The sequence below is a fragment of the Acinetobacter sp. BSP-28 genome, from assembly GCF_044130285.1.
Taxonomy (GTDB): Bacteria; Pseudomonadota; Gammaproteobacteria; order Pseudomonadales; family Moraxellaceae; genus Acinetobacter.
On record NZ_JBIQOB010000014.1, the window covers coordinates 1 to 97,341 of the forward strand.

The 97,341-nt window shown below is 42.5% G+C and carries 85 protein-coding genes; 46 read left to right on the forward strand and 39 right to left on the reverse strand.

Going from position 1 to position 97,341, the window contains the following annotated elements; genetic code table 11:
- The first annotated feature begins 312 nt into the window (after positions 1-312).
- The 6 genes from ACE01R_RS11235 to ACE01R_RS11260 all read left to right on the forward strand — a co-directional run bounded on the left by ACE01R_RS11235 (position 313) and on the right by ACE01R_RS11260 (position 4,991).
- Positions 313-1,272, forward strand: coding sequence for a VacJ family lipoprotein (locus tag ACE01R_RS11235; protein WP_395551275.1), 960 nt, complete (start codon positions 313-315; stop codon positions 1,270-1,272).
- Between the two features lie 112 nt (positions 1,273-1,384).
- Complete coding sequence (gene gigA, locus ACE01R_RS11240; RefSeq protein ID WP_395551276.1) at positions 1,385-2,353, forward strand: RsbU family protein phosphatase GigA; 969 nt, start codon at positions 1,385-1,387, stop codon at positions 2,351-2,353.
- Between the two features lie 113 nt (positions 2,354-2,466).
- Positions 2,467-2,985 carry an anti-anti-sigma factor GigB gene (gigB, locus tag ACE01R_RS11245; RefSeq protein WP_395551277.1) on the forward strand — a complete coding sequence of 173 codons (519 nt, stop codon included), beginning with the start codon at positions 2,467-2,469 and terminating at the stop codon, positions 2,983-2,985.
- Positions 2,986-3,009: 24 nt separating this feature from the next.
- The gene (locus ACE01R_RS11250) at positions 3,010-3,834 is read left to right on the forward strand and encodes a carbon-nitrogen hydrolase family protein (RefSeq protein ID WP_395551278.1); all 825 of its coding nucleotides are present in this window, start codon (positions 3,010-3,012) and stop codon (positions 3,832-3,834) included.
- 117 nt (positions 3,835-3,951) lie between these two features.
- The gene (locus ACE01R_RS11255) at positions 3,952-4,377 is read left to right on the forward strand and encodes an organic hydroperoxide resistance protein (RefSeq protein ID WP_395551279.1); all 426 of its coding nucleotides are present in this window, start codon (positions 3,952-3,954) and stop codon (positions 4,375-4,377) included.
- 221 nt (positions 4,378-4,598) lie between these two features.
- Positions 4,599-4,991 (forward strand): DUF4951 domain-containing protein, encoded by a 393-nt coding sequence (locus ACE01R_RS11260; protein WP_395551280.1) that lies wholly within the window; start codon positions 4,599-4,601, stop codon positions 4,989-4,991.
- A gap of 43 nt (positions 4,992-5,034) precedes the next feature.
- On the opposite strand, the gene gspE is transcribed toward ACE01R_RS11260, so the two are convergent.
- Positions 5,035-6,522, reverse strand: a complete 1,488-nt coding sequence (gene gspE / locus ACE01R_RS11265; RefSeq protein WP_395551281.1) for a type II secretion system ATPase GspE — start codon at positions 6,520-6,522, stop codon at positions 5,035-5,037.
- Between the two features lie 93 nt (positions 6,523-6,615).
- On the opposite strand from gspE, the gene ACE01R_RS11270 reads away from it, so the two are divergent.
- Complete coding sequence (locus tag ACE01R_RS11270) at positions 6,616-7,446, forward strand: hypothetical protein (protein ID WP_395551282.1); 831 nt, start codon at positions 6,616-6,618, stop codon at positions 7,444-7,446.
- A 9-nt stretch (positions 7,447-7,455) separates the two neighbouring features.
- On the forward strand, positions 7,456-8,382 hold the full coding sequence (locus ACE01R_RS11275; protein ID WP_395551283.1) for a mechanosensitive ion channel family protein: 927 nt from the start codon (positions 7,456-7,458) through the stop codon (positions 8,380-8,382).
- A gap of 102 nt (positions 8,383-8,484) precedes the next feature.
- Here ACE01R_RS11275 and ACE01R_RS11280 read toward each other — a convergent pair whose 3' ends face one another.
- Positions 8,485-11,190 carry a DUF2339 domain-containing protein gene (locus tag ACE01R_RS11280; protein WP_395551284.1) on the reverse strand — a complete coding sequence of 902 codons (2,706 nt, stop codon included), beginning with the start codon at positions 11,188-11,190 and terminating at the stop codon, positions 8,485-8,487.
- Positions 11,191-11,353: 163 nt separating this feature from the next.
- Between ACE01R_RS11280 and polA the strand changes: the two genes are divergently transcribed.
- A complete protein-coding gene (gene polA, locus ACE01R_RS11285; protein WP_395551285.1) occupies positions 11,354-14,119 on the forward strand; it encodes a DNA polymerase I in 2,766 nt (921 codons plus the stop codon).
- 214 nt (positions 14,120-14,333) lie between these two features.
- Here the strand turns inward: polA and ACE01R_RS11290 are convergent, their stop codons facing one another.
- The 6 genes from ACE01R_RS11290 to ppx form a co-directional block, all read right to left on the reverse strand.
- Positions 14,334-14,780: a DUF2314 domain-containing protein gene (locus tag ACE01R_RS11290; RefSeq protein ID WP_395551286.1), complete on the reverse strand. Its 447-nt coding sequence runs from the start codon at positions 14,778-14,780 to the stop codon at positions 14,334-14,336.
- A 79-nt stretch (positions 14,781-14,859) separates the two neighbouring features.
- Positions 14,860-15,429: a YggT family protein gene (locus tag ACE01R_RS11295; protein WP_174558563.1), complete on the reverse strand. Its 570-nt coding sequence runs from the start codon at positions 15,427-15,429 to the stop codon at positions 14,860-14,862.
- Between the two features lie 27 nt (positions 15,430-15,456).
- Entirely contained in the window at positions 15,457-16,287 is an 831-nt protein-coding gene (gene proC / locus ACE01R_RS11300; RefSeq protein WP_395551287.1) for a pyrroline-5-carboxylate reductase, read from the reverse strand.
- 29 nt (positions 16,288-16,316) lie between these two features.
- Positions 16,317-17,666 carry a tRNA lysidine(34) synthetase TilS gene (gene tilS, locus ACE01R_RS11305; protein WP_395551288.1) on the reverse strand — a complete coding sequence of 450 codons (1,350 nt, stop codon included), beginning with the start codon at positions 17,664-17,666 and terminating at the stop codon, positions 16,317-16,319.
- Positions 17,603-18,427, reverse strand: coding sequence for an acetyl-CoA carboxylase carboxyltransferase subunit alpha (locus ACE01R_RS11310; protein ID WP_395551289.1), 825 nt, complete (start codon positions 18,425-18,427; stop codon positions 17,603-17,605). Before ACE01R_RS11310 ends, tilS begins: the two co-directional genes overlap by 64 nt.
- Before the next feature lie 50 nt (positions 18,428-18,477).
- Positions 18,478-19,998 (reverse strand): exopolyphosphatase, encoded by a 1,521-nt coding sequence (ppx, locus tag ACE01R_RS11315; RefSeq protein ID WP_395551290.1) that lies wholly within the window; start codon positions 19,996-19,998, stop codon positions 18,478-18,480.
- 259 nt (positions 19,999-20,257) lie between these two features.
- On the opposite strand from ppx, the gene trxA reads away from it, so the two are divergent.
- The 3 genes from trxA (at position 20,258) to ACE01R_RS11330 (ending at position 22,847) form a co-directional block, all read left to right on the forward strand.
- Positions 20,258-20,584 (forward strand): thioredoxin, encoded by a 327-nt coding sequence (gene trxA, locus ACE01R_RS11320; RefSeq protein WP_086175779.1) that lies wholly within the window; start codon positions 20,258-20,260, stop codon positions 20,582-20,584.
- A gap of 325 nt (positions 20,585-20,909) precedes the next feature.
- A complete protein-coding gene (rho, locus tag ACE01R_RS11325; RefSeq protein ID WP_005007569.1) occupies positions 20,910-22,178 on the forward strand; it encodes a transcription termination factor Rho in 1,269 nt (422 codons plus the stop codon).
- Between the two features lie 420 nt (positions 22,179-22,598).
- A complete protein-coding gene (locus ACE01R_RS11330) occupies positions 22,599-22,847 on the forward strand; it encodes a hypothetical protein (RefSeq protein WP_395551291.1) in 249 nt (82 codons plus the stop codon).
- A gap of 239 nt (positions 22,848-23,086) precedes the next feature.
- On the opposite strand, the gene ACE01R_RS11335 is transcribed toward ACE01R_RS11330, so the two are convergent.
- From ACE01R_RS11335 to pheS, 3 genes are all read right to left on the reverse strand, one after another.
- Complete coding sequence (locus ACE01R_RS11335) at positions 23,087-23,383, reverse strand: integration host factor subunit alpha (RefSeq protein ID WP_004649746.1); 297 nt, start codon at positions 23,381-23,383, stop codon at positions 23,087-23,089.
- A complete protein-coding gene (pheT, locus tag ACE01R_RS11340; RefSeq protein WP_395551293.1) occupies positions 23,380-25,761 on the reverse strand; it encodes a phenylalanine--tRNA ligase subunit beta in 2,382 nt (793 codons plus the stop codon). The genes ACE01R_RS11335 and pheT overlap by 4 nt, the downstream gene beginning before the upstream one ends.
- Positions 25,762-25,945: 184 nt before the next feature.
- On the reverse strand, positions 25,946-26,926 hold the full coding sequence (gene pheS / locus ACE01R_RS11345; protein WP_395551294.1) for a phenylalanine--tRNA ligase subunit alpha: 981 nt from the start codon (positions 26,924-26,926) through the stop codon (positions 25,946-25,948).
- 156 nt (positions 26,927-27,082) lie between these two features.
- On the opposite strand from pheS, the gene ACE01R_RS11350 reads away from it, so the two are divergent.
- The gene (locus ACE01R_RS11350) at positions 27,083-28,126 is read left to right on the forward strand and encodes a hypothetical protein (protein WP_395551296.1); all 1,044 of its coding nucleotides are present in this window, start codon (positions 27,083-27,085) and stop codon (positions 28,124-28,126) included.
- Between the two features lie 79 nt (positions 28,127-28,205).
- On the opposite strand, the gene ACE01R_RS11355 is transcribed toward ACE01R_RS11350, so the two are convergent.
- Together ACE01R_RS11355 and orn are read right to left on the reverse strand one after the other, a co-directional pair.
- Positions 28,206-28,994 (reverse strand): ThiF family adenylyltransferase, encoded by a 789-nt coding sequence (locus ACE01R_RS11355; RefSeq protein ID WP_395551299.1) that lies wholly within the window; start codon positions 28,992-28,994, stop codon positions 28,206-28,208.
- A 147-nt stretch (positions 28,995-29,141) separates the two neighbouring features.
- Positions 29,142-29,696: an oligoribonuclease gene (gene orn, locus ACE01R_RS11360; RefSeq protein WP_086197470.1), complete on the reverse strand. Its 555-nt coding sequence runs from the start codon at positions 29,694-29,696 to the stop codon at positions 29,142-29,144.
- A gap of 125 nt (positions 29,697-29,821) precedes the next feature.
- Here orn and rsgA point away from each other — a divergent pair, with 125 nt between their 5' ends.
- The 4 genes from rsgA to secB all read left to right on the forward strand — a co-directional run bounded on the left by rsgA (position 29,822) and on the right by secB (position 32,149).
- The gene (gene rsgA, locus ACE01R_RS11365) at positions 29,822-30,880 is read left to right on the forward strand and encodes a small ribosomal subunit biogenesis GTPase RsgA (RefSeq protein ID WP_395551302.1); all 1,059 of its coding nucleotides are present in this window, start codon (positions 29,822-29,824) and stop codon (positions 30,878-30,880) included.
- Positions 30,881-30,973: 93 nt separating this feature from the next.
- Positions 30,974-31,381, forward strand: a complete 408-nt coding sequence (locus tag ACE01R_RS11370; protein WP_395551303.1) for a rhodanese-like domain-containing protein — start codon at positions 30,974-30,976, stop codon at positions 31,379-31,381.
- 18 nt (positions 31,382-31,399) lie between these two features.
- Complete coding sequence (gene grxC / locus ACE01R_RS11375; protein WP_395551304.1) at positions 31,400-31,654, forward strand: glutaredoxin 3; 255 nt, start codon at positions 31,400-31,402, stop codon at positions 31,652-31,654.
- 39 nt (positions 31,655-31,693) lie between these two features.
- Positions 31,694-32,149, forward strand: coding sequence for a protein-export chaperone SecB (gene secB / locus ACE01R_RS11380; RefSeq protein ID WP_395551305.1), 456 nt, complete (start codon positions 31,694-31,696; stop codon positions 32,147-32,149).
- Between the two features lie 204 nt (positions 32,150-32,353).
- Here secB and ACE01R_RS11385 read toward each other — a convergent pair whose 3' ends face one another.
- The 8 genes from ACE01R_RS11385 to ACE01R_RS11420 form a co-directional block, all read right to left on the reverse strand.
- Positions 32,354-33,160, reverse strand: coding sequence for an enoyl-ACP reductase (locus ACE01R_RS11385; protein WP_395551307.1), 807 nt, complete (start codon positions 33,158-33,160; stop codon positions 32,354-32,356).
- Positions 33,161-33,334: 174 nt separating this feature from the next.
- The gene (locus ACE01R_RS11390) at positions 33,335-34,069 is read right to left on the reverse strand and encodes a Bax inhibitor-1/YccA family protein (RefSeq protein ID WP_395551308.1); all 735 of its coding nucleotides are present in this window, start codon (positions 34,067-34,069) and stop codon (positions 33,335-33,337) included.
- Positions 34,070-34,244: 175 nt separating this feature from the next.
- Complete coding sequence (locus ACE01R_RS11395; protein WP_395551309.1) at positions 34,245-35,066, reverse strand: TatD family hydrolase; 822 nt, start codon at positions 35,064-35,066, stop codon at positions 34,245-34,247.
- The gene (locus ACE01R_RS11400) at positions 35,066-36,058 is read right to left on the reverse strand and encodes a DUF3298 domain-containing protein (RefSeq protein WP_395551310.1); all 993 of its coding nucleotides are present in this window, start codon (positions 36,056-36,058) and stop codon (positions 35,066-35,068) included. The genes ACE01R_RS11395 and ACE01R_RS11400 overlap by 1 nt, the downstream gene beginning before the upstream one ends.
- Before the next feature lie 67 nt (positions 36,059-36,125).
- Positions 36,126-36,950 carry a hypothetical protein gene (locus ACE01R_RS11405; RefSeq protein ID WP_395551311.1) on the reverse strand — a complete coding sequence of 275 codons (825 nt, stop codon included), beginning with the start codon at positions 36,948-36,950 and terminating at the stop codon, positions 36,126-36,128.
- Positions 36,951-37,312: 362 nt separating this feature from the next.
- Entirely contained in the window at positions 37,313-38,905 is a 1,593-nt protein-coding gene (locus tag ACE01R_RS11410; RefSeq protein ID WP_395551312.1) for a peptide chain release factor 3, read from the reverse strand.
- A gap of 125 nt (positions 38,906-39,030) precedes the next feature.
- The gene (locus tag ACE01R_RS11415; protein WP_395551313.1) at positions 39,031-41,100 is read right to left on the reverse strand and encodes an EAL domain-containing protein; all 2,070 of its coding nucleotides are present in this window, start codon (positions 41,098-41,100) and stop codon (positions 39,031-39,033) included.
- A 357-nt stretch (positions 41,101-41,457) separates the two neighbouring features.
- On the reverse strand, positions 41,458-43,656 hold the full coding sequence (locus ACE01R_RS11420; protein ID WP_395551314.1) for a carboxy terminal-processing peptidase: 2,199 nt from the start codon (positions 43,654-43,656) through the stop codon (positions 41,458-41,460).
- A gap of 197 nt (positions 43,657-43,853) precedes the next feature.
- Between ACE01R_RS11420 and nagZ the strand changes: the two genes are divergently transcribed.
- Positions 43,854-44,876 (forward strand): beta-N-acetylhexosaminidase, encoded by a 1,023-nt coding sequence (gene nagZ / locus ACE01R_RS11425; protein ID WP_395551315.1) that lies wholly within the window; start codon positions 43,854-43,856, stop codon positions 44,874-44,876.
- 136 nt (positions 44,877-45,012) lie between these two features.
- The gene (locus tag ACE01R_RS11430; protein ID WP_395551316.1) at positions 45,013-45,873 is read left to right on the forward strand and encodes a class I SAM-dependent methyltransferase; all 861 of its coding nucleotides are present in this window, start codon (positions 45,013-45,015) and stop codon (positions 45,871-45,873) included.
- 29 nt (positions 45,874-45,902) lie between these two features.
- Here the strand turns inward: ACE01R_RS11430 and ACE01R_RS11435 are convergent, their stop codons facing one another.
- Positions 45,903-47,234, reverse strand: coding sequence for an alpha/beta fold hydrolase (locus ACE01R_RS11435; protein ID WP_395551317.1), 1,332 nt, complete (start codon positions 47,232-47,234; stop codon positions 45,903-45,905).
- Positions 47,235-47,537: 303 nt separating this feature from the next.
- Here ACE01R_RS11435 and ACE01R_RS11440 point away from each other — a divergent pair, with 303 nt between their 5' ends.
- From ACE01R_RS11440 to pta, 4 genes are all read left to right on the forward strand, one after another.
- A complete protein-coding gene (locus tag ACE01R_RS11440) occupies positions 47,538-48,803 on the forward strand; it encodes a glutamate-5-semialdehyde dehydrogenase (RefSeq protein ID WP_395551318.1) in 1,266 nt (421 codons plus the stop codon).
- A 127-nt stretch (positions 48,804-48,930) separates the two neighbouring features.
- Positions 48,931-49,332, forward strand: a complete 402-nt coding sequence (locus ACE01R_RS11445; protein ID WP_395551319.1) for a hypothetical protein — start codon at positions 48,931-48,933, stop codon at positions 49,330-49,332.
- Between the two features lie 313 nt (positions 49,333-49,645).
- Positions 49,646-50,869, forward strand: coding sequence for an acetate/propionate family kinase (locus ACE01R_RS11450; protein ID WP_395551320.1), 1,224 nt, complete (start codon positions 49,646-49,648; stop codon positions 50,867-50,869).
- A 53-nt stretch (positions 50,870-50,922) separates the two neighbouring features.
- A complete protein-coding gene (gene pta, locus ACE01R_RS11455) occupies positions 50,923-53,064 on the forward strand; it encodes a phosphate acetyltransferase (protein ID WP_395551321.1) in 2,142 nt (713 codons plus the stop codon).
- A gap of 783 nt (positions 53,065-53,847) precedes the next feature.
- Here the strand turns inward: pta and ACE01R_RS11460 are convergent.
- Complete coding sequence (locus ACE01R_RS11460) at positions 53,848-54,459, reverse strand: class I SAM-dependent methyltransferase (RefSeq protein WP_395551322.1); 612 nt, start codon at positions 54,457-54,459, stop codon at positions 53,848-53,850.
- A 514-nt stretch (positions 54,460-54,973) separates the two neighbouring features.
- On the opposite strand from ACE01R_RS11460, the gene ACE01R_RS11465 reads away from it, so the two are divergent.
- On the forward strand, positions 54,974-56,500 hold the full coding sequence (locus tag ACE01R_RS11465; protein ID WP_395551323.1) for a fumarate hydratase: 1,527 nt from the start codon (positions 54,974-54,976) through the stop codon (positions 56,498-56,500).
- A 113-nt stretch (positions 56,501-56,613) separates the two neighbouring features.
- On the opposite strand, the gene ACE01R_RS11470 is transcribed toward ACE01R_RS11465, so the two are convergent.
- From ACE01R_RS11470 to tig, 4 genes are all read right to left on the reverse strand, one after another.
- Complete coding sequence (locus tag ACE01R_RS11470; RefSeq protein WP_395551324.1) at positions 56,614-57,327, reverse strand: DUF2846 domain-containing protein; 714 nt, start codon at positions 57,325-57,327, stop codon at positions 56,614-56,616.
- 185 nt (positions 57,328-57,512) lie between these two features.
- A complete protein-coding gene (clpX, locus tag ACE01R_RS11475) occupies positions 57,513-58,823 on the reverse strand; it encodes an ATP-dependent protease ATP-binding subunit ClpX (RefSeq protein WP_395551325.1) in 1,311 nt (436 codons plus the stop codon).
- 27 nt (positions 58,824-58,850) lie between these two features.
- On the reverse strand, positions 58,851-59,456 hold the full coding sequence (gene clpP / locus ACE01R_RS11480) for an ATP-dependent Clp endopeptidase proteolytic subunit ClpP (protein ID WP_086198326.1): 606 nt from the start codon (positions 59,454-59,456) through the stop codon (positions 58,851-58,853).
- Positions 59,457-59,647: 191 nt separating this feature from the next.
- On the reverse strand, positions 59,648-60,979 hold the full coding sequence (tig, locus tag ACE01R_RS11485; protein WP_395551326.1) for a trigger factor: 1,332 nt from the start codon (positions 60,977-60,979) through the stop codon (positions 59,648-59,650).
- A gap of 281 nt (positions 60,980-61,260) precedes the next feature.
- Between tig and ACE01R_RS11490 the strand changes: the two genes are divergently transcribed.
- From ACE01R_RS11490 to ACE01R_RS11535, 10 genes are all read left to right on the forward strand, one after another.
- The gene (locus tag ACE01R_RS11490; RefSeq protein ID WP_395551327.1) at positions 61,261-63,447 is read left to right on the forward strand and encodes a TonB-dependent receptor domain-containing protein; all 2,187 of its coding nucleotides are present in this window, start codon (positions 61,261-61,263) and stop codon (positions 63,445-63,447) included.
- A gap of 214 nt (positions 63,448-63,661) precedes the next feature.
- Positions 63,662-65,935: a TonB-dependent receptor gene (locus ACE01R_RS11495; protein ID WP_395551328.1), complete on the forward strand. Its 2,274-nt coding sequence runs from the start codon at positions 63,662-63,664 to the stop codon at positions 65,933-65,935.
- Positions 65,936-66,044: 109 nt separating this feature from the next.
- The gene (locus ACE01R_RS11500; protein ID WP_395551329.1) at positions 66,045-66,728 is read left to right on the forward strand and encodes a Fe2+-dependent dioxygenase; all 684 of its coding nucleotides are present in this window, start codon (positions 66,045-66,047) and stop codon (positions 66,726-66,728) included.
- Positions 66,729-67,095: 367 nt separating this feature from the next.
- Positions 67,096-69,348: a catecholate siderophore receptor Fiu gene (locus ACE01R_RS11505; protein ID WP_395551330.1), complete on the forward strand. Its 2,253-nt coding sequence runs from the start codon at positions 67,096-67,098 to the stop codon at positions 69,346-69,348.
- A 156-nt stretch (positions 69,349-69,504) separates the two neighbouring features.
- Entirely contained in the window at positions 69,505-70,188 is a 684-nt protein-coding gene (locus ACE01R_RS11510) for a Fe2+-dependent dioxygenase (RefSeq protein ID WP_395551331.1), read from the forward strand.
- Positions 70,185-71,291 (forward strand): alpha-hydroxy acid oxidase, encoded by a 1,107-nt coding sequence (locus ACE01R_RS11515; RefSeq protein ID WP_395551332.1) that lies wholly within the window; start codon positions 70,185-70,187, stop codon positions 71,289-71,291. The genes ACE01R_RS11510 and ACE01R_RS11515 overlap by 4 nt, the downstream gene beginning before the upstream one ends.
- 266 nt (positions 71,292-71,557) lie before the next feature.
- Positions 71,558-73,255 carry a 2-isopropylmalate synthase gene (gene leuA, locus ACE01R_RS11520; RefSeq protein ID WP_395551333.1) on the forward strand — a complete coding sequence of 566 codons (1,698 nt, stop codon included), beginning with the start codon at positions 71,558-71,560 and terminating at the stop codon, positions 73,253-73,255.
- 88 nt (positions 73,256-73,343) lie between these two features.
- The gene (locus ACE01R_RS11525) at positions 73,344-74,504 is read left to right on the forward strand and encodes a homoserine O-acetyltransferase (RefSeq protein ID WP_395551334.1); all 1,161 of its coding nucleotides are present in this window, start codon (positions 73,344-73,346) and stop codon (positions 74,502-74,504) included.
- A complete protein-coding gene (gene metW / locus ACE01R_RS11530) occupies positions 74,504-75,097 on the forward strand; it encodes a methionine biosynthesis protein MetW (RefSeq protein ID WP_291355302.1) in 594 nt (197 codons plus the stop codon). Before ACE01R_RS11525 ends, metW begins: the two co-directional genes overlap by 1 nt.
- Entirely contained in the window at positions 75,094-75,681 is a 588-nt protein-coding gene (locus ACE01R_RS11535) for a tetratricopeptide repeat protein (protein WP_395551335.1), read from the forward strand. The genes metW and ACE01R_RS11535 overlap by 4 nt, the downstream gene beginning before the upstream one ends.
- A 38-nt stretch (positions 75,682-75,719) precedes the next feature.
- Here the strand turns inward: ACE01R_RS11535 and ACE01R_RS11540 are convergent, their stop codons facing one another.
- Positions 75,720-76,163 (reverse strand): GNAT family N-acetyltransferase, encoded by a 444-nt coding sequence (locus tag ACE01R_RS11540; protein ID WP_395551336.1) that lies wholly within the window; start codon positions 76,161-76,163, stop codon positions 75,720-75,722.
- Between the two features lie 118 nt (positions 76,164-76,281).
- On the opposite strand from ACE01R_RS11540, the gene rdgB reads away from it, so the two are divergent.
- Positions 76,282-76,908: an RdgB/HAM1 family non-canonical purine NTP pyrophosphatase gene (rdgB, locus tag ACE01R_RS11545; protein WP_395551337.1), complete on the forward strand. Its 627-nt coding sequence runs from the start codon at positions 76,282-76,284 to the stop codon at positions 76,906-76,908.
- Between the two features lie 56 nt (positions 76,909-76,964).
- Here the strand turns inward: rdgB and ACE01R_RS11550 are convergent, their stop codons facing one another.
- Positions 76,965-77,846 (reverse strand): permease, encoded by an 882-nt coding sequence (locus ACE01R_RS11550; protein WP_395551338.1) that lies wholly within the window; start codon positions 77,844-77,846, stop codon positions 76,965-76,967.
- 191 nt (positions 77,847-78,037) lie between these two features.
- Here ACE01R_RS11550 and tatA point away from each other — a divergent pair, with 191 nt between their 5' ends.
- From tatA to ACE01R_RS11570, 4 genes are all read left to right on the forward strand, one after another.
- Positions 78,038-78,259, forward strand: a complete 222-nt coding sequence (tatA, locus tag ACE01R_RS11555; protein ID WP_395551339.1) for a twin-arginine translocase TatA/TatE family subunit — start codon at positions 78,038-78,040, stop codon at positions 78,257-78,259.
- A 17-nt stretch (positions 78,260-78,276) separates the two neighbouring features.
- A complete protein-coding gene (gene tatB, locus ACE01R_RS11560) occupies positions 78,277-78,735 on the forward strand; it encodes a Sec-independent protein translocase protein TatB (protein ID WP_395551340.1) in 459 nt (152 codons plus the stop codon).
- Complete coding sequence (gene tatC, locus ACE01R_RS11565; protein WP_395551341.1) at positions 78,732-79,511, forward strand: twin-arginine translocase subunit TatC; 780 nt, start codon at positions 78,732-78,734, stop codon at positions 79,509-79,511. The genes tatB and tatC overlap by 4 nt, the downstream gene beginning before the upstream one ends.
- A gap of 170 nt (positions 79,512-79,681) precedes the next feature.
- On the forward strand, positions 79,682-81,913 hold the full coding sequence (locus ACE01R_RS11570) for a PhoX family protein (RefSeq protein ID WP_395551342.1): 2,232 nt from the start codon (positions 79,682-79,684) through the stop codon (positions 81,911-81,913).
- A gap of 44 nt (positions 81,914-81,957) precedes the next feature.
- Here the strand turns inward: ACE01R_RS11570 and ACE01R_RS11575 are convergent, their stop codons facing one another.
- On the reverse strand, positions 81,958-82,740 hold the full coding sequence (locus ACE01R_RS11575; protein ID WP_395551343.1) for an NRDE family protein: 783 nt from the start codon (positions 82,738-82,740) through the stop codon (positions 81,958-81,960).
- A gap of 93 nt (positions 82,741-82,833) precedes the next feature.
- Between ACE01R_RS11575 and lgt the strand changes: the two genes are divergently transcribed.
- The 3 genes from lgt to ACE01R_RS11590 all read left to right on the forward strand — a co-directional run bounded on the left by lgt (position 82,834) and on the right by ACE01R_RS11590 (position 84,589).
- Entirely contained in the window at positions 82,834-83,646 is an 813-nt protein-coding gene (lgt, locus tag ACE01R_RS11580; protein ID WP_395551344.1) for a prolipoprotein diacylglyceryl transferase, read from the forward strand.
- A 191-nt stretch (positions 83,647-83,837) separates the two neighbouring features.
- On the forward strand, positions 83,838-84,224 hold the full coding sequence (locus tag ACE01R_RS11585) for a hypothetical protein (protein WP_395551345.1): 387 nt from the start codon (positions 83,838-83,840) through the stop codon (positions 84,222-84,224).
- Entirely contained in the window at positions 84,224-84,589 is a 366-nt protein-coding gene (locus ACE01R_RS11590) for a hypothetical protein (RefSeq protein ID WP_395551346.1), read from the forward strand. Before ACE01R_RS11585 ends, ACE01R_RS11590 begins: the two co-directional genes overlap by 1 nt.
- A 91-nt stretch (positions 84,590-84,680) precedes the next feature.
- Here the strand turns inward: ACE01R_RS11590 and rplT are convergent, their stop codons facing one another.
- Both rplT and rpmI read right to left on the reverse strand, forming a co-directional pair.
- Positions 84,681-85,040: a 50S ribosomal protein L20 gene (rplT, locus tag ACE01R_RS11595; RefSeq protein WP_004647525.1), complete on the reverse strand. Its 360-nt coding sequence runs from the start codon at positions 85,038-85,040 to the stop codon at positions 84,681-84,683.
- A gap of 12 nt (positions 85,041-85,052) precedes the next feature.
- Complete coding sequence (rpmI, locus tag ACE01R_RS11600) at positions 85,053-85,247, reverse strand: 50S ribosomal protein L35 (RefSeq protein ID WP_002054552.1); 195 nt, start codon at positions 85,245-85,247, stop codon at positions 85,053-85,055.
- A gap of 236 nt (positions 85,248-85,483) precedes the next feature.
- On the opposite strand from rpmI, the gene ACE01R_RS11605 reads away from it, so the two are divergent.
- Together ACE01R_RS11605 and ACE01R_RS11610 are read left to right on the forward strand one after the other, a co-directional pair.
- Positions 85,484-86,743, forward strand: coding sequence for an MFS transporter (locus ACE01R_RS11605; protein ID WP_395551347.1), 1,260 nt, complete (start codon positions 85,484-85,486; stop codon positions 86,741-86,743).
- A gap of 102 nt (positions 86,744-86,845) precedes the next feature.
- On the forward strand, positions 86,846-87,586 hold the full coding sequence (locus ACE01R_RS11610; RefSeq protein ID WP_395551348.1) for a TonB family protein: 741 nt from the start codon (positions 86,846-86,848) through the stop codon (positions 87,584-87,586).
- A gap of 34 nt (positions 87,587-87,620) precedes the next feature.
- Here the strand turns inward: ACE01R_RS11610 and ACE01R_RS11615 are convergent, their stop codons facing one another.
- From ACE01R_RS11615 to ACE01R_RS11625, 3 genes are all read right to left on the reverse strand, one after another.
- Complete coding sequence (locus ACE01R_RS11615; RefSeq protein ID WP_395551349.1) at positions 87,621-88,046, reverse strand: YqaA family protein; 426 nt, start codon at positions 88,044-88,046, stop codon at positions 87,621-87,623.
- Positions 88,047-88,061: 15 nt separating this feature from the next.
- On the reverse strand, positions 88,062-88,346 hold the full coding sequence (locus tag ACE01R_RS11620) for a hypothetical protein (protein WP_395551350.1): 285 nt from the start codon (positions 88,344-88,346) through the stop codon (positions 88,062-88,064).
- An 85-nt stretch (positions 88,347-88,431) separates the two neighbouring features.
- On the reverse strand, positions 88,432-89,055 hold the full coding sequence (locus ACE01R_RS11625) for a glutathione S-transferase N-terminal domain-containing protein (RefSeq protein WP_395551351.1): 624 nt from the start codon (positions 89,053-89,055) through the stop codon (positions 88,432-88,434).
- 315 nt (positions 89,056-89,370) lie between these two features.
- On the opposite strand from ACE01R_RS11625, the gene ACE01R_RS11630 reads away from it, so the two are divergent.
- Positions 89,371-89,838 carry an Hsp20 family protein gene (locus ACE01R_RS11630; protein WP_086195389.1) on the forward strand — a complete coding sequence of 156 codons (468 nt, stop codon included), beginning with the start codon at positions 89,371-89,373 and terminating at the stop codon, positions 89,836-89,838.
- A gap of 126 nt (positions 89,839-89,964) precedes the next feature.
- Here ACE01R_RS11630 and infC read toward each other — a convergent pair whose 3' ends face one another.
- The 4 genes from infC to ACE01R_RS11650 form a co-directional block, all read right to left on the reverse strand.
- Positions 89,965-90,516, reverse strand: coding sequence for a translation initiation factor IF-3 (gene infC / locus ACE01R_RS11635; RefSeq protein WP_395551356.1), 552 nt, complete (start codon positions 90,514-90,516; stop codon positions 89,965-89,967).
- A gap of 5 nt (positions 90,517-90,521) precedes the next feature.
- Complete coding sequence (gene thrS, locus ACE01R_RS11640) at positions 90,522-92,444, reverse strand: threonine--tRNA ligase (RefSeq protein ID WP_395551352.1); 1,923 nt, start codon at positions 92,442-92,444, stop codon at positions 90,522-90,524.
- Positions 92,445-92,679: 235 nt separating this feature from the next.
- Positions 92,680-93,840 (reverse strand): alanine racemase, encoded by a 1,161-nt coding sequence (locus ACE01R_RS11645; RefSeq protein WP_395551353.1) that lies wholly within the window; start codon positions 93,838-93,840, stop codon positions 92,680-92,682.
- A 16-nt stretch (positions 93,841-93,856) separates the two neighbouring features.
- Positions 93,857-95,137 carry a D-arabinono-1,4-lactone oxidase gene (locus ACE01R_RS11650; protein ID WP_395551354.1) on the reverse strand — a complete coding sequence of 427 codons (1,281 nt, stop codon included), beginning with the start codon at positions 95,135-95,137 and terminating at the stop codon, positions 93,857-93,859.
- Positions 95,138-95,375: 238 nt separating this feature from the next.
- On the opposite strand from ACE01R_RS11650, the gene ACE01R_RS11655 reads away from it, so the two are divergent.
- Positions 95,376-97,016, forward strand: a complete 1,641-nt coding sequence (locus tag ACE01R_RS11655; RefSeq protein ID WP_395551355.1) for an acyl-CoA synthetase — start codon at positions 95,376-95,378, stop codon at positions 97,014-97,016.
- Positions 97,017-97,341: the final 325 nt, after the last annotated feature.

Below are 97,341 nucleotides of genomic sequence, written 5' to 3' on the forward strand. Positions count from 1 at the left end.
AATCAGTAATTCAAATTATTTTAAACTTTCTTTCTAAAACCCAATCTCAACACTTCGCGCTAAGTTGCTGTTTTATCAGAAGTTTTAATCTTCATCACCGCCGATGGATGTGCATTCTATAGCATTCCCAACCCAACGCAACCCCCTTTTTTAACTTTTAACACCATCAGGACGTTTTTTAGACGTTTTATCATTTTTTCCTACATATTTTGATCAAATTTGTTTTAATACGCCTATTCAAAGACCTGTTAATATACTTTATTACGTATTTTTAGCTTTAAGTACCGGCTTAATAGAGCTCTAGGATTTTTTATGCGTCACTTTCATTATATTTGGGCTAGCTTTTTATCTTTAGGGTTAATTGCTCCTGTATTTGCACAGGATTTAGTTGCTCCTTCTGAACCACAGACTACCTCAGAGCTAGAATCTGCTACAGCACAAACCCAGTCTGCTCAACACTCACCTTCCCGACTTGAAGCATTGAAAGAATTAAAAAACATTAAAGCCAAAGATTTGAAAGTGGATGCAAGCGCAACTCAACCTGAAAACCAGAAAGATCCATTACAACCTTTAAATAGACAGATCTTTGCTTTTAATGATGCATTAGATCGTAACGTTGCCCGCCCTCTCGCTATTCAATATAAGGAAAAAGTCCCGACAGAAGTACGCGGCTCTTATCGCCAGTTTCGTAAAAATTTAGGGGAGCCGTGGAATGCGGTAAACCAGTTGATTCAAGGTCGCCCGCTTCGTGCTGCAGAATCTTTAGGTCGCTTTACCATTAACACCCTGACCACCTTAGGCTTTGCTGATCCTGCTCGTCGTATCGGTTTATCTGTCGAAGAAGAAAATTTTGGCACAACACTGGGTTATTACAGCATTCCTTCTGGTCCTTATCTGGTATTGCCTGTATTTGGCCCAAGTACCTTCCGTGATACTTTGGGTCTGGTGGTAGATGGTCAGGCACGCCCACAAAAGTATATTTTAGAAGATCATGATGGACTGTACTGGAGTGAGCAAGTGTTACGCGGTATTGATGCACGTTCGCAACTTTTAGACATTGAAGATGTATTACAAGGTGATAAATACGCTGCGATACGCGATATTTATTTACAGCGTAAAAGCTTCTCCATTGCTGAAAAGAAAGGGCTCGAACCTGAAAGCATGTTCATTGAAGATGATCAGGACAGCTCTGAAGATCAAGATCAGCAAGACAATCCTGATCAATTCAATAATGAAACCTCAGAAGATGACGTAGACAGCATGACCAAATAAGTCGTATCTATTTAATAGCAATATGATCAGTACAGCATCTTCCTTTGCTGATCATTAGATTGTTATAGTACAACTCTAGATGTTATCAATTTAAGGGTCATACAATTTCTTTATGTATTTCATTCAACCGACTCGCAATATTCCTTATTTAGATCAGGTACTCAGTGCACTTCCCGGTGTGCAAATGATTCACATAAATGATATTGACTTGTATGACCCAACTATCTTGGCGATTGCTGATGTGCAGGACTATCTCACTCATCAGTGGTCACTTCCTACGATTGTTCTGGCTTTTGAAAATGAAGGGACGGCCTTGGCTCAGGCATGGGAATTAGGTGCTTTGGCCGGCTGGATCTGGAATCAGTTACCACGCGATCCTCAAGCTTTCTTACTGAAGATTGATGCTAAATACAAACGTAATCAGGATAGTCGTGACCTTCCTTCAGCGGCAGAATTACAGAAACGCTTACTTCCAAACCCCATAGAATTAATGAACTATAAAGTTGAAACCCTGTTTCAACCGTCTGCCTATCTGTCTGGCGACTGGTACGACTACTGGAAAATCAGCGATAAAGAAATCATGTTTTATCTGGCCGATGTGTCCGGACATGGGGTTACCAGCAGTTTATTGACTTCCTGGATGGCCGCTTTTCATGGTCGTTCCAAAACCCCACGCGAGTTGATTAAAAAGCTTAATGGTATGTTGGTTCAGGAAAATATTGAAAAGCACATTACCATGATTGCCGGCGTTCTAAATCTGGAAACCCATCAATTACGCTGGTCCAGTGCCGGACATTATCCACCAGCTATCATATTTGAACCCAACCAGCCGCCTAAAATTTTAAACACCAGCAGCTTTCCTTTGGGCCTGACTGAAGACCTGGAAGTGGAAGAGTTTGAATGTGTGCTGAATCGCCATGCACGGTTCATTATTTGTTCAGATGGTGCACTCGAACCTTTTGATGGCGGACTGAACGAACAGTTTGAAAAATTAGTCTTTCATTTGCAAAATCAATCCTTTCAGGCCCCTGAGCATGTGGCAGACGACATCGCCATCTTAAGTTTACGCCGAATGAATTAATCATATAATCAATATGTTAACTTTCAACTAAGCGATATACGACTCCAGGCTACTTGAGTCTACAGTGGCCCTATGTGATAATTTTAGGATCCTTCTCTGCAAATGGCATTTATATGTCAACAGGTCATGTTGAATATGCAAGCTTGAATGGAACGCATATTTTTAAGCTTATTGGCGAAGTGCGTGCCCAATCTTGTATCAGTCTAGACAAACTTCTTAGTAAAATTGAACAGCAATCAAATGTCGTTGGGGCAATCGTAGATTTAACCCAAACTACGTTTATTGACAGCACTGTTTTAGGTGTACTTGCCAAGCTGGGTTTAAAGCTGAAGCAAACTCATCAAATTCAGGCCGTCATGTTATCTACCAATCCCGATATTACCACCTTGGCCAATAGCATGGGCTTAGGACAGGTTTTTGTGATTTTAAATTACTGCGGTGATCCAAAAGTATGTACCCGCGAATTAATTGAAGAGCACATTACTCATAATGCCATGTTAACCACGGTCTTAGATGCACATAAAACATTGATGAAGTTAAATGAAAGTAACCAAAACATGTTTGAACCTTTGGTGAAACAATTACAAAAAGAACAAGAGACCTTGGAACAAGTGTCGCAGCAAAACGTATAAAAATGATGATTTAGAGCTCACACCATGACTTTACTCTCTGTTGTACAAATGAACTCCCAAGATGATATTGAAGCCAATTTCATCGTGATTGAAGCATTGATACAACAAAGTAAAGCGGATGGTGCAGAGCTGATTGTTTTCCCGGAAAACTTCGTCTGTTTTGCAGGTGGAAAACAACGCGAGACTGCAGCGCAATTCGAAGTGATTCAACAGCGCTTGGAAAAACTGGCCCATCAATATCAGATCTGGATTGTAGCGGGCACTCTCCCATGCCCGTTCCGTCCAGATGGCTCCACTATTACCGATGGTCGTGTACGTACCGTGAGTTTATGTATTAGCCCTGAAGGGACTGAAGCACGGTATGACAAAATTCACCTGTTTGATGTGCAAGTCGGTGATGCCGTCGGTGGATATCAGGAATCTCGGTTCTTTGAGCCAGGTACTGATGTCGTAGTTGCCAAAACGCCATTTGGCAATATTGGGCTGATGGTGTGCTATGACTTACGTTTTCCAGAACTGGCCTTAACTTTACGTCAGCGAGGGGCAAACATACTTACCGCACCTGCGGCATTTACCCATACCACTGGTCAGATGCACTGGCAATTACTGCTACAAGCACGGGCGATGGACAGCCAATGTTATGTTTTAGGTGCAGCTCAACAAGGCTGGCATGGTGAAAAACGTCAAACTTGGGGACACGCCGGCGCAACCAATAGTCGCGGTCAAATTTTGGATATCGTTCATACTGAAGGCGCGAGTTTGATTACTGTACCTTTTGACCTTACCGAACAGGAAGCTGTTCGTGCTTCTATGCCTTTAATTCAGCATCGTAAAATTATCAATTTCTAATTCTATTCAGCTTTAAACTCGAATTTTTTGCTTTACAAAAATTACAAAATCACTGCTTATTCTTTCATCAAAATCCCACACGATAACAGCTTAATTCAATTCACAGGGATCATAACAATGGCTTTAGAAAAAGCAGTCTATACAGCAAAAGCAAAAGCAACCGGTGGACGTGATGGCCGAGCAACCTCATCTGATGGAATTCTGGATGTTCAGTTAACCGTGCCTAAAGAAATGGGCGGACCGGGTGGCGGCACCAATCCCGAACAACTTTTTGCCGCCGGTTATTCCGCATGTTTTCTCGGTGCCATGAAATTTGTTGCCAACCGGGATAAACTCAATATCAGCAAAGATGCCTATATTGAAGGTGAAGTCGGGATTGGTCCTATTCCAACAGGGTTCGGGATTGAAGTGACATTGAATATTCATTTAGAAGGGATGGATCAGACGGAAGCACAGAAACTGGTAGATGCCGCGCATATTGTTTGCCCCTATTCTAATGCCACACGCAATAATATTAATGTGACTCTGAATGTACTGACCTAAGTCCAATCTAAATCTATCCTGAAAGGAATAACATCATTTTAGGATAGATTCTTTACTATTTTTTAAATCGCTGAATACCTACTTCCCAAAACTAGTCTTCTGATGAAATAAAAAAATCGCCATAAAATCAGGCAATCCATTTAATTTGGCTCTTAAAAAGAATATAAAAAATGAAACCCACAATATATAATGATTCTTATTTACAACATTTCATTTCATTCATGTTGAAATCCCTCTTCCTTAGCTCTCTCCTGTTTGTGACATCAAGTGCATCTTTTGCCGCATTAAGCATCTCTGAAAAGATTCGTCCTACAGTTAAATCTCAAATCAATCCAGACATTCAGCGACTGGAAATTCCGCCTACACCCCACAACATGAAACTACCTGAATTTGGTCAAGGGATTATTGGCTGGGGAACAGGTCCAAATGGCGCTGAAACACGCCTGTATAACATCACCAAAACAGATGTCGAAAAGCTCAAAACACAAGATGTGACTTTGGAGATGATTCAGGCCTGGGAAAAATTTTATGAAAATGAAACGTATCGCAATGCCGGAAATCCGACTGCGCCATTTCGTGCCCAACTCATGAAAAAAATTGCCGGACTTTGGTAAGTTCAGCAATTTATTCAAGGATAAAAGCGAAAAGTATTTCGCCTTAATCCGCTGCTTCATTGGTCACACGCAGGACTTCTTCCAAAGTGGTTTTGCCTGCCAATACTTTACGCAAACCATCATCGCGGATTGAACCCGACTGTTTACGTGCATAGCTTTCCAGTTCATATTCAGCAGCATTACCATGAATCAGACGGCGCATGGGTTCATCCACAGGGACAATTTCATAAATTGCAGTACGCCCCATGAAACCGGTATGCGAGCAGTGATCACAACCTTTCGGTTGCGGTAATTTTAATGCAGTATCGGTTTGTAAATGCTTGAAAATCTCGGTTTCAAAAGCATCTGCCTCATGCCATGTGGCACAACGTGGACATAAGGTTCGAACCAAACGTTGGGCAATCACGCCAATCAACGAACTGGCTAGCAAGAACGGCTCAATCCCCATATCTTTCAAACGCGTGACTGCACCTATCGCTGTATTGGTATGCAGGGTTGAAAGCACCAAGTGACCTGTAAGGGATGCTTGCACGGCAATTTCAGCAGTTTCCAGATCACGAATCTCACCGACCATCACTACATCTGGATCTTGTCGCAGCATGGCTTTTAAAGCACGGGCAAAAGTCATATCCACTTTGCTGTTGACCTGGGTTTGCCCAATCCCTTCCAGCTGGTATTCAATCGGATCTTCTGCCGTTAAAATATTTTTTGAGCCATCATTCAGGTCAGATAGCGCTGCATATAAGGTGGTGGTTTTACCCGAACCCGTAGGCCCGGTCACTAGAATAATGCCATGTGGACGATGTACCAGATAGGTTAATCGCTCATAGTCTGGCTGCATCAAACCCAAATGCGTCATATTCAAACGTCCGGCCTGCTTGTCCAGCAAACGCATTACCACCCGTTCACCATGCGATGAAGGCAGCGTCGAAACCCGCACATCCACCTCACGTCCGGCAAGGCGTAAAGAGATACGACCATCTTGCGGAATACGCTTTTCAGCAATATCCAGTTTGGCCATGACTTTAATCCGCGACACCAACAACGGCGCCAATTCACGGCGTGGCTGCACAATTTCACGTAGCTGCCCATCGACACGCAAGCGTACCGAGAGTTTTTTTTCAAAGGATTCAATATGAATATCGGATGCACCGACACGAATCGCTTCCGACAATAAGGCATTGATCAGTCGGACAATCGGTGCATCATCTTCCTGATCCATTAAATCTTCAGCTTCTGGTACCGAGTCCGCCAGACTAAGTAAATCGGGATGATCTTCCAGACCGGCTACTACTTGTTGCGACTCGCCAGTATCGCCAGCAAAGCTGGAACTGAGTAATTGATGAAATTCCTGTTCGCTACACAACTGGTGCTGTGCAGGATGCCCAAAATAGCGACGAGCTTCCTGTATCGCCAGCAAAGGCGTATTTTCACGACGCACAATAAATGCCTGATCACCCTCGTATCTAAGCAACACGCCATGACGCTTGGCAAAACTATATGGTATTTGTAATTGTTTAAGTACTTGCATCAAAGTTTATAATGATGAATAAATTGATTTGAGTGTACTCTAAGCATAGGACAGCGTGAAGTCTGTTTTTAATGATTAAGCTATAAAGGAAATATGCCGTTGTCTAAAAACGATGAATTAATAGATGCAGAGCAGCCCAATTTAATCAAATGGTGGGGCGAACAGACCTTTGAATTAAATCAGCCCAAAGCTTGGCAATTTGGTTCACTGTTATTTAGGCTGACCCGTGGTCTACAGGAATGGCGCATGGAATATCATCGCCCTCAAGTTCAGTATGACTATGAACAGAAGTGGCATGAGATTGAAGACCCCAATTTTGCTTTTCCGCAACCACTAAAAGTTGAACGTTACATGTTCAAGTCCACTCACAATAAATTACAACTGATGCCACGTCTCGCTGACCGTTCCGTGGTGATTAAACCGGTCGATCCGATTTATATACCCGCAGGACAGCGCGGTACGCTGTATATCAGCACCCCTTTATGGATTGCAGGTTTTGTCGAAGGCCAAAAAGATCCGCTGTTTGATATTCCGGTGATTCTGCCGAAAGACACCTGGTTTGGCCCCAATCATCGTCATGGCGAGATTTGCTATGCCACTTCGGTCGATGGTCGTACTGAATTGCATCAGCTCAAACCTCGCGCTTTTCGTGCGGTAACCCCGATAGAATTTCATAATACCAGCCATCAGCAGCTACGCTTTGATCGGATGAATGTGCCTGTTTCTGCACTTCCCTTGTTTTATAGTGAAAGTACCGGACGCTTATGGACTTCACAGATTAAAGTCTTGCATGAGGGTTCGGATAAACCGCCACGAATTCGGATTGAAAACCGTACTCCTCCGCATGCGGGTGAAGTGATGTATGTCCATCCGCCACGGGAACCGGCAAGTGCTTTGTTTAACATGTTTGATTCATTTTTCTAAGGCGGCAATATGGCAGATTCGAATATCCCAAAAGAAATTACCAGCAGCCTCAAAGGTATTTTTACCAATATCAATACCGAACGTCTGACTGAAATTATTGTTGCCATCGTGCTGTGTTTTATCGGTTTTTTAATTGCGCGTTTTGTTTCCAACACCTTTATCCGTACAGTTGGCTCACGGTTTAATGCCCATCAAAGTCTGGTTTGGCGCCGCGGGATTTTTTATTTTATCTTCCTGATCTTTGTGATGGCCAGCCTTAAAGAAGCCGGTTTTAAACTGAGTGTATTTTTGGGTGCGGCCGGTATTTTAACGGTTGCGCTGGGTTTTGCTTCGCAAACCTCTGCTTCCAACCTGATCAGCGGTTTATTCCTGATTGGGGAAGGTTCTTTTGAAATTGGCGATACCGTGCAAATGACCCTAATTCGTGGTCATACCATTGAAGGTGAAGTGATTTCGATTGATCTGCTTTCAGTGAAACTGCTGACTCAGGACAATGTCTATGTACGCGTGCCGAATGAACAGCTGATTCGTGCCCCCGTCTATAACCTGTCCAAATTCCCGATTCGGCGGATTCCAATCACTTTAGCCATTAACTTTCATGAGGACATCATTAAAGTTCGGGAAGTACTGCTGGATGTAGCCAATAAATATCCACTGGTTCTGGCTGACCCTAAACCGGCGGTTACGGTTACAGCCTTCCGTGAGTCTTCCATTGAACTGTTATTCGCCATCTGGTGTAACCGTGAAAACTTTTTAAAAGTGCGTGATGAAATGCAGGAACGTATTCGTAACGGCTTTTTGAATAATCAAATTGAAATCCCTGTGCCGAAAATGGGCTTTGTTGATCGCCCTACAGCTGTTCAGCCTTTGAATGATGAAGATATTGATCAGTATGCCAATACCAAAGAAGTAAAGCGTGAGGCGGGGTTGAAATAGTTCTTTTTATAATTTAATCCTCCCTGACCCTCCTTTATAAAAGGAGGGAGAATCAACTCAAATACTTATTTAGATTCAAGTCCACCTTTATCAAAGGGGGATTTAGGGGGATTTTTCATTCAGATGATGTTCAGGAATCGGTGCAATATAAGCAATCAGCAACATCACAAAACCTGAACCCAGGAATGAAATCACACGGGTTAAGGTCCCGATGTGGGACAAATCAAACAGCACCAGTTTCAAAGTCACAATCACCAGAATACTGCCCCCCAGAATCCAGACTGGACGTAACTGTTTTCGACTAGCCAGACTCATGGTCATAAAAGCCAAACCCACCCATAACAAAGTCAGGCTCAGTTGAACGGTCGCATTTCCCCACAAAGCCAGTTCATTAAACGGCGTGCCCAAATAAACATGCAACGCGCGCAGCACAATATAACTGCTAAGCCAGAGCAAGCTCAGCACCATCAGCACGGCAACAATGCCTTTATCTAAACCTGATTTCAGCTGCAAGGACAACATCCAGATAAAACCCGCCAGCATGGCAATACTGACCAGATCAAAAGGATTGATGATCGGTAGAATATAGCCCTGAAAAGCTTGCTGGGTAAACAATTGCGAACAGACAATCCAGGTTGCCATCAGCACCAAACTGCTGCGGGCTTGCCAGAACATTTTCCAGTCTGGATTATCTAGCTGCCAATAACACCAAGCACAGAACAGCAAAGGCAGAATCACCACACTGATATAAGGCGTGCTTGGAAGCAGGGTTAAGCTGGTCATCGCCAGACTGGTCAGGGTGCCAAAACTGACCCACTCTTTTTCAGTTCGCACACCCAACATCGGGCGCAGCCACAATGCAGTCAACATCAATCCGGAAAGTGCAAAACCCAGATGGTCAAACATCGTTGGCCAAATAATCATGCCCTGCTGACTTTGATCAATCACAATAATCAGGGCAAAAACAAAGACAGGAATGAGGCCGAGCCATTTAGGAAATAGCCAAGTCCAAGTGGCTTTGCAACGCAACATGATTTCATTGATCAGCAGATAGAAGCCACTGACAATCAACAGACTCATCACCTGCTGTTGAGGGCCGTCAATTTCATCCAGCAACAATACAATCAACATGGTCGTGGCTGACAGCATCTGCAAACAGTGAAAGGCAATGGTAGAACTGCTTAATTGATTTCTAAAAGATTCTCGACTATTCGCAACCACAACCACGGCAAAATAGCTCAGGCATAAGCCCCAATACATTTCACGGGGAAATTCATTTAGCTCCACCAGGTAATACAGACTGGATAAGCCGGCAACAATCATCAGCCCCATGGCCAGATAGCGACTGATCTCTGACTGGCGATGCAAGGCATAAATAAAAATGATCAGTCCTTCCACCGCCCAGCCGATCACGCTCCATTGTTTATGCAACAGAATTGGGGGAATTAGGGCCAGAAAAATCAGCATTAAACTGAAATAACTTTGTGAAATCAGCTGCACCGCCTGATGGCGTTTTGACAGTTGATACAAGCCTGCATAAACCGCAGCAAAGGCCAGACTGGCTCCGGCCTGCCAGCGCGTTTCTTCAAAATGCATCAAATAAATAAAAATATAACCGACCAGAGGCGCACCAAAAATCAGGGCAATATCCAAAGCCGGTTTCAGTTTGAACTGAGCCAGATCTTCTTTGGCCAGCAGCTGACTAAAACGAAAACTTAACCAGACAAAAATTGCCGTATGCACCGCCACCAAGAACGTTAAGGTATTTTTTTCAAATTCTTTGCCCTGATAAAAGGCATAACCACCGCCCACAATAACTGTCATTAAAAAGGCAATTTGATTCAGCATCTTCCAGGGACGTAAGGTACTGAGGATCGCAACAGCAAGATTGATCACCACATAATAAGCAGTCAGTTCAATTGCTGTCGCGTTGCGGACCGGCAAGGTAAAAGGTGCAATATAGGCAATGATCATCGCCATCAACGCCAGTTCAATGGATTGCTGTTTTAAGCTGAGAATCAGAGTTACGCCCATGATGAAGGCAAAACACAGTCCAGCGATGGCGAGCGTCGGAATCACGGCATTGTAATAGGCAAAAAACAGCGTCAGGAATAATGCGGCTAAGCCTAAGCCTTCCAAGGCCAGTGCAAAACTGCGGTTTTTACTCTGCATCCAATAACCAAGCCCGGTCACTGCCCCACTGACCGCTGCAACAATCGCCAGTTTCATCGCCAGACTGAGTTGCCAATGTTCGGTGGCAAAGCGCAGTAACAAGATGATACCGATGACCAGCACCAAAATTGCAACTTTTAACACCGGATTCCCTTGAAAAATCCACTGCTTTAACTGTTCAATCAAGCCGATGGGTTGTGTTGCTGGAGCTGATTCAAATACCTGAATGTGTGGTTTTTCAATCCTCTCCTCTGTGACCGTTTGCCCCTGATGCAACCGCATTTGCAACAGGTTCAATAAGCCCTCTAAACGGCGCAACCATCTTAAAAAGAAAAAAATCCACGCTGTAATACCCAGCCCGACGGCAAACTCCCAATCAAGAATGCCGCCGACAATGGCTATAATTGAACAGAGATATAAAGGAACTTTAGAGCTTTCCTGAACTGAAAGATTTGTTTCTGTAGCAATTTGTACTGCCGGTGTCTGGATAGCATCGACATACTGCATCAGGCTCATGACAAAGGCCAAGCCACATAAATAGGTGAAGATGCGTACATCCAAAAACCAAGACCCCACCCCGACAATAATCAATGCCATCAGCCAAATCATCCGGATTTCGCTCTGTCCTTTCCCCATTTTTTCTTTATCTCAATCCTGATTGATTTGATCATACAACAGCTGTGACTTTGATTTTTAAGCATTCATCAGATATTCGGTAACACGCATCTTGCATCAGGTGTCTATGTTCATGTGCAAAATCACGTACAATAAGGCCGATATTTGAATTAGGAATCCTTCAATGCCACCATTTGTTTTGGTCGATGGCTCATATTTTTTATTTCGTGCATACCATGCACTGCCACCACTAACCACTTCGACTGGTTTACAGACCAACGCAATTCGTGGTGCCATTTCTGCAATTCAAAAGTTGATGCGTCGGATTCAGCCGACACATATGGCGGTGATTTTTGATACCCCTGAACCGACTTTCCGTCATCAGCTTTCACCGATTTATAAAGGTGACCGCCCAAGCATGCCGGATGAACTGTCGCAGCAGATTCCCTATCTTCATAACCTGATTCGCGCTTTGGGCATTCCTTTACATACGCTTCCGGGTGCTGAAGCGGATGACGTGATCGGGACTTTGGCTAAACGTGCAGAAGCCAAAGGTTATCAAGTGCTGATTTCGACCGGCGACAAAGACATGGCGCAATTGGTCACCGACAAAGTGACTCTGGAAGACAGCTTTAAAGACAAACCAATGGATGTGAATGCCGTTTTTGAAAAATTCGGGGTTTGGCCAAATCAGATTATCGATTATTTAACCTTGATGGGTGATGCATCGGATGGTATTCGCGGTGTACCCGGCGTCGGTGCGAAAACTGCTGCCAAGCTTTTAACTGAATATGGTTCCATTGGCGGCATTCTGGAAAATGTCGATAAAATTAAAGGCAAAGTCGGTCAAAGTATTAAAGACAATGTCGAAGGTATTACCCTGGATCATCAGTTGGCCAGTATTGTATGTGATTTGGAGATGGGTCTTTGTTATGAAGACCTGAAACTTAGTGATCCGAATGTGGAAGAACTGCGCCGTCTGTATACCGAACTTGAGTTCCGTAACCAGTTACAGTCCCTCGACCATCCGAACAATCCAAATAATTCCGTCTATAAACAGGCTGCCAAGAGTATTGAGACTGATATCAATACGACTGCTGTCATTAATACTGAAGATGAGGCAGAACTGACCAGTGTGGATGATCAATTGGGCAAAGCCAATTATCACACCATTTTAACTCAAGCGGACTGGGACCAACTGTTCCAACGTTTAAGCACTGAAAAACGCTTTGCCTTTGACACAGAAACTACCAGTCTGGATTATCGTATTGCAGAAATGGTCGGCTTTTCACTGGCCTTTGATGCCAACGATGCCTACTACATTCCACTGACCCATGATTACGAAGGTGCGCCGGAACAGCTGAATCGTGAAACCATCCTCGCGCAAATCAAACCGATTTTAGAAGATGCATCGGTTGAGAAAATTGGTCATCATTTAAAATATGATGCTCATATTTTGCAAAATCACGGCATTGAACTGCAAGGCTGGTATTTCGATACCATGCTGGCGTCATACGTTTTGAATTCTGTGGCGACCCGTCACGGTATGGATGATGTTGCTCGTGTGTATTTGAGTCATTTGACTACCACCTTTGAACAGATTGCCGGTAAAGGAGCCAAACAGAAAACCTTTAACCAGATCGAGATTGAAACCGCTGCGCATTATGCTGCTGAAGATGCGCATGTGACCTATCGTCTCTACGAAGTATTGTCGAAAAAATTACAGGCTATCCCTGAACTGAGCAATATTTTACACAAAATTGAAATGCCAGTGGCTCGTGTGCTGACCATCATGGAAGAAAACGGCATCGAGCTGGATCTGAAATTCCTGGATCAATTAAGTGTAGATTTTTCCAATACCATTCAAGACCTTGAAAACCAGATTATCGAATTGGCCGGACAGCCGTTTAATGTCAGCTCACCAAAACAGGTTGGTGAAATCCTGTTTGACAAACTCGGACTTAAAGGCGGTAAAAAAACGGCGACCGGTCAGTACAGCACCAGTGAAAGTATTCTGGAAAAAATTGACCATCCGATTACCGATCTGATTTTGCAATACCGCGGTCTTTCCAAACTGAAAAGCACCTATACTGATGGCTTGCAGAAACAGGCCAACAATGACAGTGGTCGCGTGCATACCAGTTATCATCAGGCACTCACAGCTACAGGCCGTTTGTCATCCACTGATCCAAACCTACAAAATATTCCTGTGCGTGAAGAAATTGGCCGTCAAATTCGTAAAGCCTTTATTGCACCTGAAGGTCGTGTCTTGCTGGCAGCCGATTACTCACAAATCGAACTGCGTTTAATGGCGCATTTCTCTCAGGATGAAGCCTTGGTCCATGCCTTTAAGCATGGTCAGGATGTGCATCGCCGTACTGCAGCCGAAGTACTGGGCATTGCACTGGAAGATGTCACCAATGACCAGCGTCGTCAGGCTAAAGCTGTGAACTTCGGTTTACTTTATGGCATGTCCGAATTTGGTCTGATTCGTCAATTGGGCTTTACCCGTGAAGAATCGCAAAACTATATCAAGCAATATTTCCATCGCTATCCGGGCATTTATGAATATATGCAACGTACGCGTCAGGTGGCTTTGGAACAAGGTTTTGTCGAAACCATTTCAGGTCGCCGTTTATATACGCCTGATATTGATGCGCGTAATATGATGGTACGTAAAGGTGCTGAACGTGCTGCCATCAATGCCCCGCTACAAGGCAGCGCTGCTGACATCATTAAAATGGCGATGATTGAAGTCGATAAAATATTACCGAAAGATCAGGCCAAAATGCTGCTACAGGTCCACGATGAATTGGTGTTTGAAGTCGATGCCGATATTGCTGATGAACTGGCACCGAAACTGGCTGAAGTGATGCAATCAGTAGTAAAACTTTCAGTACCGCTGATTGTCGAAGTCGGTAAAGGCAATAACTGGGATGAGGCACATTAATCCAGAAATTTCCCCTCTTTTATAAAGAGGGGTTAGGGGAGATTCATTTTTCATCTTTATAGATGATGAGCCTCCTCAAAATGTATTTTCAATCCAAAAGAGAGAAGTTCTTTAATCAACTTGAAGAACTTTTCCATTTAAACTACATAAACGATATATCGTAAAAAATCCTTTTTATTCAATCCAATATATTTTATTTCATCATAGAAAAAGATTATAAATCAATAAATCGGGTTACTCCTACACGCTGATCAAACTCTACCTGCTGTTCTGCAGAAAGCTTGGAACGCTGATAGCGTAATGAATATCCTCCTATCATTTCCCCATTCTGCTTTAAAATATACCAATCCAAAAGATCAAACTCACTGAATTTCAGCCACTGTCCAATCTGAATCCATGTAAATTCTTCTGGCAATTCAAAAGGACGTGCAAAGCAAAAGTGATCTTCAAAAAATGGCGTCATCAGCCAGATATTCGCACCCTCTTCGGAATCAAGGCTAACTGGAATATAAAATTTGACGCATGCAAAATCACCTTCAGATACTTTTTCTAAATTTCCTTTAAAAATATCCAATGATTCTCTTGCGATTTTTATCGTTGCCAAATATGCATCAGCTTCATGATCAATAAGCATAAATTGAGGTTCAAGTTCGCTATTCATTCACCAATATCCTGATTTAAAATTATTTTATTTCACAATAAAAAAGGACTCCATAGAGTCCTTTTTTACTACTTGAATGTTATAGTCCAGTCAGAAGTGCAATTGCCACTTCATTCATAATAATTTCAGCAATATACAAAGCCAAGAATGCCACAATTGGAGACAGATCAATCATGCCCATATTCGGTAAAATACGGCGAAACGGTGCCAGTAAAGGTTCTGCCAGCTCTTGAATTACTTCAATATACGGTGAGCGGGACTGAGTAAACATCACCACCCAGCTTAAAATAATCGTTGCAAAAATCAGATAACGGCAGAAACGAATCAGGTCCTGAATCATGGTGACAAAAGTTAAAATCACCAAATGTACCGGACTGTTCGGCATGGCACCTGAAAGATACATCACCCCAAAAATTTTGAGTAAATATAAAATCACCACCAAGGCCAAGGCTGCCAAATTGACACGACCTTTTGCTACTGTGGGAAAAATACGGCCAAAAACATCAACAATTTTCGTCGCTTTCACAGTAGACATGACTACGGGATTATAAGCGTTCACCGCTGCAAGCTGCATGAGAAAACGGAAGAATACGAGCAAAATCGCTACGTTAATGATAATGCCAAAAATCAGCGCAGAGTTTGCACCCATACTGGAACTTTCCTAAATAAAAACGAGTTATTTGCTACTTTCACTTAGCTCTTGAGCAAGTTCTTGACTGCGCTTTTGAGCTGCAGCCAAAGCGGCCTGAATATTTTGAGAAATTTGTGCACGATCGAATACTTCGAGTGCAGCCTGCGTGGTACCGTTTGGAGAGGTCACATTTTTACGCAATTCCGCCGGTGTATTTGAACTGGTAATCGCCATTTGTGCAGCACCCAATGCTGTTTGCAGCGTCAATGCAGTCGCCACTTTTTCATCCAGGCCCAAGTTTTTCCCCGCACGAATCATGCTTTCCATCATATAGAAGAAATAAGCCGGACCAGAACCCGATACTGCAGTCACCGCATCAATTTGTGCTTCTGAATTGACCCAAAGGGTTAAACCGGTTGCAGCCAAAACCTGACTGGCCAATTCACGATCCTGTGCATTCACTGCTTCAGTAGCATACAAGCCATGTGCCCCTGTTTGTACCAAGGCTGGTGTATTCGGCATAACACGAACAATTCGATTGGTTTCTAACAGATTGGCAATGGTCGCAATTTCCGCCCCAGCCACAATCGACATCACCAGTTTGCCTTCAAACAAACCTTTGAGAGGTTTTAATACGCCAGCCAATATTTGTGGTTTGACTGCAAAAAGTACGATATCGGCGTCACGAATGGCAGCAATATTATCATCAGTCACATGCACATCTTTTTCTGCTAATAAAAGACGGACTTTCTCGACCGGATCAGAAACTGTAATACGTGTTGGCGGCAAGCCACGCGAAATCAGCCCGCCAATCAAGGCTTGGGCCATATTACCACCACCAATAAAACTAATATTACAATTTAAAGCTGCACTCATGGATTTATACTCGACTTAGAATTTTTTAACTAAGAGATCAACTTGGGTTGCCAACCACCGACTTCACAGTATTCAGATTGAGCTAACCAGAACCCTTTTGGTGTAAAAACACCAAGCATAACATTATCTATGCTTAATATTTGAATTCTATAACGCTGCCAGGGAAAAATTTGTGCTTCCTGAATGGCTTTTTTTAACGGCCACGCCCCTACTCGTCCATACAAGTGAATTTTTTCCCCACCTTGGCGCATCACCAGATTCAGTTCTTTACCCAGTAAAGCTGCTGACAGGCCCATTTTTGCAGTTTCAGCCAGATAATCTCCTGAAAGCATTTCAACCTTTTGCCCTAACGCTACACAGATGGTTTGTTCGAAACTATTCGATTGACTTTTTTCAGCCAGATATTCTGCTGCACTTAAGCGGAAAAGTTTTTGCTGATAACGCACATAATAATATTGATTCCAGTGCAATGCGGCCTGTGCATCGGATTTGGAGCCAATCACCTCATGCAACAAGCGTTCCACCATCTCAAAACTCGGGCGGTAAGTATCCTGCCCTTTCATCCAGGCGGATAACAATTGTCTTTGACGCGCGTTTGATAATTGGAATAACTTTTTTAAATCAATTTCTGTTACTGACCCGCAAAGTGCTAAATCTTGCTGTAATACTTCCAGCAAAATGTCTTCCGCATCCTGCATGAGATAACTGGTACGGCTTAAAGCTTGCTGCATTTGAGGATAGCGATTTTGCAGCACTGGCCACAATTCATGACGGCACCAGGCCCGATCATAATGGGTATCTAAATTGGTGGGATCCTCAATATTTTGCACACCCAGCTGAATTGCCCATTGGCAAATCTGCTCACGGGAGATATCGAGCAGTGGTCGCCAAATGGTGAATTGCTCTCGCACATCGACCTGCTTCATGGCAGCCAAACCATGTACGCCAGCACCTGAAAGCAAGCGTAGCATTAAGGTTTCTGCCTGATCTTGCTGATGATGCGCCAAAACTAAAATTTCATTGGGTTTTAGATGTTTTGCATAGGCCTGATATCGTGCATTACGCGCCTGGTGTTCTAAATTGCCTTGTTGTACATCGACCGCTTCAACAATACAAGGCACATGCAGAACTGCACATTGTTCAGACACAAATTGTCCCCAATCGGCACTGATGCTTTGCAATTGGTGATCAATATAGATGACACGGATTTTTTCAGGAGATAAATAAGACATCAGATGCAACAACAACATGGAATCCATGCCGCCGCTACATCCAATTAAAAAAGTGCTCTCAGCAGGAAAGCACTGGATTTGATTTAAGACGCTAGACCGGAATTGTCGCTGCCAAACTTCATTAAACGCTGGTAACGTGCTTCGCATCTCTCATTCGCATCCATCGATTGCAATTCTTCTAAAGCCTGTTGTAACACATCTTTAAGGTCTTGCATCACTTTTTCAGGCTGCAAATGCGCGCCTTCACCTTCATCAACCACGTATTCAACAATACCGAGTTGTTGTAATTTCTCTGCAGTTAATGCCAAGGCGTCGCTGGCTTGTTCAGCTTTCTCGGCTGTTTTCCATAAAATGGAGGCACAACCTTCAGGAGAAATCACTGAATAGATACTGTGAGATAGCATCACTACACGGTCTGCTACACCAATACCCAGTGCACCGCCTGAACCGCCTTCACCTAATACAGTTGCAATTACTGGAACTTTCAGGCTTGAAAGCTGTGCCAAACTGGTAGCAATGGCTTCTGCCTGACCACGCTCTTCTGCACCTACACCTGGATATGCACCCATGGTGTCAATAAAAGTAAAGACTGGCAGATTAAAACGTTCAGCCATGTCCAGTAAACGCTGTGATTTACGGTAGCCTTCAGGATTACTCATACCGAAGTTGTGTTGCAATTTTTCTCGAGTACTACGGCCACGATGTTGTCCAACAATCATGACTGGCTGACCATTAAAACGTGCCAAGCCACCGATCATCGCACCATCATCACCAAATAACCGATCTCCATGTAAAGCATCGAATTCAGTGAAAATTTCACCAACATAATCCAAAAATTGCGGACGTTCTGGATGACGCGCAATTTGAACCGTTGTCCATGCTTTAGATTGAGCAGCTTTATTTTTCATAGGTCGACCATTATCCCTAAATTAACAATACCCTGTTAACCAATCACTTGTTAATAGATAAATTGTTCCGACTGAATATTCAATTCAATATCCCAATGCTTAAACTGCACCTGTTCATCATGCAAGTCTGCTACAAGCAAAGGCCATTGTTTGGCATCGCCAGAAACGCTGAGCTGCCATTGTTGCTCATTGATGACACTTAATTCAATGGCAGGAAGCATCTCATCGCTACGACTATGATTTAGCAAAACAGCTAAACGCAGCAATAGACATAAGTACACAAGTTTGCTACCACCGACTTTCGAAACATCTACGCGCGCATCGCTACGAAGTTTACGGCGATGATGAGCGACCAAATGTGACAAATGGTTTTGATCAATTTGCGAGAAACCAGGAATATCGGAATGCTGCAATAAATAGGCACCATGGCGATGGTAACCACTGTGACTAATCGCCAGGCCAATTTCATGTAAACATGCAGCACGACGCAGTAAGTCACTGTCATCATTGGTTAAATTTAGCGATTGTGCAACACCATTAAACAATTGCTGTGCCGTATTGACTACACGTTCGGCCTGTTTGGCATCGGCATTATAGCGTCCCACCAAGGCATGTACAGAACGGTCGCGAACGTCTTCATGCTGGAAACGACCGAGTAAATCATACATCACGCCTTCACGTAAAGCACCATCTGAATAGACCAGCTTATCGAGACCCAGCACGTCAAATACCGCATATAAAATGGCAATCCCTGCTGGCAAAACTGCTCGGCGGTCTTCTTTCAGGCCGTCAAATTCCATTTCGGTCACGTGCTTGTATTTGAGCAGCTTGTCTTTTAGTTTTTCTAAGCCCTCACGGGTGAGTTCTTCTTTATCATTGCTCCAGCCCATATTGACTGTGATTTGGCGGCAGGCTTTAATCGTTCCGCTTGAACCAACTACGGTATCCCAACCTGCTGCCTTATAGGTATTGGCAATACCTGATATTTCTTTACGTGCAGCGGTCACCGCTTTATCAAAACTTTTCTGGTTAATTTCGCCATCCATAAAATAGGCTTTGGTAAATGCCACACAGCCCATTTGTACAGATTCAGTATGGATCGGCTCAAACGCTTCGCCAATAATCAACTCAGTCGAACCACCGCCGATATCAATCACTAAACGACGGCCACTGTTGGCCATAGTATGTGAAACACCCAGATAAATCAGACGGGCTTCTTCACGACCGGCAATAATTTCGATCGGTTTAGGTAAAATTTCAGCAGCTTTCTGAATGAATTCATGACCATTTTTGGCTTGACGTAAAGCATTGGTCGCCACAATACGCAAGCGGTTTGGCTGCACTGAACTTAAGCGCCCGACAAAACGTGCCAAACAGGCCAAGCCTCGTTGCTGAGCCGCTTCGGTCAAATTTTTATTTTCATCCAAGCCAGCTGCCAGTTGTACTTTTTCTGACATCGAAGCTACTTTTTTTACTTCGCCATGATCTACACGAGCAATAGCCAGGTGAAAGCTGTTCGACCCCATATCGATGGCAGCAAGTAACTCTTCATCAATCAAAAAATCAGACATTATTCAAACGAACCTATAAGAATTATGCTTAGAGTAATTCACATGCATGCAATTTAAAAGCCATTTATCAGCTCAAATGAAGCAGTTTTTAATTTTTAACAGATTAAACAATTGTAGGACACGATGATCGATATCGTGAGCATCAATTAGACAAACTCAATATAATGATTGAAAATTTACATATCCCCCTACATAGTTAAAGTAGGCTATGTAATACTTATAGTTATAGAACTAACTTAAAATTTATTTGGAGCATTCCATGTCTGGCAATATCGTAAACACAACTGATGCGAACTTCGAAGCTGACGTTTTACAATCTGACGTTCCTGTACTTGTCGATTTCTGGGCAGGCTGGTGTGCACCTTGTAAAGCCATTGCACCTGTACTTGAAGTATTGTCTACAGAATTTGAAGGCAAAGTAAAAGTTGTTAAAGTTGACGTAACTGCTTGTGAAGCGACTGCCGTAAACTACAATATTCGTAACATTCCTGCACTATTGATGTTTAAAAATGGTGAAGTTGTAGCTCAACAAGTCGGTGCTGCGCCTAAATCTAAATTGACTGCTTTTATTGAAGAAAATATCTAATTTAAAGCCGTGTAATTTAATCCAATACGCTATCATCAGATAGCGTATTTTTTTCGTCTATAAATTGACAAAAACTTGATTAGCTCTTATATTGCTTGTTCAAGGAATAAAGGATTTCTAATCCGTCATTTTCTTACAAGACACAACACATAAGATCGCCGCTCGGCAACAGAAATTGTTTTTACACTTTTCTCTTCGAAACAATGAATCAGACCTCTGAATTGTTATTGTGCAAATACAATTGCGTTACTTTTATTGCGTGTAAGCGGCTGAATGTTGCTCCCTTTTCTCATCATCCCAGAATTTTGATTCTATCTGACCCCCTATGAATTTAACTGAACTCAAGAAAAAACCGATTGGCGAACTCATCAAGATTGCCGAGTTTATGGGCCTAGAAGGAATGGCTCGTAACCGCAAGCAAGACATCATTTTTGCCATCTTAAAACGCCATGCAATGAATGGCGAAGAGATTTTTGGTGATGGTGTTCTGGAAATTCTGTCTGATGGTTTTGGTTTCCTACGCTCAGCAGCGGGCTCTTATCTTGCAGGCCCGGATGACATTTATGTCAGCCCATCACAAATTCGTCGTTTCAACTTACGCACTGGTGATACCATTACCGGCACAATTCGCCCACCTAAAGAAGGCGAACGCTATTTTGCGCTTTTAAAAGTTAATCAAATTAACTACGACACACCTGAAAACTCACGCAACAAAATCTTGTTCGAAAACTTGACCCCATTGTTCCCGACTGAACAATTAGTCATGGAACTAGGTAACGGTACGACTGAAGACTTGACTGCACGTGTAGTCGACCTGGTGGCACCGATTGGTAAAGGTCAACGTTCGATTATTGTTGCTCCGCCTAAAGCGGGTAAAACCATGTTGTTACAAAACATTGCGCAGTCAATTGTACGTAACAATCCTGAATGTTTCCTTATTGTGCTTCTGATTGATGAACGTCCAGAAGAAGTAACCGAAATGGAACGTACCGTTCGTGGCGAAGTCATTGCTTCTACATTTGATGAATCTCCAGCTCGTCACGTACAAGTGGCTGAAATGGTCATTGAAAAAGCCAAACGTTTGGTAGAACACAAAAAAGACGTGGTAATTCTGCTGGACTCGATTACCCGTCTAGCACGTGCTTACAACACTGTGATTCCTTCATCAGGTAAGGTTTTGACCGGTGGTGTGGATGCACATGCGCTTGAACGTCCAAAACGTTTCTTCGGTGCTGCACGTAATATTGAAGAAGGTGGTTCACTGACCATTATCTCTACTGCCCTGATTGAAACCGGCAGCAAGATGGATGAAGTGATTTACGAAGAATTCAAAGGTACCGGTAACCAGGAAATTACCCTTGATCGCCGCATTGCAGAAAAACGCGTATTCCCTGCAATGAACATCAAGAAATCGGGTACGCGTCGTGAAGAACGTTTGATGAGTGAAGATAACCTACGTAAAGTCTGGATTCTACGCAAGCTACTTCATACACAAGATGAATTAGCTGCAATGGAATTCTTGCTTGATCGCATGAAAGAAACCAAAACCAATGATGATTTCTTCGATCAAATGAAGCGTAAAGCGACCAACTAAACAGGTCTTTATTCTTTTTTTCTATAAAAGGCTATCTCTAACGATAGCCTTTTTATTTGGTTGACTTTATTTACATAAAGCTACAATCAGCCATTTTCTATGTAAACTTTATATACAAGCTAATATGTCTGAAAAATATCGCTTTTAAAAAACCATAATTTTTAGCGAGTTATTTAGTACTTATCCAATATAAATGTTCCGATTGATTGTTATTTTCTGTTAAAAAAATGCTCAATTTTTAACTTTTTTTGCATTTTTTAACAGCGTCCTAGTAGTAATTCAAAATGCGCAGTGATAGCATATTCGCAGACCAGTTAGACTGCCTCTGCATTGTTACTGCCTAAAAATATTAGGAAGAATAAAAGCACTCAACAGGCTAACATAGGTTTTTTTTAATCTCATATTTTAGAGAGTGATGCCATGTTATTCAAAAAAATCGCTATTGCTGCTGCAGTTGCTACTACTTTAGCTTTCGTTGGTTGTGCTAAAAAAACTGAAGAAGCTCCTGCTGCTGATGCTGCTGCATCTGAAGCTACTGTAGCTGCTTCTGAAGCTACTGCTGCTGCTTCTGCTGCTACTGTTGAAGCTTCTGCTGCTACTGAAGCTGCTGCTTCTGCTGTTGACGCTGCTGCTCCAGCTTCTGAAGCTGCTGCTTCTGCTGCTAAATAATCTTTACGATTATTCAGTAAAAAAGAGAGCCAAATGGCTCTCTTTTTTATGGCACAAATAAAATCAATAAAACAAAAACCATCTCATCCTTTTACTCAGCACAAGATTGATTTCCAACCCACATCTTTTATTCAAACCAGTGTTTCTAATTTAAGTGCAAGTCGCTTAATTGCTTAAACCCTTAAGCACTATTCGCACATCATTGTTATATATACAAAATTGAAGATAAAAAAAGCAGATCAATCGATCTGCTCATTTCCAACGCGCTGGCGGAATTTCTGCCCTGCGCGGAAGGTGACTACACGGCGTGCAGAAATTGGAATTTCTTCACCCGTTTTCGGGTTTCGACCTGGACGTTGGCGTTTATCACGCAACTCAAAGTTACCGAAACCTGAAAGTTTTACTTGCTCGCCTGAGATTAGCGCTTGGCTAATCTCATCAAAGAACAACTCGACCATTTGTTTAGCTTCACGACGGTTTAAACTCGTGAGCTCACTTAAATGATCAGCCATTTCTGCTTTTGTTAGTGCTGTCATGAAGCCCTCAATGTCGCTTGGTAAGTGTTTTCCAACACTTGAAGGATATTATCCATACCTGATTTAATTTCAGCATCTTCCAATGTACGGCTTGGATGCTGCCAGAGAAGTGCAAATGCTAATGAGCGTTTCCCTTCTTCTACCCCTTGTCCAGTGTACACATCGAATAACCATGTCGAGTCTAGCAGCTCTCCACCTGTTTTTTCGATAAGTCCCTGAATTTCGCTAACATTAATCTTATCACTAATTAAAAGCGCAATATCACGTCTTACCGATGGAAAACGTGATAATTCTGTAAAATTAGATACATAAGTTTGCAAAACAGCCTTTTGATCCAGTTCAGCAACCCAAGTCATACCCAAATCCAGCTCATCTTCCAAAGATGGATGTAAACGGCCCAGATAACCGACAGACTGACCATCAACTAGAATTTCAGCAGATTGACCAGGATGCAACCAGCTACGCTCTGAACGAACATATTCAACTTTAACCCGTCCAGCTGCCAGAATTTCCTCAACTTCACCTTTTAAGTCAAAGAAATCCATCGGCTGGGCCTTGCCATGCCAAGATTCAGCTGTTTTAGCACCCACTGCAATTAAAGCCAAAGTCGGAATTTGTTTAAGATCATGGATGCTTTGTGCAGCCTGATAATCAAAACGTAAACCAAGTTCAAAGAAACGTACACGGTTTTGCTGACGGTTAATATTGTATTGCACACATGGAATCAGGCTCGACAACAAAGTTGAACGCATTGCCGCCAGTTCACTTGAGATTGGGTTTGCCAACATCAATGGATTTACCGCAGGATTCAATTGCTTTTCAAGTTTGGCATCGGCAAAGCTAAAGCTGATCGCTTCCTGATAACCTAAAGTCACCAATGTTTGACGAAGTTGTGGCAATTCAAACTGATCTTGATGTTTGGCAAGTTTCACATCAATCACTGGCAAGCTGATCTGAATGTTATCATAGCCGTGAATACGTGCCACTTCTTCAATCAGGTCTTGGTAAATCGCCATGTCGTAGCGATGTGATGGAGGAACCACAGTCCACTCACCTTGTGATTTTACAGTCACCACACAACCTAAGCGTTGCAGTGCATCGGTAATAAAGTCACTTTCAACCTTATAACCCAATAACTGATCCACTTGAGTCTGATTCAACTCAATCGCTTCACGTTTTGGTAAAAGCTCAGTTTTTTCTGCCACGGTAATTGGACCAAATTCACCACCCGCCAGTTCAGCAATTAGTTGTGATGCGCGGTGCATGGCAATAAGCGGTAATTCAAAATCTACGCCACGTTCATAGCGCTGAGATGCATCGGTATGTAAACCAAAGCTACGCGCACGGCCGGCAATGTGTAGCGGTGCAAAGAATGCTGATTCCAGGAAGATTTCCGTGGTTTCATCAGTGACAGATGAAGATAAACCACCCATGATGCCCGCAATCGCCAATGCTTTCGCATCATCCGCAATCACCATCACATCATCAGATAATTCAACTTCTTGTTCATTAAGCAACACCAGTTTTTCAGCAGCAGTGGCTTGACGTACATGTACTGAACCTTGAACTTTTCCACCATCGAATGCGTGTAATGGTTGACCGAGTTCAATCAAAACGTAGTTGGTAATATCGACCAGAATGCTGTGCTGACGGATACCTGAACGGGCAAGTGCACGTTCCATCCATACTGGTGTCGCGGCTTTGGTATTGACATTTTTAATGACACGCCCCAAGTAACGTGGACAACCTTCAGTTTCCACAACCACTCGCTTCTCATCAGCAATAGTCGCAGCCACTTCCTTAATTTCCGGTGCAGTCACAGCAAGCTGGTTAATGACACCAATTTCACGTGCGATACCACGAATACTGAAACAGTCACCACGGTTAGGCGTGATACTGATATCAATGACATTGTCATCAAGGTCTAGATATTCACGGATATTCATGCCCACCGGTGCATCCGCAGGTAGTTCTAGAAGGCCATCAATTTTATCTTCAAGATCAATTTCAGAAGCACCACACAGCATACCTTGGGATTCGATACCACGAAGCTTACCTTTCTTGATTTTGAAATCACCCGGTAATACTGCACCAATGGTGGCTACAGGTGCTTTCATGCCTACACGTACATTCGGTGCACCGCAGACAATCTGTAAAGGCTCACCTGAACCAATGTTCACAGTAGTCACACGTAAACGGTCTGCATCTGGATGTTGCTCTACAGTGAGCACTTCACCGACAACTACACCTGTAAATGGTTGTGCAGCTGGCGCCAATTCATCCACTTCCAAACCAAGCATAGTGAGTTGGTCAGACAAGGTATCGCTGTCAACCGCCGGGTTTACCCAAGTGCGTAACCAATTTTCGCTAATTTTCATAAATTCATTTTCCTGAATCTCCCCTAACCCATCTTTTTCAAAGAGGGGAACTCTCACACGTTATTTTTCTTCGCGTAAGTCCCCCTTTTTCAAAGGGGGATTTAGGGGGATTTTTTTAAATCTAAAAATTCAATTTCTGTTTTAACACTCACCTCAACTGAGGGAGAAGTCATCAATAATCTGTTTAAGCAAATTGGCGTAAGAAACGCACATCATTCTGGTAGAACATACGCAAGTCATTAATGCCATAACGCAGCATAGCGAAACGTTCTACACCTAAACCAAATGCAAAGCCTTTATATTTTTCAGGATCAATGCCGGCAGCTTGCAGCACATTCGGATGCACCATACCGCAGCCCAAAACCTCTAACCAACGACCGCGTTCATCCATGATATCCACTTCCGCACTTGGTTCAGTAAACGGGAAGTAAGATGGACGGAAACGAACGGTTAAATCCTTTTCAAAGAATTCGTTCAGCAAGTTCACCAGCAAACCTTTCAGTTCAGCGAAGCTGGTGTTTTCAGCCACGTATAGACCTTCAATTTGATGGAACATTGGCGAATGGGTTTGATCCGAGTCGCAGCGGTATACGCGACCCGGGCAGACAATACGAATTGGCGGCTGATTCTTTTCCATAGTACGCACTTGCACACCTGAAGTGTGGGTACGCAGCAAGTGGTTGACATCAAAATAGAAAGTGTCATGCATTGCACGTGCAGGGTGATGACCCGGAATATTCAACGCTTCAAAGTTGTGATAATCATCTTCAACTTCAGGGCCTGTCGCAACAGTGAAACCGGCTTTGGTAAAGAATTGGCAAATACGTTCTTGCACTTGAGTCACAGGGTGGATACTGCCCACACTTTGACCGCGACCCGGCAAGGTAATGTCGATCGTTTCGCTAGCAAGTTTTTGTTCTAGTGCAGCTTTTTGTAATTCCGCCTGGCGTGTCGTTAATCCACCAGTGATAGCTTCACGGACCGCATGAATTTTTGCCCCAAAAACTTTACGTTCTTCAGGGTCCATTTTACCCAGTGCCTTGGATTGTTCCGCGAGCTGGCTTTTTTTCCCTGTAAATTGCACTCGTACTTGATCGAGTGTAGCAAGGTCCTCTGCTGCTGCAATCGCAGCGAGCGCTTCAGTGGTCAGGGCTTCCAGTGACATAGTAACTCTCAAAGCAACAATTTAAAAATATAATAAAACCCCATATTCTAACAGTTTTTGAGCGCGTTGATGAAGTTCCCTGTAGAGGAAAAATTAGATTGGCATCCAGATTTATAAAAAGTATAAGATAAAGCTAATATTTATGAGATAAAAACAATGGCGCTCGATCAAATTTGGAAACAACAGCTTACTTTGGTGACCTATGGCAATGAATATCTCAGCCAGAATTTGAGCTTTAATCATTGGGTACAACATGCCATTTTTAACCAGCACAATTTGCGTTTCCGAGATCTGCTGTCACAACATTTACTCGCACAACATTTTCAGATCTGGCTTGAAGGTCTAAAAAAACAAGGAACGCTGCGTATTAGCCTGCATAGTTCCAGCCTGTTAAGTGATGAGCAAAATCCAAATGCCAATGTTGAACTACTCGCTATTCCGCATTTTATTGTCAGTCATGAACAAAATAAGAAAACAGCATGGATTTTTGGCAAGGAATTAGCTGAATGGTATACCGCCGACAATGACTATGAAGCACCCAAGCCACAGCAGGAACAGTGCCGTCAGGAAACCTTCTGGCGTTTCGAGCTCAATTCAAAACTGGCCAAACGTATTGATACCGATCTGCAAAAACCGAATTGGGATGATATTCAACTTTATACCAATAATGAATTATTTGACAGCAAGTTTGCACAGGGCTTTATTGAACCAGCCCAGCGGGATTTTCCATATTATGGAATGATGCAGGCTGCTACAGAAAATGCTGATGGCTCGCCTTTGTTCGAGAGTAAATATCTGCCTTTACTGCCAAGCGATTATCAGGCGGATTATGCCCATACAACCCTACATCGCCTAGAAGCCTTATCAAATTATATTCAGCAGAAACAGCAACATCCCTATCATGCTGACGGTAGTGAACTAACACCTGAAGAACAGCTTAATCTACGTCATTTCTCGCAAAAGCTTGATGATTTAACTGCAAAATTTATTGTCAAAGTAGCCAATCATTATCAATCCGCACAACTGACCAAAGTTGAAGTGTCCAATCCTCTGGATAGTGCACAGAGCATTCCACATGCCACTCCCCATGTAAAAAGCCATCCTGCACATGCCTCGCACAAGGTCGGTACATCAGGAGTGATCAAACTGATTCTGCTGACTATTGTCATTTGTGTATTGGCTTATTATTTTGGCCTTTAATTTTTGATGAGGTTGCTAAAATTCGAATGAACTCGATGATATAGAACCGGGTTCATTCTTTTTATTCGCTTTTAAATTTTTATACTGATTGAGCAGTTTCAGTTTTAGGTTTTTTCAGTGCCAGCTTTTTTAACACCTCTGCCACTGCTACCATGGCAAAACTTGAAGTGACCACCACGGCTGAACCATAACCACCACAGCGCAGACCGGCACTGGCACAAACCTCTGCGCCAGAAAATGGATTATCAATGGAATAAACGCAGGTAATGCCAAATTTTTCTTTCGGTTTCTTGCAAATACCCTTCGCACGCAGCTGACTGCGCAGTTTCGCCAGCATCGGGTCCTGTTCAGTTTTGGACAAATCCGCGACACGAATTTTTAGGGGGTCCAGTTTACCACCGGCCCCACCCGAGACAATGAGCGGAATTTTATTAAAACGGCAATGCAGCATTAAAGCCAGCTTGGCTTTGACATCATCAATACAGTCCAGAACCACATCAGGCTTATTTGCTAACAGTTCTTTGACATTGTCTGGGGTTAGATAATCATCTACCAGATTGATCTTGATCCGTGGATTAATTGAATAACAGCGCTCGGCCATCACCTCGATTTTTTCTCGACCCAAGGTCGAACTCATGGCCGGCAATTGACGGTTAATATTCGATGCAGCGACCACATCCATATCAATCAGGGTCAGCTCAGCAATGCCGGTACGTGCCAAGGCTTCAACCGCCCAGGAACCCACGCCACCAATCCCGATGACCATCACATGGCTGTGTTCGTACTGACGAAAAGCTTCATCTCCATAAATTTTTTCTACCCCGGCAAAGCGGCGCTCATATTCATCATCTTCAGGAAGATCAGTCATTCGTCATCTAACAGCTAAAAAACACCGACGCATTTTATCAAATTCCGGCTCAATTCGATAATCTATCTCTTTCGCATCATTCAATAACTGTAGCAGACATAAAAAAAGAGGCTTTCGCCCCTTTTCTATTCATCTATCAATACTGCTTTATTTATTCATGATAAAGAAATATTCACGATAATATTTCAGTTCAGCAATCGAATCACGGATGTCATCCATCGCCAAGTGAGATGCATTCTTTTTCAAGCCGCTCATAATTTCTGGACGCCAGCGTTTTGCCAGCTCTTTCACTGAAGACACATCCAGATTACGGTAATGAAAATACTGTTCCATTTCCGGCATTAAACGGTGCAAGAAACGGCGGTCCTGGCAAATCGAGTTACCGCACATTGGTGATGATTTTGGATTGACCCATTTTTTCAGGAATTCCAGAGTTTGCTGTTCGGCATCTTGTGCGGTCAATTTACTGCGGCGTACCCGTTCGATCAGACCGGATTGTCCATGCTGACGCGTATTCCATTCATCCATCGCATTTAACACGCGATCTGACTGATGCACAGCCAGCACCGGCCCTTCCGCCAGAATATTCAGGTTATCGTCAGTCACAATCGTTGCAACTTCAATAATTTGATCGTTATCCGTATCCAAACCTGTCATTTCAAGGTCAATCCAAATCAGGCGGGTATCAGGGGTGCTGCTCATAAATGTGCAATCTTATTGGGCTTAAAAACGGCTATAGTAGCAAATTTATTGCAACTTGGCTGTAACTCCTACCCCGCTTCATGCTATTTTTGCCATTCTTAGTCCATGCTTTTTTTAGGATATGAATGGCTTTAATTCGTAAACGTCGTTTAACTGAACAGCAGCAACGTCGCATTCAGAAACAACATCAAACACGTCAAGAAGAACTCGACACTTCAAATGATTTAGAAGGCCTGGTGGTTCAGCACTATGGTCGTCAACTTGAAGTGCAAGCCCTCTCAGCGCCCGAAAAGCATCCAACTAAACCTGATGTGAAAGTAGGTGAACCAGACCCTTTTTGGAAGCCGATTGAAGTCGGCAGTGTATGGCGTTGTCATACCCGGACCAATCTGGAAGCGCTGGTCACAGGTGACCGGGTCAAGTGGCAGGCCGATCCGAATACCGGTCTGGGCATTATTACCGCCATTCACCCTCGCCAGTCCTTGCTGACCCGTCCTGACCGCTATCATAAAGTCAAACCGGTCGCAGCCAATGTCAGCCTGATTGTGATTGTGTTTGCCTCTTTCCCGGAAGTTGCACCCAGCTTGATTGACCGCTATCTGGTGGCCTGTGCCGATGCTGAAATTCCTGCTCTCTTAGTGTTGAATAAAGCTGATTTACTTCAGGAAAATGATCCGATTTTAGACTTGGTCAAAGAATATCAGGCCTTGGGTTATGAAGTGATGCAAACTCAATCGGATGGTGATTTAACTGAACTAGCGAAACGTTTAGCCGGTGAAACGGTTGCCTTTGTCGGTCAGTCTGGAGTTGGAAAAAGCTCGCTGATTAATGCCATGGTTCCAGATGCAGCGCAAAAAACCAATGTGATTTCGGAAAACTCGGCACTGGGTCAGCACACCACCACCTCTACCCGTTTAATCGCCTTTGGTGAAGGGGCAGCACTGATTGACTCTCCGGGAATTCGGGAATTCGGTTTGTGGCATCTGGACCTGGCCAAGGTACAACATGGTTTTCCTGAAATTGAAAATTTGTTGGGACACTGCCAGTTCCGCAACTGTACCCATAAGCATGAAAAGCAATGTGCTCTACGTCAGGCCGCGCAATCGGGTGAAATCCTGCAACGCCGCTTAGACAGTTATTTGCGTTTAATCGATGAAATTACTGAAGCGCAGCAAAAAAATTAATTTTTCTTAACCCTTAGCCCTTGAAGCAGTGATTTTGATCGCCATATTTATAGGCTATACTCTACGCAATTTTGAATTGTAATTAGGTGACTTGTGGAACGTTGGTTCGAATTTATGGGGAATCACCCCTTCTTGTTTGGAACACTCGGGGCGTTGGTTGTTTTGTTCTTTATTTTGGAAGGACAACGCAATGGCCGTAAAATTTCACCACAATCTTTAGGTATTTTAGTCAAAGCTAAAAATGCCATGCTGATTGATTTACGTGATGCAAAAGATTTCCGTGAAGGTCATATCAGCGGTAGCCGTAATATTCCCTATAGCCAGATTACAAGCCATATTGAAGAGTTAAAATCTGCCGATCGACCACTGGTGTTCATTTGTAACCTGGGTCAAATCGCAGGCACCGCTTTACAGCAAGTGGGTCATGCCGACAGCTACCGTCTGGATGGTGGGATCAACAACTGGAAAGTTCAAGGCTTACCCCTGATTAAAAGCAAATAATACGCTTGGAGATTTTGAATGGCTGAAGTAATTATTTATTCCACTACTGTATGCCCTTACTGCGTTCGCGCGAAACAACTTCTTGAGCGTAAAGGCGTTGTATATAAAGAAATTAACTTATCTAACGAAGCGCCTGAAGTACGTGTTGAATTGATGCAGCGCACCAATCATCGTACTGTTCCACAAATTTTTATTAACGACCAATTCATCGGTGGTTTTGATCAACTTTATGCTTTAGAGCGTGAAGGAAAACTAAACGAACTATTGGCTTAACAAAATATTAAGTCACCTCTTCATATTAAGGATTAAAGAATGAGTGAACAACAAGCTCAACCACAATTAGCACTAGAACGTATTTATACTAAAGATATTTCTTTTGAAGTACCTGGGGCGCAAGTATTTACTAAAGAATGGCAGCCTGAATTAAATATCAACCTGTCTTCTTCTGCAGAAAAAATTGATGCAACACATTATGAAGTTGCATTACAAGTCGTGGTTCAAGCGAACAACGCAGGTGACACTGCATTTATCGTAGACGTGACTCAAGCGGGTATTTTCTTGGTCGATAGCGTTGAAGAAGAACGTCTTCCATATATTCTTGGTGCTTATTGCCCGAATATCCTGTTCCCGTTCTTGCGTGAAGCCGTAAATGATATGGTAACAAAAGGAAGCTTCCCGCAATTGCTTCTTACTCCAATTAACTTCGATGCTGAGTTCGAAGCAAATATGCAACGTGCGCAAGCAGCCGCTGCTGAAGGTCAAGCTTAATCGCTTAACTTTCAATATAAAAAAGACCGCATTTGCGGTCTTTTTTATGGCTTCACTTTCTATTATCCCCTCTCCCTATGGGAGAGGGTTAGGGTGAGGGCTAAATGAATAATACCTCCCCCCTTGGCTAGAAAAAGTGAGATTGAGGTATAAAAACCCTCATCCCGACCTTCTCCCAAAGGGAGAAGGAGAAAAGCAAAAATATTATTCAGCATCCATCATCAAATCAGCGCTCATACCCACAGTATTAAAGCCGGCATCAACATACATAATTTCACCAGTAATACCATTTGCCCAAGGTGAGCACAGGAACAATGCCGCATTACCGACATCTTCAATGGTCACATTACGTTTAAGTGGTGCAACTTTTTCATTCAGGTCTAACATTTTACGGAAAGACTTGATGCCTGAAGCAGCCAATGTACGAATTGGACCTGCAGAAATAGCATTCACGCGGATGCCTTCAGCGCCAAGACTTGATGCCAAATAGCGTACACCCGCTTCCAATGATGCTTTCGCCATACCCATCACGTTGTAATTCGGCATTACACGTTCAGAACCTTGATAAGTCAAAGTCAGCAAGCAGCCTTGGCGAGCCTGCAATAATGGTTTTGCAGCACGTGCCATGGCAATAAAGCTGTATGCACTGATGTCATGGGCAATGTTAAAACCTTCACGGTCGGTAACATCGGTAAAGTCACCATCTAGAGTATGTGCTGGCGCAAAACCGATTGAATGAACCAAGCCATCCAGACCATCCCAATGTTTTGCCAATTCTGCAAAAGCCGAGTCAATTTCAGCATCTACAGCCACGTCACAAGGGAAAACCAGCGTTGAACCGAATTGCTCAGCAAACTCGTCAACACGTTTTTTTAATTTTTCATTCGGATAAGTAAATGCCAGTTCAGCACCTTCACGATGTAAGGCCTGAGCAATACCAAATGCGATGGATAATTTACTTGCAATACCCGCGATGAGAAAACGCTTACCCGCCAATAGTCCTTGTGCCATGTGAATCTCACTCAAAATAATTTACAAGCATAATGCCAAGTCTGAAGCGTTTGCGAAATTGCATAATGCGCCTTTTTTTAACATGTTGTGTAAAAAGCAAAAAAAATGCTCCCTCATGGGGAAGCATTTCTGGATTGATCTTGCTATGTAGCTAACTACCATTGTTAAAAAGGATTAATCATCCCCTTGTAACAATCCCAATAAGCGCAGAAAGGAATAATACATCCAGACCAAGGTCGCCAATAAGGCAATACCACACAACCATTCCATGGCTTTTGGCGCATACTGTGCAGCAGAAGATTCAATCAGGTCAAAATCGAGAATCAGGTTTAAAGAAGCAATCACTGCGACAAAGGCAGCAAAGCCAATCCCAAGCCAGTTACTTTCAAAGATGTAAGGAATACTTGAGCCAAAAGCCAAACTCATGACAATTTGCACCACAAATACAAGGGCAATGGCAATAGAAGCCGACATCACCACGGCCTTAAATTTTTCTGTGGCACGAATAATCTGGAAACGGTATAGCCCAAACATCACCAATGTAGTAATGAAGGTTGCAAGCAATGCCTGTAAAGGTACACCTGGAAATTTCAGTTGAAATATTACCGAAATGCCGCCTAAAAATGCCCCTTCAAACAGCGCATAAGGAATGGCCAATGTGGGTGCAGTATTCGGCTTGAATGTGGCGATAAGTGCCAGAATAAATCCACCGATCGCTCCCACCATTGCGGCAGCATAGGCAATGGATATATTCAGAGTCAGGAAGCTATATAAAAATAGCGACACACCGACCACCGCAGCAATCACGGTCAATAACACCGACTTTTGAATGGCGCCTTGCACCGTCATGGTCTGGTTAAAATCACTCTGGGTTTCGACCCGGGTTAAAATAGGATTATTACTTTGCATAATTCCCTCATTATTTTCATTTAGATTTTTAAAGTAGTATAGACAGCATTTAAGAACAGAAAATGAATCTTTGCAACATTGCATAAAATATCGGTCAGAGAACAAAACCGATTCATGGCAAAACATGCCATTAAAAACCCATACTGATGGATAAAACCTGCTTTTACAATATTTTTTAAGATGCCAACTTTAAGGCATCCAGGGAGTTTTGCCAGAGTTGTACTGCAAGCATGGCCTGATCTAGATTCAGCGATTGTGCCAATCCATCCAGAACATAAGGTAAATTGACTGGCGTATTGCGTGTTCGATGTTCAGTAGAACTTTGACAGCATAAGGGTGTCATATCCGGACAATCGGTTTCCAAAACCAGATGTTCAACACCAATGGACTGAACCACGCGATGCAGTTTTTTGGCATTGGGATTGGTAATTTGTCCAGTGACACCAATTTTAAACCCCAGTTGAATAAAGGCCTTGGCTTCTTCTATTCCGCCACTAAACGCATGAGCGATGCCACCTAAGCTAAATTGTTGCTGTTTTAATATAGCCAGTGTTTCTGCATGTGATTTGCGGATATGCAATAACACCGGCTTATCAAACTGTTGCGCCAATTCAAGTTGCGCGGCAAAAAAATCTTTTTGTTTCTGAAAAATTTCTGGCTGTTTGTGCTGTGTTAAAAAGGTATCTAGACCAATTTCTCCAACCGCAACACAATCTTCTGTTTTTAATAACGATTCTAAATCTGCAAGATGGGATGTTTGATGCTGCTCAATATAAACAGGATGTAAACCTGGAGCTAAATAGCTTTTCGGAGCATCCTTTAATTGATTGAGAAAACGCTGACTGTGGAGCAAATCCTGAAACCGTGACTGAACAAAACCTATCAAAATTAAACGTTCTACCCCAACTGCTTTGGCAGCATGTGCCAGTTGTTCCCGATCCGCATCGAAATCGGGAACATCAAAATGGGTATGAGTATCAAACAGTGAATAAGACATCAAGATTTGGCTTTATTGTCACTGGCTGCACTGGCAGCTGCTTCATGTTTCACTTCAACCTGAGGCAAATAGGCTTTTTTCAGTACGGTTTGCAATTGATCATAAGGAATGGTTAAACGTGGCAATCCCACCACATAAGGCCCAATTTCATATTCGCCATATTGCAAAATAAGACCTTGGGTCGACAAATAGAAATTATCCGATAAAGTAAATTTCCATGCTTGTTCGTATTCTTCAACGCTATTTGCCAACTTGGAATCAATAACCCAACGTTTAAACTCTTCATGGGCTTTCTGTTCCAATACCGCTTTCTGCTTTGGCGCCAGAATATCATCCAATTTGACGAGTTTTTTCTTTTTCAGATCAAAATTATAATAATACTGTGAAGATGAACCATGTGCCCCGCCCAGATAACTGCTGGAATTTAACACCACGGTTGCCAAAGGTTCACCTGCATTGAGAATCTTCGGCTTGATCATCAGGCTGATCTGATGATTGGCACTTAAAGCTTTCAGTTCTTTATCCAGCGATAAAAAGTTCTGCAGATAAGGCGCCACCTGTTTTTCCAGTTTCTGTTTCGGTGTTTCAATAGTTTCCGATGCAGCAGCTTCAGATATCTGAGCTGGATTTGAATCTTTCGAATTATCGCTAGCTGTAGCCACCTGCTGTTCTGACTTCAATGATTTTGGTGAAATATCTAAAATTTGATCCAGCTGCTTTAAAACTTGTTGATCAATAAATTCATCAATAAACGCCTGGTTACTGGAAAGACGCTCGACATTTATTTTAGGACAACTATTTCCATCACATTCAGGCAAATTTAAAGTCAGCTTTTCCGTGTCGCCTGCCAATGTTAAAGCTTCGGCTTGAGCAGCTTGCGATTGGGCTACTTTGTCCTCTTTTTTAGGCTCAGCTTGTTTAGGTTGGCATGCCGTTAATGCAATTGCTGCAACAATAAGACTGAGGGGAAATATCGTTTTATTTTTTAGCATCATCTGACCTATAAACTTAAATCTGGTAAATGGACGTTCACTCAATGTCTGAATTGATTACGGATGACTAAAACATATGCTGATAAGCGTCAGCTTTCAATATCTGCTTGGTTTGTTCTTTGGTTAAATAAATATCCAGCTGGGCACCATCCTTCACAATTTCATGGGTACGATAATGCAAACCGACCCCCTCCTGATCAAAGAACCAGTCTGCCTGCCCCCAATATAATTTTTTTGGCGCTTTCTGTTTGACTTCAGCCTTTTGCTGCTTTAACCATTCTTGATAAGCCTGTTGCACAATATCATTCATGCTGGTCTGCTGCTTGGGTTCCAGAATATCCAGCAAAGTCACAGCTTTCTGTTTTTTACGGTCAGCCACAAAAAAGTAATATCGCTCTTTCACTTTTATTTCTTCTTGTGTAGTGTCGACCCCTAATTGCATGAGTACATATTGATTCCGCTGATAGGCAATGCGAGTATACATTGCCAATTCATAGGGCTTATTTTTGGAAAATTCGGCTTGCCAGGCATCAGACTTTTTCACATAGACATTAATGGCCTGTTGCAGACTCATGTCCTGTTTGAGGCCAATTTGATCTTGAATGACCTTGGCTTGGCTCTTGGCAATCCAGTCATTTAACCAGGCATCTTCGGTATGTACCGTTTGGATATTCAGGTCAATACAGTTCTTGGTTTCACAAAAAGGCAAGGCAATTTTTGCCTCTTGCTCCTGAATATTTAAATACGGCAAGACATCTGCCTTCTCGGTTTTAAATACCGAAGCTGGCGACTGCTCCTGATCTGGTTGTTTGGATTCTTGTTTTGAAGCATCACAGGCACTGAGCATCAGACCAATAACGATTACGGATGCAGCCCCTAGTTTCCCGTTCATGCTGACCACTCTTTTTCTCAAGTAATTCATTTATCTTAATGATTCTACACAGGGTCTGTTGACACTTCATCTATGTTTGCGACTAAGAGTATTTTTTTAGAGGATACGAGGCGTGAAATACAAAATTTAGTCATTCTAAATGCGTAGTTCACAACGAAGTAGCATCAAAAAATACTCTAGTCCCGAAGGGTTGTGGCTAAAATTATCTCAGACTTCGTCATGAAATTTAAAAATGGAACCACCATTCTTTGCATTTCATTCCTTGTTTGCTCAATTTTAGCCTACAACGTAAGCTATTTATGAAATGCCAACAGACCCTAAAAAAACAGCTTCATAAAGAAGCTGTTTTATTTTTGGCTATTTTAGTGTTCGCGTGTGGCGCGGAACTGGATATCCGGATACCGCTCTTGCATCAATTGCAGATTCACACGACTTGGTGCCAGATAAGTCAAATGACCACCACCATCTAAGGATAATTGATCATGTGCCTTTTTCTTGAATTCGTTGAATTTTCTTTCATCATCACATGAAACCCAACGTACGGTATTAATGTTCACTGGCTCGTAAACACAATCGACCTTGTATTCTTCTTTCAGACGATAAGCCACTACATCAAACTGGAGCACACCGACCGCGCCCACAATCAGATCATTATTAATTTGCGGCATGAACACCTGCGTTGCACCTTCTTCGGAAAGCTCTTTTAAACCCTTTTGTAGCTGTTTGGATTTCAAAGGATCTTTTAAACGAACACGGCGGAACATTTCTGGCGCAAAGTGTGGAATACCGGTGAAATGCAAGTTTTCACCTGAAGTAAATGTATCGCCAATCTGGATGGTACCATGGTTGTGTAAACCGATGATGTCTCCAGGCCAGGCTTCTTCTAACTGTTCACGTTCACCCGCCAGAAAGGTCAAGGCATCACTAATCCGTACATCTTTACCCAGACGAACGTGATTCATTTTCAAGCCTTTTTCATACTTGCCTGAACAGATACGCATGAAGGCAATACGGTCACGGTGTTTTGGATCCATATTGGCCTGAATTTTGAAAACAAAACCGCTAAAACCTTCTTCGGTTGCTTCCACCGCACGTTCATGTGTTGGATGCGCTTTCGGTTGTGGTGCCCATTGAATAAAAGCATTCAAAACATGATCAACTGCAAAGTTACCCAATGCTGTACCGAACAGTACCGGTGTTTGACGACCTGCCAGGAATTCTTCAGGATCTAATGGATCATTGGCCATTTGCACCAGTTCCAAAGATTCTTCGAAAGCAGCAAAAGCCAATTCACCGACTTTTTCACGCAAGTCAGCATGGTCATAGCCATCACGGATTTCAATATCGGTAATGGTCGAACCAAAACCGGACTTGTAGACGTAAAATTTTTCTTCGAGGATGTTATACACGCCGGCAAAATCACGACCAGTACCCATCGGCCAGGTAATCGGGACACAGCGGATTTTCAGAACGCTTTCGATTTCATCGAGGAGTTCTAATGGTTCACGGATTTCACGGTCCATTTTGTTGACGAAAGAGATAATCGGAGTGTCGCGCATACGACACACTTCCATCAATTTAATGGTCCGTTCTTCGACCCCTTTTGCACCATCAATCACCATTAACGCAGAGTCAACCGCAGTTAAGGTACGGTAGGTATCTTCCGAGAAGTCTTCATGTCCCGGGGTATCCAACAGGTTGATGACATGATTTTTATAAGGGAACTGCATAACCGAAGTGGTGATGGAAATACCACGTTCTTTTTCCATTTCCATCCAGTCAGACGTTGCAGCACGATCTGACTTGCGGCTTTTGACCATCCCTGCCACCTGAATTGCCTTACCCCATAACAACAGTTTTTCTGTCATGGTGGTTTTACCAGCATCGGGGTGGGAAATAATCGCGAACGTCCGTCGCTGTGCGACCTGCGCCGCTAATTCGTCTTTAAAACTCATGAAAGATACCTACTGCAGAATGGCAGTGCAAAAAGACCAAAACTGATCAATATAAAAAATTGGCCATATTGTAGCAGATCATAAAACTTTTGAAATGAACTAAACCTGTTCAGCCCGCATCATGCTTAAGTAAATAATGCCTTGTCCATCTTTTCCAGACGGTTCACATCCATCGGCATTGCCAACAGAAAGCCCTGCAATTGCTGACAACCTAAACGGGTCAGTATGTCTGCCTGCAAGGGTGTTTCCACCCCTTCTGCAGTGACAACCAGACCCAGTTTTATGGCCAACTGGATAATACTTTCTAAAATCATTTCATCTTTTGAACCGACCGTCAGATTACGGATAAATTCCCGATCTATTTTCAATTCATCCACGGGCAGGTTCTTCAAATACAAAAAGCTGGAATGTCCGGTTCCAAAGTCATCAATGGCCAGTTTAATGCCCATCTGACGTAGCCGCTCAAAACTCCGAATTGTAGAATCAACATGATGCATGGCCGTTGACTCTGTAATTTCGATGGCTAAATGATTCGGATTAATCTGATATTGCTTAAATAAACTTTCCAGCGTTGAAAACAGGTGCTTATGTTCAAATTGCACAGCGGATAAATTCACCGCGAGAGGGAAATAATCAGAACCTTTTTGCTCCCAGATTTGAATCTGTTTACAGGCCTGTTCAAGTGCCCAATAGCCCATCTGAATAATCAGACCGGTTTTTTCAGCGCCACGAATAAACATGTTCGGAGTCAACATCCCCAAGCTTGGATGATTCCAGCGGATCAGGGCTTCTACCCCACAAATTGCATAATCTCGGGTAGTAAATTTAGGCTGGTAAAACAGAACAAATTGTTGCTCTTCAACTGCTTTATAGAGATCATTAATCAGTTTAGTCTGACTTTTAGTTTCCTGTTGATCCGCGCTATAACTGAACACGGAATAGGTATTTCTACCCTGATATTTCGACATCAGCATGGCTGCATCGGCATTAATCAGCAGATCTTGCAAATTATTGCCATGGTCTGGATACAGGGCGATACCAATACTGCTAGAAATATTGATCTCTTTACCAGCAATCAGAAAACTGTCCTGAATTAGCACCAATAGTTGTTCTGCTTTTTCAATTGCATGTTCGGGGGTGGCCTGTTCCAGCACCATCAAAAACTCATCCCCCCCTATACGGAGCAGTTTTTCATTTTGTTTCAGTTGATGCTGAATACGGTTGGCCAGTTGCACCAGCAACTGATCGCCCACATGATGCCCAAATACATCATTTACTGCCTTAAACCGGTCTAAACCTATATAAATAAAAGCAATTTTATCATCGCCATAACGATTATCAGTAAATAACAAATGTGAATATTCGGCCAGGAATAAACGATTGGGCAACTTGGTTAAATTGTCCTGCACAGCCTGATTGGCCAACTCACGATTGGCTTTAGAAAGCTGCTTATTTCGAACCTCTAGTCTTTGCTCCAGTACAGCGACACAAAATGCAGCGAGAAGAATTAAACTGGTGACTAAAATAACACTTAATAAAATTAACCCCTGTCCGGTTTGATACTGTGTGACCGACTGATCTGCAGCAATGGCATAAAAAACGATTGCCCCCATACCGACATAGTGCATCGAGACAAAGGTCAGCGCCATCATCAGCACTAGGGAAATCTTGAACAGCAACTTTTTCTGTGCTGCATTTTTATATTTAAAGGTGAGCCAAAACGTTAAACCTGAACCACATATTGCAATTAAAACGGAAAAAATCGTCAGCAGAGGATTATAATAAATTTTGTGCTGATTGACGTCCAGCCCCATCAGGCCGGTATAGTGCATTCCGGCAATCCCCATCCCCATCAATACCGCACCTAAAACAAGCCGGCCAAAGGGTAAGGTTTCTCGCGTAGTCAACCAAATGGCAAAGGTCGATGCAATAAATGCAATAAGATACGAAACAAAAGTAAGACCATAATCAAATGAGTAATCTGCCGGTAAATGACAAGCGAGCATACCGGCAAAGTGCATACACCAAATTGCAGCCCCGAGCATCAGGCCACTAATGATCAGCAGCATTTTTTCATATTTCTGCCCCAAGCCACGGAATAATAATTGTTCGAGTGAGATTGTAAAATAACAGGCCAAAATAGCCACAACTATTGAAGCAATTACCAGGCTAAGATCATAATGTATATGAACCATATTAAGTTCCGTAAATGTTATCTTTCTTGTTTTAATTCACCTGATTAATACTCTTTATATAAGCAAAAAAATTTTTATCTTTAAAGAGTGGTTATAAAAACAGTCAATTAAAACAAGAATCTAATACTATTCTATTTTGGTCAAGCGATAATTACTCTATTCTTTTTTATTTCCAATTTATTCATTTTGCAAAAGAAACATAGTTCAACATTTTTATCATTATCTCCACTCTGTTCATATTTTTTAAAGTATTTTAAAAATCCATTCCCCTATTTGCTCATGCATCCATAAAAAAACCAGTCAGATCAACTAACTGGTTTTTGAACATTTCAAATGAAAAATACCGAATTATAAATCCTAAGGGCTAGCAACCTTAGTGGATTGTAATTTTGCATAATCCAATAAAATATTAGCAGATTCGATAACAAATGTTTCTTCTTCAGCCAGAGCAGGTCGTTGTGCAGCTTTCATTTTCGCACGCGACTCAATTAAAGCATCCATTGAGGCCTGATAGCTTTCCCAATTGGCATAAGGCTTTTGCCCCGTCAAGCTACGGCGTTGATTTTCCGCCTCTAAAGTTTTCTGTTCAAGTGCATTCAATTCGGTTTTACGCTGATCAATATCCAGCACTACACGCTTTTGCTCATCGGTTTTTTTCGCAATGGCTTTACGTTGCTCCAGATATTTAAATTGCGGATCAACACTTACACGCTGTTGTGACATTTGCGCCAGATTTTGTACATAAGGCTGTACCGAACCTTCACGCTTAAAGGGTGCCGTTGGAATGGTATCCCATTTCAAGGCATTCTTCGCCTTACGCTCGCCAAACTCTTCATTGTAGATATCGACCAGCTTGATGTCAGGTACAACTCCCTTGTTCTGGGTACTTCCGCCGGTCACTCTGTAGAATTTACGCTGGGTCAAGGTTGCCTGACCATAGGCCAAGGTATCCAGTTGAACCTGGGCTGTACCTTTACCTGTGGTGGTACTTCCGATCACGATACCGCGTTCATAGTCCTGAATAGCAGCAGAGTAAATCTCACTTGCCGATGCCGATGCCAGGTTGACCATGACTGCCAGTGGACCGGCATAGGTTTGTGCACCGCCGTCATCATCTTCAAATACGCTGACATTGCCATTACCATCACGAATTTGCACCACCGGACCTGATTTGATCACTTGTCCCAGCATACGCGCAACTTCTTCCAGCGATCCACCCGGGTTATTACGCAAATCGATAATAATCCCTTCTACATTCTTGGCTGCCAGGCTTTTTAAAGCATTGTTGGTATCTTCAGAAACCGAACGATAATCTGTACCGGCACGGCGTGCGCGATAATTCAAATAAAACGACGGAATTTCAATCACACCAAATGTATGATTTTTACCATCACGTTTGATCTCTACTGTACGTGAACGCACACCCGCATCTTCTTCCTGAATGACATCACGGACCAAGCTGACTGTGCGTGCCTGACTCATTGATGCACCCGCACCCAATAAACGCAGGCTCACCTTGGTTCCGCGCTTGCCACGAATCAGGCCGACTACTTCATTGCTGGCCCAACCAATGACATCGACCATTTTATCGCCGTCTTGTGCTACGCCAATAATGCGGTCTCCCGGTTTAATCTGACCAGATTTACTGGCCGGACCACCTTCAACAATGGTTTCAATCTTGGTGTAATCTTCATTGCCACGTTCAGGACGAATCGAAACCCCGATCCCTTCTAATTGCAAGGTCGTCTGACGGTTCAATTCCATCGCATCAACTGGCGGGAAATAGTTGCTATGCGGATCATAGGTCAGCATCATCGCATTCAAAGTCTTGTCGAGGACATCATCACTTTTTACACGGCTGGCACGTTCAAGCTGTCGGGTATAACGCTTGGTCAGGGTTTGAACCGGGGTTAAATCTTCAGGGCTTGCCAGATCCTGACCATTGGCCAGAGTCGGATCATCTTTTAAGGCTTTTTGCTTCGCAGCCTCTTCTTCCTTACTAATGGTCAGGTTAATCAGCTGCGACACCAGCATTTTTTTCCAATGTTGCTGCTGCTCTGCTGCTGTCTTGAAATAAGGTGCTTTTTCACGATCAGTTTCAATATAGACATTGCCTTGCTTCAAGTTTTGCGGCTTTTTCAACTCTGCCAGCATGAACTCATAAAACTGTTTCAAACGGTCACGATATTGGGCATGAATGAGGTAAGGACCAGATAAGTCGCCTGCTTTTAATGCAGCACCGAAATTTGCACCATAATTTTTCTTATATTGTTCAACTTCAGGAGCTAAAAATAATGAATGGTCTGCATCCAGGCTATCGAGATAAAAATCAAGAATACGATTGGAAGTCGCCGCATCTAAACGCTGATTTAAATAATGTTGACGGTCAACCAAAGTCGCCAACTGGCGTGACACAAGGGCCTGTTCCTGCGTTGGCTGAATGGTTTGAGAAACAGCAACTGTCGTATTAGCTGCAATTGCCTCGTTCATTACATGCGAAAAGAAAAACCCTCCAGTCGCAATTGCAACTGCACAAGCTAATGTTTGAAGTTTCATAAATAATTCGTACTTCCTTGGTCTTTGACCAATATCACAACGTCATTTTTCAACATGAATCGAGTATATTCAAAATCTTAAACAACTTAATATGTATGTCGTGTAGTTTTATCATATTCTGTACTGTCAAAATGTAGCAAATCATTGCAGAATTCGGGTATTGTTTTTCTTTATAAAATTCCAACACGGACACCGATATGATTGGCGCATTGATGCTAGACATCGCTGGCACAGAACTTACTCAAGAAGATATTGAACTATTACGAGCACCGCAAGTAGGCGGCATGATTTTATTTTCACGAAATATAGAATCACCGCAACAAGTTCGAGCCTTAACCGATCATATGCGTCGTGTCAGACCTGATATTTTAATTGCTGTGGATCAGGAAGGTGGTCGCGTACAGCGTTTGAAACAGGGCTTTACCTTACTTCCAGCCATGGGCCGTTTAGGTGAACTTTATCTCACTGAACCTGAAAAAGCTGTTGATCTGGCTAAGCAATGCGGCTGGCTAATGGCCACCGAAGTACTTGCTGTAGGTATTGATTTCAGTTTTGCACCGGTACTGGATTTGAATGATGTCAGTGATGTGATTGGCGATCGCGGATTTGCCAAAAATATTGATGATATTGTTCCTCTTGCCAGTGCTTTCATAAAGGGTATGAAACGTGCGGGCATGGCCAATACCGGTAAACACTTCCCGGGTCACGGTTCTGTTAAAGCAGACTCACATGTAGCCGCACCGGTAGATTCGCGTTCTTATGAAGAAATTTATCAAAAGGATATGCAAACTTTTATCCAGCTCATGCCGCAACTGGATGCCTTGATGCCTGCGCATGTGATTTATGACCAGGTCGATCCGAATCCTGCCGGTTTTTCGCCTTACTGGATTCAAAAGATTTTGCGTCAGCAACTCAACTTTGACGGCGTACTGTTCTCCGATGATTTAACCATGCAGGCCGCTTGTGTTGCCGGTGGCGCGGATGCGCGTATTCAGGCTGCACTCAAAGCCGGATGTGATATGGGCTTGGTCTGCAATGACCGCTCTGCAGCTTGTGTTGCTTTAACAGGTATTGAAAATTTACCTTTACCGAATCAGGAACGCTTGCAACGCATGCGAGGGAAAATTCCGGAAATTAGCATCGGAGAAACTCTGGACTTAGGCGCTGAATGGCAAAAAGTTCGCGATACTATCGAAAACTTTAAAAAATCATTGAATTAATACGATAAAAGGAACACGACAAGGTGTTCCTTTTTCTTTATGATAAACAAAAATAAGCTGGGTTTAGCATGTAAGAAACTCAACAGATAAACAGCAACACATTAAAAACTAAAAAAACATACAGGGTCAGGATGACATGACACAACAACTTTCAGAACATCGACATATTTCATTTACCGCCCATTACACCGGGTACATCTGGTACACCATGGGAATTTCTCATCCCGTTTTTGCGACATCTAAAGGAAAAATGCTCGCCAAACTGGTTCATCCTTTAGAAAGTTGGGCGGAAAAATTTGTTGGCGGCAGTATGCGTACCACCTTGAAACAACGTCACCGCATGATTGATCAGCATCTAATCCAACTGATTGAACAACACCCGGATTTACAGGTACTTGAAATTGCCAGCGGGCTTTCTCCGCGTGGCTGGAATTTCCGACAGGAGTTTCCAAATATTGATTATCGTGAACTCGACTTACCCGATATGGCAAAAGTCAAAACCCAAGCGCTAAAACAAATTGATGCCAATAGTCCGGAAGTTTTATCCGTGGATTTATTCACTGCTGATTTCGAACAGGCCTTTCACGTCTTTGATCCAAACCGCCCCCTGGTGGTGATTAGTGAAGGCTTGATCAACTACTTTAACAAAGACATGTTATTACAATTGCTTCAAGCCATTAGTCATTACGGTGAAAATTTCAAAGAACTGCATTACCTCACCGATATTTATCCAGAACCGGTCAAAAATAAACTGGCCAATTTTATTTGGGCCAGCAGTAAATTACTGAAATGGATGTCCAAGAGCGCATTTAGTTTCCATTTTATTAATCCTCAGCAGGCGCAAGATTTTGTCCAGCAAGCCGGTTTTGAACAGGTCAGTATTGTGCAACCGCAACACTATTTTCAAAATCCAACTGTACCCTTCACTTCTAACGAAGAACACTTGGGTGATCTGGTCTGGATGATTCATGCAAGCAAAAAAAACAGCGTTATATAACGCTGTTTTTATTTAGATATTGCCATCAATTAACTGACCGACTCTAAAACTGTCATCACTGCTTTTTGTCGCTGTACATAACGCAATAAACGTTCAGCCACATCAAAACTGCCATGCTTAAATAAAGCACGAACTCGTGTTGAATTAACTTCAAAAATCAAACATTCAATTTGAAATTGACCTTCTTCATCTTCCAGATGCAAGGCCAAATCACGTGGGTATTGTGCAGCTTTTTCTGCCATGCCTTGAGTAAACTCAAGTAAAACGCCAAAAAAGTTTAAATCAACAATATGGGTAGGTAACTGCAAATCTGAATGGCGATGCGTTAATACAGTCATCGGTTTTTGTACAGCAATACGTTCTTCACCACGGCGTTCCAAAGTCAGCAACTGGGCACGTGTCATCGGGATAATCCCTTCTACAGTCTGAATAGATTGCCCCTGCAAGAAGGTTGCAAACAGGCTCATGGTTTCTTTACGGCGCTGTAATTGCGGTACATGGTCGGCATTGGCAATCATTGCAAATTCCATATCTGGACATTGCAAAGCAAAATTGGCATTTTCATGCGGCAAGGTAAAACTGTCATATTGCCCACATGCAACCAGTACTTTACATTGCGGAATAGGGACATCGGTTAAACGCAATAAGCGGCTACAGTTGATTTCATAGCGGTCTTGCTCTGTTGCGGTAAATTCAGCCATCTGTTTAAAGAATAAACGTTTTGCTGTCGGTGACATTCGGGTTTGATCGATTTTGGCATGATTGACCAAATACAAAATCACTGCCTGACCAAATTCATCCATACGCTGTTCATTCATTAAATGCAAGGATTCTTCCAGTAACATACGCCAGCTTTTACGCGTTTTTTGCATCACGCCCATCAGAATCATGCGATCGACCAGTTCCGGACGTTGCACAGCAAAACTTGAAGCCACAACAGAACCGAGCGACATGCCCATCACTGAAACTTTAGATAAGTTTTCAATATCGACCCACTCACCCAACATTCGAGCCAAATCGGGCAATTCGAGTGTTCCTGCAGAAATGCCGGTATCGCGATTGGTAATTTGCTGATTGGCCCCCATGGAAGGCAGGTCAATTAAAATGATCGGGCCTGCACTGAGCAATTGCTCCACACAATATTTATAAGAATTAAAATTTTGAAAAGCGCCCCCAATAATAACAATTGGAGTGTTGTGGATGGTTTCTGGCTGAGCAATAGCCATATATTCAATTTTCCAGCCATCAATCCAGGTGGTACGTGCCGGTTCTTTAAAACTGTTCCTATGGTAAAGATCAAAAAAACCAGAATTTGAGTTTGATTCTTCTACTTCCGAGTCCATTTGGATCATGGAATTCATATCCCTTCCTCCATTCTTGCCTTATTGTTATTTTGCAAGAAAATAAATATAGAATTTCTGCGTCATGCTGCGTCCATTCTTCGCTGTAATTATCAGACTTCACTGTCTTTATCATTTCATAATATACAGAGGAGGTTAGCTCAAGCAACTGATTCCATGACCACTTATCTAAATTTACCTAGAAAAGGATTTCAAAATATTAACAGACCGAAAGTTTCAGGGACTTTTTTCTAAGCAGATGCTTCATTGTCGGGTTCCAGACTGTTACTATCGAAGATGTAATTTCTAAGTGATCAAACCGCTATGCAAGATTCGATTGAACAATATATGCAAACGGTAGGACAACAGGCACGCCAAGCTTCTCGCGTGTTAGCAAGCGCTTCTACCCAAACCAAAAACAATGCCTTATCTGCAATTTACACTGCATTACAAGACAGTGAAGCTGCAATTCTGGCTGCCAACCAAATCGATATGACCAATGGTCGTAACAATCATTTGGACAGTGCATTACTTGATCGCTTAGAACTTACCCCCAGCCGCTTTAAAGGCATGCTACATGGCCTAAAAGATGTAATGAGTCTGATTGACCCGATTGGCGAAATCACTGACCTGGCTTACCGTCCTTCAGGCATCCAGCTCGGGAAAATGCGGGTGCCTTTAGGTGTAGTCGGCATGATTTATGAATCGCGTCCAAACGTAACGCTGGAAGCTGCTTCACTTGCCTTGAAATCAGGCAATGCCATTATTTTGCGTGGTGGTTCGGAAGCGTTGCAATCCAATAAAGCCATTGCCGAAGCTATTCAACATGGTTTAAAAGCTTCAGGCTTACCTGAAACCTCGGTACAGGTGATTAATACTGCTGATCGTGCTGCAGTCGGCCATCTGATTACAATGTCTGAATATGTGGATGTGATTGTTCCACGTGGAGGCAAAGGACTGATTGAACGGATCAGCAATGAAGCACGTATTCCTGTGATTAAGCATCTGGATGGTAATTGCCATGTCTTTGTTGAAGCACAGGCCGATTTGCAAAAAGCCCTGCCAATTGCACTCAATGCCAAGACCCATCGTTACGGCGTATGTAATGCCATGGAAACCTTGCTGGTGGATGAGAAAATTGCAGAGGATTTCTTGCCAAGCATTGCTGAACTGTATGCAGAAAAACAGGTCGAACTGCGTGGCTGCCGTGAAACCCAGCGCATTCTCGGTTCAAGCGTAAAACCGGCCAGCGAAGAAGATTGGTACACTGAATATTTAGGTCCAATTCTGGCAGTTAAAGTGGTCAGTGGAATTGATGAAGCGATTGATCATATTAACAAATATGGCTCACACCATACCGATGCCATCATTACCGAAAACTTTAGCCTTGCGCGTCAGTTCCTGGCACGTGTCGACTCAAGTTCAGTAATGATCAATGCCTCTACCCGTTTTGCCGACGGTTTTGAATATGGTCTGGGTGCTGAAATCGGGATTTCCACCGACAAGATTCATGCGCGTGGTCCCGTCGGTCTGGAAGGCCTGACTTCGCAAAAATGGATAGTGTTTGGTGACGGTCAAATTCGCCAATAATTCCTCTATTTAAAGCATCCTTAAGTGTTCAGTTTCAACCATGAAGCTGAACACAGTCACTACACTATCCCGGTCTTAAATTTCGTAACATGATAAAAACAATGAGAAAGATAAAAGGGAAAATCGCATGTTTTATTATTTGATCATTTGCACCTTTTTACTGGCATTACTGGTGTCTTTTGCAGTAATGAAAATTTTTTCCAGTTCTATTAATGCCATTCTGGCCCGCATCATTAATGATCCGATTCATGAAGCATGGGCGAAATACACCAAATTCGCCGGTATGGTGGTCGGAACTTCTTCCGGCATTCGTATTTATGATATGGAAAAATACATCACGCCCCTGAGTTACACGGAAAATAACAAGAAAATTGTGATTGAACTCACTCAAGAACGCTGGGTACTGGAAATTTACCGGACAATTATTGAAACCTTGCAAGGTCTGGCCTGGATGATGCTGGTGTTTTTTATGGTGGCATTGATAGCTTACGTCATCGTACGCTGGTCAGAAATAAAGTATCAAAACTAAGCATAAAAACAACACTTATACTCTGCTTAACATTCATCACTTGTGTTAGGTTAAGAAATAAACCCCTAATAGACATCTGACGATTCAGTAGTATTTTATTAATAAATGAAATCTATCAGCTGATAAATTTTAATTATTATTGTTTTTCTGGTCGATAGTGCTTAAGTCTAATCTCCTAAAGTCTAGCTTGTGACAATAAAAAACCTAATGTACAACTATTAAACAGATCGAAAGATACATACTAAAATGAATATCGACGATCAAGGGTAATACAACAATTCAAGTACGAGAATTTTCAGTTAAGGAATACGTCATGCCTAAATCAGTATTAGTCATTAATTGCGGATCATCTTCAATTAAGTTTGCATTATTGCTTGAAGACCAAGCATTCCGCATCCAAGGTTTGGCTGAAAACTTAGGTACACCTGAAGCGCGTATTAAAGGTGTAACAGTAGGCAATGAACCTGTCGATATTCGTATCCCGAATGCTGATCATAAAGAAGCACTTGAAGTCGGTTTGGCGCGTCTAGCCAACTATAAGCCTGATGCCATCGGTCACCGTATTGTACACGGCGGCACGCTTACTAAAGCCGAATTACTGACTGACGACATTATTGAAAGAATTCGTGCAGCGACGCCACTTGCACCGCTACACAACCCTGCGCATTTAGTCGGTATTGAAGCTACTAAACGTCTTTTCCCGGACTTACCTCAGGTTGCCGTATTTGATACAGCATTCCATCAAACCATGCCGGAACACGCTTTCCGTTATGCATTGCCAAAATTTCTATATACTGAGCACAATGTGCGTCGTTACGGCTTCCACGGTACCAGCCATGCCTACGTGTCTGAACGTGGTTCTGAATTGGCTGGCAGCTTTAAACAAGGCGGCTGGTTGACGGCTCACTTAGGCAACGGTAGCTCGACTTGTGCCATCTGGAATGGTCAAAGTGTTGATACTTCAATGGGCTTAACCCCGCTTGAAGGCATTGTAATGGGCACCCGTAGTGGTGATGTCGATCCAAGTTTGCACAGCTTCCTGGCTGCTAACCTTGGCTGGGATGTTTATAAAATTGACAGAATGCTGAACAAAGAAAGTGGTTTGCTCGGTTTATCAGACAACCTTTCAAATGACATGCGTACCTTGATTGAAGCCTCAGGACAAGGCAATGAAGATGCCACGATTGCTATTGAAGTATTCTGCTACCGTCTTGCTAAATCTCTGGCTGCTTTAAGCTGTGGCTTGCCACGTCTGGATGGTTTGTTCTTTACTGGTGGTATTGGTGAAAACTCGGCGTATATCCGTGAAAAAACCATGGCTTACTTACCTCATTTCGGTTTCAACTTAAGCAAAGAACAAAATGATAATTTGAAACGCGGTACAGAAGGTCGTATTGATGCTGGCACAGGCCCTCAAATCTGGGTCATTCCAACCGATGAAGAAGGTCGTATTGCTAAAGAAACTGCGCACGTTGTACAAGGCGAGGTGAGTCAAGCAACGGTAAAAAAGTCTGAAGCGGATGTAACGGTGGCTTAAGTCACCGTACATTTTACACTGCCATCATTCATCCTTTTATTTAGAATCGAACTATGAAAACAATTTTACTCGTGCCAACTGGAGAAGGTGTAGGCTTAACTTCGGCTGGCCTAGGCTTAATCTATGCTTTGGAATGCCAAGGCATAAAAGCTGGTTTTCTGAAACCTTTTTCACAAGAATTACAGCCTGAAGCAGACCGTACTACCGCGCTTTATCGCCACCTGTTCAAGCATGAAACCGTTGAGCCTATTTCTTATGCGGCACTGACTGAACGTTTAAAAAATGATGAAAATGACGAACTGCTTGAAGATGCGGTACGTTTACACCGTGAAATTTCAAAACATCACGATGTCATTATTGTTGAAGGCGTATTGCCAAATGGACGCGATCCTTTTGCAATAGAGCTCAATGCCACTCTGGCTAAAGCACTCGATGCCAAAGTGATTATTGTCAGCAATGCCGACATTAACGATGCTGCAAAAACGGCAGCCAAAGTTGACAATCAATTACGTTTCTTTGGTGGAGCGACTTGTGAACGCACTGCGGGCGTATTGTTCATGCGTACCAAAGGCTTACCTGAAGGTTCTGCCCAAATTCCTGTAACACTCGATCCGAGCATCCGTTTAATTAGTGATACCAACCGGTTCGTTAGTGCGATTCAAGCAACCCATCCGCAAATTGGCAAAGACTGCATGCCAGTGATTGGTTTAGTCCCGTTCAGCAATACCTTGAGTGTGCCACGCATGTCTGACCTGGCTGCGCATATTTCAGCAGAATGGATTAACCAGGGTGAAGCTGCACAGCGTCGCGTGTTACACAGCAGCCTGATTGCCTCCAATATTGAACACGAAATGCATAAATTCGTGGCAGGTGAGCTGATCATCAGTGGTTCTGACCGTGTAGATGTCCTTCTTGCGAGTAGCTTAGCTAGCAGCAATGGAATTCCACTTGCAGGTTTGGTATTAACGGAACATCAGGTTCCTAATCAGCAAACTTTAGACTTCTGTCAAACCGCGATTAAAAATGGCCTGCCAATTTTGCACACTAAATTGAGCACTTTTGAAACAACTCAACAGTTGTTGAATCTCAGCAATGAAATTCCGGTAGACGATACTGAACGTGCCGAGCAAGTGACCCGTTTCGTGGCTAGCCACATCAATGCCGACTGGTTAACGCAGTTAATTAGCGGTGCACATAAACCACGTTTATCCCCTTCTGCATTCCGTCATGAACTGGTGCAAAAATCAATTGCGGCGAAAAAGCGTATTGTCCTTCCTGAAGGCGATGAACCACGCACCATTCAGGCTGCTGCAATCTGCCAGTCTCGCGGGATTGCCCACTGCATTCTGCTGGCAAAACCTGAAGCTGTGGTTGAAGTGGCAAAAGCACGTGGAATTGAGTTGCCTCATGACTTGGAAATTCTGGATCCAGACCTGATTCGCGAAAATTATGTCCAGAAAATGGTCGAGCTACGTAAAGGCAAACTCAACGAGTTGCAAGCGCGTGAGCAATTACAAGATACCGTTGTATTAGGTACCATGATGCTTGCTCTTGATCAGGTTGATGGGCTGGTTTCTGGTGCGGTACATACCACTGCCAATACGGTTCGTCCTGCATTCCAGTTAATTAAGACAGCGCCGGATTACTCACTGGTATCTTCTGTATTCTTTATGCTGTTGCCGGATGAAGTTTATGTCTACGGTGACTGTGCAATCAATCCAGACCCAGATGCAGAACAACTGGCAGAAATTGCAATTCAGTCTGCAGATTCGGCAAAAGCCTTTGGTATTGACCCACGCATTGCCATGATTTCTTATTCAACCGGTACTTCGGGTGCAGGCGCAGATGTAGAAAAAGTTGCAAAAGCGACTGAAATTGCCAAGCAACGCCGTCCAGACTTACTGATTGATGGTCCATTGCAATATGATGCAGCATCGGTTGAAAGCGTTGGTCGCTCTAAAGCACCGAACTCTGAAGTTGCGGGTCGTGCGAATGTGTTCATCTTCCCTGACTTGAATACAGGTAACACCACCTATAAAGCTGTACAACGTTCTGCCAATGTCGTTAGTGTTGGTCCAATGCTACAAGGCTTGAACAAACCTGTGAACGACCTGTCACGCGGTGCTTTGGTGGATGATATCGTATTCACGATTGCATTGACTGCGATTCAGGCTGAGCAACAAGCTGCTCAATAATTTTTAAATTCAAGTTTTCCAAACCATCTGATTGAAAAATCGGGTGGTTTTTTTATGTGGATTTCATATCACCCTATTGGGGAGGGAAATCACGTATATTTATGAATAAAAAATAGTTTTCTATTTAACGAGTATAAGTAAAAACTATATTTCTTTTTTCTAAATTCAGAATTATAAATTCCTAAAATTTTCATTGAGAAAACAAAATATAGAAAAACCATTTTATCCTTAGTGGTTATCACTCCCCCATTCCAAGACAAAATTTTATCCCCAATACATGCTTCAAAGGTTGGGTTATCACATTTAGGTATTTGGAATGATACAAAATTCAGTAAAGCATCAATTTTTACTCTAATATCATTTAACTGATCATCAGTAATTTTTTCTGAAGTATCATGAGCATACTTATTTTTTATATTATTAAATAACTTAAAAACAGCTGCTAAATCTTCTGATAAGCCTAATTTTTTATCAAATCTTATAAACCCAAAATCAAAAAATCTAAATTATTCGTAATTTTATTACACTAGATATTTAAAAACTCTTCTAAACAAAAGTGAATGCGTAGCACAGCACCTATTAGATCTTGCGTATTAGATGATTATTAATTTATCTACAATTAACATAATACAACTTAAACAAAATGTAATTAATTTGTCATATAAAATCATTAAGATAGAGTGTCGTAAAAAGCCCATTCCCCCTCGAATGGGCTTTTTACATTAATCCTTGTGCTCTACCCTTTATTTAATCAAAATCCCACTTTTTATTTAGAACTTATCATCAAAACTTTTTTGCCAGCCACACTGTATGCCCAGCACAGTCGGGATCTTCCAAAACCATTTTCACCACTTCAAAACCATGATCTGTTAATAATTGTCGATATTCATCCTGCGACAAACTGGCATGATACAGTGCATCACCAAACATATCCCCTATCACTTCTCCATGGCTTGGCCCACTGGTGAACATCAAAGCTGTACCTGTTTCAGCTAAGTTAGAAAACTGAGCAAACATCTTGCGCTGATCATCTTGAGTCAAATGAAAAAAACTGTCCCACGCTAAAATACCCTGAAACGTTTGTTCTACTTCTATCTGACGCATATCTGCCTCAATCCAACGCTGTGCAGGAAAATGGTGCTTTGCCATTTCAATCATGGCATCAGAACTGTCCACCCCGACTACAGAATGTCCCTGCTCAAGCAGATATGCCGCAACCGGCTTGCCCGAGCCACAGCCTAAATCCAGTATTTGAGCATGCTCAGGAATCAGTGAAAGGAAATGATTAAGCCACGCTTTTTCATACAGAAACTGACCGCGTAATTCGATCCATGCATATGCATGTTTTTTATAGATTTTAATAATATTTTTCGCAAACTCAGATTGATTTTTCATGAGCTGGCTCTTTTAAAGCTGAACGTTAACAGTATAAGTAGATTTGAAGATTTAGAATGTTTTTATTTGGATAAAATTTAAAGCAAAAACGATAAACCCTATGTCCGATCCTCTTGCTGACCGTAAAACATTATCATGGTATGAGATAAAGAAAAATCAACGGCAGGCAGGATTGAAGTCAGCATATATTTAACAGATTAAATTTGATGCGCTCATTATGTGAAAATTTTATGATAACCTTTTCATATTTAACCCTGCTTAAAACAGCAAAAATAAATTATATTTTTCAAAAATTTAAAATATTTTAATCCATGCTTTAAATGTCATATTTACCCGGAATGTTGATTACCCTTTGTCATATTTATGACAGAAATTCCCATAAAAATGACCGCTCACTTGAGCTGAAATTTACCATTAAACTTTCGGCCAAAAAGCAATCAAAATGCCCACAAAACTTGCTTTTTATCTTATAATTTAGCCCGCTAGCTAACAGCCCGCTCAAGAGATATTTGATATGACAACTATTATCAAGCAAGATGACTTGATCACATCGGTAAAAGATGCGCTTCAGTTCATTTCTTACTATCATCCACAAGACTTCATCCAGGCGATGAGCCGTGCTTATGATCGTGAAGAGAACAAAGCCGCAAAAGATGCTATTGCACAAATCTTAATTAACTCTCGTATGTGTGCAGAAGGCCATCGTCCTATCTGTCAAGATACCGGGATTGTTAACGTATTTCTTGAAGTTGGTTTAGACGTTAAATTTGATTTAACCATGAGCCTGGACGATGCAATCAATGAAGGTGTACGTCAAGGTTATCTTGAAAATTCCAACATTCTTCGCGCATCAGTTTTAGCAGATCCTGCATTTGGCCGTAAAAATACCAAAGACAACACGCCTGCTGTGATCCACTACAAACTCGTACCGGGTAACAAAGTCGACATTACTGTTGCTGCTAAGGGTGGTGGTTCAGAAAACAAATCTAAACTTGCCATGTTAAATCCATCTGACTCAATCGTGGATTGGGTACTTAAAACTGTTCCAACGATGGGTGCAGGCTGGTGTCCTCCTGGTATGCTCGGTATCGGTATTGGTGGTACTGCTGAAAAAGCCATGATGCTTGCAAAAGAAGCATTGATGGAAGAAATCAACATGGACGAATTACTTCGCCGTGGTCCACAAAGCAAAATGGAAGAGCTCCGTATCGAGATCTTCGAAAAAGTAAATGCTTTAGGTATTGGTGCTCAAGGTCTTGGCGGTTTAACTACTGTTCTTGATATCAAAATCAAAGATTACCCATGTCACGCTGCGGGCAAACCAGTTGGTATGATTCCGAACTGTGCTGCAACTCGTCACGCACATTTCCAATTAGATGGTTCAGGTGTTGCTCACATTCAAGCACCTCGCCTTGAAGACTACCCTGCTGTAACTTGGGATTCATCAACTTCTAAACGTGTTGACCTAGACAACATCACACAAGAAGAAATGAACTCTTGGCAACCAGGTGATACGCTTCTTCTTAACGGTACAATCTATACAGGTCGTGACGCTGCTCACAAACGTATGGTTGATATGTTGAACAAAGGTGAAGAACTCCCTGTAGACCTTAAAGGTAAATTCATTTACTACGTTGGCCCAGTTGATCCTGTAGGTGATGAAGTTGTTGGTCCTGCTGGTCCTACAACAGCTACACGTATGGACAAATTCACTCGCCAAGTGCTTGAAGCAACTGGCTTGTACGGCATGATTGGTAAAGCTGATCGTGGTCCTGCTGCTGTTGAAGCGATTAAAGACAACAAAGCAACTTACTTGATGGCTGTCGGTGGTGCTGCTTACTTAGTATCAAAAGCAATTCGCGAAGCTGAAGTTGTTGCCTTTGCTGACTTGGGTATGGAAGCAATCTACAAATTTGTCGTTAAAGACATGCCTGTTTCTGTAGCTGTAGATGTGAACGGTACTTCAATTCACGCGACTGCTCCAAAAATCTGGCAAGCAAAAATTGGTAAAATTCCAGTAGTTGACGCTGCTGCGAACTAATCATTCCAAGCTAAAAAAAGCACCCATTAGGGTGCTTTTTTATTTTAAGATGAATAACTTGTTTGCTCTAAACTACTTATTAAAGTCTATTTCACACATCCAGTATTCTTTCTTTACCAGGTTAAAGGATTCCACAATTTAAACGGTTTGGTCAGCTGTACATCTTCTGCCGGATCATATTTTGCAGGTTTCAGTTTTTGCGCTTTCTTACGTACCTTCCCGCTATTTTGATCTAGTGCAACAAAGTTATAACTTTCTGACTTGAGTTGAGTATAGGCAATTTCATTTAAACCAGTTTTTTCCGGCATCAAGATTAAAGGCCCAGAAATTTCACGACGGGTGGTTAAATTTTCTTCATCATATTTAATAAAATAAGATTGCCCCGCCTGTACATTAAAATCCAGATATTTGGGCTTTTGGAAATGTTGTACACCTACAGGGCGGCTGGTTGATATGCGATACGTTCCTGCCGGCAATTCAACCCAGTAATAATGATTGTTTAATAAACTTGGAATACGTTCACTATTGATAAACAAGCTGGAAGCCACAATTTCCTGACGGTTCCACTTACTGTCAGGACGGTATAAATACACAATGGCCGCCTGATCATTTTGAGCTTGAACTGGCTGAAAGCGCTGGCCTATTTTTTGATTGACCCAAGCACCAATGGTAAACATACCGAAACGGTACTGTTCCAGCAATCCCGGTTCATGTTCAGTATCTACAGGTTTTAAGGTTGCTGTCGCTTGAGTGTGTTCCATAGCAGATTTGCCATGACATCCCAATAAAATAAAGCTTGCACAGACTGCAATACAGACTCCACGCATGATTTTCCCTCACCGCGTATTTTTTATTTTTGTACTAAACTAAATTAAGCACTTCATTGTTCGCTATATATTGATTTTATTTAGGCATCCACGCCTAGTCATTGAGATTAACATTGCGTTTTATTTTTTGAAATAAAAAACGTGCGAAAATACAAGTTTTCCGCACGTTTCTGACGAATAGCGAATTAAGCAGATTTAGAATTTACAACTTTCAAATCTACTTTAGCAGCATTTTCAGTCTCTGATTTAGGCTGGCGTTCTGCTTTTAACACTGGTTTTGCTTCACCAGAAATCACCGCATCATTCACAATCACAGTCCCGATATCGGTACTGCTTGGTAAATCATACATAGTTTCAAGTAACGCATTTTCCAGGATTGAACGCAAACCACGTGCACCGGTATTACGTTCCAAAGCTTTCTTCGCAACGGCACGCAGTGCTGAATCTTCAAACACCAGATCCACATTTTCCATATCAAATAAATATTGATATTGACGGGTTAAGGCATTCTTCGGTTCAGTCAGAATCTGCATCAATGCTTCTTCATCCAGCTCATCCAAAGTCGCAATGACTGGCAGACGACCAATAAATTCTGGAATCAGACCAAATTTCACCAGGTCAGTTGCTTCAACTTGACGGAACAAATCAGATAATTTTCGGGTTTCGTCTTTGTTCTTCACTTCTGCAGTGAAACCGATCCCGCCTTTTTCCTGACGCTGCTGCACGATTTTCTCTAGACCAGAGAATGCACCGCCACAGATAAACAGGATATTCGAGGTATCAATCTGAATAAACTCTTGCTGCGGATGCTTACGACCACCTTGCGGAGGAATGGAAGCAACCGTACCTTCGATCATTTTTAACAGCGCCTGCTGAACACCTTCACCGGATACATCACGGGTAATAGACGGGTTTTCAGATTTACGGGTAATCTTGTCGATCTCGTCGATATAGATAATCCCTTTTTGCGCTTTTTCTACATCATAATCGGCTTTTTGCAGCAGCTTCTGTACGATGTTTTCCACATCTTCACCGACATAACCTGCTTCAGTAAGCGTAGTTGCATCTGCCATGGCAAATGGAACATCAAGCAAACGCGCTAAAGTCTGTGCAAGTAAGGTTTTACCTGAACCTGTTGGCCCAACCAAAAGAATATTACTTTTTGCCAGTTCAACAGCATTATCAGGTTTATGCCCTGAATGAGTGACTTTGAGGCGCTTGTAATGATTATAGACCGCAACTGAAAGCGTTTTCTTGGCCACATCCTGACCAATCACATATTGATCAAGTGCAGCACGAATTTCGTGTGGCTTTGGCAAAGGCTTACTTGCCCAATCGCCAGATTCAACTTGCTGGCTGGTTTGGACTAAATCTAAGCATACGTCCACGCACTCATTACAGATGTAAGCGTCCTCACCTGCAATCAGTTTCCCGACTTCAGACTGCGTTTTACCGCAAAATGAACAATGCTTTTGTCCTTGAGGATGGTCGGACATATTCACTCCAATATAAAAATCTGAAAATTATGGACGTTTGCTTAACACTTCATCCACGAGACCGTATTCTTTAGCAGCCTGTGCTGTCATAAAGTTGTCACGGTCTGTATCTCTGGCAACAGTTTCATAGTCTTGACCACTATGCTCTGCCATTAAACGGTTTAAACGTTCTTTAATGAATAGAATTTCACGCGCATGAATTTCAATATCCGATGCCTGACCACGGAAACCACCGAGTGGCTGGTGAATCATCACACGTGCATTTTCCAAGCAATAACGTTTACCCTTAGCCCCTGCATTGAGCAGGAATGCACCCATAGAGGCTGCTTGTCCCATACAATAAGTCACGACATCAGGTTTAATGAATTGCATAGTATCGTAAATCGCCATACCTGCAGTCACTGAACCACCTGGTGAATTAATATAGAGGTGTATATCTTTATCTGGGTTCTCTGCTTCTAAAAACAACATTTGCGCAACAATTAAATTTGCCATGTTGTCTTCAACTTCACCGGTTAAAAAGATGACGCGTTCACGCAAAAGACGTGAAAAAATATCGAAAGAACGCTCACCACGAGAAGACTGTTCTACTACCACTGGCACTAAAGCGTTATCAATTGTTGGAACATACATACGTTATTTATTCCTAAATTTTTGTTACTCAACTCATAGTCACAATATGAGGGATAATTGCCGAAAATGCAAAATATTCCCAATTAAATAACAGATATTTTTTATATAAGCATTGTGAATTCAGGACATGTTCAAGATAAGCCTGTACATAAAAAAAGGCGCATGATGCGCCTTTTTTCGGTCAGCTAAGCTTAGCCTTGTTGACGAGCTTGTTGCTCTTTCAATAAGTCTTCATAGCTTACTTTTTTGTCAGTCACTTTAGCAGATGCCAAGATGTGATCAACCACTTGATCTTCTAACACAACAGCTTCGATTTGAGCACGTTGCTGTTTGTCATTTTTGAAGTATTCAATCACTTCAGTTGGGTCTTCGTAAGAAGAAGCCATGTCTTCGATGTAAGCTTCAACGCGAGCAGCATCAACTTCAATTTTAGCGTCCGCTAAAACTTTGCTTACCAATACGCCAAGTTTTACAGATTTTTCAGCTTGTTCTTTGAACAACTCATCTGGAAGCATGCTGCTGTCAAATGCTTTCGCACCTTGAGCACCAAACTGTTGAGTGAACTGTTGAATCATTTGTTGACGTTGACGGTCAATTTCTTGAGACAACATAGAAGCAGGAACGTCAACTTCGTTTGCAGCTACAAGTGCATCGAAAGTTGCGCCTTTCACTTGGTTACGAAGACCGTTTTTCACTTCACGTTCCATGTTTTTACGAACGTCAGCTTTTAATTTTTCAACGCCTTCTTCTTCAGTTAGACCGAAGATTTTCAAGAATTCAGCATCAACTTCTGGAAGTTTTTGTTTTTCAACTAGCTTCACAGTGATTTTGAATTGAGCAGCTTTACCAGCAAGGTTTTCAGCCTGGTAGTCTTCAGGGAAAGTAACATCAATTACTTTCTCTTCGCCTTTCTTCATACCAACGATACCGTCTTCGAAGCCAGGAATCATACGACCAGAACCTAGAACCAGTTTAAAGTCTTCAGCAGCACCGCCTTCAAATTTTTCACCGTCTACAGTACCTTCGAAATCGAAAGTTACTTGCATGTCTTTTTTAGCCATGCCTTTCGTTTCAGTCCAAGAAGCACGTTGCTTTTGAAGGTTCTCGATCATTTGATCAACGTCTTTGTCGTTCACTTCAGTTGCTTTACGTTCAACTTCTAGACCGTCAAATTTAACTTCAACTTCTGGATAAACTTCTACAGTTGCTTCATAAACAAGAGCGTCTTCTTTGTTTTCAACTTTTTCAATGTTTGGCATGCCAACTGCATTGATTTTCTCTTGTTGAATCGCTTCGAATACTGTGTCACGAATTACATCGTTCACAACTTCTTGATAAATGCTTGCGCCATATTCACGACGTACAACATTTAAAGGCACTTTACCTGGACGGAAGCCGTTGATCTTCACAGTTTTAGCAGTGCGTTTTAAACGGGCTTCAAATTGCTCGTTCACACGGCTCGTCGGTACAGATACATTTAAACGACGGGCAACGCCCGAAACCGCTTCAGAAGTTACTTGCATGGCTTCCTCGATATAGAAATAGTAATTGCAATTTTTTAAAGTGCCATATTATATGACAACATTGGAAGATATACAAAGCAGGATGAATTAACCACTATTTTTGTGTTGTTCTGCGATTAAATTTAAATTTTATGTAAAAAAATCCCCTCTTTTTATTCCTTTTTAACACTTTTGTATATTTTTTATTGCAAATAATAATCTTTATCATTATTATTAGCGTGTTTGTTTTTATCTTATTTATTTTCAGTTATTTATCTCGTCCATCTTTGGAATTCTATTTTATGAGTCAGTTCAATCTACGCCCGCTTGGCCTTGCTATTCTAGGAATTACCTCCTCTTCCGTTTTTGCAAATACTGAAACAGAATCTGCTCCCCATCAGCTTTCAACTCTTGTGGTATCGGCTGCAGGCTATGAACAAAAACTAAAAGATGCGCCTGCATCGATTACAGTCATCACCGCAGAAGATTTGAAAAATAAAAGAATTACTTCTATTGCAGATGCTTTAGTGGATGTGGAAGGTGTAGATATTAGTCCAACAGCGGGTAAAACTGGTGGTTTAAACATTCGTATTCGCGGAATGGACTCAGAATACACCTTAGTATTAATTGATGGCCGCAGACAAAATAGTACTGGCGATATTGCACCCAATGGATTTGGTGAATCTAACAATAGTTTTATTCCCCCCGTTTCCGCAATCGAGAGGATTGAAGTGATTCGTGGTCCTGCATCTACGCTTTATGGTTCTGATGCGATTGGCGGTGTAGTCAATATTATTACTAAAAAGGTTTCACCTGAATGGACGGGTGCGGTAACACTTGAAGGTACACTTAACCCTAATTCCTCTGACTTTGGTAATCAGCGCGCTGTAGATGCATATGTCACCGGTCCCCTGATTCAGAATTTACTGGGTATTCAGCTACGTGGTCGTAAAGCAGAACGGGATCAATCGCACTTAATCCCAGATGCCAATTCAGATACCGAATTAACTCAAGGAAATAGCCCGACAAAGTCTGATTTGGAAACTATTGGGATTCGCCTTACTTTAACCCCTACCGATCATCATGATATTTCTGCAGAATATGAACAGACCGAACAGTGGTATGACAACAGTAATGGTCAGCTCGGTACTCTAGGTGCAAATGGCGGTTACAACTCTTCGCAAGAATATAATCGTGAAAAAATGATTCTTGCACATACCTGGAGAACCAATGTTGGGACTTTGGACTCAAGTATCAGTAATACACAAACGGAAACGGTTGGCCGATTAATTCCTTCCCGTGCACAAGGTCTATCACAAGCCGTGACACCGCGACTGCTAGAAAGTGAAGACACCATTTTTGATAGCAAATTTACCACGCAACATTTCAATGGACACAATATTACCCTGGGTGGTCAATGGTGGGATGCCAGCATTAAAGATGGTTTACGTGTTAATAAAGAAGTGTCATTTGATCAACTGGGTTTATTTGCTGAAGATACCTGGTCACTTACAGACAGCTTGGCTTTAACTCTCGGTTTACGTTTTGATGATCACAGCACATTTGGCGATTTTTGGACGCCACGCGCTTATTTGGTCTGGAATACAAATGATAACTGGACCTTTAAAGGTGGCTATTCTGAAGGTTATAAAGCACCTCGTTTAGAGCGACTCACCAATGGCATTTACAATGTAGGCGGTCAAGGTCGTAACCCTGTTTTTGGTAATCCTGATTTAAAACCTGAAACCAGTAATAACTTTGAAATTGGGACTTATTTTAATAACAATTCTAATTTTGATGCCAATATCACGGCCTTTTATAGTCAGATTGAAGACAAAATCGTTACAGGTAATGTTGAACAAAGATGTAACACCAATACCAGTAAAGCTGCTTGTGAAGAGTTTATGGCATCCATTGGTACACCTTGGATCATGGATTATTATCAGAGCCGAGGACAAATACTTCCCGATTCATGGAACGTTGCCCGTCCTACCAATGCCGAAAAAGCGGAAGTCTATGGAATCGAAACAGGCTTTAACTGGGAATTTATACCAGCTTGGAAATTAGGTGTTAATTACACCTGGACCGAAACTGAAATTAAGGACTCTAAACTCGGTAACCCACCTCTGAATGATACTCCTAAGCACATTGTAAATGCCTCATTAAAATGGCAAGCCGATGACAATATTCAGTTATGGGCACGAGGTGAATACCGTAGCGAGCGCGCACGCTTCACCTCAACTTATGAGAACTTAACTGCTGCAAATCAAAAAGTTTATGATGTCTTAGGTGATTTTAAAAGTTATGCATTGCTGCATGTTGGTTCCAACTTTACCGTAAATGACAACTGGGACCTTGGTGTTGCCTTATATAATGTATTTGATAAAGACTTTAATGACCATGAACTGATTGATGCAAGTTATTACAACCGTTATAGCAACACCCAAGAAGGCCGTCGTGTTCAGTTAAGCACCACCTTTAAGTTCTAATATTTAAAATCCCCATTAAAAACCCTACTTATGCAGGGTTTTTCTATATTAAAATAAAATCAAATACTTAATTACAAAGTGTTACATTATTTCATTTAATATCCCGTTTTAGTTCATCTTAAGAATCGTCAATTCCAATCTAACTTAATAGTGATAAAAAATAAGAATCATTATTATTCTCATACATTTTCACAGTATCCTTTTTGAGTTCAAAATGGCCTTCATTAAAACACGAAAAAAAATCGTATCTTCTGCGATTGTGTCTTCACTTTCAGTGATGGCAGCGAATGCAATTGCACAAGATCAAGTTTCTCAACTTGAAACTATTCATTCTCAAGCAGAAGCTGAACAAGGTCTAAAAGTAGATAAATCTGCCAGCTCCAAGTTCGTTGCTCCTTTGCTTGATACGCCTAAATCAGTTTCTGTAATTTCAAAGCAATTGATTGAAGATACTCAAGTTACAACTTTAAGCGATGCTTTGCGTACAGTACCCGGTATTACTTTAGGGGCCGGTGAAGGTGGTAACCCGAATGGCGACCGTCCATTTATTCGTGGTTATAACTCTGAAAGTTCGATGTATGTGGATGGCGTGCGCAACGCGACTTCACAAAACCGTGAAATGTTTGCAGTAGAACAGGTTGAGGTAACTAAAGGTTCTGCATCTGCGATGGGCGGTGCAGGTACGACTGGTGGTAGCATCAACATGATTTCTAAAGTTGCGAAAAAAGGTGACTCATTAGAAGGTTCTATTGGTGCAGGTACCGATAATTACCAACGTATTACTTTAGACGGTAACAAAGATTTTGGTAATGGTATTGCGGCTCGTGTTGCGGTAATGGGCCACCACAATGAAAAAGCCGGCCAAGCTGATGGTACTGAATACAAACGTGCCGGTATTGCGCCAAGTATTACTTTTGGCCTGGATACTGCTACTCGTGCGACTTTAAGCTATTACTACTTAAAAACAGATGATACCCCTGATTCAGGCGTACCATACAATAACCCAACTGGATATTCCCAATATTCAGGAAAACCAATTGATGTCAAACAAGGCATTTACTACGGCTGGGAAGACCGTGATTTCCAAAAACAAGAAAACCAAATCGGAACAATCAAGTTAGAACATGACCTGACTGACAATCTAACCATTTCAAATACAGCTGTTTATAACAACTCTAAAAATGATTATCTGTGGACCAACCCAGATGATTCTCAAGGGAACATTTATAAAACCGGTAATGTATGGGCACGTGTAAACTCTCGTGTTGCCGATACAGATACCTTTACCGACCAATTAGCATTAACCGGTAAATTCAATACTGGTGCGCTCAAGCATAGTTTTAACTTAGGTGCTGAATATTCAGATCAAGAAACTGACCGTACCCAATATATTATTGATGGCTTATCTGCCACAGGTTCAGCGCATAACAAATGCACCCCTGCCGATATTGCTTCTGGCTGGTGTACGTCTGTTCAAAATCCTAATCGTGGGCCATGGACTGGAAGTATCAGTACTGAAGGTGCAGACCAATACAATACACAAACCAAATCTACTTCTGTTTACTTCTTAGACAGCATTGAATTCAATCCACAATGGATTTTAGATTTGGGCGTGCGTTGGGATAAGTTTGATACAGAGCAAACCATGACCTATGGCGCACTAAATAGTGCTGTGACTGCAACAACCCCTACAGCTCAAGCTGGCGACCAAGTAACAACAGAAAGTGATACTGACTTCTTTACTTATCAAGCAGGCCTTACTTTTAAACCTGTAGAAAATGCTTCAATCTATGCCAGCTATGCAACATCTGCAAACCCTGTTGGTGTAGATGCTGGTGACGGTTCTGAAGGCATTGGTGCAAATTATAGCAACTTGGATCCTGAAGAAAGCCAAACTTTCGAAATTGGTACCAAATGGGATCTTTTACAAGATCGCTTGAATTTAACTGCCGCTATTTTCCGTACTGAAAAGCAAAATGCTCGTATTCAGTTGAGTCCTACTACTTATAGCAATATCGGTGAGAGCAAAGTTGACGGTATTGAGCTTGGCTTGAACGGTAAAATTACCGATAAATGGGATATCAGCGCAGGCTATACCTATTTAGACAGTGAGGCGACTAAGAATGGCGTAAGCTGTCGCGGTACAACCTGTACTGACCAAACTGTATTTAACGGCAACCAAATGCCTAACGTTCCTAAAAACAGCGCTACACTTTGGACAACATATCAGGTTCTTCCACAACTTCAACTTGGTGCTGGTGCAACCGCTATGGACAAGGTCTATGGCGACTTAGCTAATACCAAATATGTTCCAGGTTATGTGCGTTATGACGCAATGGCACGTTACAACGTAAACGAAAACATTGACCTTCAATTGAACGTCAATAACCTGTCTGATGAACGCTATTTCACTAAAGCATATGCATCTCACTATGCAACTGAAGCAGAAGGTCGTAGCGCAGTATTGTCACTAAACTTCAAATACTAAAATCCATTTCAAAATCCCATAATTTATTTATGGGATTTGAGTTTAAATAGCCTCATAATGAGGCTATTTTTATAGCTACAAGATTTCATTCTTCCAAAGGTGTATTGCCGTGATCCATCATATTCCTAATGTCCTCACTAAAGAACAAGTTCAATATTTCCGTGAAGAAATGAATAAAATTGAATGGGTCAATGGTAAAGTCACTGCGGGTACACTTTCTGCCACCGTTAAAAAAAATCAACAACTGCCCGAAGATCTGCCGCTGACTCAGCACTTAGGCACGATTATTTTAGAGTCTTTGGGGCAGCATCCCTTATTTTTATCTGCAGCCATTCCTTTAGACATCATTCCCCCATTGTTTAACCGTTATGAAAACAATGAAGCCTTTGGTTTCCATGTCGACAATTCCATCCGTCGTATCCGTGGCACCAACGAGCGCTTACGAACAGATTTGTCTTGTACGGTTTTTTTGAGTGAACCAGAAGAATATGAAGGTGGTGATTTAGTCGTAGAAGACACTTATGGTTACCATGAAGTTAAGCTTCCTGCAGGCGATATGATCCTCTACCCGTCAACCAGTGTGCATGAAGTCACTCCAGTGACTTCGGGTTGCCGTTTCGCTTCATTTTTTTGGGTACAAAGCATGGTTCGTGATGATGCAGAACGCCACATGCTGTTTAATCTAGATCAGTCGATTCAAAACCTGCGCATGCAGCTGGGTGATCAACATGATGAAGTGATTAAACTGACCAGTCTTTATCATAATTTAATGCGTAAATGGGCCGAACTCTAATTTTCTAACCTAATAAAATACAAAAGGCTGCTGAAACTTTATATCAGTCAGCCTAATCAATTACTTACAAGTATTTTAATTTTTAATAATTTTATCTTTTAGTCAAATTCAACTTCAACACTATCGTTTTTCTCTTTTAGTATGATTGTTTTATCTAATTAATAATCTTGAATTAAACAATATTTCCATCCATTTTATTGAACATCCAACAATTATCACTATTGTTAATGATAATAATTATCATTAAAATTCGCATCATTGTTACACACCCTAACAATATCTCCACTTTTAGTTCCAGATTGCTGACCTCAAAAGTTGCAAAACAGTAGTGGACTTCTGTCAAATACAAAACTAGGGATAACCGACCATGGCACAAATCAAAAGCCGCAAGCACAACAGAAACGCTCAACTGGTTGCATTAGCTGCATCTTTCCCCCTCATGACTCATGCAGCAACGAGTAATAATGGTGTAACCCAACTCCCAACCATTACCGTGGAATCTAAAGCGGAAAATAAATATAAAGCCGAGACTGTCAGTTCCCCAAAATATACTCAGCCGCTGGTCGATACCCCTCAAACCATTTCAGTCATTAAAAAAGAATTATTAAAAGAACAAGGTGCAACCTCGTTGGTTGAAGCCTTGAGAAACACACCGGGAATTACCCTACAATTGGGTGAAAATGGCAATACCAGTGCCGGCGATGCATTTCAAATGCGCGGTTTTTCTACTCAAACTTCTACCTATGTCGATGGTATCCGCGATTTGGGTGCAGTAACCCGTGATGTCTTTAACCTGGAACAGATTGAAGTGGTCAAAGGTCCTTCTGGTGCGGAAGCCGGTCGTGGTGCTGCATCAGGTTATATCAACCTGGCCAGCAAACTGCCGCAGACTGAAAATAGCCGTGAAGTTTCTGCCACTTACAATACTGCAGAGCATGCACGTCTCGCTGCTGATATTAATCAGGTGATTAATGATGGCGTGGCGGTTCGTTTAAATGCCATGGGTCAAGACGGCGGTGTTGAAGGACGCGATTTTATTGAAAATAACAGCTGGGCCATAGCACCCTCCATTGCCTTTGGCCTGGATAGCGATACGCGCCTGTATCTGTATTCACAGCATATTCGTCAACGTAATATTCCAGATGGCGGTATTCCGACCATAGGCATGAAAGGTTTTTACAATGCGGATTCTGCTTTAGGTTCAGCACCTAAAGTCAACCGTGAAAATTATTATGGTCACGTCAATGACCATGAAGATGTCGATGCAGACATGTACACGGCAAAAATTGAAAGTGATCTGGCTGAAAACGTCAAACTGACCAACATCACCCGTTTGGGTAAAACCAGTATGAACCGTGTTTTAACCGGGATAAATACCGGTTCAGCCGGTTTAAGAACCAATGGTTCAAATGATCCGAAAGATTGGGAAGTTAACCGCTCACGTCAGGGTGTCGATCAGGAAAATAAGATTCTTGCTAACCAGAGTACCTTGAACCTGAATTTAAAAACCGGTGCAATTGAGCATGATGTGGTCGCAGGATTGGAGTTCTTAAAAGAACAACAACATACAAAAACTTTAGCCACACAAATGCCGGGGCAAGCTACGGTAGCAACGTCTTGGGCCAATCTTTATGATCCAGATCGCAATGAAGCAATGCCTGGACTGATGTACAACGGTGGCTATACTCATGGTGAAACCAATACTGCTGCAGCCTATCTATTCGATACGCTTAAATTTGGTGAGCGCTTCCAGCTGAATGGTGGAGTACGGGTTGACTATTATGACACTGAATATGATGCTTTGACGCTGCCATCAGGTAGCAGCAGCTTGGTTCCTACAAGTTTTGGTGCGAATGACACCTTGATCAGCTGGAAACTGGGAGGCTTGTTTAAACCTACAGCTAAAAGTAGCGTATATGCTTCTTATGCCAAATCCCTGACGCCTCCGGGAAGTGCCAACTTTAGCCTTTCAGCAACCGGAATTAATAGCGCTGCTGCCAAACCGCAAGAAACCCATCACTATGAAATTGGCACAAAGTGGGATCTGCTCAATGATCAACTGGCTGTAAACGCTGCTGCGTATTACACTGAAAATGAAAACCAGTTTACCCAAGATGCGATTACCCAAGAATCCATTCAGCAAGGTAAAACCAACGTCAAAGGTGTAGAACTTAGTGCTGTAGGTAAAATCACGGATGCATGGAATGTGTCTGCCAGTGTTGCCCATATGAAAACTGAACAAGAAGACCAGCTCAGCGTGAATGCAACCACAGGAGCAATTACCCGAACCAACAATGTTCGCTGGTCTCCAGAATGGACTGCAAGCTTATGGTCTACATATGATGTTGCTGGCTTTAAACTTGGTCTAGGCGCACGCTATGTAGACGAACAAAAACGTGTGATTACCGACAGTACTACAGCGGCGAATATGCCAAACATTCCAGACTATGTGGTGTTTGATGCCATGGCAGGTTATACCCTCAATAAAAATGCTTCTGTGAACCTGAATGTATATAACCTGGCAGACAAGGAATACATCAGCACCCTAAACAATGGTGGCGGTCGTGTGATATTAGGACAACCCCGTTCAGCAGCTTTAACCTTTAATTATAAGTTTTAAGTAATTCGCTAAGTCTCAGCAGATTTAGTATAAATGTGTAGTGTGTTAGAAGCCTGAGTCTGTTGACACTTCTTCTATGAAGTAAAAACAGCCCGCCTAATGCACTACATTATTTATTTTTGAGTCCAATTAACTCTAGGGATGCAGATCAAGCTGATGATGTTACATATTCCTGAAATTCTAACGAAACAGCAGGTTGCTGAATTACGTCAACAACTGGATGCAAGTCAGGCCTGGATTCAGGGTCAGCAAAGTGCCGGCTTTCAGGCACAAAAAATAAAAAATAATTTGCAAATTGATAGCAACAGCATTGCTTATCAATCCTTTGCAGCCAAAATTCTTCAGGCATTACAACAAAACATTCTGCTCAAATCGGCGGCATTACCCAAACATATCCTGCCCCCATTATTTAACTGCTATCAAGATCAGGGGCATTATGGCAATCATGTCGACAATGCCGTGCAATATTCCAAAAGTATCCAACAAGTCATTCGTACCGACGTTTCCATCACCGTGTTTTTATCTGAACCTGATGAATATGAAGGCGGTGAACTGATTGTTGAAGATAATTATGGCAGTCATGAAGTCAAGCTCGATGCGGGCGATGCCATACTCTATCCGGCCACCAGTTTACATCGGGTCGAACCGGTGACCCAAGGCAAGCGGATTGCTGCATGCACCTGGATACAGAGCATGGTCAAAGATGACTGGCAGCGCAGCATGCTGTTTAACCTCGACATGAACATTATTAAATTACGCCAGCAGATTGGTGATAGCGAAGAAATTCTAGGTTTGACCAGTCACTACCATAACTTATTGCGCCAATGGGGAGATCTATGAAAGCCGTTGTTCCCCTTGCTCCCCTCTCGCAGATTCCGGCTTATTTACAAACCATTGCCGATTATGAAATTGAAGCACAAAAGCATCTTTCCGACATGGTATGGCAGTACTTGCAAGGCGGCTCCATGGATGAAGTCAGCGTTCGCGATAATCTGGATCAATTTCAACAGATTCACTTAATGCCGCGCATGTTGCAGGACCTGACCCAAGGTAATACTACTTGCGAGCTGTTTGGGCAACAATATCCGCACCCGATTTTTCTGGCCCCGATTGGACACCAGCAACAGTTCCATCCTGAAGCTGAAGCAGCAACGGCGCTGGCAGCAGAAGTGCTCGGCAGCAATATGGTACTCAGTACCTTTAGCAATACCGATATGCGTAGCCTAAAACAGGAAAATCCCTACAAATGGTTTCAGCTGTACTGGCAAAGTGACCGGGAAAAATCGCTTGCTTTGGTAAAACTGGCGGAGCAGCAAAATTTTAAGGCCCTAGTGATTACCGTGGATTCACCGCATACCGGCATCCGTGACCGTGAAAGACGGGTATTTTTCCATTTACCGGAAGGCATGCAGCATCCGCATACACCGGCGCATATTCCCTTGCCTGAACTGCATGAGGGGGATCATCCCGTATTTAATGGTTTAATGAAAATTGCCCCGACTTGGGATGATATTGCCTGGATGGTTCAGCAGACATCATTACCGGTCATTTTAAAAGGTATCGTCAATCCGCATGATGCCCTGCTGGCCATTCAGTACGGCGTCCAAGGTCTGATTGTGTCTAATCATGGCGGTCGTGTTTTAGACACCTGCATTCCCCCACTTACTGCATTACAACTGATTAAAAAAGTGGTACCGGTAGATTTTCCTCTGCTATACGATGGCGGGATTCGCCGTGGTTCAGATGTATTTAAAGCGATTGCGCTAGGCGCTTCAGCGGTTTTCATCGGTCGTCCTTATATATATGGTCTGGCAACTGCGGGGGCACTCGGCGTGGCACATGTGATTAAAATACTGAAGGAAGAATTTGAAATTACCATGGCGTTAATGGGAACTGCCACGCTAAAAGACATCAACAGTGATTATATTTTCCAAAAAAGATAGAATTACTGAAAAATATTTTCTTAATTCATTCTATGAATGCAAAAATAGAAAAATATTTTCGGAATAAGTGGATTAATATTAAGTTATAGATTTACAAGAACTGCAGTAAAACTAACTTATAAGAAAGCATTGGTTTTATTACAACTTTCGACTAATGTCTTTCAGTGTCAGACTTGTAAATTGCTAGAATAGACACAATCTATATCGGTAGTAGGTTGCCGTTATCCACGACCTTAAGCAACCGGTGCTACACAAGGAGTTACCTCATGATGTTGGCTGATCCAAGTAAAAAATATCGTCGCATGTACCAACGTGTAGACTTGCCTGACCGTCAATGGCCAAATAACGAAATTACCAAAGCGCCAATGTGGATGAGCACCGACCTTCGTGACGGTAACCAAGCCATTTTTGAACCGATGGATATGGATCAAAAATTCAAAATGTTCCAGATGTTGGTGAAAATCGGTTTCAAACATATTGAAATCGGTTTCCCTTCTGCATCGCAAATTGACTTTGACTTCACCCGTAAATTGATTGAAGAAGGTCATATTCCAGATGACGTTTACATCGAAGTATTGGTTCAGGCGCGTGATCATTTGATTCAGCGTACTTTCGAATCTTTGGTCGGTGCAAAACGTGCCATCGTGCATATCTACAACTCCAACTCTCCAACTTTCCGTCAAAAAGTCTTGAACGTAGATGTGGAAGGTGCACGTCAGTTAGCCATCAATGCTGCGCAAAAAGTGAAACAATACGCAGCACAATATCCTGAAACTGAGTTTATTTTTCAGTACAGCCCAGAATGTTTCTCTGCGACTGAATTAGAAGTGGCAAAAGCGGCCTGTGATGCAGTGACCGAAGTTTGGGAAGCATCTCCTGAAAACAAAGTGATTTTAAACTTGCCAGCTACTGTGGAAGTGTCGACACCAAACGTCTATGCCGATCAAGTAGAATGGATGCACCGTAATATTGAACGTCGTGATGGCGTGATCATTTCTGTACACTGTCACAATGACCGTGGCTGTGGTATCGCTGCGTCTGAGTTAGCCATTATGGCCGGTGCAGACCGCGTTGAAGGTTGTGTGTTTGGTAATGGTGAACGTACCGGTAACGTTGACGTTGCGGCAATTGCCTTGAACATGTATACCCAGGGTGTTGCACCGAACTTGGATTTCTCTAACATCAACGAAATTATTGCTACAGTTGAAGAATGTACTGGCTTACCAGTGCACCCTCGCCATCCATATGCAGGCGACTTGGTGTTCACTGCATTCTCTGGTTCACATCAGGATGCCATCAAGAAAGGTTTTGAATACCAGAAAAACGAAGAAATCTGGGATATGCCTTACTTGCCAATCGACCCTAAAGACTTGGGTCGTGACTATGACGCAGTGATTCGTGTCAACTCACAGTCAGGTAAAGGCGGTATTTCTTACTTGTTGGAATCTAACTACAACGTGGTATTGCCACGCCGCTTGCAAATTGAATTCTCGCAAGTGGTGCAACAAGTGACGGATGAACAGGCGAAAGAAATTTCGGCACAAGATATTTGGGCATTGTTCAAAGACACGTATGTTGCAGTGAAAGATGCGCATTATTCTACCAAAAACTACAAATTGTCGGATGAAAATGGCAACCAGGTGATTGAACTTGATGTTGTAGTAGATGGTGAAACCCAACACTTGCGTGGTGAAGGCAACGGTCCGATCTCGGCAATCTTGAATGCATTACAGTTACCAATTGACGTGTTGAACTATGAAGAACGTAGTATTAGCTCGGGCGCTCATGCCAAAGCCTTGGCTTTGATTGAGCTTCAAGTGAAAGGTACGGGTAAATCTGCATTCGGTGCCGGTGTACATGACAACATCGTGACTGCATCTATCGAAGCAATTATTGCCTGCACCAACCGCTTGATTGAGCAAGGTGTATTAAGTACCGATCAGGTAATTGCTGCTGCCGTATAAGCTTTATCAAATAAAAAACTTTAGAAAGGATACCCTCAAGTGGTATCCTTTTGTCATTCATTCTAAAGATTTAAGGCGAAAATTTCCTGTGTCTTTTCCAGCTGACTCAGTGGGCCTAGTTACCCCGCAAAAGTTTATTTTCGAAGAGCCGTTAGAGCTCGAGTGTGATCGAATCCTTCCACGTTTTGAGCTCATGGTCGAAACTTATGGCGAACTCAATGCCGACAAATCCAATGCGATCCTGATTTGTCATGCCTTGTCTGGCCATCACCATGCAGCAGGTTATCATCATGAAGATGACAAAAAACCGGGTTGGTGGGATGCATGCATTGGACCAGGTAAAGCCATTGATACCTCTAAATTCTTTGTGGTCGCACTGAATAATATTGGGGGTTGCAGCGGTTCAACCGGCCCGATCTCACCGAACCCGGAAAATGACAATCGTCCTTATGGTCCGGATTTTCCGCTCGTCACCGTGCGTGACTGGGTCAAAACCCAGGCCCTGCTCTCTGACCGTATGGGCATTGATGTCTGGTATGCCGTTATTGGCGGCTCTCTGGGTGGCATGCAGGCTTTGCAATGGTCGGTCGATTACCCTGATCGTTTAAAAAAATGTGTGATTATTGCCAGTGCTCCAAAACTGTCGGCACAAAATATTGCCTTTAACGAAGTGGCGCGTCAGTCGATTTTGTCTGATCCGGACTTCCATAATGGCCGTTATCTGGAAAATGACAGCTATCCGAAACGCGGGCTGATTTTGGCACGTATGGTCGGTCATATTACCTATCTGTCTGAAGAAGCCATGAAACAGAAATTTGGCCGTGACTTGAAGTCAGGCAAATTTATGTATGGTTTTGACGTTGAATTCCAGGTGGAAAGCTATTTGCGTTATCAAGGTGAACAGTTCAGCCGTAACTTTGATGCCAACACTTACCTGATTATGACCAAGGCACTGGACTACTTTGACCCATCCCGTGAGTACGAGCAGTCATTGAAAAAAGCCATGGCAAATACCCAATGTAAATTCCTGGTGGTTTCATTTACCACAGATTGGCGTTTCACACCGCAGCGCTCACAAGAAATTGTCGATGCACTGATTAGCAACCATAAACCTGTCAGCTACTTAGATATTGATGCAGAACAGGGACATGATTCATTCCTGTTTCCTATCCCGCTTTACGTTAAATCATTACGTGCATTTTTAGGTGGTGCAGAACACCTCGAAGCCACACCTAAGGAGACTGTGTAATGCGTATCGATCATCAACTGGCAGAAAAATGGATTAAACCCGATTCCAGCGTGCTGGATTTGGGTTGTGGCGATGGTGAACTGCTGGCCCATATGAGCAAAAAGCACAATATTCGCGCATACGGCCTAGAAATTGATCAGGAAAAGATTGCAATTGCGGTAAGTCGAGGGTTAAATATTATTCAACAAGACTTGAACCTCGGTTTAAGCCGCTTTGCAGACCAGTCCTTTGACTATGTGGTTATGGCACAGGCTTTGCAAGCTGTAGATGCACCAGACGTATTATTGCGTGATATGGTGCGTGTGGGGAAACAGGCGATTATCACCTTTCCTAACTTTGCCCATTGGAAGACCCGTTCTTTCTTGGCATTAAAAGGAATGATGCCGGTTTCTGAAGCTTTACCGTATATGTGGTATAACACTCCAAATATTCATTTATGTACTTTCCGTGATTTTGAAGCACTTTGTGCCGAAAATGATATCCGGATTATTAATCGACTCGCCGTAAATGGGGATCAGCAAGGTAGTTTACTCAGTAAACATATCCCGAATCTGTTTGGTGAAGTCGCTATTTATCGAGTGAGCGCACTATGAAAAAAATATTATTAAGCACACTATTGGTTGGACTGTTTAGCATTCAAGCCCACGCAGAATATGTTGCACCGGCAGCTTCAATTTCTAGCCAAGCTGCGCAATATTCTGTTATGGATATCAATAACTTGACAAAATATGCCAAAGCCGGTCAGGCAGCTGCACAATTTTATCTCGGCACTAAATATCAACAAGGTAAAGATGTTCAAAAGAATGAGCAGCAAGCTTTTTCCTGGTACAAAGCCGCTGCCGATCAAGGTCTGACTGCTGCACAATTGAATGTCGGTCGTATGCTGGCTGATGGCATTGGCACAAAAAAAGACGAAGCTTTAGCACGTAAATATTTTGAAAAAGCAGCCAGTCATGGTGATAACCGTGCCAGCTTTAACCTGGCCATGATGGAAGAGCAAAAGAAAAACTATGTCGGCGCTTACCAATGGTATGAACTGTCTACCCGTGATGGCATGCTCGACAACAAAGTCATTTCACTGTCTGAAGGCAAGAAAACCGCTTTGGCTGCCAACTTGAGCCAAGAACAGATTCGTCAAGCGCGTGACCGTGCGGACAAATGGATTCAGGCCCAATAATATTGAGCTGATTCTATACAGCACCTTCGGGTGCTTTTTTATGTAATCTCCGATTCAATATGAATCATTTTAATAAAACGCAAACCGCTATATTCACAAATATCCGAAATACATTGAAAACCAAATTTTTGATAGATGGGCACAGCATAGCAACTCGAATTGACACTAAATTGTGGCCTATTCCCAAATTCAAATTGCTGTAACAGATGATTCCATAACATTCGCCCAATCCCCTGCCCCTGATAAGCTCGATCTACAAAAAAATGGAGGATGTGCGCTGGTTCTCTATAAGCAATCACTGCAATCAGTCTGTCAGCTCTTTCATAAACAAAATAATGAACTGCTGCTTGTTGCAATAAATCTTCTAAAGCAGCCCGACTAAATTTCTTCTCGCCTTCTGCATTCATTGCAAAATCAGCAATATAAGGTTGAATCAGCTGCTGTATCTCTGCACCATCTTTTAATTTGGCTACTCTAATCATGATTTTTCCTGCATTTATTATTATTTGATTAAAACTGACAATAAGCCTTGCTGATGTCAATCACAGATTAAAAATCCGTTAAACTAAGCTCATATTTATTGATACAAAGAGCTCAACAATGGCATCTCAAGATTGGTTATCTCAAGGAACTCTCGTACTTGCGAGCAATAACAAAGGAAAAATTGCCGAATTTGAAAAAATGTTTGCCGAGTTAAATCTACCTGTTGAAGTGATTCCTCAAGGCAAACTGAATATTGAAGATGCGATTGAAGATGGCTTGAGCTTTGTTGAAAATGCCATTATTAAAGCCCGTCATGCATCTAAAATTTCAGGCAAACCGGCGATTGCCGATGATTCCGGGATTTGTGTTCCTGTACTGGGCGGTGCACCAGGGATTTATTCTGCACGCTTTGCCGGTGAACATGGCAATGATGCAGCCAACAATGAAAAACTCTTGACCCGACTTAAACCGCTTCGTAAAGAAGGTGAAACTATAGAGGGCATGTTTGTCTGCGTGCTTGCCCTGGTTCAACATGCTGAAGATCCGTTGCCACAAATTTTCCAGGGCATCTGGAAAGGTGAAGTGCTAGAAGCAGCGCGCGGTGAAAACGGTTTTGGCTATGACCCACTGTTCTGGTTGCCTGAACTGGGTATTTCTAGTGCCGAAATGAGTAAAGAAGATAAAAATAAAATCAGCCATCGCGGTCAGGCGATGCAGTTGTTTAAGGCGAGTTTGGAGCAATAAGTCCACTAAATTCACAATAATGTTAGAGTGGTGTTCTCCCTCCCTTTGGGAGGGAGTTAGAGGGAGGGCAATAAAAGATGAAATATAGCTCCATAAACTCCAATCAATATCGCACTGGCCACAGTACCCGAAGCAATATATTTCGCGGAATAGCCGGTGCCCTGATAATGCGTTTCCAGTGCCACAATATTGGCAGCGGGCGGCAATAAAAAGAACATCAACATCACGGCATAGGTCAGCATTTGATGCGGAATCGGTAAAAGCAGATAAGCTGCAACACACAATAAAATAGCCAACAGCATACGGCTACTGATGAGCAACAAACTACGTTTCAAATCGCCCCAGCCAATCCTGACCTTACTGAGCCACATGCCCAAAACGCACATGCCTGCAAAAGTCACCAAAACCTTATTCAGCAGATACGCCCATTGCACGACTGGATGATGCTCCAAGGGACTGAAATCCCAGAATGACAAAACAGCAGCTGTGGTCAAAGCAATGACAGGTGGTGAAAGCAGGACATTTTTAATAATAAACTGAGTATCTTGCTGAGTTTCACTAATGGCCATCACGGCACAGATATTGCCAAATAAAGAACCGCCGATATACAAGGCCACAATGGTACTGCTGGCTTCTGGCCCAAAGACTGCCAAAGCAAAAGGAAGACCTAACCATGCACCATTCAAGTAGCTAAAACACAGGGCACGTAATTTATCTTTTTGAAAATAATAAAAAATACTGAAGAAAATGATGGAACTTAAAAAGCTGAAGCCAATCAACCATAGACTGCCTTCTTTATAGAACACCATGTTGTATATGATCAGCAGCGGAATAAAGATGCGGGCCAGTAAAGCTGCCAATAATGGCCGTATCGGCTTTAAAACATGCACACCCCAATATCCAACAAGAAAAGAAATCAAAGGAAGAATCAGTGCCATGAGAGTACAGCTTAGCGTTTTTTGTTAAAAATCCATCCTAGCACAGCTGGTATTCAAACAGACTAATGATGGACTTATTTTGCATATTCACATCCCTCTATCTTCCTGTGTCTTAAAACCGAAATAAAAGCGTCACTGCCGTGTCATAAAAGCCTGTTGAGATAAGGACAACAAAAATAGAGGAAAATAACATGGCAGGACTTTCAATTTGGCACGTACTCATTTTTGCAATTGTTGTGATTCTTCTTTTTGGTACAGCCAAACTCAAGAACTTAGGTAAAGATGTCGGTGGTGCTGTAAAAGACTTTAAAAAGTCGATTCGTGATGATGAAGCCGAGGCAGCTCAGTTAAATGAACCACGTACCTTGGAACATCAAAATAGCAATGTGACCAACTCAACCGTCAAACATTAAATCATTGGAGTTTTGCAATGCTCAATATCGGCATGACAGAGCTTTTGGTGTTTGGCATTATCGCACTCTTGGTTCTTGGACCAGAGAAACTACCTGAAGCAGCACGCTTTGCTGGCAAGTGGTATGGCAAAGTAAAACGTATGATCAGCAATGTGCAAAACGACATTGACCGTGAACTACGCATGTCTGAATTACGCGAGCAAATGCAAAATGAAATGAAACGGATTCAGGAGCTTGAACAAAAAATGCAAGCTCAGATGCAACACCTACAACAACAAAATATTCTGGCAAATGAACAACAACAAGAAATAGCCACGCTCGATAATAAAAATATCTCCCATACTTATCAGTATGTGGATCGAAAGCATCCAGTATTGTTAACAGTTAAACCTGTGAAACAAAAGTCATCCCCTGATTCGACACCTTATTTAGACCGTGTTCAAAATACATTTGAACCGATGCGGGAGGCTGTATGAAATCTGATAATTTAAGCCCTGTGGCTACGCAAAACTCTGAGCAACTGTTGCTTGAGGAAATGCCGATTACTAAACATTTGATCATCTTACGTGGTCATTTATTTAAAGTCGTGGGTTTAATTATCGTATTATTTTTTTGCTTATTGCCTTTTGCCAATCAAAGCTATCAAATGCTGTCTGAACCATTGCGGGCACAACTTCCTATTAGCTCGTCTATGATTGCAACGGATGTTACCGCAACCTTCATGGCACCTTTTAAGCTGAACTTTTTTGTGGCCCTGATGTTGGCAATGCCTTTTATCATTTATCAGCTGTGGTCTTTTGTAAAACCTGCTTTATATGAAAAAGAGAAATCACTCGCAATGCCGCTTTTGGTCGGTAGTATTGCCTTGTTTTATGCAGGTGTAGCTTTCGCATATTTCATTGCTCTACCGTCCATTCTGCACTTTTTTATCAGTGTTTCCCCTGACACTGTAGCCCCAATGACAGACATCAACAGCTATCTCAGCTTTTGTTTAAAACTGTTCTTGGTCTTTGGCTTAACTTTTGAAATTCCAATTATTACCTTAGTGCTCATTTTGATCGGCATTGTGAATACGCAACAATTGGTTGAAAAACGAAAATTCATTATTGTCGGCTGTTTCTTTGTTGCAATGTTTGTGACCCCACCCGATGCACTTTCCATGATTATGCTCGCGATACCGATGTGGCTTTTATTTGAAATTGGTCTATTTTTTGGAAAACTGATTGAACAAAAACGAGTTGCGGAAACTTAAGCTTTCCTTATTTAAAAAAGCAGGCAACTTCGCCTGCTTTTTTTTATGGTTAGAAATCTCTTAATTCATTTCATGTGTTTGACATATAAACTTCACTGCCCTGTCATATTGACTATTTACCTTGTGTGTAACTTTCTAAAAACAACCCAGTAAAGACGCTAGGAAAAATTATGACTGAGCAAATGCCTTTTAATGATGATTATGATAGTAATAATTCGGGGAACGTTGAATTTTCAGAACTATTTAACAAAAAAATTACACGTCGTGATTTGATTACAAAAACTGCTGGTGGAGCTGTTGCGCTTACCTTAGCCGCTTCTTTGACAGGCTGTGGTAGTGATGACAATAATGACTCAACATCAACAACACCAACCACCCCAGTCACACCGGACAAAAATCAAACACCTACCTCGCTACAGTTCAAAGCTGTAAACAAAAACGTGTTGGATCAAGTCACAGTTCCTGACGGCTATGAAGCACGTGTTCTATATGCCCTTGGTGACCCAATTTCTGATGGACTCGCTGAATGGGACGAAAATAACATTCCAGCAGGTGCTTCATTTATCCGTCGTTCAGGTGAATGTCACGATGGGATGACCTTCTTTGGCATGACCAATAGCCGCTTTGATGCAAACCAATCAGATTCAGGTTTGTTGGTTATGAACCATGAATATGTCGATGATAAAAAGATCCTACATCCTGCAGTCAATACAATTGATGCAGCAGTACGCTCAGAAGATGAAGCATTACGTGAAATCAACTGCCACGGCGTTTCAGTCATTGAACTGAAAAAAGACAGTAAAACTCAACTGGTAGGCATCAATAAAGCTTCAGTGTTTAACCGCCGTATCACTGCTGCATCACGTATTGAATTTGCTGGTCCAGTTAAAGGCAGTAACCTTGTCAAAACCAAATTTAGTCCAAATGGTGACTTCGGTTTAGGTACCATCAACAACTGTGGTAATGGCTATACCCCTTGGGGCACTTACTTAACCACAGAAGAAAACTTTAACCAGTATTTCTCTCGTGATGACATTGGTCGTGATGCAAATAGCATTGTAGCGTTGAATCGCTACAAAATTCCTACGGCAAGCTCATACAAATGGCATACGGTAAAAGCCACGGAAGACTCACGTACAGATGACATTAAAGACCTGAATATCCAGGATATCTATGACCGTTGGTTAACCAAAGTATCGGGTGCTGAAGCAAAAGATGACTTCCGCAATACAACGAATACCTTTGGTTGGATTGTTGAAATTGATCCTTTTAACGGCAGTCACTCTCCTGTTAAACGCACTGCACTCGGTCGTTTTGCACACGAAGACTGTCGCGCAAGCCGTGCTATTGCAGGCCAGCCACTCGCATTTTATATGGGTGATGACTCTCAGGGCGAATACATCTATAAGTTTGTTTCTGATGCCCTTTGGGATGCCAAAGATGCCACAGGTGGTTACACCGCTGGTGACAAATACATGAACAGCGGCAAACTGTATGTTGCTAAGTTTAACTTTGATACAGCTACACAAAAATCAACAGGTGAATGGGTTGAACTAAATATCAATAACCCACTTATTTCAGCTTATGCAAAATACAAGTTTGCAGATCAAGCTGATGTCTTGGTGAATACGCGCCTTGCAGCAGATGCAGTTGGAGCAACCAAGATGGACCGTCCTGAATGGGTTGCAGTCAATCCAAAAAATGGCGAAGTCTATGTGACTTTAACAAACAACAGCAGTCGTGGTACCACCCATCCACTAGACTCTGCAAACCCGCGTAACTATGCGGATGCAGATAAAGGCGGCAGCGCTAAAGGTAATATTAACGGTCACATCATCCGCTTCAAAGAAACTGGAGATGTGGTTACTGCATCGACCTTTACTTGGGACATTTTCCTATTTGGTGCTGAACAAGACTCTGTTCAAGATGTGAACCTGTCAAAACTTGGCGCAGACAATGACTTTTCAAGCCCAGATGGTATGTGGTTTGACCCACGCGGTGTGCTTTGGATTCAAACAGATGATGGCTCATATACAGATGAAACCAACTGTATGATGCTCGCAGCACTTCCAGGTCAAGTCGGTGATGGTCAAGTTAAAACTACAGCTGGTTTACCAACGCCTACAGGTGCTGAACTAGACAATACCAAACTACGTCGCTTCCTCACAGGACCTCAAGGTTGTGAAATTACCGGTGTTACCATGACACCTGACTACAAAGCCATTTTTGTTAATATTCAGCATCCAGGAAACAGCTGGCCTGCGAACCACCCATCCGCATTAAATCTAAGCAAAGCAGTATTAGGCTCTCGCCCACGCTCTGCAACATTAGTGATTACCCGTACTGACGGTAAAGAAATTGCTGGCGAATCTCTGGAACAGGTTCAAGCACCAAAAGCTTAAACTATCCTTTAAGATAAAAATGCCGACATCATGTCGGCATTTTTTTATTCATTTAAAGGTAAATGCAGCTGGATAATATTGCCTTGAGTTTCCCCTTGTTGGGATTTTTCCTGCCAAAGCCATGTATCATTTTTCATTCGTAGAAAATTGGAACAACGTGTGCCATACACCGGGCTTTGAATAAAGGTCGATGAGAGCAACTCTTCCATCTCGAAACTAATGCCAGTTTGTGGCAAAAGCTCAGGGATAATTTTCCGTTCATCTTCCAGAATATCCCACACTGCAAATTCCAGATCGGCTTCAGCTGTCTCAGCATGTTGCAGCATGGGTAAAAATTCCTGGGTAAAGCGTTTGCGTAGATGTTTGGTTTTTTCCCAATGCTCGGTCATTAAACCATTGGACACCACATAAACACCTTTGGCTAATACCTGCGGTGCTTCACCGCGGTTACTCATATAAACCGCCTGTGTTTGATCACCTAAAAATAAATTAAACCCGGCATAATCACGCTGCCGCTTTTCCAGAGCTTGAGCAAAGCGGATCGGGGTTAAATCCGATTCCAGAAAAGCCTGTATCAGATGACCGCGTGAAGTTGGATACTGTGTTTTATCGGTCGCATCCCTGAAGTTGGTCAGTACTGCCCAGCGACCTGATGCGGTAATGCCCATCCATGTGCCGCCCGACTGTAAGTCTTTTCCGGCAATAATCGGACTGTTTTCCCAGCAATGCAATGCTGAACTCGGACGTTGATAAAACTCATCCCGATTGGAAATCAGACATAAGGGAGTATCATCCAAAACCTGCCAAGCTAAAGCTACAATACACATATTTCATGCCCGTTATCTTTACACATTGAATGTACAACATTTTTCCCTGGTTTCAGCTAAAATCTGTTCAAAACAGAATCACAAGGAACAGGAATGCTGACCTATCCAAATATAGACCCGGTTGCGGTATCGCTGGGACCATTACAAGTCCACTGGTATGGACTGATGTATTTACTGGCATTTTTATTTGCCTGGGGACTGGCAACTTATAGAACCAAACAGCGTGATGGCTGGACACCGGACATGGTTTCAGACCTGATCTTCTATGGTGCCTTAGGTGTTGTGGTGGGTGGTCGAGTCGGCTATGTATTCTTTTATGGTTTTGAGCAGTTTCTTGCCAATCCGCTATGGTTATTTCAGGTCTGGACAGGAGGAATGAGCTTCCATGGCGGATTCCTGGGTGTGATGCTTGCCATGCTGTTCTGGTGTAAGAAATACAAGATGACCTGGTTTCAAACACTGGACTTTATTGCCCCTTGTGTCCCGACAGGCCTGATGTTCGGTCGTATTGGCAACTTCATTGGTGGTGAACTGTATGGCCGCCCAGTCTCTGATCCAAACTTTGCCTTAGGTATGATTTTCCCTACCGATCCATTGCAATTGGTTCGTCATCCCTCCCAGCTGTATCAGGCTTTGGCTGAAGGTTTAATCCTGTTTATTGTCTTATGGTGGTTCAGTTCCAAACCGCGTCCACGTATGGCCGTTTCTGCTTTGTTCCTGATCGGTTATGGTATTGCCCGTTTTGTAGTGGAATTCTTCCGTGAACCGGATAATGGTCAGCTGTTTATTGGCTGGATGAGTAAAGGCCAGTTCCTGACTGTACCGATGATTTTGATTGGCCTATGGATGATGTGGTATGCCTATCAAAAGAAAATCTATGATTGGGGTCCACAGAAAAATAGCTAAATTAAATCCCGTCTCCTTTTGGGAGAAGGTGAGAATGAAGGAGACAAAAATGTCTCCTTTTTTTATCTCTCGCCCTGGCTCTAAGTGCTTAAGAAAGAAATTTAAAACAATCTACAGGTAGGCTGAATCTGTGCTTCCCTCTAGCTCATATGCTAAAGTGCAGTCAGTTCCCATCTATTTTTCAAAAGAATATGCTCGAATTTTGGTTTAATCCTAAAGTTTCCATCCTCCATAAACTGCTGATCTTCATGGTTATCGCTATTGCAACAGCTGTGCTGTACTGGATAGAACCTTTAAAACCGGATGTCATCCTGATGTTCATGGGTACTGGCATTATTTTCCTGATTTGCCGTTACTGCAAAATTCATTTTGCTGCAAAAAATCCGACTGGCCTGTTCTACCGCTTATTGGTCTGGATTCCAATTGCCCTGTTATTGGCACTAATTTTCATGCATATGCAGGATGGTGAAATTCTTATTCCAGGTGCTCAAGGCATTGGTTTTATGGCTTTGGCCATTTGTCTGTTTTCGCCCTTATCTTTACTGAATAAAAATGATCCCTTAGACGAGCAAAAATAATGCTGGAGTTTTGGTATTCAGACAAATGTAGTCGTCAGCTTAAACTGATGGTCTGCATTGCAACGTGTGTGATCATTTATATCTGCTCTACGGTACAGCAGCTTTCGCCCATGTTTACAGGAATAAGTGTGGGCATCGGTATGGGGATCCATGTTTTAAGAGCGCTAAGCTTAAAAGTTTCGGCAAATAATCCCTATAAAAAAGGTTTTACGATTCTTGTATTCATCATGCCGCTGATGGCCTTAATCACGTTAATTTCAATGCTTCCGGCAGAACATAAACTGATGCTCGCCATTCAGGCGATTGGATTTGTTGCAATTGGCCTGTTTATATTATCTACCCTTCCAAAGCGCAAGTTTGATTAAAAGTATTGAGTAGATTTTGCTGAAATTTAAAAGACGAAACCCAAATAAAAAAAGACCGCTAAAAGCGGTCTTTTTCAATCATCAAAGATGATTAAGCAGCTAATGCATCTTTAGCTTTAGAAGCTAAAGCAGCAAATGCAACTGCGTCATGCATAGCGATGTCAGCAAGTACGCGACGGTCGATAATCACTTGAGCTTTTTTCAAGCCAGCGATCATACGGCTGTACGACAAACCATTTTGACGCGCACCAGCGTTGATACGTGCAATCCACAAAGCGCGGAATTGACGTTTCTTTTGACGACGGTCACGGTAAGCGTATTGACCTGCTTTGATTACTGCTTGGAACGCAACGCGGTAAACGCGTGAGCGAGCGCCATAGTAACCTTTAGCACGAGCAAGAATTTTTTTATGACGGCGATGAGCCTGTACACCACGTTTTACACGAGCCATTTATAAATCTCCTTAGATGTATGGGCACATACGACGAACTGAATTCATGTCACTTACGTGAACCATGACACAACCGCGCAATTGACGAATACGTTTAGCAGATTTTTTGGTCAAAATGTGGCGTTTGAACGCTTGTTTACGCTTGAAACCGTTTGCAGTCGCTTTGAAACGTTTAGCTGCACCACGGCGAGTTTTTAACTTAGCCATAACAACCTCTTTAAACACCTGTTCGGCACGTCTGCACCATTGCAAAAACGACCTGCAGGTAAGGGAGCGAATATTCTAAAGCATCTTTGTTCAAAACAAAAGCACATATACTAAAAATAACCCACCAATCATCGGCTTCTCTTCGTCTTATTTTCACTATCAAAAGCGGGATGTTTTTATTAATAAATCAACTATTCAACAGTATAATTATCACACCATAAGAATACTGGACCTCTATGAACCCTGCACAGGATGCTTTTGCCGCCCTGCGTTATCGTGACTTTTCCATTGTGACGATCAACCAGTTCTGCCTCACCCTCGCCATCTTAATTCAAGAAATTATTGTCGCGTATTCACTGTATCAGATTACCAAAGATCCTTTGACGCTGGGCTTGATTGGTCTGGCCGAAGCAATTCCTTTTATTGCCTTGTCCTTGTGGGGTGGCTATTTTGCCGACCGCTTTAATAAACAGACCATCATGAAAATCTGTCTGTTCTTTGCCGTGCCCTTGCCTGTGGTTCTATGGTGGCTGTTTCATGCCTATGGCCTAGGACAGATCGGCGTGACTACACTATCCTGGGGCATATACGCAGTTATTTTTGGCCTGGGTACCATTCGCGGTTTTTATAATCCCTCCGCCACATCATTAAAACCTTTCCTGATTCCACGCGAGCTCTATGCCAATGGTGCCACCTGGACCACGATTGGCTGGCAAAGTGGCGTGATTATTGGTCCTATGCTGGGTGGTTTTATGCTGGCTTTTTTAGGTCGCGAAACCAGCTTACTGTCCGTAGCAGTACTATTGGCCATCTGTTTCATCCTGATTAACCTGCTGCAAAAACGCAGTTTTCCAAAAATCGAAACAGATAATTTAATCGAAAGTTTAGGCGATGGTTTCCGCTTTATCTGGAAAACCAAAATCGTACTTTGGGCGATTTCGCTGGATCTGGTTTCCGTGCTCTTTGGCGGGGTCATTGCCTTACTGCCGATCTTTGCCGAAGATATTTTAAAAGTCGGTCCCGAAGGTTTGGGTTACTTGCGTGCAGCACCATCGATTGGTGCACTGATCACCATGATTGCCTTAACCAGATTTCCACCGACCCAAAATGCGTGGCGTAATATGTTGCTCGCCGTTGCAGGTTTCGGGGTATTCACATTGCTATTTGCCTTTTCAAATAACATGTGGCTGTCTCTGTTTGCTTTAGCCATGACCGGTGCCTGTGACAGTATTTCAGTGGTCATTCGCCAAACCATTCTGCAGATTTACCCTCCAGAAAATATGCGTGGCCGCGTCGCAGCAGTGAATGGCATGTTTGTCTCAAGCAGTAATGAACTGGGCGCTTTTGAATCCGGTCTGGCTGCGAAATATATGGGCACCATTATGGCAACGGTCTTTGGTGGCTGCATGACCATGGTGGTGGTGGCAATGAGCTGGGCAAAAACCCATGATTTATTTGGCGTCGATATTACCAAAGTGCATGATCAAGAACATTAATTGTATTTTTAGACTTGCCAGTATTTCCAATTCAGGAAATACTTTGCACTAACTTTATCCGCTACCGCCGCAACATCTGGTTTGACTAAGAAATAAATATTTATGAAGCAAATACTGTGTTTTTCTCTATTCATGTGCTTACCGTTAAGTACTGTTTACAGTGCTGAATCCAAAGCAGCAAAACAGCTTGCCGTTCAGAAAAGCGCAGCCCTTCCCGCGCATTTGACCACGCGCATTCAGTGGACCAAATTCCCGCGTCCAGACTATAAAAATGAAGATTTGAAAGAGCAGAATCGCAGTGCCATTATTCGCATTTATGCAGATGAAACCGGCAATGTCACCAAGGCCAGCGTAGAGGAAAGTACCGGTTTAACCCATCTGGATAACCTGTTGGTTCAAGCCGTGCGTGAAGCGCATGTCAAACCCTATATGGAAAATGACACGGCAACGCCTCTTATTGGCTATCAAACTTTTAGTCTTAAATTAAGCCAGGATGATGCTGAAATTTGTCCCTATGACTTTGAATCTAAAAATTGGCAGGCGCAACAGCAGAATAGAAAAACACCTTTTTCATACCGTACTCAGCCACAACTAGACATCGATTCTGAATTGCTCAACGGCCATAATCGTACAGTCAAATTTAACTTTAAAGTGAATAAGCATGGTGATGTGAAAAAAGTTAAAGTGAAACAGGGTTCAGGTATTTATGCTTTAGACCAAAAAATTGTTCAAGCAGTATCCAATAGCCAAATTAATGTAAAGCGTACTGGCAGTACGTTATGGCTGTATAAAAAATCCAAATTTAAAGATGAGATTAAGTTCGACTTAAATCACTGTGAATAAGCAAAATAAAAAGAGAGGCAAAAGCCTCTCTTTTTTAAAATAGAGTAAAAGCCAAATAGATAAATAAATAGCGCCCGACTTTGGCCAGACTGACCATGAGCAGAAAGCGCCAGAAGTTTTCTTTTAGCAAACCGGCTATCAAAGTAATCGGATCACCAATAATCGGTACCCAGCTCAACAATAATGACCAATAACCATAATGATGATAGCTCGCCTGTGCTTTCAACATTTGCTGCTGTGAAACAGGAAACCATTTTTTGTCTTTGTAGTGTTCAATCTTAAAACCGAGCCACCAATTCACACAGGAACCCAAAATATTTCCCAAGCTTGCAACAAATAGTAGCCCAAAAACTGAATGATCGCCCTGCGCCAAAAGAGCCAATAACACGGCTTCGGACTGCAAAGGCAATAAAGTTGCAGCTCCAAAGGCAGAAATAAACAGTAAAAGGTAAGCCGGCATCAGGATGCTACCGGTTTAAAGCCCGAGTTTTTTCTTGGTCGAGGTATATTCATAGCTGGACCACAACACCGCTAAAACCAGAACCAGATAACGGCTATAGCTATAGCATTGCGTTAAAGGCTGTATGGCTGTGTATAAGACATTTTCGTCCTGCGTATTTAAAGTTGCCATAAAATTCTGGATATGCACGGCTTCTGCAATAAAAAGAATCAAACAAGCCGCAATACCAAAAATAATGCTCCAATAGACTTTTGCATTTTTTTCCAGAATACGCGTTGAATTTAAAACGAATGCTTTCATGAGGTGCTGATCCAATAAAAAACCACCGCATGGGTGGTTTATTTTTCTATAGCGCCATCTTAACACAATTACGATTCAAGTCATTTTAGTCCTCTACCTGAATCGACAATGCTTTCTGAATGGCAGGACGTGCAGTCAGACGATCTACATATTCTTTCACATAGGGGTAATCTTCAAGCTGAATTTGCTGCCATTCATGGCGTAGGATCCACGGTAAAATCGCCATGTCGGCAATCGAATATTCACCCGCTACATACTTTTGCCCAATGAGCTGCTTATTCAGCACCCCATACAAACGTTTAGTCTCATTGACATAACGGTCTATGGCATAGGGAATTTTTTCCGGCGCAAAACGGCCAAAATGATGATTCTGTCCCAGCATTGGCCCGAAACCACCCATTTGCCACATCAGCCATTGCTCGACTTCAACGCGCTGTTGCTCATCTACTGGATAATACAATCCGGTTTTACGGCCCAAATATTGCAAAATTGCCCCAGACTCAAATACTGAAATGGCTTCACCACGCGGTCCATCCTGATCCACAATCGCGGGAATTTTATTGTTAGGTGAAATACGTAAAAAGTCAGGCTGAAACTGATCATTTTCTAAAATATTGATGGGAAAAATTTGGTATTCCAAACCCATTTCTTCTAATGCTATTGTAATTTTATGACCATTGGGTGTTCCCCAATAATAGAGATCAATCATGTTTCCTACCTTTTGCCTTTTTCGTTTTACATGACATGCTTAAAATTTATTCCAGTTATAGCATGATTTAGTACCATACATCCGCATATTTAATTATAGATTCATCAGTAAAACCACTAAATATAAAGCATTATTTTCAGGCAAAAATCCGCCCCGGATATTGTTACATATTGATGCTTGAAAAGCCTCCACCCAATCTTATATTAGACATGAAGCAATCATCCATTCAGGATATTGCTTCACATTACTTATGCCATCCATTACAGAATTATCATCATGCTTCTATAACTTTTCTGAGAACCGGAGGTTCTATTCATGAGCAATTCCAGTCTTACCCCACTGTTCCGACGTAGCATCGGTTTTGACCGTTTTAATGACCTGTTTGACTATGCAATGCAAAGTGAAACACCGAATTATCCACATTACAATATTGAAAAAACCGGCGATAATAATTACCGCATTGTCGTCTCTGCAGCCGGATTTAACGAAGACCAACTCGAGATCAACCTGGAAAATCAAGTTCTGACCATTAGCGGCAAAGCGGTTGAAGAAAAATCGGATACTACGGTAGAATTTTTACACAAAGGTATCGCCCACCGTTCCTTTAAACTGTCTTTACGTCTGGATGAACATGTAGAAGTACAACAAGCTGACTTTGCAAACGGTTTGTTAAAAATCGACTTACAGCGCAATGTTCCAGAAGAAAAACTACCTCGCCAGATTCCAATTGGCAGCAAAACCACGGAAAAACTTGCTTCACCTCAACAGGAAACAACAAAATAACGCCCCAAAAGACTGGTCAATGATTGGTCTTTTGAATGATTGAAACGATCTCTTAAAAAACCGATTCAAAAAATCATCGCTATAAAAAAGCCCTGCTTTTGCAGGGCTTTCTTCATCAATAGAGGCTTACTTTTTCTTTTTAGGACCAAGTAGCATACCCATTTGACGACCTTCCATTTTTGGTGCTTGTTCAACTACACCGAATTCAACCACATCTGCTTCAACTTTTTGCAATTGAGCCAGACCCAGCTGTTGGTGAGCCATTTCACGACCACGGAAGCGTAAAGTGATTTTTACCTTGTTGCCTTCTTCAAGGAACTTGATAATGGCACGTAATTTTACGTTGTAATCACCAACATCAGTCGCAGGGCGGAGCTTGATTTCTTTCACCTGTACTTGATGCTGTTTTTTCTTCGCTTCTTTCTGCTTTTGCTTAAGATCAAACAAATGCTTGTTGAAGTCCATGATTTTGCATACTGGTGGCTCAGCATTTGCCACAATCTCAACCAGGTCAAGATCGACAGCTTCAGCTGCACGTAAAGCATCATTTAAGCTTACGATGCCTTTTTGCTCGCCATTTTCGTCTACAAGACGGACTTCTTTTGCACGAATTTCATCATTCAAAGCAGGACGGTTTGATTTGTTACCGCCCTGTTGATTACGGTCAGGCTGTTTAATCGCTTTTACTCCACAATGTACCGGCCGCGTTCGGCAACGGCTGCTTTCACTAGGTCAACGAAGGCATCGATTGACATAGTACCTAAATTTTTTCCTGAGCGGGTACGCACATTCACTGTACCTTCCTCGACTTCACGGTCCCCAAGTACCAGTAAGTAAGGAATACGCTCTAAAGTACGTTCACGAATCTTAAAGCCGATTTTCTCATTTCTCAAGTCAGAAATGGCACGAATTCCGTTTTCTTTAAGTTTAGCGACGACTGACTCACATGCTTCAGCTTGTGAATCGGTAATGTTCATCACGCACGCTTGTGTAGGTGCCAACCAAGGTGGCATAAAGCCCGCGTAGTGTTCAATCAGTATACCAATAAAACGTTCGAAACTACCAAGAATTGCACGATGTAACATAACAGGCTGATCACGGTCGTTATCTTCTGTTACGTAAGAGGCATCCAAACGCTCTGGCAAGTTGAAGTCACACTGAATTGTACCGCACTGCCATACACGGCCTAAGCAGTCTTTCAACGAGAATTCGATTTTCGGACCGTAGAATGCACCTTCACCTGGTTGAAGTTCCCACTCAAGACCGGCAGCATCTAAAGCATCTGCCAAAGATTTTTCCGCCATGTCCCAAAGTGCATCATCACCGACACGTTTTTCTGGACGTGTAGACAATTTCATTTGCACTTCTTCAAAACCGAAATCTTTATAAACGTCTAAAGTCAGTTTAATGAAGTCTGCAACTTCAGTCCCGATTTGTTCTTTGGTACAGAAAATATGCGCGTCATCTTGAGTAAAACCGCGAACACGCATAATGCCGTGTAATGAACCCGATGGCTCGTTACGGTGACATGAACCAAACTCAGCTAAACGAATTGGCAGGTCACGGTAAGATTTCAAACCCTGGTTGAATACCTGTACATGACATGGGCAGTTCATTGGCTTCACTGCATAGTTACGGTTCTCTGAATGAGTCGTAAACATGTTGTCTGCATAGTTTGCCGCATGACCCGATTTTTCCCAAAGCGTGAAATCAACCACTTGCGGAGTACGAATCTCAAGATAACCATTATCTTGCTGAACCTTACGCATGTACTGTTCAAGTACCTGGTAAATGGTCCAGCCGTTCGGATGCCAGAACACCATACCTGGTGCTTCTTCCTGCATATGGAACAAATCAAGCGCTTTACCGATTTTACGGTGGTCACGTTTTTCAGCTTCTTCAATACGTTTGATGTACGCAGCTAACTGTTTCTTGTCTGCCCAAGCTGTACCGTAAATACGTTGTAGCTGTTCGTTTTTCGCGTCCCCTCTCCAGTAAGCACCAGAGATTTTAGTGAGCTTGAACGATTTTAAGAATTTGGTGTTTGGTACGTGCGGACCACGGCACATATCCAGATAGTCTTGATGATAGTACAAACCCATTTGAGTTTCGTCAGGCATGTCTTCAATCAGACGTAATTTGTATTCTTCGCCACGAGCAGTGAATTCTGCAATCACTTCGTCACGTGGTGTCATTTTTTTGATGACATCATAGTCTTGGTCGATGAGCTTTTTCATGCGCTCTTCGATTGCTGCCATATCATCTAAAGTGAATGGACGTGGCATCCAGATGTCATAGTAGAAACCTTCTTCAATGACAGGACCAATTACCATTTTCGCTTCTGGGAACAATTGCTTAACCGCATGACCGACCAGGTGCGCACAAGAGTGACGAATGATGTGTACACCATCTTCGTCTTTAGGCGTGATAATTTGTAAAGTTGCATCTTCAGTGATGAGATCAGACGCATCAACCAAACGGTCGTTTACGCGACCTGCAACTGTATTTTTCGCAAGACCCGGACCAATGCTAAGTGCAACGTCCATCACAGATACGGCTTGATCAAATTCTTTTTGATCGCCATTTGGCAAAGTGATAATTGGCATAAAAAATCCTTAAGGAGTGATGCCCCGTACCATAGGGCATGTCACCGCGAGATTATGATCGAGGCAGAACCTCAAAAGATAAAAACGGTGGATAAATAAAAATCGACTCGAATTTTACACGTCTTATCCACAGGATTAAACCTTTTCACCTAGAAAATTCGCGATTTGGCGCATTTTGAATTTATTTGCCAATACTTTGCCCTTAACTCAATCAGGGAATTTCAGCTTTCCTTTTTTATTCTCTAAAGTTATCCCATGCTTCGAACTTACCCTGAGCATAGGCATAGAGCTGAGCAAATTGCGGAATCACCGCTTCACTTTGCGTAGGTCGTAAAAACACATAATCGTCGCGGTCAATCTCACAGAATTTCGGCACCAACAGCATTTCCTGGTTACTACTGCGTCCATACAAACCATGTGGCTTGCTTTTTTCAGGATAAATATAGTTGGCCTGCCAGTAACCGCCGTATATGAACAGGGCTTTATATTTATGCGGAAGATGGTTCAGGACTTCCAGACCGGGCAACTGGCTATGGCGCAAAACTTTGAGTACCGGTGTGGCAATCCATAATGTATATTGCAGTTTAGCCAGATTGGCCAGATCAAAATCGCCCGGCTTGAGCAACAGCGAGCCAAAAGCCAGGTCATTGCAAACACTCTGCTGACAGTGCTGAATAAACGTGGGGCTGCCGCCACCATTAAAACACAGGTTTTCGTGCCATAAATTGGGGAATTGTTGCCGAATAATGTCGATGTACTGTTGATAACTTTGCTGCGATTGTTGATAACTTTTTTCCGCGGACTTTAAAATTTTCGGCAGTTTGGCGACATGAGCATCATAGCCCATCAAACCAGTCAATTTGAGATGGGCTGAATGCTGCTGAATCAGTTTGAGCAAGGCCAGAAATTGCTGCGAGTTTTGTACACCACCCCGATGTAGGCCCACATCAATTTCAATATTCACATTCAGACAGATGTTAAACCATTGTGCCAGCTGCAAATATTGCTGCAAGCGCCCCAAATCATCAATCAGCCATTGAATATAAGGCGGGTGATCGAGATTAATTGCAGCCTGATAAAATCGTTCTACTGCATGTATCGGCATCTGCTTGCCCAGCAAGATATCGGCTTGCTTAAATGTCTGGATAATCTCTGCAAGATGTGGCAGATGAAACACCATAAAACGCTGGGTATTCAGTTTATCACTGGCCAGTTTGAGCAGCTGCAAATTGGCTAAAGATTTCACCACCAAACGTGGTTGGAGCTGTTCCGGCAAATGCGACTGCACATAGTCCAAATTGTGCTGATAGTGCTCCAAATCTAGAATCAGTTGCGGTGTTCCTGTGCCCTGCTGTTGTAAATGCTGAGTCAGTTGCTGGAAATAATTCGATTGCATCACCCTCTCCTTATTTTCAGAACAGAAACAACTGCTTTAAATAGGGATTTAGCCATTTTTGCTGCGGGTCCAATTGCTGACGCAGCGCCATAAATTCGTCCCATTTTGGGTAGAGGTCACACAGCGAGGCTGCGCTCATGGAATGCAACTTGCCCCAATGCGGCCGTCCCTGATATTTCTGCAAAATGGGCTCGACCAGATCAAATATCGCGTGATAATCCTGTTTATAAAACTGGTGAATGGAAATGGAGACCGAATCGCGCTGATAAAAAGGACTTAACCAGATATTATCCTCTTTGACATAACGGAACTCGATGGGGAAAAACATCGGCACCTTATGCTTCCTTAAAGTCGCTAAAACCTCTTCCAGACATTGCAAACCTTGCTCAACCGGAATCTGATATTCCATTTCATTAAATTTGGTATTACGCGGTGTGGGGAAAATGCGATGCGACCAATCGACATAGCAGGTCGGTTTGACAAAGACACCGAGCAGTTTTTGCAGATAAGGATTCGTAGCAGGCAACTTTCGAGTCAATTCTGAACACAAGGTCAGCAAGGCATCTTCCGAAGGCCAGCTCTCTGTTCTCGGCTGAATGGTTTCATCCGTTTCATCCAGAGTTTTTAACATCACCAGATCTGAATGGATGAATGTCCAAAATTCAATATGTCGGTGCTGCTGCTTCCATTGATCAATATGTGCAAAAATCTCCTGAATCGGACACAGCCGGATCTGTTCTTTTAATTTATATCTGGGACGATTTTGCAGGGTAATTTTTGTCAGCACTCCCAGACTGCCCAGTGCAACACGTCCGGCCTGGAAAATATCGATGTTTTGCCGAGGATCACATTGCAACCGCTCGCCATCTGCGGTGAGCAATTCAAACCCTTCTACAAATGCAGATAAGCAAGGTAAATCTGCACCTGTTCCATGTGTGCCCGTGGCAATGGCGCCAGCCAGACTTTGCTGATCTATATCACCCTGATTGATTAAGGCCTGATTAATTGGCGCCAGTGCTTCGCCCAGCTCATATAAACGTGTCCCTGCTTGCACTGTGCATTGGGTTTTATCTTCATCAAAGGCAACCACGCCTTTTAACTGATCGAGATTAAGCAAAAGCTTATCCGTTTTAGCCACAGCACTAAACGAATGTCCTGCCCCCACCACACGGATATGGTTATAGGATTTCACTATTTTTTGTAATTCATTCATATGCTGAGGTTGAAAAATTTGTGGATGTGCCTGCTGACTTCCAGACCAGTTCTGCCATCCTTTATCCGCCTGTTGTATTTTCATTATTATTCCTTGGCTGATGCTATTTTAATTGCCCTGTTAGAGTAAAATACCTAAAAAAGCAAATATGGGAACCCATGAGTTCAAAAAAAATCTGTGCCATAAAATAATTTATTTAATTTTCAATATGTTAAAAATTATTAAATAGCACTCGACTAAAGCATAAATGCAAGATTTTCAAGAAGTGCATATCTTTTTCAACAGGATATGAAAATAAATAAATATACAACGGAGTTTTCCAATGGTTAGCGCATACGATGAATTACCGCGTACCCCCGCAAATTTTGTAGCATTGTCACCTTTACGCTATCTTGATCGTGCAGCCTATATCTATCCAAATCAGAACGCGATTATTCACGGTAAGCGTCGTATTACCTGGCGTGAAAAATACAATCGTTGCCGTCAGTTTGCGCACCAACTCCAAAAACTCGGGATCGGTAAAAATGATACCGTTTCAGTCCTGCTACCTAATGTCCCGGCAATGGTTGAAGCACATTTTGCTGTGCCAATGGCGGGTGCCGTACTGAATACCTTAAATACCCGTCTAGATGCCAAGACACTTGCCTTCATGCTGGAACACGCTGAAAGCAAAGTGTTGCTGGTTGACCCTGAATTCAGCAAGCTTGCCACCGAAGCATTGGCGCTGATTCCTCAAGAAGTCTATGTCATTGATGTCGCCGATGAAGAATATGAGGGTGAAGACACCCGTATTGGTCAGATCGAATATGAAGACTGGATTGCGCAAGGTGATGCCAATTTTGACTGGCATTTACCGCAAGATGAATGGGATGCCATCAGCTTAAGTTACACTTCTGGAACTACAGGCAACCCTAAAGGCGTGGTTTACCATCATCGTGGTGCTTACATCAATGCAGCCAGTAACATCATTGCTTGCGGCATGATGCCACGTGCCACCTATTTATGGACCCTGCCATTGTTCCACTGTAATGGCTGGTGCTTTGCCTGGACTATGGCTGCCAACGGCGGAACCAACGTCTGCTTGCGTAAAGTCGATGCAGAACTGATCTTTAAATTGATTGCCGAACATAAAGTCGATTACTTCTGTGGTGCACCGATTGTCTTGTCAATGCTGATCAACACCCCTGAAGAGAAAAAGACCCAGATTGATCACCGTGTCGAAGTGATGGTGGCCGGTGCTGCACCTCCTGCAGCAATCATTGAAGGCATGCGTAACATCGGCATTAACGTGACTCATGTTTACGGCTTAACTGAAACTTATGGCCCTTCTGCGCTATGTGCTTCACAGGCTGGCTGGAGCGACCTGTCCATTCAGGAACAGGCGCAACTGCATTCGCGTCAAGGCGTGCCTTATCCACTGCAAGATGGCATGAAAGTGCTTGATCCTGACACCATGCAAGAAGTACCGCATGATGGTAAAACCATGGGCGAGATTATGTTCCGTGGCAACATCGTGATGAAAGGCTACTTAAAGAATCCGGAAGCGACTGCCGAAGCCTTTGCCGGTGGCTGGTTCCATACCGGTGACCTTGCCGTTTGCCAACCGGATGGCTATGCCAAAATTACAGACCGTTCCAAAGATGTGATTATTTCCGGCGGTGAAAATATTTCCTCGCTCGAAGTGGAAGAAGTGCTGTATCAGCATCCAGCCGTGCTGACTGCAGCAGTGGTGGCAAAACCTGATCCACGCTGGCAGGAAGTACCATGTGCCTTTGTGGAGCTCAAACAAGGTAAAATTGCAACAGCTGAAGAACTAATTGAATACTGTAAACAGCATTTGGCCCGTTTTAAAGTACCGAAAGATTTGGTGATTACCGAAATTCCTAAGACTTCAACCGGAAAACTGCAAAAATTCATCTTGCGTGACTGGGCGAAGGAACGTTCTGCGGGTGAGTTTCAATAATTTACCCTCACCCCAGCCCTCTCCTGAGCAAGTTTTAAAGCACCTCTTTAAAACGCAGCGCAAGTGAGGGCTAGGTAGAAGCCGTATATCTCTAAGAAATATATGATTTGCTACTTTGTTATTTAAAAAAATTATTTGTTTGAAAAATATTTTCTGGAATAGAGGCCGGCCCTCTCTCTAACTCCCTCCCTGAGCAAGCGACAATGCACTGCCTTGTCACAAAGCGCAAGAGAGAAATATCAAAGCATAAAAAAGCGACTCGATTGAGTCGCTTTTTTAGTTTTAGTAGAAAGCCAAGAAATCAATTGTCTGAAATCAAAGCCAC

Excerpts from the sequence above, each read along its gene's own strand:
- ACE01R_RS11235 (WP_395551275.1), top strand. The coding sequence starts at position 313 with ATGCGTCACTTTCATTATATTTGGGCTAGCTTTTTATCTTTAGGGTTA.
- gigA (WP_395551276.1), top strand. The coding sequence starts at position 1,385 with ATGTATTTCATTCAACCGACTCGCAATATTCCTTATTTAGATCAGGTA.
- gigB (WP_395551277.1), top strand. The coding sequence starts at position 2,467 with ATGTCAACAGGTCATGTTGAATATGCAAGCTTGAATGGAACGCATATT.
- ACE01R_RS11250 (WP_395551278.1), top strand. The coding sequence starts at position 3,010 with ATGACTTTACTCTCTGTTGTACAAATGAACTCCCAAGATGATATTGAA.
- ACE01R_RS11255 (WP_395551279.1), top strand. The coding sequence starts at position 3,952 with ATGGCTTTAGAAAAAGCAGTCTATACAGCAAAAGCAAAAGCAACCGGT.
- ACE01R_RS11260 (WP_395551280.1), top strand. The coding sequence starts at position 4,599 with ATGTTGAAATCCCTCTTCCTTAGCTCTCTCCTGTTTGTGACATCAAGT.
- gspE (WP_395551281.1), bottom strand. The coding sequence starts at position 6,522 with ATGCAAGTACTTAAACAATTACAAATACCATATAGTTTTGCCAAGCGT.
- ACE01R_RS11270 (WP_395551282.1), top strand. The coding sequence starts at position 6,616 with ATGCCGTTGTCTAAAAACGATGAATTAATAGATGCAGAGCAGCCCAAT.
- ACE01R_RS11275 (WP_395551283.1), top strand. The coding sequence starts at position 7,456 with ATGGCAGATTCGAATATCCCAAAAGAAATTACCAGCAGCCTCAAAGGT.
- ACE01R_RS11280 (WP_395551284.1), bottom strand. The coding sequence starts at position 11,190 with ATGGGGAAAGGACAGAGCGAAATCCGGATGATTTGGCTGATGGCATTG.
- polA (WP_395551285.1), top strand. The coding sequence starts at position 11,354 with ATGCCACCATTTGTTTTGGTCGATGGCTCATATTTTTTATTTCGTGCA.
- ACE01R_RS11290 (WP_395551286.1), bottom strand. The coding sequence starts at position 14,780 with ATGAATAGCGAACTTGAACCTCAATTTATGCTTATTGATCATGAAGCT.
- ACE01R_RS11295 (WP_174558563.1), bottom strand. The coding sequence starts at position 15,429 with ATGGGTGCAAACTCTGCGCTGATTTTTGGCATTATCATTAACGTAGCG.
- proC (WP_395551287.1), bottom strand. The coding sequence starts at position 16,287 with ATGAGTGCAGCTTTAAATTGTAATATTAGTTTTATTGGTGGTGGTAAT.
- tilS (WP_395551288.1), bottom strand. The coding sequence starts at position 17,666 with ATGCGAAGCACGTTACCAGCGTTTAATGAAGTTTGGCAGCGACAATTC.
- ACE01R_RS11310 (WP_395551289.1), bottom strand. The coding sequence starts at position 18,427 with ATGAAAAATAAAGCTGCTCAATCTAAAGCATGGACAACGGTTCAAATT.
- ppx (WP_395551290.1), bottom strand. The coding sequence starts at position 19,998 with ATGTCTGATTTTTTGATTGATGAAGAGTTACTTGCTGCCATCGATATG.
- trxA (WP_086175779.1), top strand. The coding sequence starts at position 20,258 with ATGTCTGGCAATATCGTAAACACAACTGATGCGAACTTCGAAGCTGAC.
- rho (WP_005007569.1), top strand. The coding sequence starts at position 20,910 with ATGAATTTAACTGAACTCAAGAAAAAACCGATTGGCGAACTCATCAAG.
- ACE01R_RS11330 (WP_395551291.1), top strand. The coding sequence starts at position 22,599 with ATGTTATTCAAAAAAATCGCTATTGCTGCTGCAGTTGCTACTACTTTA.
- ACE01R_RS11335 (WP_004649746.1), bottom strand. The coding sequence starts at position 23,383 with ATGACAGCACTAACAAAAGCAGAAATGGCTGATCATTTAAGTGAGCTC.
- pheT (WP_395551293.1), bottom strand. The coding sequence starts at position 25,761 with ATGAAAATTAGCGAAAATTGGTTACGCACTTGGGTAAACCCGGCGGTT.
- pheS (WP_395551294.1), bottom strand. The coding sequence starts at position 26,926 with ATGTCACTGGAAGCCCTGACCACTGAAGCGCTCGCTGCGATTGCAGCA.
- ACE01R_RS11350 (WP_395551296.1), top strand. The coding sequence starts at position 27,083 with ATGGCGCTCGATCAAATTTGGAAACAACAGCTTACTTTGGTGACCTAT.
- ACE01R_RS11355 (WP_395551299.1), bottom strand. The coding sequence starts at position 28,994 with ATGACTGATCTTCCTGAAGATGATGAATATGAGCGCCGCTTTGCCGGG.
- orn (WP_086197470.1), bottom strand. The coding sequence starts at position 29,696 with ATGAGCAGCACCCCTGATACCCGCCTGATTTGGATTGACCTTGAAATG.
- rsgA (WP_395551302.1), top strand. The coding sequence starts at position 29,822 with ATGGCTTTAATTCGTAAACGTCGTTTAACTGAACAGCAGCAACGTCGC.
- grxC (WP_395551304.1), top strand. The coding sequence starts at position 31,400 with ATGGCTGAAGTAATTATTTATTCCACTACTGTATGCCCTTACTGCGTT.
- secB (WP_395551305.1), top strand. The coding sequence starts at position 31,694 with ATGAGTGAACAACAAGCTCAACCACAATTAGCACTAGAACGTATTTAT.
- ACE01R_RS11385 (WP_395551307.1), bottom strand. The coding sequence starts at position 33,160 with ATGGCACAAGGACTATTGGCGGGTAAGCGTTTTCTCATCGCGGGTATT.
- ACE01R_RS11390 (WP_395551308.1), bottom strand. The coding sequence starts at position 34,069 with ATGCAAAGTAATAATCCTATTTTAACCCGGGTCGAAACCCAGAGTGAT.
- ACE01R_RS11395 (WP_395551309.1), bottom strand. The coding sequence starts at position 35,066 with ATGTCTTATTCACTGTTTGATACTCATACCCATTTTGATGTTCCCGAT.
- ACE01R_RS11400 (WP_395551310.1), bottom strand. The coding sequence starts at position 36,058 with ATGCTAAAAAATAAAACGATATTTCCCCTCAGTCTTATTGTTGCAGCA.
- ACE01R_RS11405 (WP_395551311.1), bottom strand. The coding sequence starts at position 36,950 with ATGAACGGGAAACTAGGGGCTGCATCCGTAATCGTTATTGGTCTGATG.
- ACE01R_RS11410 (WP_395551312.1), bottom strand. The coding sequence starts at position 38,905 with ATGAGTTTTAAAGACGAATTAGCGGCGCAGGTCGCACAGCGACGGACG.
- ACE01R_RS11415 (WP_395551313.1), bottom strand. The coding sequence starts at position 41,100 with ATGGTTCATATACATTATGATCTTAGCCTGGTAATTGCTTCAATAGTT.
- ACE01R_RS11420 (WP_395551314.1), bottom strand. The coding sequence starts at position 43,656 with ATGAAACTTCAAACATTAGCTTGTGCAGTTGCAATTGCGACTGGAGGG.
- nagZ (WP_395551315.1), top strand. The coding sequence starts at position 43,854 with ATGATTGGCGCATTGATGCTAGACATCGCTGGCACAGAACTTACTCAA.
- ACE01R_RS11430 (WP_395551316.1), top strand. The coding sequence starts at position 45,013 with ATGACACAACAACTTTCAGAACATCGACATATTTCATTTACCGCCCAT.
- ACE01R_RS11435 (WP_395551317.1), bottom strand. The coding sequence starts at position 47,234 with ATGAATTCCATGATCCAAATGGACTCGGAAGTAGAAGAATCAAACTCA.
- ACE01R_RS11440 (WP_395551318.1), top strand. The coding sequence starts at position 47,538 with ATGCAAGATTCGATTGAACAATATATGCAAACGGTAGGACAACAGGCA.
- ACE01R_RS11445 (WP_395551319.1), top strand. The coding sequence starts at position 48,931 with ATGTTTTATTATTTGATCATTTGCACCTTTTTACTGGCATTACTGGTG.
- ACE01R_RS11450 (WP_395551320.1), top strand. The coding sequence starts at position 49,646 with ATGCCTAAATCAGTATTAGTCATTAATTGCGGATCATCTTCAATTAAG.
- pta (WP_395551321.1), top strand. The coding sequence starts at position 50,923 with ATGAAAACAATTTTACTCGTGCCAACTGGAGAAGGTGTAGGCTTAACT.
- ACE01R_RS11460 (WP_395551322.1), bottom strand. The coding sequence starts at position 54,459 with ATGAAAAATCAATCTGAGTTTGCGAAAAATATTATTAAAATCTATAAA.
- ACE01R_RS11465 (WP_395551323.1), top strand. The coding sequence starts at position 54,974 with ATGACAACTATTATCAAGCAAGATGACTTGATCACATCGGTAAAAGAT.
- ACE01R_RS11470 (WP_395551324.1), bottom strand. The coding sequence starts at position 57,327 with ATGCGTGGAGTCTGTATTGCAGTCTGTGCAAGCTTTATTTTATTGGGA.
- clpX (WP_395551325.1), bottom strand. The coding sequence starts at position 58,823 with ATGTCCGACCATCCTCAAGGACAAAAGCATTGTTCATTTTGCGGTAAA.
- clpP (WP_086198326.1), bottom strand. The coding sequence starts at position 59,456 with ATGTATGTTCCAACAATTGATAACGCTTTAGTGCCAGTGGTAGTAGAA.
- tig (WP_395551326.1), bottom strand. The coding sequence starts at position 60,979 with ATGCAAGTAACTTCTGAAGCGGTTTCGGGCGTTGCCCGTCGTTTAAAT.
- ACE01R_RS11490 (WP_395551327.1), top strand. The coding sequence starts at position 61,261 with ATGAGTCAGTTCAATCTACGCCCGCTTGGCCTTGCTATTCTAGGAATT.
- ACE01R_RS11495 (WP_395551328.1), top strand. The coding sequence starts at position 63,662 with ATGGCCTTCATTAAAACACGAAAAAAAATCGTATCTTCTGCGATTGTG.
- ACE01R_RS11505 (WP_395551330.1), top strand. The coding sequence starts at position 67,096 with ATGGCACAAATCAAAAGCCGCAAGCACAACAGAAACGCTCAACTGGTT.
- ACE01R_RS11510 (WP_395551331.1), top strand. The coding sequence starts at position 69,505 with ATGATGTTACATATTCCTGAAATTCTAACGAAACAGCAGGTTGCTGAA.
- ACE01R_RS11515 (WP_395551332.1), top strand. The coding sequence starts at position 70,185 with ATGAAAGCCGTTGTTCCCCTTGCTCCCCTCTCGCAGATTCCGGCTTAT.
- leuA (WP_395551333.1), top strand. The coding sequence starts at position 71,558 with ATGATGTTGGCTGATCCAAGTAAAAAATATCGTCGCATGTACCAACGT.
- metW (WP_291355302.1), top strand. The coding sequence starts at position 74,504 with ATGCGTATCGATCATCAACTGGCAGAAAAATGGATTAAACCCGATTCC.
- ACE01R_RS11535 (WP_395551335.1), top strand. The coding sequence starts at position 75,094 with ATGAAAAAAATATTATTAAGCACACTATTGGTTGGACTGTTTAGCATT.
- ACE01R_RS11540 (WP_395551336.1), bottom strand. The coding sequence starts at position 76,163 with ATGATTAGAGTAGCCAAATTAAAAGATGGTGCAGAGATACAGCAGCTG.
- rdgB (WP_395551337.1), top strand. The coding sequence starts at position 76,282 with ATGGCATCTCAAGATTGGTTATCTCAAGGAACTCTCGTACTTGCGAGC.
- ACE01R_RS11550 (WP_395551338.1), bottom strand. The coding sequence starts at position 77,846 with ATGGCACTGATTCTTCCTTTGATTTCTTTTCTTGTTGGATATTGGGGT.
- tatA (WP_395551339.1), top strand. The coding sequence starts at position 78,038 with ATGGCAGGACTTTCAATTTGGCACGTACTCATTTTTGCAATTGTTGTG.
- tatB (WP_395551340.1), top strand. The coding sequence starts at position 78,277 with ATGCTCAATATCGGCATGACAGAGCTTTTGGTGTTTGGCATTATCGCA.
- tatC (WP_395551341.1), top strand. The coding sequence starts at position 78,732 with ATGAAATCTGATAATTTAAGCCCTGTGGCTACGCAAAACTCTGAGCAA.
- ACE01R_RS11570 (WP_395551342.1), top strand. The coding sequence starts at position 79,682 with ATGACTGAGCAAATGCCTTTTAATGATGATTATGATAGTAATAATTCG.
- ACE01R_RS11575 (WP_395551343.1), bottom strand. The coding sequence starts at position 82,740 with ATGTGTATTGTAGCTTTAGCTTGGCAGGTTTTGGATGATACTCCCTTA.
- lgt (WP_395551344.1), top strand. The coding sequence starts at position 82,834 with ATGCTGACCTATCCAAATATAGACCCGGTTGCGGTATCGCTGGGACCA.
- ACE01R_RS11585 (WP_395551345.1), top strand. The coding sequence starts at position 83,838 with ATGCTCGAATTTTGGTTTAATCCTAAAGTTTCCATCCTCCATAAACTG.
- ACE01R_RS11590 (WP_395551346.1), top strand. The coding sequence starts at position 84,224 with ATGCTGGAGTTTTGGTATTCAGACAAATGTAGTCGTCAGCTTAAACTG.
- rplT (WP_004647525.1), bottom strand. The coding sequence starts at position 85,040 with ATGGCTCGTGTAAAACGTGGTGTACAGGCTCATCGCCGTCATAAAAAA.
- rpmI (WP_002054552.1), bottom strand. The coding sequence starts at position 85,247 with ATGGCTAAGTTAAAAACTCGCCGTGGTGCAGCTAAACGTTTCAAAGCG.
- ACE01R_RS11605 (WP_395551347.1), top strand. The coding sequence starts at position 85,484 with ATGAACCCTGCACAGGATGCTTTTGCCGCCCTGCGTTATCGTGACTTT.
- ACE01R_RS11610 (WP_395551348.1), top strand. The coding sequence starts at position 86,846 with ATGAAGCAAATACTGTGTTTTTCTCTATTCATGTGCTTACCGTTAAGT.
- ACE01R_RS11615 (WP_395551349.1), bottom strand. The coding sequence starts at position 88,046 with ATGCCGGCTTACCTTTTACTGTTTATTTCTGCCTTTGGAGCTGCAACT.
- ACE01R_RS11620 (WP_395551350.1), bottom strand. The coding sequence starts at position 88,346 with ATGAAAGCATTCGTTTTAAATTCAACGCGTATTCTGGAAAAAAATGCA.
- ACE01R_RS11625 (WP_395551351.1), bottom strand. The coding sequence starts at position 89,055 with ATGATTGATCTCTATTATTGGGGAACACCCAATGGTCATAAAATTACA.
- ACE01R_RS11630 (WP_086195389.1), top strand. The coding sequence starts at position 89,371 with ATGAGCAATTCCAGTCTTACCCCACTGTTCCGACGTAGCATCGGTTTT.
- thrS (WP_395551352.1), bottom strand. The coding sequence starts at position 92,444 with ATGCCAATTATCACTTTGCCAAATGGCGATCAAAAAGAATTTGATCAA.
- ACE01R_RS11645 (WP_395551353.1), bottom strand. The coding sequence starts at position 93,840 with ATGCAATCGAATTATTTCCAGCAACTGACTCAGCATTTACAACAGCAG.
- ACE01R_RS11650 (WP_395551354.1), bottom strand. The coding sequence starts at position 95,137 with ATGAAAATACAACAGGCGGATAAAGGATGGCAGAACTGGTCTGGAAGT.
- ACE01R_RS11655 (WP_395551355.1), top strand. The coding sequence starts at position 95,376 with ATGGTTAGCGCATACGATGAATTACCGCGTACCCCCGCAAATTTTGTA.